113 protein-coding genes, 4 tRNA genes, 1 rRNA gene and 7 pseudogenes (1 of these 125 running past the window's edge) are annotated in these 115,094 nt (G+C 42.8%); 73 read left to right on the plus strand and 52 right to left on the minus strand.

Features of this window, described 5'->3' with window-relative positions; translation table 11 throughout:
- From KHQ79_RS12280 to dnaA, 8 genes are all read right to left on the minus strand, one after another.
- A 16S ribosomal RNA gene (locus KHQ79_RS12280) occupies window positions 1-102 on the minus strand; the annotation flags it as partial.
- 281 nt (window positions 103-383) lie between these two features.
- Window positions 384-2,849 (minus strand): DNA topoisomerase (ATP-hydrolyzing) subunit A, encoded by a 2,466-nt coding sequence (gene gyrA, locus KHQ79_RS12285; protein ID WP_003236661.1) that lies wholly within the window; start codon window positions 2,847-2,849, stop codon window positions 384-386.
- Between the two features lie 209 nt (window positions 2,850-3,058).
- The gene (gene gyrB, locus KHQ79_RS12290; RefSeq protein WP_003236659.1) at window positions 3,059-4,975 is read right to left on the minus strand and encodes a DNA topoisomerase (ATP-hydrolyzing) subunit B; all 1,917 of its coding nucleotides are present in this window, start codon (window positions 4,973-4,975) and stop codon (window positions 3,059-3,061) included.
- Window positions 4,976-5,028: 53 nt separating this feature from the next.
- Window positions 5,029-5,274 (minus strand): extracellular matrix regulator RemB, encoded by a 246-nt coding sequence (gene remB, locus KHQ79_RS12295; protein ID WP_003219266.1) that lies wholly within the window; start codon window positions 5,272-5,274, stop codon window positions 5,029-5,031.
- 17 nt (window positions 5,275-5,291) lie between these two features.
- Complete coding sequence (recF, locus tag KHQ79_RS12300) at window positions 5,292-6,404, minus strand: DNA replication/repair protein RecF (protein WP_225515369.1); 1,113 nt, start codon at window positions 6,402-6,404, stop codon at window positions 5,292-5,294.
- Between the two features lie 15 nt (window positions 6,405-6,419).
- A complete protein-coding gene (gene rlbA, locus KHQ79_RS12305; protein WP_003236655.1) occupies window positions 6,420-6,635 on the minus strand; it encodes a ribosome maturation protein RlbA in 216 nt (71 codons plus the stop codon).
- 131 nt (window positions 6,636-6,766) lie between these two features.
- Window positions 6,767-7,903: a DNA polymerase III subunit beta gene (dnaN, locus tag KHQ79_RS12310; RefSeq protein ID WP_225515371.1), complete on the minus strand. Its 1,137-nt coding sequence runs from the start codon at window positions 7,901-7,903 to the stop codon at window positions 6,767-6,769.
- Between the two features lie 188 nt (window positions 7,904-8,091).
- A complete protein-coding gene (gene dnaA, locus KHQ79_RS12315) occupies window positions 8,092-9,432 on the minus strand; it encodes a chromosomal replication initiator protein DnaA (RefSeq protein WP_003236652.1) in 1,341 nt (446 codons plus the stop codon).
- Window positions 9,433-10,058: 626 nt separating this feature from the next.
- Between dnaA and rpmH the strand changes: the two genes are divergently transcribed.
- From rpmH to noc, 8 genes are all read left to right on the plus strand, one after another.
- Window positions 10,059-10,193, plus strand: a complete 135-nt coding sequence (gene rpmH, locus KHQ79_RS12320; RefSeq protein WP_003178075.1) for a 50S ribosomal protein L34 — start codon at window positions 10,059-10,061, stop codon at window positions 10,191-10,193.
- A gap of 152 nt (window positions 10,194-10,345) precedes the next feature.
- Window positions 10,346-10,696 carry a ribonuclease P protein component gene (gene rnpA / locus KHQ79_RS12325; RefSeq protein ID WP_003236647.1) on the plus strand — a complete coding sequence of 117 codons (351 nt, stop codon included), beginning with the start codon at window positions 10,346-10,348 and terminating at the stop codon, window positions 10,694-10,696.
- Between the two features lie 144 nt (window positions 10,697-10,840).
- On the plus strand, window positions 10,841-11,626 hold the full coding sequence (gene spoIIIJ, locus KHQ79_RS12330) for a YidC family membrane integrase SpoIIIJ (RefSeq protein ID WP_080010902.1): 786 nt from the start codon (window positions 10,841-10,843) through the stop codon (window positions 11,624-11,626).
- Window positions 11,623-12,249 carry an RNA-binding cell elongation regulator Jag/EloR gene (gene jag, locus KHQ79_RS12335; RefSeq protein WP_003236644.1) on the plus strand — a complete coding sequence of 209 codons (627 nt, stop codon included), beginning with the start codon at window positions 11,623-11,625 and terminating at the stop codon, window positions 12,247-12,249. The genes spoIIIJ and jag overlap by 4 nt, the downstream gene beginning before the upstream one ends.
- A 311-nt stretch (window positions 12,250-12,560) precedes the next feature.
- On the plus strand, window positions 12,561-13,940 hold the full coding sequence (mnmE, locus tag KHQ79_RS12340; RefSeq protein WP_003219255.1) for a tRNA uridine-5-carboxymethylaminomethyl(34) synthesis GTPase MnmE: 1,380 nt from the start codon (window positions 12,561-12,563) through the stop codon (window positions 13,938-13,940).
- A gap of 20 nt (window positions 13,941-13,960) precedes the next feature.
- Complete coding sequence (gene mnmG / locus KHQ79_RS12345; protein ID WP_060399975.1) at window positions 13,961-15,847, plus strand: tRNA uridine-5-carboxymethylaminomethyl(34) synthesis enzyme MnmG; 1,887 nt, start codon at window positions 13,961-13,963, stop codon at window positions 15,845-15,847.
- Window positions 15,848-15,860: 13 nt separating this feature from the next.
- Window positions 15,861-16,580, plus strand: coding sequence for a 16S rRNA (guanine(527)-N(7))-methyltransferase RsmG (rsmG, locus tag KHQ79_RS12350; protein ID WP_119914585.1), 720 nt, complete (start codon window positions 15,861-15,863; stop codon window positions 16,578-16,580).
- 121 nt (window positions 16,581-16,701) lie between these two features.
- Complete coding sequence (gene noc / locus KHQ79_RS12355) at window positions 16,702-17,553, plus strand: nucleoid occlusion protein (RefSeq protein ID WP_003219249.1); 852 nt, start codon at window positions 16,702-16,704, stop codon at window positions 17,551-17,553.
- Window positions 17,554-17,603: 50 nt separating this feature from the next.
- On the opposite strand, the gene KHQ79_RS12360 is transcribed toward noc, so the two are convergent.
- Window positions 17,604-18,044, minus strand: coding sequence for a PH domain-containing protein (locus KHQ79_RS12360; protein WP_225515659.1), 441 nt, complete (start codon window positions 18,042-18,044; stop codon window positions 17,604-17,606).
- A gap of 243 nt (window positions 18,045-18,287) precedes the next feature.
- Here KHQ79_RS12360 and soj point away from each other — a divergent pair, with 243 nt between their 5' ends.
- The gene (soj, locus tag KHQ79_RS12365) at window positions 18,288-19,049 is read left to right on the plus strand and encodes a sporulation initiation inhibitor protein Soj (RefSeq protein WP_003219244.1); all 762 of its coding nucleotides are present in this window, start codon (window positions 18,288-18,290) and stop codon (window positions 19,047-19,049) included.
- On the plus strand, window positions 19,042-19,890 hold the full coding sequence (spo0J, locus tag KHQ79_RS12370) for a stage 0 sporulation protein Spo0J (RefSeq protein ID WP_225515373.1): 849 nt from the start codon (window positions 19,042-19,044) through the stop codon (window positions 19,888-19,890). The genes soj and spo0J overlap by 8 nt, the downstream gene beginning before the upstream one ends.
- Before the next feature lie 39 nt (window positions 19,891-19,929).
- Here spo0J and yyaC read toward each other — a convergent pair whose 3' ends face one another.
- Complete coding sequence (yyaC, locus tag KHQ79_RS12375) at window positions 19,930-20,547, minus strand: spore protease YyaC (RefSeq protein WP_084992270.1); 618 nt, start codon at window positions 20,545-20,547, stop codon at window positions 19,930-19,932.
- Window positions 20,548-20,686: 139 nt separating this feature from the next.
- Here yyaC and KHQ79_RS22240 point away from each other — a divergent pair, with 139 nt between their 5' ends.
- From KHQ79_RS22240 to KHQ79_RS12425, 11 genes are all read left to right on the plus strand, one after another.
- Window positions 20,687-20,809, plus strand: coding sequence for a hypothetical protein (locus KHQ79_RS22240; protein WP_268275665.1), 123 nt, complete (start codon window positions 20,687-20,689; stop codon window positions 20,807-20,809).
- Between the two features lie 164 nt (window positions 20,810-20,973).
- Window positions 20,974-21,990 (plus strand): YkvI family membrane protein, encoded by a 1,017-nt coding sequence (locus KHQ79_RS12380; RefSeq protein ID WP_225515375.1) that lies wholly within the window; start codon window positions 20,974-20,976, stop codon window positions 21,988-21,990.
- A gap of 93 nt (window positions 21,991-22,083) precedes the next feature.
- Window positions 22,084-22,290 carry a DUF951 domain-containing protein gene (locus KHQ79_RS12385; protein ID WP_003219236.1) on the plus strand — a complete coding sequence of 69 codons (207 nt, stop codon included), beginning with the start codon at window positions 22,084-22,086 and terminating at the stop codon, window positions 22,288-22,290.
- A gap of 50 nt (window positions 22,291-22,340) precedes the next feature.
- Window positions 22,341-24,344 carry a molybdopterin-dependent oxidoreductase gene (locus KHQ79_RS12390; RefSeq protein ID WP_225515377.1) on the plus strand — a complete coding sequence of 668 codons (2,004 nt, stop codon included), beginning with the start codon at window positions 22,341-22,343 and terminating at the stop codon, window positions 24,342-24,344.
- A gap of 126 nt (window positions 24,345-24,470) precedes the next feature.
- Entirely contained in the window at window positions 24,471-25,571 is a 1,101-nt protein-coding gene (gene ychF / locus KHQ79_RS12395; protein ID WP_003236624.1) for a redox-regulated ATPase YchF, read from the plus strand.
- A gap of 110 nt (window positions 25,572-25,681) precedes the next feature.
- Window positions 25,682-25,969 (plus strand): 30S ribosomal protein S6, encoded by a 288-nt coding sequence (gene rpsF, locus KHQ79_RS12400; protein WP_003236622.1) that lies wholly within the window; start codon window positions 25,682-25,684, stop codon window positions 25,967-25,969.
- 40 nt (window positions 25,970-26,009) lie between these two features.
- Window positions 26,010-26,528 (plus strand): single-stranded DNA-binding protein SsbA, encoded by a 519-nt coding sequence (gene ssbA / locus KHQ79_RS12405; protein WP_003219228.1) that lies wholly within the window; start codon window positions 26,010-26,012, stop codon window positions 26,526-26,528.
- Window positions 26,529-26,570: 42 nt separating this feature from the next.
- On the plus strand, window positions 26,571-26,810 hold the full coding sequence (rpsR, locus tag KHQ79_RS12410) for a 30S ribosomal protein S18 (protein ID WP_003219224.1): 240 nt from the start codon (window positions 26,571-26,573) through the stop codon (window positions 26,808-26,810).
- Between the two features lie 61 nt (window positions 26,811-26,871).
- Window positions 26,872-27,630 (plus strand): exodeoxyribonuclease III, encoded by a 759-nt coding sequence (gene xth / locus KHQ79_RS12415; RefSeq protein ID WP_060399971.1) that lies wholly within the window; start codon window positions 26,872-26,874, stop codon window positions 27,628-27,630.
- 58 nt (window positions 27,631-27,688) lie between these two features.
- Complete coding sequence (locus KHQ79_RS12420; protein ID WP_225515379.1) at window positions 27,689-28,624, plus strand: transcriptional regulator CcpB; 936 nt, start codon at window positions 27,689-27,691, stop codon at window positions 28,622-28,624.
- 55 nt (window positions 28,625-28,679) lie between these two features.
- Window positions 28,680-29,060 (plus strand): VOC family protein, encoded by a 381-nt coding sequence (locus KHQ79_RS12425; RefSeq protein ID WP_003236616.1) that lies wholly within the window; start codon window positions 28,680-28,682, stop codon window positions 29,058-29,060.
- 73 nt (window positions 29,061-29,133) lie between these two features.
- Here the strand turns inward: KHQ79_RS12425 and KHQ79_RS12430 are convergent, their stop codons facing one another.
- Complete coding sequence (locus KHQ79_RS12430; RefSeq protein WP_225515380.1) at window positions 29,134-30,489, minus strand: MFS transporter; 1,356 nt, start codon at window positions 30,487-30,489, stop codon at window positions 29,134-29,136.
- A gap of 226 nt (window positions 30,490-30,715) precedes the next feature.
- Here KHQ79_RS12430 and KHQ79_RS12435 point away from each other — a divergent pair, with 226 nt between their 5' ends.
- On the plus strand, window positions 30,716-31,615 hold the full coding sequence (locus KHQ79_RS12435) for a CPBP family intramembrane glutamic endopeptidase (protein ID WP_225515382.1): 900 nt from the start codon (window positions 30,716-30,718) through the stop codon (window positions 31,613-31,615).
- Here the strand turns inward: KHQ79_RS12435 and KHQ79_RS12440 are convergent.
- From KHQ79_RS12440 to fabF, 7 genes and pseudogenes are all read right to left on the minus strand, one after another.
- Window positions 31,612-33,681 carry a thioredoxin domain-containing protein gene (locus KHQ79_RS12440; RefSeq protein ID WP_225515384.1) on the minus strand — a complete coding sequence of 690 codons (2,070 nt, stop codon included), beginning with the start codon at window positions 33,679-33,681 and terminating at the stop codon, window positions 31,612-31,614. The genes KHQ79_RS12435 and KHQ79_RS12440 overlap by 4 nt on opposite strands.
- 71 nt (window positions 33,682-33,752) lie before the next feature.
- On the minus strand, window positions 33,753-34,670 hold the full coding sequence (locus tag KHQ79_RS12445) for a DMT family transporter (protein WP_225515386.1): 918 nt from the start codon (window positions 34,668-34,670) through the stop codon (window positions 33,753-33,755).
- Window positions 34,667-35,080, minus strand: coding sequence for a MerR family transcriptional regulator (locus tag KHQ79_RS12450; protein WP_225515389.1), 414 nt, complete (start codon window positions 35,078-35,080; stop codon window positions 34,667-34,669). The genes KHQ79_RS12445 and KHQ79_RS12450 overlap by 4 nt, the downstream gene beginning before the upstream one ends.
- A 154-nt stretch (window positions 35,081-35,234) precedes the next feature.
- Window positions 35,235-35,324, minus strand: a pseudogene (locus KHQ79_RS12455) (DUF255 domain-containing protein); the annotation flags it as partial.
- Between the two features lie 262 nt (window positions 35,325-35,586).
- Entirely contained in the window at window positions 35,587-36,384 is a 798-nt protein-coding gene (locus KHQ79_RS12460) for a hypothetical protein (RefSeq protein WP_105954670.1), read from the minus strand.
- Window positions 36,385-36,656: 272 nt separating this feature from the next.
- A pseudogene (locus tag KHQ79_RS12465) lies at window positions 36,657-36,833 on the minus strand (DUF255 domain-containing protein); the annotation flags it as partial.
- Window positions 36,834-36,999: 166 nt separating this feature from the next.
- Window positions 37,000-38,232 (minus strand): beta-ketoacyl-ACP synthase II, encoded by a 1,233-nt coding sequence (fabF, locus tag KHQ79_RS12470; RefSeq protein ID WP_225515393.1) that lies wholly within the window; start codon window positions 38,230-38,232, stop codon window positions 37,000-37,002.
- Window positions 38,233-38,335: 103 nt separating this feature from the next.
- On the opposite strand from fabF, the gene KHQ79_RS12475 reads away from it, so the two are divergent.
- The gene (locus tag KHQ79_RS12475; RefSeq protein WP_225515395.1) at window positions 38,336-39,172 is read left to right on the plus strand and encodes a helix-turn-helix transcriptional regulator; all 837 of its coding nucleotides are present in this window, start codon (window positions 38,336-38,338) and stop codon (window positions 39,170-39,172) included.
- A gap of 448 nt (window positions 39,173-39,620) precedes the next feature.
- Here KHQ79_RS12475 and KHQ79_RS12480 read toward each other — a convergent pair whose 3' ends face one another.
- Window positions 39,621-39,983, minus strand: coding sequence for an MmcQ/YjbR family DNA-binding protein (locus KHQ79_RS12480; protein ID WP_003236602.1), 363 nt, complete (start codon window positions 39,981-39,983; stop codon window positions 39,621-39,623).
- A 118-nt stretch (window positions 39,984-40,101) separates the two neighbouring features.
- Window positions 40,102-40,281: pseudogene (locus tag KHQ79_RS12485) on the minus strand (DUF255 domain-containing protein); the annotation flags it as partial.
- 285 nt (window positions 40,282-40,566) lie between these two features.
- Here KHQ79_RS12485 and KHQ79_RS22400 point away from each other — a divergent pair.
- Together KHQ79_RS22400 and tet are read left to right on the plus strand one after the other, a co-directional pair.
- Window positions 40,567-40,629 carry a tetracycline resistance efflux system leader peptide gene (locus KHQ79_RS22400; protein ID WP_109571643.1) on the plus strand — a complete coding sequence of 21 codons (63 nt, stop codon included), beginning with the start codon at window positions 40,567-40,569 and terminating at the stop codon, window positions 40,627-40,629.
- Between the two features lie 33 nt (window positions 40,630-40,662).
- Window positions 40,663-42,039 (plus strand): Tet(L)/Tet(K)/Tet(45) family tetracycline efflux MFS transporter, encoded by a 1,377-nt coding sequence (tet, locus tag KHQ79_RS12495; protein ID WP_225515397.1) that lies wholly within the window; start codon window positions 40,663-40,665, stop codon window positions 42,037-42,039.
- A gap of 63 nt (window positions 42,040-42,102) precedes the next feature.
- Here tet and KHQ79_RS12500 read toward each other — a convergent pair.
- Window positions 42,103-42,264, minus strand: a pseudogene (locus tag KHQ79_RS12500) (DUF255 domain-containing protein); the annotation flags it as partial.
- Between the two features lie 409 nt (window positions 42,265-42,673).
- Here KHQ79_RS12500 and KHQ79_RS12505 point away from each other — a divergent pair.
- Entirely contained in the window at window positions 42,674-42,880 is a 207-nt protein-coding gene (locus tag KHQ79_RS12505; protein ID WP_225515399.1) for a hypothetical protein, read from the plus strand.
- A gap of 118 nt (window positions 42,881-42,998) precedes the next feature.
- A complete protein-coding gene (locus tag KHQ79_RS12510) occupies window positions 42,999-43,907 on the plus strand; it encodes a hypothetical protein (RefSeq protein WP_003236593.1) in 909 nt (302 codons plus the stop codon).
- A 256-nt stretch (window positions 43,908-44,163) separates the two neighbouring features.
- Here KHQ79_RS12510 and KHQ79_RS22465 read toward each other — a convergent pair.
- Window positions 44,164-44,297: pseudogene (locus tag KHQ79_RS22465) on the minus strand (DUF255 domain-containing protein); the annotation flags it as partial.
- Between the two features lie 56 nt (window positions 44,298-44,353).
- On the opposite strand from KHQ79_RS22465, the gene KHQ79_RS12520 reads away from it, so the two are divergent.
- A complete protein-coding gene (locus KHQ79_RS12520; protein ID WP_225515401.1) occupies window positions 44,354-44,662 on the plus strand; it encodes a hypothetical protein in 309 nt (102 codons plus the stop codon).
- A gap of 184 nt (window positions 44,663-44,846) precedes the next feature.
- Here the strand turns inward: KHQ79_RS12520 and KHQ79_RS12525 are convergent, their stop codons facing one another.
- Both KHQ79_RS12525 and KHQ79_RS12530 read right to left on the minus strand, forming a co-directional pair.
- On the minus strand, window positions 44,847-45,443 hold the full coding sequence (locus tag KHQ79_RS12525; RefSeq protein ID WP_225515403.1) for a YczE/YyaS/YitT family protein: 597 nt from the start codon (window positions 45,441-45,443) through the stop codon (window positions 44,847-44,849).
- Entirely contained in the window at window positions 45,440-45,886 is a 447-nt protein-coding gene (locus KHQ79_RS12530) for a GNAT family N-acetyltransferase (RefSeq protein ID WP_225515405.1), read from the minus strand. Before KHQ79_RS12530 ends, KHQ79_RS12525 begins: the two co-directional genes overlap by 4 nt.
- Window positions 45,887-46,005: 119 nt before the next feature.
- Here KHQ79_RS12530 and KHQ79_RS12535 point away from each other — a divergent pair, with 119 nt between their 5' ends.
- Window positions 46,006-46,458, plus strand: a complete 453-nt coding sequence (locus KHQ79_RS12535) for a MarR family transcriptional regulator (RefSeq protein ID WP_003236585.1) — start codon at window positions 46,006-46,008, stop codon at window positions 46,456-46,458.
- Window positions 46,459-46,620: 162 nt separating this feature from the next.
- On the opposite strand, the gene KHQ79_RS12540 is transcribed toward KHQ79_RS12535, so the two are convergent.
- Window positions 46,621-46,974: a winged helix-turn-helix transcriptional regulator gene (locus KHQ79_RS12540; protein ID WP_100275186.1), complete on the minus strand. Its 354-nt coding sequence runs from the start codon at window positions 46,972-46,974 to the stop codon at window positions 46,621-46,623.
- Window positions 46,975-47,078: 104 nt separating this feature from the next.
- Here KHQ79_RS12540 and KHQ79_RS12545 point away from each other — a divergent pair.
- Window positions 47,079-47,740 (plus strand): annotated as a pseudogene (locus KHQ79_RS12545) (MBL fold metallo-hydrolase).
- 50 nt (window positions 47,741-47,790) lie between these two features.
- Here the strand turns inward: KHQ79_RS12545 and KHQ79_RS12550 are convergent.
- From KHQ79_RS12550 to KHQ79_RS12560, 3 genes are all read right to left on the minus strand, one after another.
- Window positions 47,791-48,168, minus strand: a complete 378-nt coding sequence (locus KHQ79_RS12550; protein WP_148983305.1) for a VOC family protein — start codon at window positions 48,166-48,168, stop codon at window positions 47,791-47,793.
- A gap of 23 nt (window positions 48,169-48,191) precedes the next feature.
- Window positions 48,192-49,445 (minus strand): pyridoxal phosphate-dependent aminotransferase, encoded by a 1,254-nt coding sequence (locus KHQ79_RS12555; protein ID WP_225515407.1) that lies wholly within the window; start codon window positions 49,443-49,445, stop codon window positions 48,192-48,194.
- A gap of 174 nt (window positions 49,446-49,619) precedes the next feature.
- Window positions 49,620-50,198 carry a LysE family translocator gene (locus KHQ79_RS12560; protein WP_225515408.1) on the minus strand — a complete coding sequence of 193 codons (579 nt, stop codon included), beginning with the start codon at window positions 50,196-50,198 and terminating at the stop codon, window positions 49,620-49,622.
- A gap of 128 nt (window positions 50,199-50,326) precedes the next feature.
- Here KHQ79_RS12560 and KHQ79_RS12565 point away from each other — a divergent pair, with 128 nt between their 5' ends.
- Complete coding sequence (locus tag KHQ79_RS12565; protein WP_225515410.1) at window positions 50,327-51,214, plus strand: LysR family transcriptional regulator; 888 nt, start codon at window positions 50,327-50,329, stop codon at window positions 51,212-51,214.
- A 46-nt stretch (window positions 51,215-51,260) separates the two neighbouring features.
- Here KHQ79_RS12565 and KHQ79_RS12570 read toward each other — a convergent pair whose 3' ends face one another.
- The 3 genes from KHQ79_RS12570 to KHQ79_RS12580 all read right to left on the minus strand — a co-directional run bounded on the left by KHQ79_RS12570 (window position 51,261) and on the right by KHQ79_RS12580 (window position 53,159).
- The gene (locus tag KHQ79_RS12570; RefSeq protein WP_225515413.1) at window positions 51,261-51,740 is read right to left on the minus strand and encodes a DUF2798 domain-containing protein; all 480 of its coding nucleotides are present in this window, start codon (window positions 51,738-51,740) and stop codon (window positions 51,261-51,263) included.
- Between the two features lie 82 nt (window positions 51,741-51,822).
- Window positions 51,823-52,266, minus strand: coding sequence for a GNAT family N-acetyltransferase (locus tag KHQ79_RS12575; RefSeq protein ID WP_225515414.1), 444 nt, complete (start codon window positions 52,264-52,266; stop codon window positions 51,823-51,825).
- Between the two features lie 14 nt (window positions 52,267-52,280).
- Window positions 52,281-53,159, minus strand: a complete 879-nt coding sequence (locus KHQ79_RS12580) for a LysR family transcriptional regulator (protein WP_003236576.1) — start codon at window positions 53,157-53,159, stop codon at window positions 52,281-52,283.
- A gap of 187 nt (window positions 53,160-53,346) precedes the next feature.
- Here KHQ79_RS12580 and KHQ79_RS12585 point away from each other — a divergent pair, with 187 nt between their 5' ends.
- Entirely contained in the window at window positions 53,347-54,561 is a 1,215-nt protein-coding gene (locus tag KHQ79_RS12585) for an MFS transporter (RefSeq protein WP_225515416.1), read from the plus strand.
- Between the two features lie 34 nt (window positions 54,562-54,595).
- Here the strand turns inward: KHQ79_RS12585 and KHQ79_RS12590 are convergent, their stop codons facing one another.
- A complete protein-coding gene (locus tag KHQ79_RS12590) occupies window positions 54,596-55,435 on the minus strand; it encodes a pentapeptide repeat-containing protein (protein WP_225515418.1) in 840 nt (279 codons plus the stop codon).
- A 149-nt stretch (window positions 55,436-55,584) separates the two neighbouring features.
- Here KHQ79_RS12590 and KHQ79_RS12595 point away from each other — a divergent pair, with 149 nt between their 5' ends.
- Together KHQ79_RS12595 and KHQ79_RS12600 are read left to right on the plus strand one after the other, a co-directional pair.
- Window positions 55,585-55,974, plus strand: coding sequence for a YybH family protein (locus KHQ79_RS12595; protein WP_225515420.1), 390 nt, complete (start codon window positions 55,585-55,587; stop codon window positions 55,972-55,974).
- A 73-nt stretch (window positions 55,975-56,047) separates the two neighbouring features.
- A complete protein-coding gene (locus tag KHQ79_RS12600) occupies window positions 56,048-56,842 on the plus strand; it encodes a hypothetical protein (protein ID WP_225515422.1) in 795 nt (264 codons plus the stop codon).
- 44 nt (window positions 56,843-56,886) lie between these two features.
- Here the strand turns inward: KHQ79_RS12600 and KHQ79_RS12605 are convergent, their stop codons facing one another.
- Window positions 56,887-58,197 (minus strand): MFS transporter, encoded by a 1,311-nt coding sequence (locus KHQ79_RS12605; RefSeq protein WP_003236566.1) that lies wholly within the window; start codon window positions 58,195-58,197, stop codon window positions 56,887-56,889.
- A gap of 435 nt (window positions 58,198-58,632) precedes the next feature.
- Here KHQ79_RS12605 and KHQ79_RS12610 point away from each other — a divergent pair, with 435 nt between their 5' ends.
- Window positions 58,633-59,079 carry a DUF6376 family protein gene (locus KHQ79_RS12610; protein WP_060399946.1) on the plus strand — a complete coding sequence of 149 codons (447 nt, stop codon included), beginning with the start codon at window positions 58,633-58,635 and terminating at the stop codon, window positions 59,077-59,079.
- Between the two features lie 32 nt (window positions 59,080-59,111).
- Here KHQ79_RS12610 and KHQ79_RS12615 read toward each other — a convergent pair whose 3' ends face one another.
- The gene (locus KHQ79_RS12615) at window positions 59,112-60,041 is read right to left on the minus strand and encodes a manganese-dependent inorganic pyrophosphatase (RefSeq protein WP_003236558.1); all 930 of its coding nucleotides are present in this window, start codon (window positions 60,039-60,041) and stop codon (window positions 59,112-59,114) included.
- Window positions 60,042-60,246: 205 nt separating this feature from the next.
- Between KHQ79_RS12615 and hypR the strand changes: the two genes are divergently transcribed.
- Entirely contained in the window at window positions 60,247-60,624 is a 378-nt protein-coding gene (gene hypR, locus KHQ79_RS12620) for a transcriptional regulator HypR (protein WP_003236556.1), read from the plus strand.
- A 29-nt stretch (window positions 60,625-60,653) separates the two neighbouring features.
- On the opposite strand, the gene cotF is transcribed toward hypR, so the two are convergent.
- Window positions 60,654-61,133, minus strand: coding sequence for a spore coat protein CotF (gene cotF, locus KHQ79_RS12625; RefSeq protein ID WP_019260014.1), 480 nt, complete (start codon window positions 61,131-61,133; stop codon window positions 60,654-60,656).
- Window positions 61,134-61,278: 145 nt separating this feature from the next.
- Between cotF and KHQ79_RS12630 the strand changes: the two genes are divergently transcribed.
- From KHQ79_RS12630 to rplI, 4 genes are all read left to right on the plus strand, one after another.
- Entirely contained in the window at window positions 61,279-61,428 is a 150-nt protein-coding gene (locus KHQ79_RS12630; protein ID WP_003236551.1) for a hypothetical protein, read from the plus strand.
- Between the two features lie 226 nt (window positions 61,429-61,654).
- Complete coding sequence (locus KHQ79_RS12635; protein WP_060399945.1) at window positions 61,655-62,584, plus strand: YybS family protein; 930 nt, start codon at window positions 61,655-61,657, stop codon at window positions 62,582-62,584.
- A gap of 36 nt (window positions 62,585-62,620) precedes the next feature.
- A complete protein-coding gene (gene gdpP / locus KHQ79_RS12640; protein WP_003236545.1) occupies window positions 62,621-64,600 on the plus strand; it encodes a cyclic-di-AMP phosphodiesterase GdpP in 1,980 nt (659 codons plus the stop codon).
- Complete coding sequence (rplI, locus tag KHQ79_RS12645) at window positions 64,597-65,046, plus strand: 50S ribosomal protein L9 (RefSeq protein ID WP_003236543.1); 450 nt, start codon at window positions 64,597-64,599, stop codon at window positions 65,044-65,046. The genes gdpP and rplI overlap by 4 nt, the downstream gene beginning before the upstream one ends.
- A gap of 35 nt (window positions 65,047-65,081) precedes the next feature.
- Here the strand turns inward: rplI and KHQ79_RS12650 are convergent, their stop codons facing one another.
- From KHQ79_RS12650 to KHQ79_RS12660, 3 genes are all read right to left on the minus strand, one after another.
- Window positions 65,082-67,148 (minus strand): ArnT family glycosyltransferase, encoded by a 2,067-nt coding sequence (locus KHQ79_RS12650; RefSeq protein ID WP_225515424.1) that lies wholly within the window; start codon window positions 67,146-67,148, stop codon window positions 65,082-65,084.
- Window positions 67,149-67,264: 116 nt separating this feature from the next.
- Entirely contained in the window at window positions 67,265-68,473 is a 1,209-nt protein-coding gene (locus tag KHQ79_RS12655; RefSeq protein WP_003236539.1) for a CynX/NimT family MFS transporter, read from the minus strand.
- 72 nt (window positions 68,474-68,545) lie between these two features.
- Complete coding sequence (locus KHQ79_RS12660; protein ID WP_003236536.1) at window positions 68,546-68,689, minus strand: YycC family protein; 144 nt, start codon at window positions 68,687-68,689, stop codon at window positions 68,546-68,548.
- A 120-nt stretch (window positions 68,690-68,809) separates the two neighbouring features.
- Between KHQ79_RS12660 and KHQ79_RS12665 the strand changes: the two genes are divergently transcribed.
- Window positions 68,810-69,013: a hypothetical protein gene (locus KHQ79_RS12665; RefSeq protein WP_003236534.1), complete on the plus strand. Its 204-nt coding sequence runs from the start codon at window positions 68,810-68,812 to the stop codon at window positions 69,011-69,013.
- A 47-nt stretch (window positions 69,014-69,060) separates the two neighbouring features.
- Here KHQ79_RS12665 and KHQ79_RS12670 read toward each other — a convergent pair whose 3' ends face one another.
- Window positions 69,061-69,261, minus strand: coding sequence for a DUF2188 domain-containing protein (locus KHQ79_RS12670; RefSeq protein ID WP_003236532.1), 201 nt, complete (start codon window positions 69,259-69,261; stop codon window positions 69,061-69,063).
- A 169-nt stretch (window positions 69,262-69,430) separates the two neighbouring features.
- Here KHQ79_RS12670 and dnaB point away from each other — a divergent pair, with 169 nt between their 5' ends.
- From dnaB to KHQ79_RS12740, 14 genes and pseudogenes are all read left to right on the plus strand, one after another.
- Window positions 69,431-70,795, plus strand: a complete 1,365-nt coding sequence (gene dnaB, locus KHQ79_RS12675) for a replicative DNA helicase (protein ID WP_003226923.1) — start codon at window positions 69,431-69,433, stop codon at window positions 70,793-70,795.
- 116 nt (window positions 70,796-70,911) lie between these two features.
- Complete coding sequence (locus KHQ79_RS12680) at window positions 70,912-71,331, plus strand: VOC family protein (protein ID WP_225515426.1); 420 nt, start codon at window positions 70,912-70,914, stop codon at window positions 71,329-71,331.
- A 205-nt stretch (window positions 71,332-71,536) separates the two neighbouring features.
- A complete protein-coding gene (gene purA / locus KHQ79_RS12685) occupies window positions 71,537-72,829 on the plus strand; it encodes an adenylosuccinate synthase (RefSeq protein WP_003236530.1) in 1,293 nt (430 codons plus the stop codon).
- A gap of 223 nt (window positions 72,830-73,052) precedes the next feature.
- Window positions 73,053-73,128 (plus strand) — tRNA-Lys (locus KHQ79_RS12690).
- Between the two features lie 9 nt (window positions 73,129-73,137).
- Window positions 73,138-73,209: transfer RNA gene (locus KHQ79_RS12695), tRNA-Glu, on the plus strand.
- Between the two features lie 81 nt (window positions 73,210-73,290).
- Window positions 73,291-73,367: transfer RNA gene (locus KHQ79_RS12700), tRNA-Asp, on the plus strand.
- A 35-nt stretch (window positions 73,368-73,402) separates the two neighbouring features.
- A tRNA-Phe gene (locus KHQ79_RS12705) sits at window positions 73,403-73,475 on the plus strand.
- A 385-nt stretch (window positions 73,476-73,860) separates the two neighbouring features.
- Window positions 73,861-74,568: a cell wall metabolism DNA-binding response regulator WalR gene (walR, locus tag KHQ79_RS12710; RefSeq protein ID WP_032731843.1), complete on the plus strand. Its 708-nt coding sequence runs from the start codon at window positions 73,861-73,863 to the stop codon at window positions 74,566-74,568.
- 7 nt (window positions 74,569-74,575) lie between these two features.
- Window positions 74,576-76,411, plus strand: coding sequence for a cell wall metabolism sensor histidine kinase WalK (gene walK / locus KHQ79_RS12715; RefSeq protein WP_225515428.1), 1,836 nt, complete (start codon window positions 74,576-74,578; stop codon window positions 76,409-76,411).
- On the plus strand, window positions 76,401-77,768 hold the full coding sequence (gene walH / locus KHQ79_RS12720) for a WalRK two-component regulatory system regulator WalH (RefSeq protein WP_060400078.1): 1,368 nt from the start codon (window positions 76,401-76,403) through the stop codon (window positions 77,766-77,768). Before walK ends, walH begins: the two co-directional genes overlap by 11 nt.
- On the plus strand, window positions 77,755-78,597 hold the full coding sequence (gene walI / locus KHQ79_RS12725) for a WalRK two-component regulatory system regulator WalI (RefSeq protein ID WP_003236521.1): 843 nt from the start codon (window positions 77,755-77,757) through the stop codon (window positions 78,595-78,597). The genes walH and walI overlap by 14 nt, the downstream gene beginning before the upstream one ends.
- Before the next feature lie 20 nt (window positions 78,598-78,617).
- Window positions 78,618-79,412, plus strand: coding sequence for an MBL fold metallo-hydrolase (locus tag KHQ79_RS12730; RefSeq protein ID WP_003236518.1), 795 nt, complete (start codon window positions 78,618-78,620; stop codon window positions 79,410-79,412).
- Window positions 79,413-79,493: 81 nt separating this feature from the next.
- A complete protein-coding gene (htrC, locus tag KHQ79_RS12735) occupies window positions 79,494-80,696 on the plus strand; it encodes a serine protease HtrC (protein ID WP_225515430.1) in 1,203 nt (400 codons plus the stop codon).
- Between the two features lie 19 nt (window positions 80,697-80,715).
- Window positions 80,716-80,840: pseudogene (locus KHQ79_RS12740) on the plus strand (hypothetical protein); the annotation flags it as partial.
- Between the two features lie 2 nt (window positions 80,841-80,842).
- Here the strand turns inward: KHQ79_RS12740 and KHQ79_RS12745 are convergent.
- Complete coding sequence (locus KHQ79_RS12745; RefSeq protein WP_225515432.1) at window positions 80,843-81,343, minus strand: PepSY domain-containing protein; 501 nt, start codon at window positions 81,341-81,343, stop codon at window positions 80,843-80,845.
- Between the two features lie 170 nt (window positions 81,344-81,513).
- Window positions 81,514-82,413, minus strand: coding sequence for a PepSY domain-containing protein (locus tag KHQ79_RS12750; RefSeq protein WP_003236512.1), 900 nt, complete (start codon window positions 82,411-82,413; stop codon window positions 81,514-81,516).
- 212 nt (window positions 82,414-82,625) lie between these two features.
- On the opposite strand from KHQ79_RS12750, the gene KHQ79_RS12755 reads away from it, so the two are divergent.
- Window positions 82,626-83,309 (plus strand): response regulator transcription factor, encoded by a 684-nt coding sequence (locus KHQ79_RS12755; RefSeq protein WP_225515434.1) that lies wholly within the window; start codon window positions 82,626-82,628, stop codon window positions 83,307-83,309.
- A complete protein-coding gene (locus KHQ79_RS12760) occupies window positions 83,306-84,757 on the plus strand; it encodes a sensor histidine kinase (RefSeq protein WP_225515436.1) in 1,452 nt (483 codons plus the stop codon). The genes KHQ79_RS12755 and KHQ79_RS12760 overlap by 4 nt, the downstream gene beginning before the upstream one ends.
- Window positions 84,758-84,762: 5 nt before the next feature.
- Here KHQ79_RS12760 and rocR read toward each other — a convergent pair whose 3' ends face one another.
- On the minus strand, window positions 84,763-86,148 hold the full coding sequence (rocR, locus tag KHQ79_RS12765; protein ID WP_003236508.1) for an arginine utilization regulatory protein RocR: 1,386 nt from the start codon (window positions 86,146-86,148) through the stop codon (window positions 84,763-84,765).
- Window positions 86,149-86,388: 240 nt separating this feature from the next.
- Here rocR and rocD point away from each other — a divergent pair, with 240 nt between their 5' ends.
- The 3 genes from rocD to rocF all read left to right on the plus strand — a co-directional run bounded on the left by rocD (window position 86,389) and on the right by rocF (window position 90,185).
- On the plus strand, window positions 86,389-87,594 hold the full coding sequence (gene rocD, locus KHQ79_RS12770; protein WP_060399933.1) for an ornithine aminotransferase: 1,206 nt from the start codon (window positions 86,389-86,391) through the stop codon (window positions 87,592-87,594).
- Window positions 87,595-87,817: 223 nt separating this feature from the next.
- Entirely contained in the window at window positions 87,818-89,221 is a 1,404-nt protein-coding gene (locus KHQ79_RS12775) for an amino acid permease (RefSeq protein WP_084994074.1), read from the plus strand.
- Between the two features lie 73 nt (window positions 89,222-89,294).
- Entirely contained in the window at window positions 89,295-90,185 is an 891-nt protein-coding gene (rocF, locus tag KHQ79_RS12780; protein WP_014115833.1) for an arginase, read from the plus strand.
- Window positions 90,186-90,219: 34 nt separating this feature from the next.
- On the opposite strand, the gene KHQ79_RS12785 is transcribed toward rocF, so the two are convergent.
- Entirely contained in the window at window positions 90,220-90,336 is a 117-nt protein-coding gene (locus tag KHQ79_RS12785) for a Phr family secreted Rap phosphatase inhibitor (protein ID WP_060399931.1), read from the minus strand.
- Window positions 90,337-91,434: a response regulator aspartate phosphatase RapG gene (gene rapG, locus KHQ79_RS12790; RefSeq protein WP_225515438.1), complete on the minus strand. Its 1,098-nt coding sequence runs from the start codon at window positions 91,432-91,434 to the stop codon at window positions 90,337-90,339. It lies immediately after the preceding gene.
- A gap of 110 nt (window positions 91,435-91,544) precedes the next feature.
- On the opposite strand from rapG, the gene KHQ79_RS12795 reads away from it, so the two are divergent.
- From KHQ79_RS12795 to fdhA, 6 genes are all read left to right on the plus strand, one after another.
- Complete coding sequence (locus KHQ79_RS12795) at window positions 91,545-92,015, plus strand: GNAT family N-acetyltransferase (protein ID WP_119914549.1); 471 nt, start codon at window positions 91,545-91,547, stop codon at window positions 92,013-92,015.
- Between the two features lie 142 nt (window positions 92,016-92,157).
- Window positions 92,158-92,895: a YiiX/YebB-like N1pC/P60 family cysteine hydrolase gene (locus KHQ79_RS12800; protein WP_225515440.1), complete on the plus strand. Its 738-nt coding sequence runs from the start codon at window positions 92,158-92,160 to the stop codon at window positions 92,893-92,895.
- A 10-nt stretch (window positions 92,896-92,905) separates the two neighbouring features.
- Window positions 92,906-94,069, plus strand: coding sequence for a hypothetical protein (locus KHQ79_RS12805; RefSeq protein ID WP_225515441.1), 1,164 nt, complete (start codon window positions 92,906-92,908; stop codon window positions 94,067-94,069).
- A gap of 16 nt (window positions 94,070-94,085) precedes the next feature.
- Window positions 94,086-94,337 (plus strand): DUF2651 family protein, encoded by a 252-nt coding sequence (locus KHQ79_RS12810; protein WP_225515443.1) that lies wholly within the window; start codon window positions 94,086-94,088, stop codon window positions 94,335-94,337.
- Between the two features lie 195 nt (window positions 94,338-94,532).
- Window positions 94,533-94,703 (plus strand): hypothetical protein, encoded by a 171-nt coding sequence (locus tag KHQ79_RS12815; RefSeq protein WP_225515445.1) that lies wholly within the window; start codon window positions 94,533-94,535, stop codon window positions 94,701-94,703.
- A 62-nt stretch (window positions 94,704-94,765) separates the two neighbouring features.
- Window positions 94,766-95,992: a formaldehyde dehydrogenase, glutathione-independent gene (gene fdhA, locus KHQ79_RS12820; protein ID WP_080429073.1), complete on the plus strand. Its 1,227-nt coding sequence runs from the start codon at window positions 94,766-94,768 to the stop codon at window positions 95,990-95,992.
- Window positions 95,993-96,025: 33 nt separating this feature from the next.
- Here the strand turns inward: fdhA and KHQ79_RS12825 are convergent, their stop codons facing one another.
- Window positions 96,026-96,439: a hypothetical protein gene (locus KHQ79_RS12825; RefSeq protein ID WP_225515447.1), complete on the minus strand. Its 414-nt coding sequence runs from the start codon at window positions 96,437-96,439 to the stop codon at window positions 96,026-96,028.
- A gap of 184 nt (window positions 96,440-96,623) precedes the next feature.
- Here KHQ79_RS12825 and KHQ79_RS12830 point away from each other — a divergent pair, with 184 nt between their 5' ends.
- The 5 genes from KHQ79_RS12830 to KHQ79_RS12850 all read left to right on the plus strand — a co-directional run bounded on the left by KHQ79_RS12830 (window position 96,624) and on the right by KHQ79_RS12850 (window position 101,932).
- Window positions 96,624-96,794, plus strand: a complete 171-nt coding sequence (locus KHQ79_RS12830; RefSeq protein ID WP_003236479.1) for a CxxH/CxxC protein — start codon at window positions 96,624-96,626, stop codon at window positions 96,792-96,794.
- 80 nt (window positions 96,795-96,874) lie between these two features.
- A complete protein-coding gene (gene rlmH, locus KHQ79_RS12835) occupies window positions 96,875-97,354 on the plus strand; it encodes a 23S rRNA (pseudouridine(1915)-N(3))-methyltransferase RlmH (RefSeq protein ID WP_003226975.1) in 480 nt (159 codons plus the stop codon).
- An 89-nt stretch (window positions 97,355-97,443) separates the two neighbouring features.
- A complete protein-coding gene (locus KHQ79_RS12840) occupies window positions 97,444-98,706 on the plus strand; it encodes a DNA cytosine methyltransferase (protein ID WP_225515449.1) in 1,263 nt (420 codons plus the stop codon).
- A 9-nt stretch (window positions 98,707-98,715) separates the two neighbouring features.
- On the plus strand, window positions 98,716-101,022 hold the full coding sequence (locus KHQ79_RS12845) for an ATP-binding protein (RefSeq protein ID WP_225515451.1): 2,307 nt from the start codon (window positions 98,716-98,718) through the stop codon (window positions 101,020-101,022).
- The gene (locus KHQ79_RS12850) at window positions 101,012-101,932 is read left to right on the plus strand and encodes a response regulator (RefSeq protein ID WP_225515453.1); all 921 of its coding nucleotides are present in this window, start codon (window positions 101,012-101,014) and stop codon (window positions 101,930-101,932) included. Before KHQ79_RS12845 ends, KHQ79_RS12850 begins: the two co-directional genes overlap by 11 nt.
- 421 nt (window positions 101,933-102,353) lie before the next feature.
- Here the strand turns inward: KHQ79_RS12850 and fbp are convergent, their stop codons facing one another.
- Complete coding sequence (fbp, locus tag KHQ79_RS12855; protein WP_225515455.1) at window positions 102,354-104,279, minus strand: fructose-1,6-bisphosphatase; 1,926 nt, start codon at window positions 104,277-104,279, stop codon at window positions 102,354-102,356.
- A gap of 298 nt (window positions 104,280-104,577) precedes the next feature.
- Window positions 104,578-105,288, minus strand: coding sequence for a GntR family transcriptional regulator (locus KHQ79_RS12860; protein WP_225515457.1), 711 nt, complete (start codon window positions 105,286-105,288; stop codon window positions 104,578-104,580).
- 157 nt (window positions 105,289-105,445) lie between these two features.
- Here KHQ79_RS12860 and KHQ79_RS12865 point away from each other — a divergent pair, with 157 nt between their 5' ends.
- Window positions 105,446-107,314, plus strand: a complete 1,869-nt coding sequence (locus tag KHQ79_RS12865) for a beta-glucoside-specific PTS transporter subunit IIABC (RefSeq protein ID WP_225515459.1) — start codon at window positions 105,446-105,448, stop codon at window positions 107,312-107,314.
- A 13-nt stretch (window positions 107,315-107,327) separates the two neighbouring features.
- Window positions 107,328-108,767 carry a 6-phospho-beta-glucosidase BglA gene (bglA, locus tag KHQ79_RS12870; RefSeq protein WP_225515461.1) on the plus strand — a complete coding sequence of 480 codons (1,440 nt, stop codon included), beginning with the start codon at window positions 107,328-107,330 and terminating at the stop codon, window positions 108,765-108,767.
- A gap of 108 nt (window positions 108,768-108,875) precedes the next feature.
- Here bglA and ahpF read toward each other — a convergent pair whose 3' ends face one another.
- From ahpF to gntK, 5 genes are all read right to left on the minus strand, one after another.
- The gene (gene ahpF / locus KHQ79_RS12875) at window positions 108,876-110,405 is read right to left on the minus strand and encodes an alkyl hydroperoxide reductase subunit F (protein ID WP_003236449.1); all 1,530 of its coding nucleotides are present in this window, start codon (window positions 110,403-110,405) and stop codon (window positions 108,876-108,878) included.
- Between the two features lie 13 nt (window positions 110,406-110,418).
- Window positions 110,419-110,982, minus strand: a complete 564-nt coding sequence (gene ahpC, locus KHQ79_RS12880) for an alkyl hydroperoxide reductase subunit C (RefSeq protein ID WP_003236447.1) — start codon at window positions 110,980-110,982, stop codon at window positions 110,419-110,421.
- 487 nt (window positions 110,983-111,469) lie between these two features.
- Window positions 111,470-112,876, minus strand: coding sequence for a decarboxylating NADP(+)-dependent phosphogluconate dehydrogenase (gene gnd / locus KHQ79_RS12885; RefSeq protein ID WP_100275219.1), 1,407 nt, complete (start codon window positions 112,874-112,876; stop codon window positions 111,470-111,472).
- Between the two features lie 23 nt (window positions 112,877-112,899).
- Window positions 112,900-114,246, minus strand: coding sequence for a gluconate permease GntP (gene gntP / locus KHQ79_RS12890; protein WP_003236443.1), 1,347 nt, complete (start codon window positions 114,244-114,246; stop codon window positions 112,900-112,902).
- 28 nt (window positions 114,247-114,274) lie between these two features.
- Window positions 114,275-115,094, minus strand: partial view of a gluconokinase gene (gene gntK, locus KHQ79_RS12895; RefSeq protein WP_148982269.1) — the 3' portion only. The gene runs 722 nt beyond the window's last position; only the last 820 of its 1,542 coding nucleotides appear in the window; its start codon lies off the right edge, out of view; it ends in the stop codon at window positions 114,275-114,277.

Below are 115,094 nucleotides of genomic sequence, written 5' to 3' on the forward strand. Positions count from 1 at the left end.
GCCGCTAACATCAGGGAGCAAGCTCCCATCTGTCCGCTCGACTTGCATGTATTAGGCACGCCGCCAGCGTTCGTCCTGAGCCAGGATCAAACTCTCCGATAAAGTAGTTTGACTGACTACGCACATCGCTGTGCGATTTATTTAAAAATGAATTAACAGGTACGTTTTGTCTTGTTTAGTTTTCAAAGAACTTTGTGTGCTTCTCTCGAAGCGACTACTTAATAGTAACATTTTTAGTTAACTAGGTCAACACTTTTTTTTAAAAGTTTTACTAGTCATGTTTGTATCTTTTAAAAGACAACAGAAATGATTATACCATAATTTTTATGACTGTAAAGGGGTATGGACACAAAAAAGCGCAGCTGTTTCAGCTGCGCTTTTCCTCACACTTCTTCTTGTGTTTCTTCTTGCTCATCTTCTTCGTTTTTTTCTACTAGTGCTACTGTAGCAACATGCTCTTCTTCTGCCATTCTGATGAGGCGTACACCTTGAGTGACACGTCCGGTAGTTGAGATGTCATCGATGTCCATTCTAATGAGTACACCGCTGGCTGTAATAATCATTAGATCCTCTTCACCTTTAGTAGCTTTCACTGCTACTAATTGGCCGTTGTTCTCAGTGATTTTCGCTGTTTTGAGTCCTTTTCCGCCCCGGCTTTGGGTTCTATACTCTTCAGCAGGAGTTCGTTTTCCGTAACCTTTTTCAGTTACGATAAGGACATGTGATTCTTCCTCTAATATCTCCATGCCGACAACAACATCGTCATCGGTCAGGGTGATGCCTTTTACGCCTGCCGCAGTTCTTCCCATTTCCCGGACATCTGTTTCAGGGAAACGGATCAGCAATCCATTTTTCGTTCCGATGATAATTTGTTTTGTACCGTCAGTTAGACGTACACCCATCAATTCATCATCCTCACGAAGACTCAGAGCGATCAGGCCATTGTTGCGGATATTAGCAAACTGAGACAGCGAAGTTCGTTTTGAAACCCCGTGCTTTGTTGTGAAGAAAAGGTAAAGATCCGCATTGAATTCAGTGACTGGAATAATCGCGTTAATCCATTCACCCTTTTCTACCTCCAGCAGGTTAATAATCGGGATTCCTTTTGCTGTTCTGCCATACTCAGGGATTTCATACCCTTTTGCACGATACACTTTCCCCTTGTTCGAGAAGAAGAGAATCGTGTCATGAGTTGAAGTAGAGATCAAATGTTCAACGAAATCATCTTCGTTTGTTCCCATTCCCTGTACGCCTTTTCCGCCCCGTTTTTGACTGCGGTAAGTTGATGCAGGGAGACGTTTAATATATCCGTTGTGTGTCAGAGTCACTACGATATTTTCTCTCTCAATGAGATCTTCATCTTCAATTGTCTCTAATCCAGAAGTGACGATCTCGGTACGTCTTTCATCGTTAAAACGCTCTTTGATTTCCGTGAGTTCTTCACGGATGATCTCAAGCACTTTATATTCGTTTGCCAAGATGTCTTTTAGCTCTCCAATTAGTTTAACTAGAGATTGGTATTCTTCTTCGATCTTTTCACGTTCCAGTCCTGTTAAACGCTGCAGCCTCATGTCGAGGATCGCTTGTGCTTGCTTCTCTGTCAGTGAGAATTGTTCAATTAAACCTGTTCTCGCGATCTCAGCCGTTTGGGAATTACGGATAAGGGAAATAACTGCATCGAGATGATCCAGAGCTACTCTCAAACCTTCCAAGATGTGAGCTCTCGCTTCCGCTTTACGCAATTCATAAGCAGTACGGCGTCTGATCACGACTTTTTGATGGTCAAGGTAATGCTCCAGACATTGCTTTAGATTTAAAACTTTTGGCTGACCGTCAACAAGTGCAAGCAGGTTGATACCAAAAGATGTTTGTAGAGCAGTTTGTTTGTACAGATTGTTTAGAATAACATTACCATTGGCATCGCGTCTGATTTCAATGACAATTCTCATACCTGTACGATCTGACTCATCACGCAGATCTGTGATGCCCTCTATCTTCTTGTCCCTAACGAGATCAGCAATTTTCTCGATTAATTTCGCCTTATTTACTTGGTAAGGTAACTCTGTAACGATAATTCTTTCTTTACCTGAAGATGTTTGTTCAATCTCAGCTTTTGCCCGGATCGTGATAGAGCCTCGGCCAGATTCGTATGCTTTCCGGATACCGCTGCGTCCCAAGATTTGACCCGCAGTCGGGAAATCAGGACCCGGAATGACTTCCATCAGCTCCTGGATTGTAATGTCCGGGTTCTCACTGACCGCAAGTACACCGTCAATGATTTCCCCAAGCTGGTGCGGAGGAATGTTTGTTGCCATACCTACCGCAATCCCGGCAGCACCGTTCACGAGCAGATTCGGGAACCTTGAAGGCATAACAACCGGTTCTCTTTCTGACCCGTCATAGTTGTCCTGATAATCGATTGTGTCTTTTGTAATATCTCGAAGAATTTCCATCGAGATTTTAGACATTCTTGCTTCTGTATAACGCATGGCAGCCGCTGAGTCTCCGTCAACAGAACCGAAGTTTCCGTGACCGTCAACGAGCATGTAACGATAGTTGAAATCCTGCGCCATTCTGACCATGGATTCATATACCGCTGAATCACCGTGCGGGTGGTATTTCCCGATAACTTCTCCGACGATACGCGCAGATTTTTTATAAGGCTTGTCACTCGTCATGCCCAAATCATTCATTGCGTATAAAATCCGTCTGTGAACCGGTTTTAAACCGTCACGAACATCTGGAAGAGCACGGGACACAATAACGCTCATTGCATAATCCAAGAAGGACGTACGCATTTCCTGACTGATATTTATTTCACGAACTTGTGGTGTGTTTTGTTCACTCATTAAAAAACCTCCCTGAAGTATCACATGAAATATGTGGGAGTAGATTGTCCATTATGATCTTCAATACGATTTCACTATTCTCCATTATATCAATAAACTTATGATTATACACATTAAATTGCTAGAATATATAGGTATTACGAGCTTTACTGAGTCTGGTCTCGTTCAGAAAAAAGCCTTATTTCTTATTGGAAATAAGGCTTTTTATATTAGATGTCAAGATTTTTAACGTATCTCGCATTCGCTTCTATGAAGTTTCGGCGCGGTTCTACTTTGTCGCCCATCAGCATTTCAAATGTCTCATCCGCATCCATTGCATCTTCAAGAGTTACCTGAAGGAGCGTTCTAGAGCTTGGATCCATGGTTGTCTCCCATAGCTGGGTGGCATTCATTTCACCAAGACCTTTATAGCGCTGCAATCCAGGCTTAGGCGTTTGAGGAAGAGTTTTTAACAGTTCTTCAAGCTCCTTGTCATTGTATGCATATTCAACACGTTTTCCCTGTTGAACCTTGTAAAGCGGCGGCTGCGCAATGTACACATAGCCATTTTCAATAATTTGGCGCATATATCTGTAAAAGAACGTTAACAGCAGTGTTCTGATGTGCGCGCCGTCAACGTCGGCATCTGTCATAATGACAACTTTGTGGTAACGGGCTTTCTCCAGGTTGAAATCTTCCCCGATACCCGTGCCGAGCGCTGTGATCATAGAGCGTACTTCGTTGTTAGATAGGATTTTATCCAATCTGGCTTTTTCAACGTTCAGGATTTTACCTCTAAGCGGCAAAATGGCTTGGAAATGTCTGTCGCGGCCTTGTTTAGCAGATCCTCCGGCAGAGTCACCCTCTACGATATATAACTCGGAGATGCTCGGGTCTTTTGAAGAGCAGTCCGCTAACTTACCTGGAAGGTTTGAAATTTCCAAAGCACTCTTGCGGCGTGTTAATTCACGCGCTTTTTTTGCAGCCATTCGTGCTCTCGCTGCCATTAAACCTTTATCGACAATTTTTTTGGCCGCATCTGGATTTTCCAGCATAAATGTTTCCATTGCCGCAGAAAATAACGTATCGGTAATTGTCCGCGCTTCTGAGTTGCCTAGTTTTGTTTTCGTTTGGCCCTCAAACTGCGGATCAGGGTGTTTGATTGAAATAATCGCGGTCAGTCCTTCTCTTACGTCATCTCCGCTTAAGTTTGGATCATTTTCTTTAATAAGCCCTTTTTTTCTGGCGTAATCGTTGATAACACGAGTCAGACCCGTTTTGAAACCAGCTTCGTGGGTACCGCCTTCATACGTGTTAATGTTGTTTGTAAACGAGTAAATGTTGCTTGTGTAGCTGTCATTGTATTGCAAAGCCACTTCAACCGTAATGCCGTCCTTTTCGCCTTCAATGTAAATCGGTTCTTCATGGACTACTTCTTTAGAACGGTTTAAATACTCTACATAACTTTTAATTCCGCCTTCGTAATGGTACTCATTTTTGCGCTCTTGTCCTTCACGTTTATCTTCAATCGTGATGTTGACGCCTTTTGTCAAAAAGGCTAATTCGCGCACGCGGTTAGCAAGCAGATCATAATCATACACAGTTGTTTCTGTGAAAATCTCAGGATCCGGGATAAAATGTGTAGTCGTTCCTGTATGATCCGTTTCGCCAATGATTTCAAGGTCTGCAACCGGAACTCCGCGTTTATAAGTTTGGCGGTGGATTTTACCGTCACGGTGTACCGTCACATCAAGCTCCGTTGAAAGCGCGTTTACAACTGACGCACCTACACCGTGTAATCCTCCGGACACTTTATAACCGCTTCCGTCAAATTTTCCTCCGGCGTGAAGCACTGTCATAATGACTTCTACCGCAGGACGGCCCATTTTTTCCTGAATACCGACTGGAATACCGCGGCCATTATCTGTCACCGTGATGCTGTTGTCTTTTTCAATTTGAATGTTGATATCCGTACAATACCCGGCGAGGGCTTCGTCAATACTATTGTCGACAATTTCCCATACCAGGTGGTGAAGGCCTTTGCTGTTTGTTGAACCGATATACATCCCCGGTCTTTTACGAACAGCTTCCAATCCCTCTAGAACCTGTATCTGATTTTCATCATAACTGTTTTGCTGCTGTTCCATAGCCACGTCATTCACCTACACTTTTCTTAACGATATATTCTGATAAAAAATTTCTAAGAATCTATTTCAAACATAAATTGCGCACGTTTTTTTAATGTGCTGGAAGATAAGGGAGAGTAATATATATTCTGAACCGTGACTACGATAGATTTGGGCGTGCCGTTTACGGAAGGCACCACCTTGTGTTTCTGTTTTTTCAGAAATTCTTCAACAATAGGCGACATGTTGGCTTTAAAGTCAAAAATGCCGACAATATCTCGTGTTGAAACCACAAAGTCATCACCTAAATGAATATACAATTGCCCACCTCATTTCTTCACTTCACTAACGCACCGTTTTGCACACGGAACATTCCTGCTTGACGTAAGGTTTCGTGATCAATGCCATCAACGCTTGTCGTTGTGACAAACGTTTGTACACGGCCTTGGATCGTATGAAGCAAGTGTGACTGGCGATAATCATCCAGCTCACTCAGTACATCATCCAATAGTAAAATGGGATATTCTCCGATTTCTTCATGGATCAGGTCAATTTCCGCCAGCTTAAGGGACAATGCCGTCGTTCGCTGCTGTCCTTGAGAACCATACGTCTGCACATCGCGTCCGTTCACATAGAAAAGAACATCGTCACGATGAGGCCCTGACAGCGTAACACCGCGCTCGATTTCTTTTTCTCTTAATTTAGAAAACGCTTCTTGATAGCTATCTCCTATTTTCGACAAGTCTTCAGGATCTGATACCTCAAGAGCCGTATGGTACTTTAGGATCAGCTCTTCTAACCCTCTTGAGATGCCCGCATGAATTGGCTGCGCCCATTTTTCGAGCTGTGCTGTAAACTGCAGGCGTTTTACGACGACTTTTGCCGCAACTTCCACAAGCTGATCGGTCAAAACATCGAGCATCGTTCTGTCAGTTTGTTTTCTTGTTTGCAGCTGCTTCAAAAAATGATTTCGCTGAGAAAGGATTTTCTGGTAAAGAGAAAGGTCATACAGGTAAACAGGAGAAACCTGTCCGATTTCCATGTCAAGAAACCGCCTTCTCACTTGAGGGCTTCCCTTTACAAGATTTAAATCTTCAGGCGCAAACATGATGGTGTTGAGGGCCCCGACATACTGGCTGAGCTTTTGCTGTTCAATATGATTGACCTTGCCCTTTTTACCCTTTTTGGAGATGACGAGCTGCATCGGGATCGCCCCGTTTTGCTTCATCACTCTTCCCTCTATTTTAGCATAGTCTTTGTCCCACCGTATAAGTTCTTTGTCATTTGATGTCCGGTGCGATTTCGCCATGGACAAGACATAGATCGCCTCCATGAGGTTTGTTTTCCCCTGGGCGTTTTCTCCGATGATCACATTTACTTTATTTTCAAATTGCAGTTCGGCATGGTCGTAGTTGCGGTAAGATGTCAGTTCTAAGTTCTGGATATACAATCAGTATCACCCGCTTTAATTGACGACTTGAAATGAACCAAATCCTTCAATCTCTACCACATCTCCAACATACAGCTTTCTGCCGCGGCGGTTGTCCGGCTCGCTGTTCACAAGCACTTCATGCTCGCTTAAAAACCACTTTGCCATACCGCCTGACTGAATCACATCGGCTAATTTCAAGAATTGTCCGAGTGTAATCATCTCTGTATCAATTGAAATCGGATTTGCCATTATATCGACCTCTTTCAAATATCACTAATATCTAATTGTACTAAAAAAAAACGAATTAGGGAAAGGGAAAACTTGTCGGAGCAGATACCGAATAGAAAAGCTGCCGAGCGGGTCGGCAGCAGTGTATCGGATTAATAGGTTCTGACAGGAAGGATAAGCTGTACAATCGTTTCATCATTCGGCGTGCGAATTAAGAAAGGTCTCATTGCCCCTGTAAAGCTTACGCGTATTTCTGCTCCTTCAAGCACCTTTAGTGCATCCAGCATATATTTTGGACTAAATGAGATATTTAATTCCTCACCTTCAATTTGATCTGCAAGAATTGCTTCCACAACTTTACCGATTTCTGGTGAGTTAGACGAAATCTCAATGGATTCAGCAGGTTTTGCAGAAAGCTTCACCACGTTGTTGCGTCCCTCTCTGGCTAAAAGAGATGCACGATCAATCGCCTGAAGGAATTCTTTAGTGTTCACGATGATTTCGGTTTTGCTGTCTTGCGGAATCAGGCTGGTTGTATCTGGATAATTTCCGTCCAGAAGCCGTGAGAAGAACAAGACGTTTTTCGCTTTAAACAGAACTTGGGTTTCTGTAATGACGATATCTACAAGTTCTTGGTTATCATCCAAAATCTTGCTGAGTTCAGTTAAGCTTTTTCCCGGAATCACGACGTTATAAGATCTGTCTTCTGGAATATCAAGTTTCGCTTTTCTTAATGCGAGACGGTGACTATCCGTCGCAGTGCATAATAATTCACTTCGCTCCACTTTCCAGTTTACACCTGTCAAGATGGGGCGTGTTTCTGAGGTGGACACCGCGAATACTGTTTGTCTGATTAGATTTTTTAACAAATCAGTTGGAATTTGAATCGCATGATGCTCTTCGATCTGCGGCAAGTGCGGATACTCATCAGCATCAAGCCCGTTTAGATTAAATTCAGCTTTGCCAGAACGGATAATCGTCAAATACTGATTTTGCACTTCGATTTCTACAGTTGCCATCGGCAGTTTTTTTACAATTTCACTAAAGAAGCGGGCTTGTAAAACGATGCTTCCGGGCTGTTCTATTGTGACGATTTCCTTATCTCCTTCTTCTTTAGGAATGAAGGATTCAATAGAAATATCTGAATCGCTTCCTGTAAAGGATACGCCATCATCTGATGCAACAATTTTAATACCAGTCAAAATGGGAATCGTTGTTCTGGATGAAACTGCTTTTAATACATCTTGGACACTTTCAACAAGACGATCTTTTTGAATCGTGAATTTCATTTTTATCCTCCTAACGGATAATGTATTAATATATATATTTTTAAAAAATAGTAGAAGTAATAGTAGGGCTTGTGGATTTGTGGATAAGTTGTGAAAAAGACAGGAAACACAGCCTATCCACATGTGGACAGACTGTGCATGACTTCTGAAAAGTTATTCACACTTTCCCCGAATAATCCCCGGACCTGCTATTTAAGCTGTTCTTTAATTTCTTTTACATGCTGCTGAAGCTGTTCATCGTCTGCCAGCAGTTTTGAAATTTTTTCGTGCGCATGAATAACGGTCGTATGGTCACGGCCTCCAAACTCTTCACCGATTTTAGGAAGAGAGGAATCAGTCATTTCCCTTGATAAGTACATGGCGATTTGACGCGGGAAAGCTACTGATTTCGTCCGTTTTTTTGCTTTGAAATCCTCGAGTTTAATATTAAATTGCTGGCCTACTACCCTCTGAATTTCTTTTATCGTAATGACTTTCGGTTTTGAAGAAGGAATAATATCTTTCAACGCCTCGGCGGCCAGATCAGCATTAATATCTTTATTAATTAAGGATGAGTAAGCAACAACTCTGATTAATGCTCCTTCAAGTTCCCGAATATTGCTGTCGATTTGATTTGCGATGTAAAGCATAACCTCGTTCGGAATATCGAGCCCTTCCGCTTTGGCTTTTTTTCTTAAAATCGCAATTCTCGTCTCCAAATCAGGCGGCGTGATATCTGTAATCAGGCCCCATTCAAAACGTGAACGCAATCTGTCTTCAAGTGTCGGAATTTCTTTTGGCGGTCTGTCACTTGAAATGACGATTTGTTTGCTTTCTTCGTGCAATGTGTTAAATGTATGGAAAAATTCTTCCTGGGTCTGTTCTTTCCCCGCTAAAAATTGAATATCATCTATCAAAAGCACATCAACATTTCGATAGCGATTGCGGAAATCGACGGCTTTATTATCTCGGATAGAGTTGATGAATTCGTTTGTAAATTTCTCAGAAGACAGATAAACCACTTTGGCAGAAGGATTATGATCTATTACATAATGGCCGATTGCATGCATTAAGTGTGTTTTCCCTAAGCCGACGCCCCCATAGATAAATAAAGGGTTGTATGCTTTCGCGGGTGCTTCCGCTACCGCAAGAGAAGCTGCGTGTGCAAATCGGTTTCCAGATCCGATGACAAAAGTATCAAAAGTATATTTTGGATTGAGCATATTTTGGGGAAAATCAGATGTTTCTTCTTTAACCGCTTTTTTGACTTGCGGTTTCGGCATGAAGTCTTCAACATCTTGATTTTGAGGAATGACAAACTTAATGCTCAATTCTTCCCCGGTTAACTCATATATAGTATCTGCAATAAGATGCAAGTATCTGGACTCCAGCCAGTCTCTGGCAAATTCATTAGGAGCAGTGATCGTCAATGTATCTCCCTGCAGTGAGTGGGCTTTAGTTGATTTCATCCAAGTCTCGAAACTCGGTTTGCTCAACTTTTTTTCGATTTGAGCAAGGGCTTGATTCCACAGGTCTAATATATTTTCCATCTTCCGGCACGTCCCTCCTTTTCATAGAAAATGGTGTCTTTCTCTGTTATAGAACACAAAAAAAGAGCAAATGGCGCTTGCCATTCGTACACATTAAATGTTGAAAACATATAATATAGTAGATAAATAGCTTTTCGACAAATTTCACAACATGTGGACAACCTTCTACACAAGCTGTGTGAAAACAATCCACAACTTATCCACACTTTGTGGATAAAGAGGAAAGGTGAGATTAGTAATCAAGAGTTAAAACACAAATATAATACCAGAATAAACGAGAGCTTGCAATGGTTGTCACAATCTTATCCACAAAGCGGACAACCTGTTGAAAAAATCTTGTCCACAGGGGTTGGTAATGTGAAAATGTTGTCGATAACCTCTGTGGATATTAAAAAAAGGCGAAAAAGATATCCACATTCATGATTTTAGGGGGAAATTGTTTGGATTCGACTTTTTTTCGTTAAATTAAGGAATCTAAAAAATAAGGTTTCGAAAGTTGAAAAGGTATGGTATCCTATTATGGTTGCAAGAAATAAAAGCACTAGTGAAGTTGACAATGAATAGGTAACGCAAATATAATAAGTAAGACTGTCTTTAACAGCTATTCCTCGAGGGAGGTGTCATAAATGAAAAGAACATTCCAACCGAATAACCGTAAACGCAGTAAAGTTCATGGCTTCAGAAGCCGTATGAGTTCAAAAAACGGTCGTCTAGTTTTAGCACGCCGTCGCCGCAAAGGCAGAAAAGTATTATCAGCTTAGGCCACTGAATAATGTCAGTGGTCTTTTTTCACGTTATGGGAAAAGATAGATGTGATGCGTAAGGAACCGGGGCATGCTTCCTGGTTCTGATGCATCTCATTGTCATCATACATTTTTAAAAGTTTCTGCCAGCCAGTATCGGAGTGAGTCAATTGAAGAAGCGAAATCGTTTAAAGAAAAATGAAGACTTTCAAAAAGTGTTTAAGCAGGGGACATCCGTAGCGAACCGCCAGTTTGTCTTATATACGCTAGATCAGCCTGAAAACGATGAGCTGCGTGTCGGGCTTTCCGTCAGCAAAAAAATTGGCAACGCTGTGATGCGAAATCGGATCAAACGTTTGATTCGGCAGGCCTTTCTTGAAGAGAAAGAGAGACTGAAGGAAAAGGATTACATCATTATTGCCAGAAAACCGGCGAGCCAGCTGACATATGAGGAAACGAAAAAAAGTCTGCAGCATCTATTCAGGAAGTCTTCTTTATATAAGAAATCCTCGTCAAAGTAGGCATTGCCACTGCTTTCTTACAACTTTTAAAAGCGCTTCCTTTCTGGTTGATCAGAAAAAGACACCATTTAAAACTGAAAGATGCTAAAATACATACAAGTATGCTTTGCAATAAAAGAGTGTAGAGATTAATTATAGGAGGAAATGTTGTTGAAAAGGAGAATAGGGTTGCTATTAAGTATGGTTGGCGTATTCATGCTTTTGGCTGGATGCTCGAGTGTGAAAGAGCCGATCACTGCAGATAGTCCGCATTTTTGGGACAAGTACGTAGTATATCCATTGTCTGAGCTCATTACGTATGTAGCGAAATTGACGGGAGATAACTATGGACTTTCAATTATTCTTGTTACCATTTTAATTCGTTTATTAATTTTACCGCTGATGATTAAGCAGCTGAGAAGTTCGAAAGCGATGCAGGCTTTACAGCCGGAAATGCAAAAGCTTAAAGAAAAGTACAGCTCAAAGGATCAAAAAACACAGCAAAAGCTTCAGCAGGAAACAATGGCTTTATTCCAAAAGCATGGTGTCAATCCGTTGGCGGGATGTTTCCCGATTTTAATCCAGATGCCGATTTTAATTGGATTCTATCATGCGATCATGAGAACGCAGGCGATTTCAGAGCATAGTTTCTTGTGGTTTGACTTAGGAGAAAAAGATCCTTTCTATATTCTTCCTATCGTTGCCGGTGTCGCTACATTTGTTCAGCAAAAGCTGATGATGGCGGGCAATGCGCAGCAAAATCCGCAAATGGCGATGATGCTTTGGATTATGCCGATTATGATTATCGTATTTGCGATCAACTTCCCGGCGGCACTTTCTCTTTATTGGGTAGTCGGTAACTTGTTTATGATTGCGCAAACTTTCCTCATTAAAGGACCTGATATTAAAAAAGATCCTGAACCGCAAAAAGCTGGAGGAAAGAAAAAGTGAGGAATGTGACTGCTGCAGGGCGAAATGTCGATGAAGCAGTACAATCCGGGTTGCGAGAGCTGGAATTAACGAAGGATAAGGTTGAAATTACCGTTATTGAAGAGGGAAACAAAGGGTTTCTCGGTATTTTCGGTAAAAAGCCGGCGGTCGTAAAGCTGGTTGAAAGGATTGATCCGATTCAGCAAGCGAAGTCTTATCTTCAGACGATTGCCGAAGCCATTGCAGGGAAGTCTGATGTGACTGTTCAAGAAAGCAAAAAGACAGTACGTTTCCATATAACAGGTGAAAAAGCGGCATTGTTGATTGGGAAAAGAGGACAAACCTTAAATGCTCTTGAAACTTTGACGCAGCTTGTCCTTAACCGTAATCCAGGCCAATATAAAAATGTGACGGTAGATGCAGAAAACTATCGTTTAAAAAGAAAAGATACACTGAGCCAGCTGGCCATCAGGCTTGCAGACCAGGTTTTGAAAACGAAAAAAGCAGTACATCTGGAACCTATGCCGTCCAGTGAAAGAAAAATCATTCATGATACTCTTTCTGGATATGCAAATCACCAGATCAAAACGTATTCAATGGGTGAAGGTGAAAATCGCCATCTCGTTATTTCCCATAAAAGATAGCATAAAACCGAAGTCCGGTAAAAATCGGATTTCGGTTTTTTTGTATGAGAAAAGTCTATTTTTCCTAGTAATATCAAGCTTTTGCCGTTTAAGTTTTTTCTTTTTAGGTGTATCCTGTTGATAAAAAGGAAGTTCAGGAAATAAAATTAATTGTTATTCACATGTGGATAAGTTAAAGTAATAGAAGGCGAATTCCTAATTCTGTGGATAACACATCTTCCACTTCGAACCAAACTATGTTATCTTTTAGTTTTGGCATAATAAAAATTTTTTTATATAGATGAAAGTATAAGTAAAGAGAGGTGAACAGCATGGATACAATTGCAGCAATTTCCACACCGATGGGTGAAGGCGCGATTGCGATTGTACGGTTGAGCGGACCAGAAGCAATTCAAATCGCAGATAAAATTTATAAAGGACCGAAGGGAAAAACACTCAGCTCGGTCGAATCACATACGATTCATTATGGTCATATCGTAGACAGACCTTCGGATCGTGTCGTTGAGGAAGTAATGGTATCAGTGTTAAAAGCACCGAGAACTTTTACACGTGAAGATGTCATCGAAATTAACTGTCACGGGGGAATTGTGACTGTGAACCAAGTGCTTCAGCTCGCATTGAGAGAGGGAGCGAGACTTGCAGAGCCGGGTGAATTTACAAAACGCGCATTTTTAAACGGCCGAATCGATCTTTCACAGGCGGAAGCGGTTATGGACTTAATCAGAGCGAAAACGGACCGGGCAATGAACGTCGCTATGAACCAAATGGAAGGGCGTCTTTCTGCTTTGGTGCGCCGTTTGCGCAGTGAGATTTTAGAAACGCTTGCTCATGTTGAGGTGAATATAGATTATCCGGAGTACGATGATGTAGAGGAAATGACGCATCAGCTTTTGGTTGAAAAGGCAACCGCCGTGAAAAAAGAAATTGAGGCGCTGCTGAGGACTTCTGAGCAAGGGAAAATTTTGCGTGAAGGTCTTTCTACTGTCATTATCGGCCGGCCGAATGTGGGAAAATCATCTCTTCTGAACAGCCTTGTTCATGAGGCGAAAGCCATTGTGACCGATATTCCCGGAACGACTCGGGATGTGATTGAGGAATACGTTAATGTAAGGGGCGTTCCGCTCCGTCTGGTTGATACAGCAGGTATTCGTGAAACAGAGGATATTGTAGAACGAATCGGTGTTGAACGTTCTCGCCAGGTTCTAAAGGAAGCGGACCTGATTTTACTTGTGCTTAATTATAGTGAAGAGCTTTCTGAAGAAGACGTGAAGCTTTTTGAAGCCGTTGAGGGCATGGACGTTATCGTGATTATGAATAAGACTGACCTTGAGGCGAAGATTGACAGTGAACGTGTCCGTGAGCTTGCCAATGGACGTCCTGTTGTTACGACATCTCTACTAAAAGAGGAAGGCATCAATGATTTGGAAGAAGCGATTCAATCGCTGTTCTACACGGGTGCCATTGAAAGCGGGGATCTGACTTATGTCAGCAACACACGTCATATCTCTATTTTACAGCAGGCCAAACGTGCCATTGAAGATGCGCTTAGCGGCATTGAACAGGATGTCCCGATCGACATGGTGCAAATCGACCTTACAAGATGCTGGGAGCTTTTGGGCGAAATTATCGGAGATTCTGTCCACGAAAGCTTAATTGATCAGCTCTTTTCGCAATTCTGTTTAGGAAAATAATAAAAGGAGGAACTAGAATCATGGGGTATGAAGCAGGCCAATACGATGTGATTGTGATTGGCGCCGGGCATGCCGGTGTTGAGGCTGCCCTCGCATCTGCACGCCAAGGCGCCAAAACGCTTGTCTTGACCATCAACTTAGATATGGTTGCATTTATGCCATGTAATCCGTCTGTCGGCGGCCCCGCAAAAGGGATTGTCGTCCGCGAAATTGACGCGCTCGGCGGAGAAATGGGCAGAAACATCGATAAAACGCATATTCAAATGAGAATGCTGAATACTGGAAAAGGTCCTGCGGTCCGTGCATTGCGTGCCCAAGCAGACAAATTCCAATATCAGCATGAAATGAAAAATACGCTTGAAAAAGAACCAAACTTAACATTGCTGCAAGGAATTGTGGAGCGGCTGATCGTTGAAGACGGCGAATGCCGCGGTGTGATTACACAAACCGGCGCGCATTATCGTGCGAAAGCCGTTGTCATGACGACTGGGACATATTTAAGAGGACGAATCATTCTTGGGGATCTGTCTTACTCAAGCGGTCCGAACAACCAGCAGCCTTCTATTAAGCTTTCTGAGCATTTGGAAGAACTGGGCTTTGACCTTGTTCGTTTTAAAACAGGTACGCCGCCTCGCGTCAAAAGCGACACGATTGATTACAGCAAAACGGAAATCCAGCCTGGTGACGATGTGCCTCGCGCTTTCTCATATGAAACAGTGGAATATATTACAGATCAGCTTCCTTGCTGGCTGACATATACAAGCCCTGAGACACATGAGATTATTGACAGCAACCTGCACCGTTCACCGATGTATTCCGGTATGATCAAAGGTACGGGCCCAAGATACTGCCCGTCCATTGAAGATAAAGTTGTCCGTTTTAATGATAAACCGCGTCACCAAATCTTCCTTGAGCCGGAAGGCAGAAATACGCAGGAAGTCTATGTCCAAGGTTTATCTACAAGTCTTCCAGAAGATGTGCAGCAAAGAATGCTTGCAACGATTCCGGGTCTTGAAAACGTGCAAATGATGAGAGCCGGCTATGCGATCGAGTACGATGCGATTGTACCGACACAGCTATGGCCGACACTTGAAACGAAAAAAATCACAAACCTGTTTACTGCAGGCCAAATTAACGGAACATCCGGTTATGAAGAAGCCGCGGGACAAGGAATTATGGCAGGAATCAATGCAGGTCGAAAAGCGCTTGGAAAAGAAGAAGTGATTCTGAGCCGTTCTGACGCCTATATTGGTGTTCTGATTGATGACCTTGTGACAAAAGGAACCAATGAACCATACCGTCTATTGACATCTCGTGCTGAATACAGACTGCTTCTTCGTCATGACAATGCTGATTTGCGTCTGACAGAAATCGGACACAGCATTGGATTGATTTCTGATGAGCGCTATGCAGCTTTTGAGAAGAAAAAAGCGGCAATTGAAGCGGAGAAAAAACGTCTGCATTCTGTGATTATCAAGCCGTCTCCGGAAAATCAAGAGTATATCCGTTCTCTTGGCGGAAGCGAATTGAAAGATGGCGTTCGCGGCACAGACTTGATGAAACGTCCTGAAATGAACTATGAAACAGTCACTAAACTGGCGCCGCCAGAAGTGCCGGTTCCGCAAGACGTGGCAGAACAAGTAGAAATCCAAGTGAAATATGAAGGATATATTGAAAAATCTCTTCAACAAGTGGAAAAACTGAAGAAGATGGAAAACAAAAAAATTCCGGATCGAATTGATTATGACGCAATTAAAGGGATCGCGACTGAGGCGCGTCAAAAGCTGAAAAATGTGCGTCCTTTGTCTGTTGCCCAAGCTTCCCGCATTTCCGGTGTAAACCCGGCGGACATTTCAATTCTATTGGTGTATTTAGAGCAGGGACGCATTGCGAAGATAGCCGAATAGAAAGGATGACGGCATGAATATTGAAGAATTCACTTCTGGTTTGGCGGAAAAAGGGATCTCCCTTTCTCCCCGTCAGCTGGAACAATTTGAGCTGTATTACGACATGCTGGTTGAATGGAATGAAAAAATCAATCTGACTTCAATTACAGAGAAAAAAGAAGTGTATCTTAAGCATTTTTATGATTCCATCACAGCCGCTTTTTATGTCGACTTCAATCAAGTGAACACGATTTGTGATGTCGGAGCGGGAGCGGGTTTTCCGAGTCTTCCGATTAAAATATGCTTTCCGCACCTCCATGTCACAATCGTGGATTCACTAAACAAACGGATTACGTTTTTAGAAAAGTTGTCTGAAGCTTTGCAATTGGAGAATACGACATTCTGCCATGACAGAGCTGAAACATTCGGACAGCGGAAAGACGTACGGGAAAGCTATGATATTGTGACGGCGCGAGCAGTTGCAAGACTATCTGTTTTAAGTGAGCTTTGCCTGCCTCTGGTAAAGAAAAACGGTTTATTTGTTGCTTTAAAAGCCGCATCAGCTGAAGAAGAACTGAATGCAGGCAAAAAAGCGATCACGACGCTTGGGGGAGAACTTGAGAATATCCATTCCTTTAAGCTGCCTATTGAAGAAAGCGATCGTAATATTATGGTGATACGCAAGACAAAAAATACACCTAAGAAGTATCCAAGAAAACCGGGAACTCCTAATAAATCGCCAATTGAAGGGTAATTTAGACAGCCTGATATGACAATACCATCATATTTTCATCAAAATTGATGGATGTACAGCAGGAAAAACCATGAGAAAATAGAATTATAAAAATGGCAGTTTTTAAAGGTGGTGTAGGTACATGAAGCATTCATTCTCTCGTTTCTTCGGGCTTGGTGAGAAGGAACAGGAACCGGAGATTGCTGAACATGAAACAAACAAAGAAGAGATTCTGGAAATACCGGTAAATGCTATCGTTCCCAACCGTTTTCAGCCACGCACCATTTTCTCAGATGAAAAAATCAAAGAGTTAGCAATGACCATTCATACACACGGCATTATTCAGCCGATTGTTGTCAGGCATACAGAAGAAGAAGGCCAATACGAACTCATTGCAGGTGAAAGACGCTGGAGAGCGGTGCAATCGCTCGAGTGGGAAAAGATTCCGGCTATTATTAAGGATTTTTCCGACACGGAAACCGCTTCTGTGGCGTTAATTGAAAACTTGCAGCGGGAAGAACTGTCTTCTATTGAGGAAGCGCATGCCTATGCTCGGCTTCTTGAGCTGCATGACTTAACACAGGAAGCACTCGCACAGCGTTTAGGAAAAGGGCAATCCACAATTGCGAATAAGCTGCGGTTATTAAAGCTGCCTCAGCCGGTCCAAGACGCGATTATGGAGAAGAAAATCACTGAGCGTCATGCCAGAGCGCTGATTCCGCTGAAACAGCCTGAGCTCCAAGTCACACTGCTCACAGAGATTATTGAGAAAAGCTTAAATGTAAAGCAGACGGAAGACCGCGTGGTGAAAATGCTGGAGCAAGGCCAGAGAAAACCAAAGCCGAGACGCAAAGCGTTCAGCAGAGATACAAGAATTGCAATGAACACGATTCGCCAGTCACTATCAATGGTTGAAGACAGCGGTGTAAAATTGAATACGGAAGAAGAAGAATTTGAAGAATATATTCAATTAACGATTCGCATACCAAAATAAAAGCTCTCCTGATAAGCAGGAGAGCTTTTTGTGTTTGTGGTAAAAGGGAATTAATTACTTTTACTGAATGTTGTTATATTAGAATTCTTTTCTTTGAGCTTGTGGATAAATTCTTCAGTATTTTGCGGTGAAATCACTGCATGTCCCCATCCCCCCTGATAATATATCGTGATGGCATGACGAGAGCCGATCAGACGAAAACCTGACCACAGCTTCTTTTTTTGAACCACTTTTTCGATTTTTACGTAAGGAATTTGATGTTTGATCAGTCCGGCTTTAATGATCAGGTGGTGCTCCTTCAATATGTATTTCAGGTCAATAAAGCTCCAAATGATGAGCACATTTAAAAGAGTCAGCAGAGCAAAAATGATCCAGCCTGAAACCCTTACATTTCCCAGTACAAAAGGAACAATGGCATCTGCTTGTATCAGTAATATGAGAAACACAATCATCAGCGTAACGGGTATATCTCTTTTTGTTTTATAAACCATATTCTCACCGTCCTGTACGTTCTGCACTGTAACTTCTTCTTTTTTTCTTTAAGAAATTCCTTTTTTAAGTCAAAAAAACATAGAAATTACAGAATTTATAAGAGAAAGCATATAGCGTGCTTGAATTTTCAATTATTTCCTTTCTGAATTGGAACAAAATGATGAAAAAAATGAAACGCTTTAATCTTTTTTTGATAGAATAGAAGCAAGATAGTACATGTTCATGTGAAAGTAGGTGACATCGTGGGAAAAATCATAGCAATTACGAACCAAAAAGGCGGAGTCGGCAAAACAACGACGTCTGTCAACCTTGGGGCATGTTTGGCTTACATAGGGAAAAGGGTTCTGCTGGTAGATATTGATCCGCAGGGAAATGCGACAAGCGGATTGGGGATTGAAAAAGCCGATGTAGAGCAGTGTGTGTACGATATTTTAGTAGATGATGCAGATGTAATAGATATTATTAAAGCAACGACAGTAGAAAACTTGGACGTGATTCCTGCGACGATTCAGCTTGCTGGAGCTGAAATCGAGCTGGTTCCGACGATTTCAAGAGAAGTGAGACTGAAGAGGGCGCTTGAAGCAGTAAAGCAGAATTATGATTATATTATCATTGATTGTCCGCCGTCATTGGGACTGCTGACGATTAACGCGCTTACTGCCTCAGATTCCGTTGTGATTCCTGTACAGTGCGAATATTACGCCTTAGAGGGGCTCAGCCAGTTATTAAATACAGTACGCCTTGTGCAAAAGCATTTGAATACTGATTTAATGATTGAAGGAGTATTGCTGACAATGCTTGATGCCCGGACCAATCTCGGCATTCAAGTGATTGAAGAGGTTAAAAAATATTTTAGAGATAAAGTATATAAGACGGTTATTCCGCGTAATGTCCGTCTGAGCGAGGCACCGAGCCACGGAAAACCCATCATTTTATACGATCCGCGGTCAAGAGGTGCGGAAGTATATTTAGATTTAGCAAAGGAAGTGGCTGCGAATGGCTAAAGGCCTTGGAAAAGGGATTAATGCGTTGTTTAATCAGGTCGATTTGTCTGAAGAGACTGTTGAAGAAATTAAAGTTGCCGATTTACGCCCTAATCCTTATCAGCCAAGAAACCACTTTGATGACGAGGCATTAGCTGAACTAAAAGAATCCGTGCTGCAGCATGGCATTCTCCAGCCGCTTATCGTCAGAAAATCTTTAAAAGGCTATGATATTGTTGCAGGTGAGCGGCGTTTTCGTGCGGCAAAGCTGGCGGGTTTAGACACGGTTCCGGCGATTGTCCGTGAATTATCAGAGGCATTAATGAGAGAAATTGCTTTACTGGAAAACCTTCAGCGTGAAGATTTATCGCCGCTTGAAGAGGCTCAGGCCTATGACTCTTTGCTGAAGCACTTAGATCTCACACAAGAACAGCTTGCCAAACGTCTTGGCAAAAGCAGACCGCATATTGCGAATCATTTAAGATTGCTGACATTGCCAGAAAACATTCAGCAGCTTATTGCCGAAGGTACGCTTTCTATGGGGCATGGACGCACGCTTCTTGGCCTGAAAAACAAAAATAAGCTTGAACCGCTTGTACAAAAGGTCATTGCAGAGCAGCTCAATGTTCGTCAGCTTGAGCAGCTGATTCAGCAGTTAAATCAGAATGTTCCACGTGAAACAAAGAAAAAAGAACCCGTGAAAGACGCAGTTCTAAAAGAACGGGAATCCTATCTCCAAAATTATTTTGGAACAACAGTTAATATTAAAAGACAAAAGAAAAAAGGCAAAATCGAAATTGAATTTTTCTCTAATGAAGATCTTGATCGGATTTTAGAGCTATTGTCTGAACGTGAATTGTAAAAAAAGAAACCATCTTTCCAGCGAAGATGGTTTCTTTTTTTATATTCGCCCAGTGAGCCGTTGCAGCGGGCTAAGGCGTTCCTGTCTCCACTCTGTTCGATCTGTTAAACTCAATCCTTCAGCAAGAACATTTGCCATATTCATGACCAAGTGCAGCCTTGTATTTTGTAAAACAAAGTATTCCATAAAACCACTCACATTCACAATTCCGTTAATATGAAGATCTCCTACTTCAGGCAGGTCTTTTTGCACTCCGGCTCCGGGCTTTAATGGCCCGTCTCCGATTTGAAACGATCCTACACTTTTGACGCGTCCTAAGCATGCATCGACTGCTATAATAAATGGATTTTTATGTAATTTTTGAATGTCATTGATTTTATCTTTCATATTCACAGCATGGACTGGGTCAGATAAGGTGCCATAGACATGAAATCTGGTGAGTTGCATCTGTTTGAGTTTCATTCCTACGAGCGGGCCTAATGAATCACCGGTTGAACGGTCTGTTCCGATACAAACCACGACAATTGGTTTGCCGGCAGCTTTACGTAAGGATGATGAAAGGATGGTTTGGATTTGTTTTGCTGCAGCTGCATCTGTATGTGAAACATATTGCTTTACTCGTTCCTGAGAGGAAAAAAGCCCGCCTTTTCGATTCATAGGTTTCACTTCCTTGTTATAGTAGGTAACAGAATAGCTATGGTGTGTATGTAGATATGTAAGGTTGTTTACAGTATATCCAGCAGTACGGTCTTTTATGCTTTGTGTATGACGCTAGATATTTTTTGAGATAGAGGGTATGAATGGTTGGCTGCCGGACATTGATTTCGGCGGCATCGGGTATCTGGATGAAGATGCATACAAAGGAATGTTAGAACAAGTGAAGGATGAGGTTCATTCCTTATTTCCGCGGACAAATTAATATCGGTTTTCGACTGCCTGCATTGGCAGTCTTTTTTTATGTGTATTTCGTATGATAATTTCACCTTGTGGTCAATGTCTACTGAAAATATGGCATTTTTGCTTTGTGTTATTTATATAGTAACAATAACAGGAACAAGCTGAACTCTGTGCTATGAGGTGATGATGTTGTGGAGAGCCGGAATGAAGTGGATGCTGCTCATATTAGGGAGCCTGATCGGGGCCGGATATGCGAGCGGTCAGGAGATATGGCAGTTTTTTGGGGCGGAAAGCGGACTTGCTATTGTGCTGTTTACAATTATGTTCATTTTTTCGTCTTATATTGTGATGAAAATCAGTTTTAAGGTTCAATCCACTCATTTTCTGCCGGTTCTGGAACATTTGATGGGACCATGGCTGGCGAAAATTTATGATGTCCTCATCGTTTTTTATTTGTTTTCGACGACTATGGTGATGATTGCCGGAGGCGGTGTGACCCTGCAAATGTACAAGCTTCCTTTCTGGTGGGGAATCGCGTTGATTTGCATCGTGACAGTGTGTTTGTTTTTCTGGGATGTGAAAGGAATATTATCAGTAAATGGTTTTTTAATACCTGTTTTAGTAGCGGGGCTGCTGTATGCGCTGATCTCCTTTCAGAGCACCCATCACCATACATGGACGATAGATTTGACTCGGCAGTATAACTGGCCTGCGAGCATTACGTTTACCTCTTTAAATATCCTTTCAGTTGTCGCGATTTTATCCTCCGTTGGGAAAGAAATGAAAGGACTCGGAGAAGCGAAAATCGCAAGTGTGGCAAGCGGACTTATTTTTGGCGTGATCTCTTTTGTTTATAATGAAACGTTAGTGGATCTGGCGGGCTCCCTTTCTCAGTTTGAAATACCGTTGTTTGCCGTTCTGGAGGGGGCGCCTTATTTCCTTTTTTTATGTATGACGGCGGTGCTGTGCTTGGCGATTTACACGACGACGGTGGCTGGTTTGCTGGGGCTGTCCAGCCGGCTGATGGCGTTTGTTCATATGCCGAGATGGATGATTGTGTTGATTCTGTTAGCGTTGATGGTGCCTTTTACTTCTTTCGGATTTTCTGATTTAATCGCGTTCTTGTACCCGATATACGGGATGCTGAATTTATATTTGTTAGTTTGTCTGCTGTTATATCCTATTTTAAGTAAATGGAAATAAGAGGATATCTTTCTTTTCGGATATCTTGATTGCTCTTATGATCAGTTTTTTTGTACAATAGATACAGCAGTTTATGAAAAGAGGTGAAGGGTCTTGGCGGATAAAGACTTTGGCCTGAATGATATCGTAGAAATGAAAAAACCGCATCCATGCGGAGCGAACAGCTGGAAAATTATACGCATGGGAATGGATATTCGAATTAAGTGTGAGGGATGCTCTCACAGTGTAATGATTCCGAGAAAAGAATTTGAAAGAAAACTAAAAAAAGTACTAGTCAAGCATGAGGAGCCTACTTCGTAAAAAGGCCTGCACTCATGCTTTTTCATATAGTAGGTAAGGAGAAGACGGCGATGAGCAAAGTGCATCAGTCAGCATGTCCGCTGAATTGCTGGGACAGCTGCGGTTTTTTGGTGACTGTTGAAGACGGAAAGGTAACAAAAGTGGACGGAGATCCAAACCATCCGATTACGGAAGGCAAAATCTGCGGCCGCGGCAGAATGCTTGAGACAAAAACAAATTCGCCTGAACGGCTTCGCTATCCGATGAAAAAACAAAATGGCGAGTTTGTGCGGATTTCCTGGGAGCAGGCGCTTGATGAAATTGCCGATAAGCTTCGGGAGATCAAGGAAACGTCAGAAACGACTGCTGTTTTGCACAGCCATGATTATGCGAATAACGGTTTGTTAAAAGCGCTAGATCAGCGTTTTTTTAATGGATATGGCGGCGTGACTGAAATCGTCGGAAGCATATGCTGGGGCTCCGGTATCGAGGCGCAAAGCTGGGATTTCGGCCGTTCGTACGGGCACGGCCCCCTTGATATTTACAACAGCAAACATGTTGTTGTGTGGGGAAGAAATGTATCCAGAACGAATATGCACTTATACCATCATTTGCAGCAGGTGAAGAAAAAGGGTGCCACGCTTACAGTGATTGATCCGATCTTCAACCCGACTGCCAAGCTTGCAGACCGCTATATCTCTGTAAAACCGGGAATGGACGGCTGGCTTGCGGCAGCTGTTTTGAAGGTTCTGATTGAGACAGGAAGAATGGATGAGACGTTTATTTCTGAGCACTCTGTGGGTTTCGATGATGTAAAAGAGCTTTTGAACACCGTTTCCTTAGAAGAGTTTATTGTGAAAACAGAAGCATCTATGGAGGAGCTGGAGTATCTGGCCGGTTTGTATGCTGACGGCCCGGTGTCTACTTTTATGGGGCTTGGCATGCAGCGATATAAAAACGGCGGCGAAACGATTCGCTGGATTGATGCACTTGTTGCGGCAAGCGGAAATGTTGGAATTAAAGGCGGCGGCGCGAATTTCGGTAACGTTCAGATCGGTGAGAGCTTTGCAAAAACGAAGCTTACGCTGCCGGAATTAAAAACAGCATCACGCTCATTCTCAATGATGACACAGGCTGAAGAGGTGTTGACGGCTGCTGATCCAGCGATTGAGATGATTATCGTGACGTGCGGAAATCCGCTGACTCAGGTGCCGAATACCAATAAAGTAAGACAAGCGTTTGAAAAAGTGCCGATGACGGTAGCGATTGATTCTATCATGACAGATACGGCAAAACTGTGTGATTATGTGCTGCCGACTGCCACTGTTTTTGAAGAAGAGGATATCTATTATTCCAGTATGTATCATCATTATGTTCAGTACGGAAAGAAGCTTGTGGAGCCGCAGGGTGAAGCGAAGTCGGACAGCTGGATCTGGTCAGAGCTTGCAAAACGCCTTGGATTTGGCGAGCTGTTTGAATACAGTACTGAAGAATTTTTGGAGATGGGGCTGTCTTCATTGGAAACAGAGGACGTGACGCTTGAGCGATTGAAAGAAAAAGGCCACCTCCCTCTTCCAGTCAAGCAAGTGCCGTGGGATGATTATAAGTTTTTGACGCCGAGCGGAAAATTTGAATTTACTTCGTCGTTAGCTGAGGAAAAAGGATTGAGCGGCTTGCTTCAATTAAACGTGCCCGAAGAATCTGTTTTCCATAATGAGGAGTTAGCTGAAAAGTATCCTTACACGCTTTTGTCCATTCATCCCCAGCGTTCTAATCATTCGCAGCATGTGCCGTTTATTGAAAAGCTTCAGCATATTCAAGTGGATATTTCTCCGGATATAGCGGCTGAGCAGGATCTTCAGGACGGAGACGAGGTTGCCATCTTTAATGACCGCGGGCGATTGACGGGCAAGGTGAAAGTGATGAAGCAGGCTCACCCGAAGACGATTAATATAGATGAAGGCATGTGGGCGGCTTTTGGAGGTTCAGTCAATGCACTGACAAATGATACAAATTCCGATAATGGAATGGGAAGTACGCTTTTTGACTGTTTAGTAGGCTTGAAAAAAGCATAATCAAAGGGCTTGGCAGGGTGAAAATGCAGTTTTGTCAGCTTGTCTTTTCCAGTGAACCTCCTTATAATTGCTCTAGGTTCAAAATACGTTTATACAATGACGGTTTTATATAGAGGAGATGAAAGAATGGCTTTAACAGCTGGAATTGTTGGTTTGCCAAACGTCGGGAAATCAACACTATTTAACGCAATTACACAGGCCGGTGCCGAATCAGCCAACTACCCGTTCTGTACGATTGATCCGAACGTAGGGATTGTAGAAGTACCGGACGAACGTCTGCAAAAGCTGACTGAGCTGGTCAAACCGAAGAAGACTGTGCCGACTGCTTTTGAATTCACTGATATTGCAGGGATTGTAAAAGGCGCATCTAAAGGAGAAGGTCTCGGCAATAAATTCCTTTCTCACATTCGCCAGGTTGATGCGATTTGCCACGTTGTCCGCGCTTTTTCTGATGATAATATTACACACGTTTCCGGAAAAGTTGATCCGATTGATGATATTGAAACAATCAACCTTGAGCTGATCCTCGCTGATATGGAAACGGTTGAAAAGCGGATTACACGCGTCAGCAAACTTGCGAAGCAAAAAGATAAAGACGCTGTATTTGAGTTTGAGATTCTGTCTAAACTGAAAGAAGCGTTTGAGAATGAAAAGCCTGCTCGTTCTGTTGAGTTTACTGAAGAGCAGCAAAAGCTTGTAAAGCAGCTTCATTTACTGACTTCGAAGCCTATTTTGTACGTGGCGAACGTAAGTGAAGATGAAGTGGCTGATCCGTCTGGCAATGAAAATGTAGCGAAGATTCGCGAGTACGCTGCCGGCGAAAACGCGGAAGTTATCGTTGTGTGTGCGAAAATCGAATCGGAAATCGCTGAGCTTGAAGGCGAAGAAAAGCAAATGTTCCTGGAAGAGCTGGGCATTGAAGAATCAGGTCTTGATCAGCTGATCAAAGCGTCTTACTCCCTTCTTGGCCTTGCAACATATTTCACAGCCGGAGAACAGGAAGTCAGAGCTTGGACATTCAAAAAAGGCATGAAAGCCCCAGAATGTGCAGGAATTATTCATAGTGACTTTGAGCGCGGCTTCATTCGTGCTGAAACTGTTGCTTATGAGGATCTTCTAGCGGGCGGCGGCATGGCAGGAGCCAAAGAAGCAGGAAAAGTCCGTCTTGAAGGAAAAGAGTATGTGGTTAAAGACGGAGATGTTATTCATTTCCGATTTAATGTATAGGATGCAGTTGTAAAGGGACAAGAGCTTTGGTATAATATAAAATTGTGAGTAATAGAATTATTGCTCCTTGCCCATTATGGGCCGCTTAGTCCAAAAGGAGGTGCAAACAGATGAGAAAGTACGAAGTTATGTACATTATCCGCCCAAACATTGACGATGAGTCTAAAAAAGCAGTTATCGAGCGTTTCAACAACGTTCTGACTTCTAACGGTGCGGAGATCACTGGAACAAAGGATTGGGGTAAACGTCGTCTTGCTTACGAAATCAACGATTTCCGCGACGGTTTCTACCAAATCGTAAACGTTCAATCTGACGCTGCGGCAGTTCAAGAATTTGACCGTCTAGCTAAGATCAGTGACGATATCATTCGCCACATTGTTGTTAAAGAAGAAGAATAAGCAATTTTGAAATATATAATGGTAAAAGGTGGTCTTTCTTATGCTTAACCGAGTTGTATTAGTCGGAAGACTGACAAAAGACCCAGAGCTTCGTTATACGCCAAACGGTGCGGCTGTTGCTACGTTTACTCTTGCTGTGAATCGTACATTTACGAACCAGTCCGGAGAACGTGAGGCCGATTTCATTAATTGTGTCACTTGGAGAAGACAAGCCGAAAACGTTGCAAATTTCCTGAAAAAAGGAAGCCTTGCAGGCGTAGATGGCCGTTTACAAACAAGAAACTATGAAAACCAGCAAGGACAGCGTGTCTTCGTGACTGAGGTCCAAGCTGAAAGTGTTCAATTTCTTGAGCCGAAAAACGGCGGCGGTTCTGGTTCAGGTGGATACAACGAAGGAAATAGCGGCGGAGGCCAGTACTTTGGCGGAGGCCAAAATGATAATCCATTCGGGGGAAATCAAAACAACCAGAGACGCAATCAGGGGAACAGCTTTAATGATGACCCATTTGCCAACGACGGCAAACCGATTGACATCTCGGATGACGATCTTCCATTCTAATGTGATTATCGCAAAAATGAAAAAGAAAGGAGGGAAATGACAATGGCAGGAGGACGCAGAGGCGGTCGTGCGAAACGCCGTAAAGTGTGTTATTTCACTTCTAACGGTATCACGCACATCGACTACAAAGATGTAGATCTTCTTAAAAAGTTTGTTTCTGAGCGCGGTAAAATTTTACCACGTCGTGTAACTGGAACAAACGCTAAATACCAACGTAAATTGACTGCAGCGATCAAACGCGCTCGTCAAATGGCTTTACTTCCGTACGTAAGCGGTGAGTAAGCTTATACGTAAAGAGCAAGGACCTTCGGGTTCTTGCTCTTTTTTATAGGGGGGATGAAACATGAAACTGATTTCTTGGAATGTAAACGGCCTGCGGGCTGTCATGAGAAAGATGGATTTCCTCTCTTATCTGAAGGAAGAGGATGCAGATATTATATGTCTACAGGAAACAAAGATACAGGACGGCCAGGTTGATCTCCAGCCTGAAGGCTATCATGTGTATTGGAATTATGCAGTGAAAAAAGGATATTCCGGCACGGCTGTTTTTTCAAAACAAGAGCCGCTGCGTGTCATGTATGGTATCGGAATAGAAGAGCATGACCAAGAAGGCAGAGTGATTACGCTGGAATTTGAAAACATGTTTGTGATGACCGTTTACACGCCGAATGCGAAAAGAGGTTTGGAGCGGATCGATTACCGCATGCAATGGGAAGAGGCTTTATTATCTTATATTCTTGAATTGGATCAGAAAAAACCGGTCATTTTATGCGGCGATTTGAATGTAGCTCATCAGGAGATCGATTTGAAAAATCCAAAGGCAAACCGGAATAACGCTGGATTTTCTGATCAAGAAAGAGAAGCATTCACTCGTTTCTTAGAAGCTGGCTTTATTGACTCCTTCCGTCACGTCTATCCTGATCTTGAAGGTGCTTATTCCTGGTGGTCGTATCGTGCCGGCGCCCGGGACAGAAATATCGGATGGCGCATCGATTATTTTGTTGTGTCCGAAAGGCTTAAGGATCAGATTGAGGATGCCAGCATATCAGCGGATGTCATGGGTTCCGACCATTGTCCTGTTGAACTTATGATCAATATATGATGAGATAGCAGTAAGGAATTTACGCTTACTGCTTTTTTATATGAAAAAGGAGAAAGAGATGGCAAACATAAAAGAGATTGCAAGACTGGCAAATGTATCTGTTTCGACTGTTTCGCGTGTATTGAATCATCATCCGTATGTGTCTGAAGAAAAGAGAAAACTTGTTCATCAAGTCATGAAGGAATTAGATTACATACCAAATCGAACCGCAATCGATCTCATTCGCGGGAAAACCCATACGGTCGGTGTGATTCTGCCTTATAGCGATCATCCCTGCTTTGATAAAATCGTAAACGGAATCACTAAGGCGGCTTTTCAGCAAGAGTATGCAACGACCCTCCTCCCCACCAATTATAACCCCGCTATTGAAATCAAATATTTAGAGCTGTTAAGAACAAAGAAAATAGACGGTCTCATTATTACATCCCGCGCCAATGACTGGGACAGCATTTTAGCATATCAGGAGTATGGGCCGATCATCGCTTGTGAGGATACCGGAGACATTGGTGTCCCATGTGCGTACAACGACAGAAGAGCTGCTTATGCAGAAAGCTTTCGCTATTTAAAGAGCCGCGGACATGAGGATATCGCTTTTACGTGCGTCAGAGAAGCCGACAGGAGTCCAAGCACGGCTGACAAAGCTGCGGCCTATAAAGCCGTCTGCGGGAGCCTGAAAGACCGTCATATGCTGTCCGGTTGCAACGATATGAATGACGGTGAGCGGGCAGCTGAGCACTTTTATACGAGCGGACGGGTTCCAACGGCTATCTATGCAAATAGTGATGAAGTGGCAGCTGGAATTCATGTATTTGCCCAAAAGAATAAATGGGGTGTTGAAATCATAGGCGAGGGGAACTCTTCTATCAGCCGTGTTCTTGGTTTTCCTTCGCTTGATTTGAATCTTGAGCAGCTCGGCATCGCAGCATTCTCTCTTTTTTTGCAGGATGAACCCATTGATATAAAAATTCAGCATCAATTCGAGAAAAAAGCTTGAACTGAAATGCATTTCATACTTTATAACTTCATTGAAGGTGAAGGAGGAGGAAGAAATGCGGATTGAACATACAGCGATCTGGGTCAAAGATTTAGAGCGAATGAAGGCTTTTTATGAAACGTATTTTAATGGCAAAGCGAACGATTTGTATCATAATGAGAAAAAAGATTTTAAGTCTTATTTTATTACGTTTGATTCCGGAGCAAGGCTGGAAATTATGAAAAAAGGAAATGTGACTGATCCGCCTTCACAAACGATGACAGGCTGGGCGCACATTGCCTTTTCTGTTGGAAGCCGTGAGAAGGTTGATGAACTGACTGATCGATTGAAGAAGGATGGTTTTGCAGTAGTCAACGGCCCAAGGACAACTGGAGACGGCTACTATGAAAGTGTGATTGAAGATGATGAAGGAAATTTGATTGAGATTACAATTTGACATCGCGGAAACCCTGCGAGGATGTTGAAGGAATTGCAGTGAAATCAGTGCGGCAGATCCGCACTGACTTTTTTTAAATTTGTTTCGCATTCGTGTTAGGGCCGAAGCAGATTAACAGCACGGAGCATGCGAGCCAGCAGCCGCCGATAAATAAGAAGACGCTGACATAGCCGAGCTGAACGGCGATAAACCCGACGAGCAATGAGCCGAAAATGTTTGAAAAGCGGCCGAGGCCATAGGCTAAACCGCTGCCAGACGAGCGGTATTCAGTCGGATAAGGTTCTGACGTATAAGCGTATAAGTTCGAGGTGAAAACCCGTTCCGTGATATTGACGATAAAACCAAACACAATAATCATGATCGGAATAAAAGTCATGCCATATAAGAGACCGGCGATGGCTGTTAAAAACGCGCTGGCGGCTAAAATCCATTTTCTTTGAAATTTTTCAGAAATCATCGAACCAAACAATGCGCCAAGCGGAGCGCCGACGGAGTGCAGTACGTTATACCACAATGTATTTTCCATTGTGACGCCATTGCTTTTTAGCAGACTGGGAACCCATGAGGCAAATCCGTAAAATCCAAACGTTTCAAAAATCCATACAGCAGATAAAACGATGGTAATTTTGAGGTTTCTTCCTTTCAATAACCCTGCGTAACCCGCGTGCTGCTGAACGGTATCGCTTGTTTTGGGCTGAGCTGGTGCCGGAAGCGGGCCTTTCTCCTGTTCAACCTGCGCCTCAATTCGATTGAGGATCGCATCGGCTTTCGCATATTCACCGCGATTTTCGTGCCAGCGGGGTGACTCTTCCAGACGGCGGATAAAGAAAAAATAAATAAGGCCGACGGCACCCCATACAAATACAAGCCTCCATCCCCATGAACCGAGCGGAATGACAAAGGCAGACACAATATTGGTGATCGGAACGCCGATCAATCCAATCATGGCACAGAAAGAAATATATTTTCCGCGGACACTGGAAGGGAAAAATTCCGCCAAATAGCTATTGGTAATGACCATTGCAGCTGCGACACCAAACCCGGTGAGAAAACGGAAAGTCATTAAAGACGGGATGTCCCATGCTGCTGCATTGCATAGCGATGCGATTGAGAAAACGAACACAAATAGATTTAAGGCTTTTTTTCGGCCAATTCGATCAGACAGCCTTCCTCCCAGTGATGCGCCTAAAAACATGCCTAAAAACGAAGCCGCCGTTACATTGGCGATGGTTGAAAGCGGGATGCCCCAATGCTCGATCAGTGCCGGCGCTACATTGCTGAGGGTAAATAAATCTGCAAGATCAAAGAAATAAACAATGCCGAGAGCGGTTAATACTTGGAAGTGAACGCGAGAAATCGGAAGGCGGTCTAAACGATTCGCTGCGTTTGAGAAAGGATGTGTGTTCTTCTGTTTGAAGATCGTATTCATAAAAAACCCCCTTTTGAGTAGTAAGAAAAGACTGAAAATTCCCCTCTTGGGAATATTATAAGTATCTTGATTCATTGGCGACAGAGTTCAAATCACTAGATGGAAGAACTAAATTCGCACTTTTTATGTTCATTTTGCTAAAAAGATTTCCAAAACAGTAGATTCATAGACCAATTTATGCAAATATATAGTAATATTCTCATTGAAAGGAAGAGACAAAGAAGGAATGAATTCATTTATCCGTCCTATAGAAGGAAACAATACGTTGTGGAGATATTTTTTCGCCTTTTTGGTGATGGTAGGGTTATATGTATTCGGGAATATTGCTTACCTTTTCGCGATACTGTTTACGATTATTGTGAATCCCGATATCACGTTTGATTTGGATGAAGCTGTGCTGAGTGATCCTCTGGTTGATCTTTATTTGTCTCATGTTATTTATTTGTTTGCAATTCCAGGAGTATGGCTGGCTGTGCGCTTTATTCTGAAACGGCCTTTCCGAACTGTGATTACACCGAATGCAAAGATCAATTGGCGGAGAATTTTCTTTGGCTTTATTGCTTATTTCTTGCTGATGATCGCCGTGCAATTGATTGATTTTGCGATTCATCCTGGCAGCTATTCAATGCAAGACTTCGATGCTTCACGGTTTATCTGGCTGCTAGCGGCGGCCCTCATTTTGGTTCCGTTTCAAACCTCAGCTGAGGAACTGTTTTTCAGAGGATTTTTGCTTCAAGCTTTCGGGAGAGTGACGAAAAATCCTCTTATTTTGACATTGGTTGTCGGTGGCTTGTTTGGCGTATTGCATTTTGCGAATCCTGAGATGAACAATGGCGCTGTCTGGGCAGGAATTGAGTATTTAACATTTGGTTTTGTGTGGACCTATTACACGATTAAAACAGGCAGTATTGAAATCTCACTTGGCGCCCATGCCGCGAATAATATGTTTTTGTGTATGTTTATCACAGAAAAAAACAGTGTGTATGGAGGAATTCCCTCTTTATTTACGGTTACGCGGGGGAACCCGATGTGGGAGGCTTTATTTACGATAGCGGTCAACCTTGTTTTTGCGGGAATCGCGTTGTGGTACCATAAGAAATCACAAAGTAAGCAGCAAGGGTCTTAATCCCTGCTGCTTATTAAAGTTTGGATGGCTTCTTCGATATTTGTTGTCGGCTGCTGGCAGGCGAAGTTTTCGCAAATATACACGGTTGTTTTGCCGTCTATGATACGGTAGTCTGCCGCGAATGGCGCAATGTCTTTGCATTGATCAGGATGCTCTGCCACCAGAATGGAGTCGTTGGGCTTAAAGGCTTTTTGAAGCTCCGTTATGATTTGTTTTCTGGCTGGGTCGTCTGCGCTGCCAAAAATAACAATTTCTTTTTTAGGCATCAGATGCCTTAACACACTTTGCATAAAGAAAGCATGGCCGCTCGGATACGCGTCGATGTCCGGCTTGAATACGGAAAACATCGTTTCCGCTTTTTCAATCAGTGATAAGTCGCCTGTAACCTGTCCGAGACGCAGCAGCTGAACGGCTGCCACGCTGTTTCCGGAAGGCATAGCGCCGTCGTACACTTCTTTTTCCCGGACGATTAAGGCTTCTGCATCGTGTCCGGTGAAATAGAATCCGCCATGCTCCTCATCCCAAAATAAGCCGATCATATCGTCTGTCAGTTTCTTCGCTTTTCGTAAATAAGAAAGATCAAACGAAGCTTCATAGAGATCCAGATAAGCCCATAAGAGAAAAGCGTAATCGTCGATGAAGCCTTTGTTTTTCACTTCGCCGTTTCGATACCGGACCATTACACGGCTGTCGATGATTAACTTGTTTTCAATAAATGTGATGGCGTCTTTCGCTAAGCTGAGATATTTCGGTTCCTGGTATACCTTTGCCGCTTTGGCGAGCCCAGCGATCATCAGCGCGTTCCATGAGGTCAGCACCTTATCATCGACATGCGGATAGGTTCTTTCTTCGCGTATCTTCAAGAGCTGTTGTCTTGCGTCCTCGAGCTTGAGGTTGAGCTCTTCCTCAGTTAAACCGGCATCAGCTTTGAGTTGTTCCCACTTTGTGTGAATCAGATTCGGAATATTTTTGCCTTCAAAATTCCCTTTTTCAGTGATGTCATACACTTGGCAATACAGCGTTCCAAGATCGTCTCCGAGCGTTTTCTGGATCTCTTCCTTTGACCACACGTAGTATTTTCCTTCTTCTCCTTCAGTGTCCGCGTCTAAAGCGGAGAAAAAGCTTCCATCCTCATGGGTCATTTCCCGCTGAATGAACGTGATGATCTGCTCGCAAATCTCTTTATACCGGCTGTTTTGCGTGACCTGATAGGCTTCTGTATAAGCGGTCAGCAACAGCGCATTGTCGTACAGCATTTTTTCAAAGTGGGGAACGAGCCACTCGTCATCGGTCGAGTAACGGGCGAATCCATAGCCAATATGATCGTAAATGCCGCCATTCGCCATGCTGTCCAGCGTTTTTGTCACGTTGTATAAAGCATTCTCCTGCCCCGTATTTTGATGATAACGAAGCAAATACATCAGCATATGGGGCATCGGAAATTTTGGAGCCTGTCCGAAGCCGCCGTAGATCGTATCAAACCCGTTGGCAAGCTGCTGGAATGTCCGGTGAGTTGCTGACTCGCTAAGGCCTTCGCCTGATTTTGCAGCTGTTTTGGTCTGCAAATGTTTAGCGGCGTTCTCCGCAATATCCTCGACATGCTCGCGATCGTTCGCAAACGTCTCAGACAGATGCTCAAGCACATCAATGAAACCGGGACGATTGAATTTACTTGTCTTTGGAAAATATGTACCCGCATAAAACGGCTTCTGATCAGGCGTGATAAACACATTCAGCGGCCAGCCGCCCTGCCCGGTCATCAGCTGGCAGATTCTCATATAAACAGAATCCACATCAGGCCGCTCTTCCCTGTCGACTTTAATCGCCACAAACCGTTCATTGAGAAGGCGTGCGATTTCTTCGTCCTCGAAGCTTTCGTGGGCCATGACATGGCACCAATGGCATGTTGAATAGCCGATGCTGACGAGAACCGGCTTGTTTTCGCGTTTTGCTTTTTCGAAGGCTTCTTCTCCCCAAGGGAACCAATTCACAGGGTTATGAGCATGTTGAAGTAAATATGGAGACTTCTCAGCGATTAATCTATTGGGTTTATTGTTAGTGGGCATGGGATCACCTTCTTTCTATAATTAGTGTATATTTAACTTAACACATTTTCTCAAAAATAATCCCTGTTTCTTTATACAGCTGACTGTTCTTTAGTATTGTACTTAGGAATACGTATTACCCCTGAAGCAGTTAAAACGCCTAATATAACTAACACAGCCCCAATAACTTGAAATACCTTTATTGGTGTTCCAACGGCAAATGAAATAATCATCGTTACAACGGGAACAAGGTTGAAAAATAAAGATGTTTTACTTGCCCCAATCTCCTTAATCCCCTGATTCCACCATAGGTAACCCAAAACACTTGTAAAGAAAGCCATAAAGGCAATTGCTCCCCAAACTCCAGTCGGGATGTTCGGTAAAGAAACAGGATTGGATGTAAATAAGGAAACTACTATTAAACTAACAGCACCGATAACCATCGTATAAGTGGTTGTAGATAGCGGAGTACCACCTTTTACAAACCGACGTCCAAGTACACCATAAAGTGCCCAACAAACGTTACCTGTAAAGATTATTAAATCTCCGCCTGAAATTGATAAGGTTTTAATGGTTTCGATAGAACCTTGTGTAATAACTAACAATACACCGATGAAAGCAAAGAATATACCGAGCACTTGTTTTTTTGTAATTTTGTCCTTTAAGATAATTCGAGAGAGAATTGCTGTTAATAAAGGATTCAGCCCCATTATTAATGCCCCGTTAACGGGAGATGTATATTTCAACCCAACAAAAAACAAGGCATTAAATCCAAAGATTCCTATAATTCCAAGAACAATGTATGAAACGGCGTTTTTCCGTAATTGACTCTTCTTTATACCTTCAGTAAAAATCAAAATGATGAGCATCACCGCAGCAGCTAAACCGAAACGCCATGCCGCAGAAGACGATGGAGAAAAATATCCAACTGTATATTTTGCAAGATTAAAAGTAGCTCCCGTAAAAATAGAGAAGCCAAGTAACATCAGGTATATATTTAAATGTTTCATTTGTTTTCCACTTCCTCTTTCAAAATTGAATAATATGTATCCAGTTTTCCTTTTGTAGTAGAAATCACTTCTTCCAGCTCCCTTTTTTTAATTTCCATTTTCTCTAAGTGCTTGGTTAAAATCTCAATACGTTTATTTATAGATGGGGAGAGTTGTGCCGATTTAACATCCGAATTGATTTTTTCCAGGATGCATCCGTCTTTGACAAACTCATTAATATCCTCCAAAGACATACCTGTTTCCTTTAAACTTTTCAGGAATGTCATGAACTGAATATCAGTCTCTGTATAAAAACGCCTTCCACTGTTTTTTCGTTTTGGTGGTGGAAGTAACCCAATTTTTTCGTAATATCTTAATGTATACGAGCTAATATTAGTCTTCTCAGCAGCTTTACTAATGGAATACAACAAACATCATCCCTCTCTTTTGATTAAAGTTAGTTTACAACTTAGAGTTAACTCTAAGTCAAGCAAATAAAAAAACCTGCTACCGCATGGTTACGGATTGCAGGTTTTAGAAAATGAATGACATAAAAGGTAAACTGTATTATTAGAACAAATGGTATTATCGTATAAAATGGCTTCTGTTATCTTTTAATGGAGCTCCACACGAGTTGATTATCCCAGGCCACCAATGCCGAGTTGAATAGCCTATAATCTCACTTTAAATACAAATCTTACAAAATAAAAAATAGAGCTCAATAGAGCTCTATCCTAAGTTCACTTGTTTTTTTTCACTGGGAATATATAAGTCAAAACTAAAAAAACAATAATACAAATTATAAATTGAATAAGTCTGTCTATAAACCAATAGTTAGTAAAGTTAATTTCATTTGTCACCTGAATGACAGCAAAAACTGCAAATAAAATTAGTATGAATTTAAATGACTCTTTGTTCAAATTAATCAACACTTTCTTTAGAGAATTGCATATACAACACCTTGTGCAATATATCCACAAGAACTAGCTACTGCATGCCAAACATACTTATCAAGATAGTCTGTTACTGTATCATGTACTTCATCTAATGGACCCATAAGTACGATTCCGTTCCAAAAAGAAAGCCATTGGGCACGTGAAAATTTGCGTTTTAATGCACTAGGAAACTTTTTATAGATTGCATCAGGTAATTTTTTCTTTACATATGATTTTCCGAATACCGTTATTAATTTCCGCCCTAAAGAAATATAACCTACCTTTTCAACCTTTATATCACCTGAACTTACTTTAGGATTTTGATTCAATACAATTGAATTTGTACTTGCAGTGCTCAGTTGTATAGTATTAGAAATCGGGGATGATATATCATTAAATCCTACAGTTGAAGTATGTATCTCGTTTTTTGATTCATTATATGAATTAGAAGTGTTATCAACTGGATTAAGATATTCATCATCATTTTTCAATGCATCACCAACAAATTCGTTAGCAACTTCTTGAATGATCTTATCCATTTCTGCTTTTGACATACTAGCATCAGAAGCATCACTATTATCTTGAGTGTTTTGAGCATCAGAGTTTTCCTCTAAGCCTGTACCTGCGTCATTTTTCATTTGAGAAAAAACAGTCCCTTTAACTTCAAAACTTTGATTATTTAGCTCTAGTTTGTCTGTAGTTAAAGCGCTGGCAAAAGGTGTTACAACTCCCAATGATATCGTAATAGCACAAGTTGTTGCAACGCCTAGTTTCCAATTTTTTAGAACAAAATCTTTCAAACTAATCCCTCCAAAATTTAACTCCTATATACTTATAACATACAGATGGAGGTAAATCAACGAATTTTTACCTATATAATTCTTAATTTAACATTAAATTTTAGTTTTTATAGTATTTTTATAGTGTAAATATAAGTTGAGTTTATCGATATTAGTAAATTGAAAATATATGATTTTGAAAGTGATGACTAATAATATGGAGTAAACATGTGATGGAAGAAGATTGTCTATTAGGGGTTATATTCACCATACTTTTGGTTATTCTAATAGTCGTGCCACCAATGACATGTTGAATAGCCGATGCTGACGAGAACCGGCTTGTTTTCGCGTTTTGCTTTTTCGAAGGCTTCTTCTCCCCAGGGATACCAGTCTACGGGGTTGTGGGCGTGTTGGAGTAAGTATGGTGATTTCTCATTGATTAATCTATTGGGTTTACTTTTATTTGGCATGGGATCACCTTCTTTCTAAATGTTTTTTTAAGTATTCTCTTTCCTCTATTTAATATACCAGATAGCTGAGGCCCGTCATAATTTGTCTGTGAGGTATTCCATAATGAAAATCAAGGGCTATAAACCCTTGATAGTTATTTCACCTTTGAACTATAAAGATGGGTCTTCAATCGTAATGCTTTAACAAGATTGCTGAATTATGTCCTCCAAAACCAAAAGAATTTGATAGCCCATATTTCAATGGAAGGTGTCTCGCTTCTGATACAACATCTAAGTTGCAATCTGGATCTTGCTTCTGTACATTAATAGTTGGCGGAATAATTCCTCGTCTCAAACTTTCCACTAAAGCAATTGCTTCTACTCCGCCAGCAGCACCAAGCATGTGCCCAGTCATTGACTTGTTTGCAGTTGTTGGAATTTCACGTGAATGTTCACCAAATAATTTCTTAATAGCTAGAACTTCTGAACGATCACCTACTTGTGTACTTGTTGCATGAGCACTAATAACATCAATTTCACCTGTTGATATATTTGCACTTCTCAATGCTTTTTTCATTGCTAAGTAGGCACCCTTACCTTCTGGGTGTGATGCTACCATATGATGAGCATCTGAACTAGCTCCGTACCCCACTACTTCACATAATATCGGCGCATCTCTAAGAATAGCGTTTTCTAATGATTCTAATACTAAGATGCCTGCGCCTTCACTCATAACAAAGCCATCTCTATCTGTATCGAATGGACGGCTGGCTCGACTTGGCTCTTGGTTTCTTGTAGATAGTGCATGGGCGTTTCCAAAACTAGCTAAAGATAACTGTGTGATTGCAGCTTCTGCTCCACCGGCAAATATAATATCTGCTTCATCATTTCGGATAGCATTGAAAGCTTCACCAATAGAGGTGTTCCCGATTGAACAGGCTGTGACTGGTGATAATGATGGTCCTTGTGCTCCTAATTTTATGCTTATTTGGGCCGCAGCTGCATTTGAAATCATCATTGGTACAAGGCTAGGGCTTACTCTCGCGGGACCTCGTTTATTTAATACATTCACATTATCAACAAGCGATTGTATGCCTCCGATTCCTGAACCAACATATACCCCTAAACGTTCAAGATCAACATTATCTAACTGTAATTGTGAATTTTCTAATGCTTGTTCGGCTGCTGCTAAGGCAAACTGACTAAAACGATCTAATCGTTTTGCTTCTTTTCTCCCCAATATTTCATCTGCATCGAAATCACGAACTATTCCAGCTATCTTTGTTTTATAATCAGCAGTATCAAAAGAATCAATTAGAGATATTCCCGAGTGTCCTTTAACTAGTTGATTCCAAAAGCTATTTACATCATTTCCTAGTGGAGAAATAACTCCCATTCCAGTAATGACAACTCTTTTCATGATAATTCCCTCCTTGTTTTTATTAACTTTAGCTATTGTGTTATCCTATTACAAGTTGTTGTTTATCCTAGTATAATTAATACTATTTTAAAGGGAGATATTAATGAAACCTGAAACAAGACTTCAAGCTTTATCAGAATTTCTAAAGAACCAACGTTCGAAAATTACTCCCCAAATGGTTGGTTTACCTGTAGGAACCCGCAGAAGAACACCAGGACTAAGAAGAGAAGAAGTGGCTCAACTAGCCGGTGTAAGTCTTACTTGGTATACATGGTTAGAACAAGGCAGAGATATAAAAGTATCTACTTCGGTATTAGATGCTATTTCTCGAGCATTACAATTAAATAACGATGAAAGGAGATATTTGTATGCTCTAGCGTTAGAGGAAGGAGTGAAACAACCCTTTATAAATGAGAAGGAGAAGGAAATCAGTCCGGCTTTAGTAAAAATTTTGCAGGAACTTCGTTATTGCCCAACGATTATATCAGATAGAAGAAGTCAGATTGTTGGGTGGAATCAAGCAGCAGCTAATGTATTTTTGGATTTTGAACAAATCATCCCGGCAGAAAGGAATATAATACGCTTACTATTCGCAAGAAAGGAATTTAAAAGTTTAGCAGTGAATTGGGAGCATTTTGTTAGAGGATATATCGCAATATTTAGAACGTATTATGGACAGTATGTGGCTGATGACTGGTATGAGCAATTTATACAAGAAATGGAACAGGCATATCCTGAGTTTCGTAAAATTTGGAATGAAAATGAGATAAGCTCTGCTCCTGAAGTATTAATTGAGTTTCGTCATGCTAAGGTAGGTAAAATGTTGTTTAATCTTACTTCATTACAAGTACATGGGGATACTGATTTAAGATGCAGCGTCTATACTCCAGTTGAGGATACTGAAACTGAGCTTAAGTTAAAACGTTTAATTGAAGGCTAGCTATGATAAATTAGTTTCCTAATTTGCATAAATGACAATGTTCTTTAGAATAGGCCAAGGCTAGCTATCGTTTGGAGAGTAGAAGTTATTCAAGTAATACTTCCTTTACTTTGTTTAGACTGTAAATAAAAAAACAACTAGTATATAGTTCCCATTCGTTTTTTTGTATTTGGATGAAGTTGTTGTGTGCATCTAATATAAAAAAGATCCTATGCCACCAATGACATGTCGAATAGCCGAATTTAGTTACGTTCGACATGTTGTCATAACGTTTCTTTACAAAAAAATTCAGGTTTTCTTGAAATGTTTTACTTGAGAAAATCAGTACTCATAATATATGATGGGCGGTTAACAGTACTTTCTTCTTCAACTAACACCCAGATAGTTTTAAGTAGCGTTGGTGGCATAGAGAGAAGAACAATGTCCTAAAATGAAAGTGCCCACTAATCTAGCTTGATTTGGTTAAATTAAAGCTCTGCTCGATTAAGTAATAAATTTCTCCTTCTGGATCTGTACGTTCCAAAATAAGTGAAATCCAATGTTCCTTATCCATATGATATCCAGGAAGGATATTTTCCCCATTTCTTAAACTATCACTTATTTCAGGAGGACATTTTAGATTCAGAATATCTATTTCATCACTTCTATCAAATCCCAATTTTTCTGGGAGAACATTCATTATAAGACCGTACCATTTTTTGTTTGACTCATGTCTCAAAGCAGCATAGTGTGGGTATTTCTTCCACGGGTAATCAGGCGATGTACCGTATTTTTCTTTGACGTGTTTAAAGATATCTTCTCTTGTTAACATACTTCAATCATCCCTCCAACTACTTACGGTTACTTTCTTCTCTCTAATTCCATCTTTGAAAAAATCACAGGGATTTGTACTCAATGATCCTTGGTTGTCTATTTTGGTTACTTTAATAGACATGGCACCAATGACAAGTCGAATAACCGATGCTGACCAAAACCGGCTTGTTTTCGCGTTTTGCTTTTTCGAAGGCTTCTTCTCCCCAAGGGAACCAGTCCACAGGGTTGTGGGCGTGTTGAAGTAAATAAGGAGACTTCTCAGCGATTAATCTATTGGGTTTATTTTTCTTTGTCATGGGATCATCTTCTTTCCAATTTGGTTATATTCAGGTTACCACAGTAACCAAAAACAAATACAATAACTGACTGTTTATTGATAAAAGAGATGCAAAAACATAATATAATGTTTCATTATGCCACCGGAGAGAAAAATGAATAAAATTTTGGTGAGTTTACTTTTGGGCTTATTAAAATTTTTTCTTGTTCCACATTCGGGCCAAATTGTTGTATAAAATAGTAAAAGTTTAAACCTTAGTCTATATATAATAAGGACATATCAATCAAATGTAGGGGGAGTTATTATGAAGTGCAATAAAATGAAAAGGGTACAATTAAAAGAGGGAAGCGTATCAATGGCCCTATAAACTACGTCTGCCCTCATTAATGGAGGGGAAATTGTGAATACGTCTTATTCACAGCCAACTTTACGGTACAACCAAGTTTTAATTTGGCTTTGTGTTCTGTCATTTTTCAGCGTATTAAATGAAATGGTTTTGAACGTCTCATTACCTGATATTGCTAACGATTTTAATAAACTGCCAGCGAGTGCGAACTGGGTGAACACAGCCTTTATGTTAACCTTTTCCATCGGAACAGCTCTGTATGGAAAGTTATCGGATCAGCTTGGCATCAAAAAACTGCTCCTATTTGGGATTACGGTAAATTGCTTCGGATCGATAATTGGATTTGTTGGACACTCATTCTTTCCTATACTCATTTTTGCCCGGTTTATTCAAGGGACTGGTGCAGCCGCATTCCCAGCCCTTGTGATGGTTGTAGTTGCGCGCTATATTCCAAAAGAAAACAGGGGTAAAGCATTTGGTCTGATCGGGTCCCTAGTAGCAATGGGGGAAGGTGTTGGACCAGCTATTGGCGGAGTGATTGCTCATTGTTTTCATTGGTCATATTTGCTTCTTATTCCAACTGTAACAATTATCACTGTTCCATTCCTTATAAAACTATTGAAGAAGGAAGAAAGATTAAGAGGTCACTTTGATATGGCAGGGATTATATTGATGTCTGCAGGTATCGTATTTTTTATGCTGTTTACAACATCATATAGCATTTCTTTTTTGATGATTAGTATTCCAACCTTCCTGATTTTTGTAAAACATATTAGGGGAGCCCAAGAACCTTTTATTGATCCTGCTCTGGGGAAAAATTTCTTATTTATGATTGGCGTCCTTTGCGGAGGACTGATATTTGGCACTGTAGCAGGATTTGTCTCTATGGTTCCTTATATGATGAAAGATGTTTACCATTTAAGTACTGCAGCAATTGGAAGTGGGATTATTTTTCCAGGAACAATGAGTGTCATCATCTTCGGTTACATTGGAGGAGTGCTTGTTGATCGGAAAGGTTCTTTGTATGTATTAACAATTGGGATTGCATTGATGTCTTCCAGCTTTTTAATCGCTGCCTTTTTTATAGATGCAACACCATGGCTCATGACCATCGTATTCGTTTTTGTTTTTGGGGGACTTTCTTTCACAAAAACAGTTATATCTACAATTGTGGCTAGTAGTTTGAAACAAAAGGAAGCTGGTACTGGAATGAGTTTGCTTAATTTCACCAGCTTTTTATCGGAGGGAACGGGTATTGCGATTGTAGGCGGTTTATTATCCATCCGCTTACTAGATCGTAGGATGCTGCCTATTGACGTTGATCATTCCGCTTATTTGTACAGTAATATGCTATTACTTTTTGTAGGAATCATTGCTATTAGTTGGCTAGTAACCTTGATTGTATATAAACGTTTGCGGAGAAATGACTAAAAGGGTTAAAGGATCATCTTGATAAAGAAATTCAAGATTGATCCTTTTTTTGTGAAATGAGCATGTGGAATAGCCGATGCTAACCAGAACCGGCTTGTTTTCGCGTTTTGCTTTTTCGAAGGCTTCTTCTCTCCAAGGGAACCAGTCCACAGGGTTGTGGGCGCGTTGGAGGAGATAAGGCGGCTTCTCATTGATTAATCTATTGGGTTTATTGTGAGTGGGCATGGGATCACCTTCTTTCGTGTTTTTCTTTAATAAAACTTTATAACATAGCGTTATCACAGATAATAAAAAATTCCTTAGTCTATAGGGTCAACTAAGGCATTTGGAATATATAGCTTGGAGAATATTCAGGGGGGCTACACCTTCTACAGTCGCTAACGCAATAACTCTCCCTAAACACGTCTGTTGTTATCTAAGGAAGGTCGAATGTAATTAAAAAAAAGTGAATATTACTCAGTATATAGCTAATCATTTGGAATGAATATGTTTATTGTATATGGAATATATTGGTATATGATAGTGGATTTCCAGGAGCTTTCATTACTGATCCAGTAAATAATGATCCGCAAAAGGCGCTTGCTTTAAAATCCGGCTAGGGTTTATTAACCTTTGTATCACAGGATTCAAAAGAATGTCTGCTACCTTAAGTTTTGGGGAAGGCGTGGATATGGATTTAGCAGAGTTTATAGAAGATAAAGGGATGGTTGATGGACTGCTTCTACATGGAACTGGAGTTGGACGTGACAATACCGACACTGCAGGATGGGTGTATGAATATCGAGGATTAGTATTATCTAAATGGCCAGCTGGTATAAAAAGTTCCTGCAATTGTTGGTAGTGTAAAACGTGCAGTACGCCATGGTGAAGGAGCAGCCGGAAAAGTTTCATCCTTTCTTGCTGTTAAAAAAGAAGAAAAAGATTAAACATGAAATTTAACTTGGAGGAGGTTTAAACGATTGGGACAATCACGATTACCAAACTCAGTTATTGTAGCTATGGCGTCAAAAAAGCATCGTTTATGGCATTATCTTTGGCATGGATTTCGAAACTCTTGGGAGGGACTTGATTGTAAAGATCGCGAAAAGTTATGTAAGACTCATCCAAATTGGGTGCCGCCACGCCCAGCACTCGATGCCGATGGAAAGCCTAAACGGGATAATGATTCTGGTGAGGACTTCCTTTTCATGCATAGAACGATGATTATGATCGTCAATAAAATTTTAGCAGATGAAGGTGATATTAACTATCCATGGGTTCAAGGGTGGAGGTACCTTCCAAAACCTTCTGATAAAAGTTATCCGATTTTACCAGCTTATGATAGTCATCGTATTCCAAGGGAAAGACTTGAGTTAGAAAAATCTGTCGATAGATATTGGAGTTATTTTTCAGGGCTTGAAAAGAAATTTACTGATCCAGACTACTTAAGTAGTGTAACGCTTGGCCAGCTTGGTTCTGATATTGAATTTACAATTCACAACAGTATGCACATACGATGGTCAGAAGAATCGAAAGTTGGTTATATGACTGAGCCTAAATTAGGAGATCCTATAGATGATATTTGGAATCAACCTGAGTATAACTGGCTAGGTGATGAATACTCTGCTCATGTGCATCCGATTTTCTGGAAATTGCATGGTTGGGTTGACGATCGAATCAATGATTGGATGAGAATAAATCAAAAAGAGGACTATAAATGGAAGGGAACATGGATTGGTGATACAAGTATCCTGCATCTACATGATGATCATGGTCAAACACCTACCCATGGAGACCATGAACTAATTGCAAATTTAGAGTACTTGGCGGGTTTCTTAGGAAGTACAGGAAAACGGCGAAGCTCTTTTGACCTTCCAGAAATATGTTAGTTAAATAATAACAATGGAAAATGTAAATGCCTCCCCCTTTCGGAATATCATAATCACATTCAAAGTGTACGCAATTTACCTTGTTCATGATAGGAATAACTATAATGATTGGTCTGTCTTCCCTATATGTTGATGGCAAGTGTCAGAAATTGAAATGAAGGAATTTCCAATACCAAAAGTCCATTTTCTCAATGCTGAGAAGGGCTTTTTTTGTTTTAAACTGACTCTTGTTGTTCTAAGATTTTATACGAACTTAACACCAATGACATGTTGAATAGCCGATGCTGACAAGAACCAGCTGATTTCGCGTTTTGCTTTCTCGAAGGCTTCTTCTCCCCAAGAGAACTAATTTAAAGGGATATGATCATGTTGAATAAATAAATGAAACATTTGAATAACCAAAACGTAACGTATATATCTGTATTTCAGGAGGTAGGTACTTAAGAATGATTAAAAATATTATTGGAACGACGCTTATACTCATTAGTTTTGTGGTATTTGGAATCAATTGGTTGTACCTGGAGCCAAGAGGGTTAGAAGAGATTCCATATTGGATTGTATTTGTAGGCGCTTTATGTGGAGGTTTTATTAAATACTACAATCCAAATCAGAAAAACACGAACGAAAATATGAGTAATGGGAATGGAAAGACAAGAAAAATCGGTAAAACCATTGATCATTTTATCGATGCCGTTTCAGGTGATATTGATAATGGGGATAGAGATCAAAGAATGAATAACAAACCTAAAAAATAGTCGACCTTAAAAGGCTCGGCTATTTTTAAAAGTCAGCTGTTTATTTTGTCATTGGATGAGGTTGTTGAGTGCATTTAATATAAACCGCTAATGCAGCGGCTTGTTCTCGCGTTTTCGAGAAAGAAGAGGTTTTTTTAACCTCTTCTTTTCTTTTTTTATAAGACACTGGTATTCACCAATTAATTTACATTTTCGAGTATAAGAAGCGCCGTTCAACAAAAGGCATAAAAAAGTGAAGAATCATTCCTCCTAAACAGACCGTTAAAAGGGTTCCGATGCCGATAGGGCCTTTAAATATAATAGCTAATACTAAGAAAAGAGCATATACCAATGTTCTTGAAAATAAGATCGTTCTTTTGGAGATATCTCGGATAATGAGTGTTAAATGATCGATAGGAGTTGATGCAAATTTTGTCTGAAGATAGATGGCTGTTCCAAGACCGATGAGCACCAAACCGATTCCGAAACAAATCAGTTTGCTTACCCACATGTTTGGAGAAATAGTGGTTTTTACTATAAACAACCATAGGTCAATGCCTATCCCAGTAATAAATGCTGTAATCAAGCCCAGCAACATAGGTTTTTTTCTCGTTAAGATAGAGTTACAGATTAAGAGGATCACAGAAATAAGAACCTCCCAGCTTCCCACGGTAAGCCCGACTTCTTCGGAAAGACCTACCAAAACGGCATCGAAGGGGGAGGTACCCAGTCCTGATTGTATGGTTAAGGAAATGCCTAAACTTAATATGAGGATACCTAAGCTGTAATAAATATATTTCATTTTATATTCCGTGATATGTCTTTTGTCATCAAGACGTGCGGGATGCCGTCTTCCATAAATTCCTGTGAAGAAGTCTGATAGCCCAGTTTTTTATAAAAGCCTGCTGCCTGTGTTTGCCCATGCAGCTTAAATGTAGTCATTCCTTTTTCTTTCATGATGTTTTCTAACCCGCTTATGATGACTTGGCCCAATCCATACTTACGGTAAGGTTTTAGGATGCAGATTCTTTCCAGCTTACCTGTATGATCAACGATGCGCACACGGCCTGTGCCAACTGGCTGATCCTCATGATATACCAAGATATGCTGGCATTGTTCTTGGAGCGTATCAAATTCATCGAACTCATCGGATTCAGCTACATGTTGCTCCTCAATGAATACCGTTCTTCTAATATCTAAAGCAACGTGTAAATCCTTTTCTGTTGTTATTCTTTTTATATTCATATTTGATCAATCCTTTTCTGATATTAATCTGGACTGCACAGCATGCATGTGGTCTTATAGTAGTAAGGTTAAAACAATTTTGTTGTAATTGCAACAAAAATACGTGAGGGGTTTTAGGAATGAATGACATTTTGCGTGAGATCGGCATGATTGCAAGAGCGTTGGATTCCATAAGCAATATTGAATTTAAAGATTTGGACTTAACAAGAGGGCAGTATCTCTATCTTGTACGTATATACGAAAATCCGGGAATTATTCAAGAAAAATTGGCGGAAATGATAAAAGTGGACCGAACAACAGCCGCGCGGGCCATTAAGAAATTGGAAATGCAGGGATTTATTCAAAAACAGCCGGATGAGCAAAATAAAAAAATAAAAAAACTGTTCCCGACCGAGAAAGGGAAAAAGGTTTATCCATTGTTAAGAAGAGAAGGAGAACACTCCATGGAAGTGGCCTTGTCCGGTTTTACACCTGAGGAAAAGGAAACCATTTTTAAACTCGTTCACAGAGTCAGGAAAAATATAGAACGTGATTGGGAATATGTGAAGAAGGGGAACAAGAGGGACTATTAATGTACAAAGTAACAGGTCGAGCTGATACTGGCGAGAACCGGCTTCTCCTCAAAAATACCAGTCTGCTGGAGTGCGGGGCATTTTCAAGATAAATTGCCTTGAAAATGTTCCGTTCACTTAAAAGGAACCCTTCTCTTTTCTGTAAAATCTTTAAAGTCATTTTCATCCATTTTTACTTATATACTCATTTCCCCACATCCTCATGGATGCAATAATAGGAGAAAGTTTTTCACCGAGTTCGGTTAGAGAATACTCCACCTTCTTGGGGACAGTATTCTCTACTTTTCTTTTCACAACGCCATCTGCTTCCAGTTCTCTCAGCTGCAGCGTCAGGATTCTTTGTGTAATACCTGGAATTAATCGTTTCAGCTCATTAAACCGGACTGATTTGTGAGACAGGATGTCGATGATGATTCCTTTCCATTTCCCTCCGATAATATGCAGCGTCATTTCCACGGGACAAGCCTTTTTTACTTCTGCACTGCAAGCGCCAAATCCATTTAACCGGTTACCCATACTCGTCACCTCACAATGTAAGTTACAAAAATGTGCGTAATTACATATCTAGCTCAGATGTATTACAGTAATGATATCAAAAATTTCCAAAAGGAGTGGCTTGCATGAACTTGAGACAATTATCAGAACATGTCTTTCAATGTGAATTTGTGCTTGATGTGCCTCTTCGTATCCCGGTTCATACTTGGTTTATGAAAGATGGTGATGATGTTTATATCATTGATACGGGAGTAGAACGTTTTGCTGATGCTCAAATTAGGGCAGCACTAGCGATCGGCAATCCAAAAGCCATTTTGCTTACCCATGGCCATAGCGATCATATTCAGGGGGCATCAAAGTGGTTGGAGAGATTTGATATTCCGATTTTTGCGCATCAAAAAGAACTAGTGTATATCAATGGAGAAGCGCCTTATCCGAACAAAAATGAAGTGGAGAACACAGGGTAGCCCATATTGTCCAGCCGCTGACAGAGCAAACGCTGGCTCACCTGCCTTTGCAATACTATTTAACACCCGGTCATTCCCCGGGGCATGTCGTGTACCATCATGAAATCGATCATACCCTATTAACAGGAGACCTTTTTATCACAAGTAAGGAGGATTTACACCCGCCTATCAGAAAATTCAGTGTTGATATGAATGAGAACATTGACAGCGGCGCGATAATAGATGAAATCAAACCAACGCTCATTTGCTCTTCACATGGTGAAGAAATTTTTTATAACGAAGAGTTGTATAAAAACTATGTGTTAAGGTATAAGGACTAAAAGAAATAAGAAAAAACATACCAAATGAATTGGTATGTTTAGAGGGGAATTTAAATATAATCCGATATTTCAATAAGGTTCTGATCGGGGTCTCTTATATAAACAGATAGAATCGGGCCGAGTGCACCGGTTCTTTTTACTGGCCCTTCTTCGACATTGACGTTCGTTTTCTTGAGGTGCTCCAGTACTTTACTAATAGGCTCATCAGAGATCAAACATAAGTCGGCAGATCCCGGGAGCGGGTGCTTGGCTTTAGGTTCGAATTCATGACCGGCCTCATGCAAGTTTATTTTTTGATTGCCAAAACGCAAAGCTTTTCTGCCTGCGCCAAATGTTTCTTCTTCCATTCCCAAAACAGATGTATAAAAGTCGATTGTCTCTTGAAGGTTTTGTACCGTTAACACCAAATGGTCAATTCGTTTGATCATGAGCATTCCCTCCTGCGGAAATTTTACTTTACAGCATCTGATATTGTGATAGCGTGTTTGATTTTAGCTGCAAGGCCGTGCATTTGGGCGAGCGGAACAGAACATGCCGCGATTCGTATGCCCTTTGAAAGCGGGGGTGCAAAGATGTTCTGGGCAGCTAACATCTCGCTGGCTTCATCAGGATGGCTGCAAGGGATTGTAATGAAAAAGCCAGAATGGTAAGGCAATATGCTTAGTCCAATTTGATGGGCTTCATTGATGAACACTTCAGTCCGTTTCGCAATTAATGTTTGATATGCTTCACGGTCAGTGTTCACCTTGTTTAGCAGCATTTTATCGTTATAAATCGCAGAAAGCAAAGTCATACAGCCTCGATTGACATTTGACCACCTGGAGCGGCTGGTGACCAATACAGCGTTTTCAAATTCTTCAGCCACGCTCTTGCTGGAGGATACTCCAATTAAAGCTCCAGTCCGCTGGCCGTATACTGTAAAGCCTTTCGACATGCTGAAGGCAAAGGTGACAACGATGTTGGAAGGGAGAGTGCTAAACTTTTTCATGAATGAGCGTGCGTTTACGGGGTCCTTTGTAAAGTCGATATAGGCAATATCAATGAGCAATGTGATTGTTTTGCTGCTTTTTTTAGCAGATTCTAATATCACATGTTTAATGATCTCATCCCATTCATGATCTGACATACTGTATCCCGTTGGGTTGTGATTCGGCGAATTTAAGATGATCACGACATGGTCCTGTTTGACGAGCAGATGGCTGACCATATGTGAGAATGATGTCAGATTAAACGTCATATCAGCGTCTAATAAAGAGAAGGTCATCAAATGGCGCCCAGTGTCTTTGCAGATGGTTTCATAGGGTGTCCAGTACCAATCGTGAGTTAATATGGTATCGCCAAAATTTGAATAGTTCCAAATCACATTAGAAATGGCACCGGCGCCGCCTGCGCTTGCAACCGCCCGTATATAGGCGTCAGGTCTGGACTCTCCGAAAGTATGTGTCACGGCTGCTTCCAAAAAGCTGGGCAACCCGGCTACCGGGCTGTAGCTGATCATGTCTTGAATGGGTATGCTGCGAAATAATTCTTCCACAGAAGGCAGACAGACGATGTTTCCGTCGTCATCTGCAATGGTTCCCATTGAAGCATCGATCACGTTTTCTTTTCCATATTGAATGATGGCTTGTTTAGCAGCCATTCCTGTACCAAATAATTTATCAACATACACTTTTCCCTTTGCATGGGCTGCTACCCTCCATTCCATGGATCCTCACCGTCTCCTTTGTATATTTATCTGTTTATTCGTTAGTTCTTGCTTGAGAAATCTTTGAATCTAACATGTCACAGCCTTTAATTGCCGCAATGTTTGATCCATCCAATCTCTATCCCACTAATGTCTGCCATCATTTTTGGTGTACCTCTATTCCTTTTTGAACGTTCACAGATAAATACTGACGGCAGAGTAAACTAGCAGCAAACACATAATGATGCGAAATGCTTTATCGTATTTGTCAAAGAGTTTTTTGAACACAGAGCCGAATCCTGACCATAACAGCAGCGCCAGCCAGCCGAGAATGATGGCTACTGTGAGATAAAGAATGATCGATGTCATTGAATGCTGGAACGGCAGGATAAATGCACTCATCAATATTAAGAAGAACAGAATGCTTTTGAAATTGATCATTTGAAAAATAAAACCTGATAGAAAAGAAGAATGCACATCTTCAGAATCCTTCTTTGCTTTTTTGGACATGCCGACCTGCCATGCCAAATAAAGCAGATAGACTGCACCTGCTATTTTGAAGTATGGTTCTGCAACCGGAATCCATTTGTATAGTCCTATCGTAAATACACCGCTGAGAATCCCAAGGACTGCAAAGCCTGCCAAAATGCCGCTATTGAAACGCCATGATCCTAGAAAGCCAAACCGCCGCGCTTCATTCATCATTAAAATGTTGCTCGGGCCAGGCGTAATGGATGTCAACATCACATACGAAAGAAAAGCTATTATACTCATAAAATCACCTACATTTACTAATGTCGTACGGGGCAGTTTTTATTGTATGATAATGATATCTATAAATAAAATTGAAATATAAAAAAGCATTATCATTTTTTTCGATAGATCATAAAAGGAGAAATCGTATGGAGATCAGACATCTTATCACGTTTCAAACCATCGTAGAGCAGGGGAGTTATACAGGCGCCGCGGCGAAGCTAGGTTATACGCAATCCACGATCACCACTCATGTCCAAGCGCTGGAGCAGGAGATCGGCGGGGCGTTATTCACGTACGAGAAAAGGAGTTTAAGACTGACGGCTTTAGGAAGAGAATTGATCCCTTTAGCTGAGGATTTACTATCAACCCATGAACAGATCAAGAATATGCAAAACGTTCACGAAGTTAAGGGTGTGTTGAAAGTAGCGGCACCTGAGTCGTTAACCATTTCCAGACTTGGGCCGATCATAAGGGAATTTTCGCTCAAATATCCTCATGTCAAAATCATTTTAAGCAACGGCACATGCGGGCAGAATCAGGTGGATTTATTAAGCGGACGAGTCGATGTCGCGTTAATGGTCTATCCGGAAATCAATATTGAAAAATGCATTCATTATACATTAACCGAGGAGGAGATTGTCCTTGTGGGCAGTATGGATGGGCCGGATCATTTTGATGATTACAAACAGGAAAACAACAGCCATTTCTTTATTACAAATGAAGAGGGCTGCAGTTATCGGACCATGTTTGAAACATATCTTGTGAAGAATGACATCCGCAGCTTTCAAACAATGGAGCTGTGGAGTATCGAAGCGATCAAACAAACGGTCATGAGCGGGCTTGGATTTTCTGTTTTGCCTTATATCACAGTGCAAGAAGAAGTGGAGGCAGGTAGGCTAAAAATCCTTCATCATGCTGAAACCTTTGATCCGCTTTACTCTCATATGTTAATCAAAAAGAAAAAATGGCAGATGCCTGCCGCAGAGGCTTTTGCGGAGCTTGCTTTACATTCGATTCGTGAGGCGGTGTGCTGAAAATCAGTGGGAAAAGGAGTGGGTGTAACGCTCACTCCTTTTCTATTTAAACGGCAGCTGTGAGCTTTGGTTTTACAAATTTCATAAAAATCCCTCTGACTAATGGACCCATAATCAGTAATTGCAAGGGATAAGCTAAGATGAAATTTTTCAATACAATCATCAGGTAAGCGCTGAAGAGGCTGTTCCCGTTAAGTCCACTTGATAAAGCGGCTGTCACTAAACCGAACACAGACATACAAAGCACCATGCCGATCACCATACACGTCGACATGGCGAGGATGACATATAATTTCTTAGACTTGTCAAACGGCAAACTGAACGCAATCTTTTTGGCAAGGGGGCCCACTAACAGTAAATCTAACAGCAGTGCGACCATAAAACCGATGACCATTTCAAAAACCGTCACCAGTGAAAAGTCCTGTATGGCTCCGTTGATGATAGCATTGTAAATCGACATGACACAGACCATTCCAAAGCACATCATCACGCCAAATATAAGACCTTCTTTTTTATTTGTTGGCATACAATCAATCCTTCTCTCCATAATCGGTGATTAGTATACCAATGAACCACTCATGCTCATAAGTGACAAATTTGTGAACAATTCATAGGCAGGAATCATCTTTTTTTGTCATCAGTACATGCGGAATGCCGTCCAGTATAAATTCTTCTGAAGCTGTCTGATAGCCGAGCTTTTCATAAAAGCCTGTCGCTTGTGTCTGGCCGTGCAGTTGGAATGCAGAAATGCCCTGTTCTTTCACAATGCGTTCTAACGCATCGACGATTACTTTGCCCAGCCCGAATTTGCGATAGGGCTTCAGAATGCAGATTCTTTCCAGTTTCCCCACGTGTTCAACGATACGGACACGGGCAGTGCCAACGGGTTTATTCTCATGATAAACGAGGATGTGCCGGCAATCTTCACGGAGTGTATCGAACTTATCGAATTCATCGGAAACGGGACAGCCTTGTTCTTCTACAAATACAGTTTTTCTGATTTCAAACGCTGTATGTAAATCATGCTCTGATGTTATTCTTTTCACATTCACGATGTGATCCTCCCTTACTCAGAAAAATGGCTGATGACGTATTGTTTAAAGGTCTCAGCAACCGGCGATAAAAACCGGCCTTCTATCCAGGCGATTCCTATAACACGCTGACATTCCGGCCAGCTGACGCGGATTTTTGTAATTTTGCTTTGGTCCAAGCCTTTCAGGTCGGGCAGAATGGATATGCCGAGTCCGGCAGCGACAAAACCTGCCGCAGTGGCGGCTTCTTCCCCTTCAAACATAATGTTCGGCTGTATATCGGCTTTCTCAAACAGTTCATCGACTGTCATCCGAAGTGCGTAGCCTTTTTTCAATAAAATAAAACGCTCCCCGGCAATCTCACTCAGGGTAATGCTTTCACGATTGGCTAATGGGTGATCGTTTGGCACAAATACAAAAAGTTCTTCACTCCACAGCTTGATCCATTGGATCGGTTTTTCTGGCTTGATCGAAGCGAGGAGGCAGAGGTCCAGATCTCCGGATTTTAATCGTTCAAGCAGCCAATAAGAATGGTTTTGCTTCAACTGGAAGGCAATGTTGGGGTATTCCTGTTGGAAGGAGCCGATGAGATCGGGCACGAGCGTTGTTCCTAAAGTATGCAAAAAGCCGAGAGATACTTCGCCTTGGTCTGGCTTTAATAAGGCTTGGATTTCCTGTTTTCCCTCGGTGTACTCCTTCATCATCGCCTCTACCCTCCGTAAAAAGATGTGCCCATATTTATTTAAGGTAATGGATCGTCCTTGCCTGTCGAATAGCGGGACGCCTAAATGATTTTCCAGTCTGGCGATAGAGCGTGAAAGCGCAGGCTGAGTGATGGAGAGGCTTTTTGCCGCCTTCGTCACGTGCTGCATCTGGGCCAGTGTTTGAAAATATTCAAGTTGTTCCCATTCCAATCATCATCCCTCCCATATTACATATAAGCATGAAAAGCATATTTTATATGCATTATACAACATATATTAACGGTGCTAAGATAAATGTATAAACAGACTCGAGGATGTTTGAATTCGTAAGAAATAAAGGATGGTTGTTTATGAATGGCAGTGCTCAACAACATGCGGAGGGGCCGATAAAGTCCCGATGACATACATTCAAAAAGGCACACCGGTTTTTCGGAAAATTACGTTTGCTTTCTTTGCCGCGGGTTTTAATACATTTGCGATACTTTATTGCGTACAGCCGCTCATGGAGGAATTCACGCGGGAATTTCATGTAACGCCTACGGCGGCAAGTCTTTCTTTATCTGTTACCACAATGCTGTTAGCTGTGAGTATGCTTGTCTTTGGTTCGTTGTCAGAGGTGTGGGGGCGCAAGCCGATTATGGCTGTATCCATGCTGGCCGCATCCGTTCTCTGTCTGGCGTCGTCCTTCAGCCCGAACTTTCATACGCTGCTTGTATTGAGAACCATTCAAGGGGTTGCGCTCGCTGGGCTTCCGTCGATTGCGATGGCTTATCTCGGAGAAGAAATAGAACCCGGAAGTCTTGGGTCGGCGATGGGGCTGTATATCAGCGGAAACGCGATAGGCGCCGTTTTTGGAAGGATCGTTTCAGGTCTCCTGAGCGAGTTTTTTAATTGGCATATGGCGATGGGGGCAATTGGTGTAATTAGTTTGATCGCAAGTATTATATTTTTTATGAATTTGCCTCCATCCAGGCACTTCACGCCGAGAAAATTCGAGCTCGGGCAATTGGGAATATCTTTAATCAGCCACTTGAAGCATCGGAAACTATTAAGCTTGTTTCTCATTGGTTTTTTACTGCTCGGGAGCAATGTTGCATTGTTCAACTACATTGCGTATGTGCTGTTGGAACCGCCGTATTCGTTTAATAAAGCATTTGTCAGCTGGATTTTTATTGTGATGATTGTAGGGATTTTCAGCTCGTCTTTCATTGGAAGAATGGTCGATCAATATGGTTATCCGAAAATACTGATGATGAATATCTTCATCGTCATCGCAGGTGCTTTATTAACGATAAACAGTATGTTAGCAGTGAAAATTCTGGGGATTGCGCTCTTTACATTCGGCTTCTTCGGCGGGCATTCAGTCGCCAGCAGCTGGGTAGGTAGGAGAGCCCTGCACAACAAAGCGCAGGCTTCATCGCTGTACTTGTTCTTTTATTACGCCGGTTCAAGTATTTGCGGAACGGTCGGCGGGCTATTCTGGTCTGCTTTTCACTGGCTGGGTGTCGTTGGCATGATCATCTTCATGCTGTTGGTTGCGTTAGGGCTGTCGGGATACTTGGCTAGAAGTGTGAAAATGTCGGATAAAAGTAACGAAAAAGGATTGGATTGATGGCAGAAAAAAAGGACCGCAGTCGGGTCCTTTTTTATTTCCAATGGGCAGGGATTTGTAGAGACGGCGGCAGCTTTGTGTTCGAGTCGCCGTTTGCGGCATTCACCTGTGCCTGCGTCAGAAAGATGCTCCCGGTTAGGTCAGCGCCGCTGAGATCAGCGTCTCTTACATCTGCACCGATAAAGTCTGTCATTCTCAAATCAGCATTTCTCAGGTCGGCAGCTATGAGCAGCGCCCCTCTTAGGTTTGCTCCTCGCAGATCAAGCCCTTTCAGTTTTGCGCCGATCAGGACACTTCCCCGGCTGATTTTTTTCGGAAGTTTTCGATTGCAGGCTTGGGCACGCACCAGCTCACTCGTTTTTAACAGCCATTCATTAACCTCGGCTCGATATTCGTTCACCTGCAGTGTCAGCAGGTTTTCCTTGCTGAGTCTGGTGAGCTTGTCTATCTTATCGAAACAGGCCCGAAGCTCACGATGAATCGGCTTGGCGGTCTCTATAGAAAGAGCTTCATGTAAATACCAGAGCATTTCGTGCAGCTGCTGCATAATAGGAAAAACGTCAAACATCTCGCTTGCTGTTTCGGGGTTGTTTTGCCAATCCTTTCCCTCATAAGTAATTTGAGCTACCTTCTGGCCGGCGCCAAAGCATTCATAAGCAGAACAGCCTCGAAACCCTTTTTCTCTGAGGTCTTTATGTATAGAACATTGATAGTTTGATTGTAAGTTGCGGCAAGGCGTGCCCCCGTCTTTATCAAAAGCAAAATCCGCTGATTTCGCATAAGGCAAGGCGACACAGCACAGACCAAAACAATGCTGGCAATCCGCGCTTAAATCATGATGTATATTGTCATGTAACGTTAATTCCGCAGACAATATCGTTCACCCCTTCACTTGGGAACTTTGTTAAATATATGCTATTTGATTATATAGGAAATATTGATACTTTTCATTTTGTTTTTACGGCTTCGGCGGGTCAAACGATGTATAATATATCCAATCATGATGATTGGGAGGGAATCCTCTTGGAACAGCAAATAAAAGACATCATATCTGCATGTGATTTGGCAATCCAAAATGAAGATTTTGATACACTGATGAATTATTACACGGAAGATGCCGTTTTAGTTGTGAAGCCCGGCATGATCGCGCGAGGTAAAGAAGAAATCAAAAAAGCGTTTATGGCAATCTCGGACTATTTCAATCATCATATTGTCCCTACACAAGGGGAAATGATCATTTTGGAAGCAGGAGACACTGCACTGGTCCTTTCTCAGACACTGCTTGATTCGGATAAAAAGGATTCCGAGTATGCGATGGAAAGAAGGGCAACCTATGTGTTTAAGAAGAATGCACAAGGCGAGTGGCTTTGTGCAATTGATAATTCATATGGTACGGCTTTAATTGGTGTTTAGCGTTCAGATATGTCTTCGATGTGCCATTCCTGCATATAATGATTCATTCAGCTGATTAGGGAAGGTGACTCCATTGAATCTGTATGACTTTAGAATGGCTCCTTATTGGTTTTATGCAGGCAGGCACGGAGGACTTGTTCAACATCCATACTTATATCGGCAGCCCGTTTCCTCTCGCGCAATCATTACATCAGCCCGCGGGGATGTAACGGGAGACGGTGTTATTGACGAAGTCTTTCTTACTGGCACCCAAATGCCCGGCAGCCCTTTATGGCGAAATATCACATTGGTGATCCGTGACGGCAGAACCCATCAGGAACAGCGAATCCAGCTCCAAAACAACATGGGATACAATCCGTCTCTTTTTCTTGGGGATATGACAGGCGACAAGATTGATGATGTGGCAGTGGTGGTGGATACTGGGGGAAGCGGCGGCGCTATATATGCGTATATTTTTGCCTATCTAAACCGGCAGTTCCGGCAAGTTTTCAATTCGGATGTGTTTCATGATGAATTTAAATACAGTGTGAGCTATCAAAATCAATATAAAGCAAATGTCATCAGCCACCATCAGAACGAAACGTATACCCTTGATCTTACTTACAAGGGCAGGGAATATTTGAATGAGATTTATACTGCTCAGGGTGTGTTGAAAATGCCGATAGAAGGCTGGGTGAATCCTTTGTCTGGCTTGTATCCGGTTGATTTTGACAGAGACGGCACATACGAACTGTTGGCGTATCAGCGGATCGCCGGGAGGTATAACGCTGACTCGCTGGGATATGTCCAAACCGTGTTGAAATGGAACGGGCAGAGGTTTATATTTGACCGCCAGACTGTTTCGATTTTTGGGAGTGACTTATCGTAAGTATTCTTTCGATGCAGAAAAAGAGTGCTTTCAGCAAGCACTCTTTATTCCAGCTTAATTCGTTTAACATCCCCTAATACAAACACATAAAAAACCAATCCCAGCAACAGCACAAATCCGGCCACCAGAAAGCTGAGCGTAAAGGAGCCTGTCACATCAAACAAATATCCCGTCAGTGAAGCAGCAATAATCCCTCCGAACAGGTTGTTTGCCAGGTTCACCATGGAGCTCAGCATGGATACGGAACCGATCGGCGCCAGTTCCGCGGAAATGGACCAGCCGACTGGAGCGGTTGCAGAAATACCGGCAAGGCCGATTGAAATACAGACAATTGCGATGGTGATATTGTTCGTCAGAATCGAGCCTAAAAAGAAAAAGCCGAAGCTCATTCCGACAATGATCACGGTTCGGTACACCTTGGTGTTAGAATAGCCTTTCTTAATAAAGTAATCGACGAGCCATCCGCCGACCACGATTCCTGAGATGGTTGAGATCAGCCACGGCACGGCTGTAAATAAACCCGACGACATGAGATCCATTCCGTATGTATGCTTAAAGAAAGTCGGAAGCCAGGTGAGCAGCAGGTTAAATGTATAGCCGTACCCTGTAAATCCGATCATTAAGCCCCATACTTTACGGTTGGCGAAAAGCTTTTTTAAAAGCGGACCCGTTTTGTAAGGAATTTGCTCTGTTGTGATCGTATTGTGTTTTTGAATATAGTTTAATTCGCTTTTGGAAATGCGTTTGTGCCGTTCAGGCTGCTCATAATACTGCCAGAAAAAGATCGTAAACAGCACATTGATGCATCCAATCGTCAAAAAGGCGACACGCCAGTCAAATGTGGTGACAAGAAAGGCGACCAATGGCGCGCCGATCACGTTTGAAAATTTGGCGGCCGAGTCGAACAGAGAGTTTGCCAATCCCCGCTCACTTGGAGGAAACCATAGAGCGGTTGCCTTAGAGGCGGCAGGGAAAGCAGAGGCGCTTGTCAGCCCTATGAGAAACCGGAACAGATACAACAGCAATTTTCCTTGCAAAAAAGCAAGAAGAATCGTTAAAAAGCTCCATATTGTCATTCCAATCCTCGTGACCCACGCCACGCCAAACCGGTCCAGCAAACTTCCGACAGGCAGCTGCATCAGTGTATAAGAATAGGTGTATATGGAAAACACGATGCCGAGTTCAGTTGCTGTAAGATGAAACGAATCTTGTATCGCAGGGGCCGCTACAGAGATGGCCACTCGGTCAAAATAATTAAGAATAATAATGCCGCTGAGTAACGAAGATATGTACCATCTGGTATGTCCAGGCCGTTTCACGCGCTCTTGACTCATGATGAAAACCTCCTCTGTCATAGCATGATCTCCTGATGGAAATACCATTCAAATTTTAAATACCACAGCGTGCTTTTGCGTAAACGGACAGCAGGAATTTGACTGGAAAAGCCCTGTGCTTTAGAATGAAAGTAATAAAAATGAACACTCCAAAGGGGAGTAGCTTTCACAGTAAAGTCGTCATTACGGGACAAGACGTCCTCGGCTTTGCTGGCAATCTAATTGTTAGCGAGACCTTTGCCAAATCTGATTTGGTGAAGGTCTTTTTGTTTCGGAACTTCACCAAATCGGTGGAGTTTTTTCATTTTTATCAAAAAGGGAGAGGAGCGTCAGGATGTCTAAGCTGAAAAAGTGGCTGAAGCGTGAATTGGTGAAAAAAGGGCTGCCATTAGCGAAAGAGAAATTGATCCCGATCTTAAAAGAAAAAATGAAGAAGAAACGATGAGGAGGCTGACGATGAAGATCATTTTGACAGTACTTGCCGGAGTGGGGCTTTTGAGTGCAGGCGGATGCGGCATACTTGATCAGGTGAATGACGGTTTGAACTATACGAGTGAAGCAACGGGCTATGTGGAGAAGGTCAAGACATTTGCAGAGGAAGCGCCTGAATTGGCTGAACAGGCTGTAAATGACACCGAGGCGAAAGAAAAACTAGAGGCACAGCTTGAATCGATTCAGAAGGCCGCCGCTGATTTTAATGAATTAACGCCGCCTGATGCCGCGGCGGAGATTCATCAAACCATTCAGGAGCATAACGAAACATTGCAGAAAAATGCTGACGATGTGTTGAAACAAGTGGAGGAAGGCAAGGTATCGCTTGAAGAATGGGAGCAGTCAGACCTTGTCCAGAACGCAAAACAAATCACTGATGTGATGGGACAAATTGAAAAGCTGGGTGAATAAGAAAAAGCATCCCTACACGGGATGCTTTTTTATTAATCAGCCATTGCGTCTGTTAAGACAGGAACGACTTGTTTTTTACGGGAAACAACGCCTTTAAGAAGGGCTGTGTTGTTTTCTAATGTAACGTTGAACGCTTTTTCCACTTTCGCTGCTTCGTTACCGATCGCAAGGGCAAGTGAATCATTTTCTAAGATGTCTGTGATGACAAGAAGGAACAGGTCAAGGTTCTTCTCAGCCACAACTTTTGAAATGACAGCTTCTAATTCAGCTTGGCGTTTTTTCACATCTTCAATGTCTACTGTGTTCACTTGTGCGATTTCGACTTTTTTGCTGCCGAGTGTGAATTCTTTCGCATCAAGAGAAATCAGTTCTTCCACTGTTTTTTTGCTTAAATCAGCGCCCGCTTTCAGCATGTTCAAGCCGTATTCTTCAGCATCTACGCCGGCGATTTCCGCAAGCTCTTTTGCTGCCGCTACGTCTTGGTCTGTGCAAGTTGGAGATTTGAATAACAGTGAGTCAGAAATGATCGCAGACAGCATAAGGCCGGCAATTTCTTTCTCGATTTTCACGTTATTTTCTTTGTACATTTTATTTAAGATTGTAGCCGTACAGCCTACAGGCTCAGCACGATAGTAAAGCGGCTCAGCTGTTTCAAAGTTAGCGATGCGGTGGTGGTCGATCACTTCCAGAACCTGAACATCCTCAATATCCTTGATGCTTTGCTGGCGTTCGTTATGGTCAACAAGGATAACGCCGTTTACTTCGTTTGCAGCTGTTTCAACAAGACGCGGGCTTTCTTGTTTGAAATAGTCAAGCGCGTATTGTGTTTCGCCGTTGACTTGTCCAAGGCGGACTGGCTCAGCATTGAAGCCGAGTTTGTTTTTCAAATCAGCATAAGCAATCGCAGAACAAATCGTATCTGTATCTGGGTTTTGGTGTCCGAAAATAAGTATCTTTTCCATGATAGCTCCTTATCGTTTTTTAAGTAGTGTAATCTTTATATAGTTTAACACGTCTTGCTGCAGGTGTAATCATACAAACCCTTAAAAATTGATGTGAATAAGAAGCATTTTCTTTGAGCTGAGGGGGAAAGGTGTGTAAAATACTGGGTAGCTTAGTTGCAAAATGTAATGTAGTATCAAAAAAGGTACTATTGGAGGGTCTAGTATGAGTGAAAAAAAGAATATATACCCGAACAAAGAAGGCTGTCCTGTTGAATTTACGCTAGATGTCATTGGCGGAAAGTGGAAAGGAATTCTTTTTTATCACATGATAGATGGCAAGAAACGGTTTAATGAGTTTCGCCGAATCTGCCCGAGTATCACTCAAAGAATGCTCACCCTTCAGCTGCGCGAGCTGGAAGCGGACGGCATCGTGCATCGTGAGGTGTATCACCAGGTACCGCCCAAGGTTGAATACTCTCTGACGGAATTTGGGCGAACGCTTGAACCGATTGTTTTGCAAATGAAAGAATGGGGAGAATCCAATAGAGATGTCTTGGAATCATATCGTTCGAACGGTTTGCTAAAGGATCAGCAGAAATAGCAGCAAAGGGAATTCCTTTGCTGCTTGTTTTATTTCATCGAAAGGGCTCTGTTGGCGTTTCTGACATCATTTTTTAACAGCTCAGACAGGTTATAAGATGGATAGTATCCATGCTGATACATGTATTGAAAAACTTGCGCATGCAACTGTATGGCAGCATTCAGCTGTTTGACCAGTACGTTTCTTAATTGAGGTGTGGCTGTTTCAGTAATCGCGATGGCATAGCTGCGGACAGATGTTTTGGCAAAACCGAGCAGGTCGCCACTGTAAAAGGGGTCATCCGCGCGTTCTTCTTCTTCATCCTCTCGCGGCGCCTGAGGGAAGAATGGGAGAAGCTCTCTTAAATTTTGCTCAACGGCCTGAATGGAGACACTGTAAAGCTGTCTGAGCTGAGGGTCTCTTACTTCTCTTATCATTTTCTTGAGTCTAATGAGTCCATTTGATTGAAAAGCAACCAGCTCATGCATTTCCAATGTTTCATGCCAAGCCAATGTTCTGCGTTCATCCATGTAACAGTTCTCCTTTATCAATCAGATTCCATATCAGCATATGCCCAACGATTAATGTTGTTCATGATGTTTTGAAGTTTTTAAAACGGGAAATTCACCTTATATAGGACACGGGTTGAGAACATGCAAAAAGAGGTGAAACACGATGTGGGACATGATAAAGGACTTTTTCTTGTTTAGCAGCGGCGTTCTGCAGGCAACAACCCTTTTACTGGTCATCTTAATCTTTATGTATGTCAGAAAAACGAAAAAGAAAAACAAGGAATCTTCTGGCTTTATGGATGATAAACATTAATCGTGATGGGCATTCTTTTTAAAGAATGTCTTTTCATTTGCAATGTTCCACATGAAACATTGGCGTCATTTTACTTGCGATTTGGACTTATGTTAAAATATAAAAGCAAAATGTAGAGATGATATAAAAAACATTCGGTGCAAAACATGTTGCAGCGATGAAAAAAGAGCAGTCGTTTATGCTGCTCTTTTCTATTCGTATGTTCAGGATGATACGAGGTGACTAAGTGAAACAAACGAGAGCATTATTGGAAGGTGCTATTCTAATCAGTCTGTTTGCGATCATCACGCTTTTGGTCGTTTATGTTCCTGTAATTGGAACAATTCTGTTATTTGCACTGCCGCTGCCCATGATCCTGTATACGATCAGACATGGATTGAAGTTAGGGATATGGATGGGCGCTGTCAGTCTTCCGGTTGTTTTTATAGTCGGGTCTTTTAACGGACTTATTGTAGCTTTTATGTCAGCTTGCGCCGGCATTGCCATGGGACATTTTTTCAAAAGGAAAGAGCCCGGGCACGCCATTATTTCGGGCGCTCTTATTTATATGCTTTGTATTGTCTTCTATTTTGTGATAAGCATTCAGTTTTTGGGTATCAATATCATTGATGAAGCGATGACACAATACCGGCAATCCCTTGATATTGTAGAAACTGTAGTGAAGCAGTCGGGCAATGCTGAACAGCTTGAGAAGCAATTGAAACTGATGGAAGAACAATTGGGTATGGTTCAATATCTTTTTCCAACAGCTATTGTGATGGTAGGAGCTATTTTTTCTTTCCTCAGTTACTTTATCGCTAAGCCGCTCTTAAGGCGATTCTCCCCCGATATTCCTAATCTAAAGCCTTTTAGAGAGTTGAAGTTTCCGCAAAGTGTTGTAGTGCTGTATTTAATAATTGTCATGCTTTCATTTTTGCCTTTAGAAAAAGGCCAAATGCTGTACTCTATCGCTTTAAATGGGGAGTTTATACTCGGGTTTCTGATTTTCATCCAAGGTTTATCATTTATCTTTTTCTATTGCCATAAGAAACAATATCCGAAGGCTGCGGCTGTGATTGCGGTGGTTCTTGGACTGATGCTTCCGATCTTTATGGCAGCCATTCGTATTTTAGGCGTTATAGATATGGGCTTTAATATAAGGAATAAGGTGAAGTGAACATGAGTTTTACTCACATGGTGGGGAGTGATAGAAATGCCAAGCTTTTATGAAAAACCGCTGTTTCGGTATCCCATCTATGCTTTGATTGCTTTGTCAATCATTACAATCCTCATCAGCTTTTATTTTAACTGGATTTTAGGAACCGTCGAAGTGCTGCTGCTTGCAGTTATTTTGTTTTTTATTAAACGTGCTGATTCTCTTATTCGGCAAGAGATTGATGCTTATATTTCTACGTTATCCTACAGGTTGAAAAAAGTCGGTGAAGAGGCATTGATGGAAATGCCGATCGGCATCATGCTTTTTAATGACCAATATTATATAGAATGGGCAAATCCGTTTCTTTCTTCTTGCTTTAATGAAAGCACATTAGTGGGAAGATCACTTTACGATACTTGTGAGTCAGTTGTGCCGCTCATCAAACAAGAGGTGGAATCGGAAACGGTTTCATTGAATGACCGCAAGTTTAAGGTTGTCATCAAGCGGGATGAGCGTCTGCTGTATTTCTTTGATGTGACGGAGCAAACTCAGATTGAAAAGCTATATGAAAACGAAAGAACCGTACTGGCTTATATTTTCCTTGATAACTATGATGATGTGACACAAGGATTGGATGACCAGACGAGAAGCACGATGAACAGCCAGGTGACATCTTTGCTGAACGCCTGGGCGCAGGAGTACGGGATCTTCCTGAAAAGGACGTCTTCAGAACGCTTTATCGCTGTACTTAATGAACATATTTTAACTGAACTCGAAAATGCGAAGTTCTCGATCCTTGATGAGGTGCGGGAAAAAACCTCATTTGACGGTGTCGCACTGACGTTAAGCGTCGGTGTCGGGGCTTCCGTCTCCTCGCTGAAAGAACTTGGCGATTTGGCGCAATCCAGCTTGGACTTAGCGCTGGGGCGCGGCGGAGACCAAGTAGCCATTAAGCTGCCGAACGGCAAGGTGAAGTTTTACGGGGGTAAAACAAACCCAATGGAGAAACGAACAAGGGTGCGGGCCCGCGTCATTTCTCATGCCTTAAAGGAAATCGTCTCTGAAAGCAGCAATGTGATTATTATGGGGCATAAATTCCCCGACATGGATTCTATCGGCGCAGCGATCGGAATTTTAAAGGTGGCTCAGGCGAATAACAAAGATGGTTTTATCGTCATTGACCCAAATCAAATCGGATCAAGTGTGCAGCGTTTGATTGAGGAAATCAAAAAATATGAAGAGCTGTGGTCAAGGTTTATTACGCCTGAAGAAGCGATGGAAATTTCCAATGATGATACGCTGCTTGTGATCGTTGATACACATAAGCCGTCACTTGTCATGGAGGAACGGCTGGTCAATAAAATTGAACATATCGTGGTTATCGACCATCACCGCAGGGGTGAAGAGTTTATCAGAGATCCGCTGCTCGTTTATATGGAGCCGTACGCTTCTTCGACAGCGGAATTGGTGACAGAGCTGCTTGAATATCAGCCAAAGCGCTTAAAAATCAATATGATTGAAGCAACAGCCCTATTAGCTGGTATAATAGTGGATACAAAGAGCTTTTCTCTCCGCACAGGCTCGCGGACTTTTGATGCGGCTTCTTATTTAAGGGCAAAAGGCGCCGATACTGTGCTTGTGCAGAAGTTCCTGAAAGAAACCGTTGATTCCTATATTAAACGGGCGAAGCTGATCCAGCATACGGCCCTCTATAAAGAGAACATTGCGATCGCTTCTCTTCCTGAAAATGAAGAGGAATACTTCGATCAAGTGCTGATTGCGCAGGCGGCTGATTCGCTGCTGTCGATGAGTGAGGTTGAGGCTTCATTTGCGGTGGCGAGACGGGATGAACAAACCGTTTGTATCAGTGCGCGGTCACTTGGCGAGGTAAATGTTCAGATCATCATGGAGGCGCTGGAAGGCGGAGGGCATTTAACAAATGCGGCGACTCAGTTGTCCGGCATTTCAGTTTCTGAAGCGCTGGAACGGCTGAAGCACGCCATAGATGAGTATTTTGAGGGAGGCGTACAGAGATGAAGGTTATTTTCTTACAAGATGTAAAAGGAAAAGGAAAAAAAGGCGAAGTCAAAAACGTAGCAGACGGTTATGCGCATAACTTTCTGATTAAAAAAGGCCTCGCCGTTGAAGCGAACGCGACAAACATCAGCGCGCTAAACGGACAAAAGCAGAAAGAGAAAAAAGAAGCCATCGCCGAGCTTGAACAGGCAAAGAGCTTAAAAGAGACATTAGAAAAACTGACTGTTGAGCTCAGCGCGAAATCAGGTGAAGGCGGCCGTTTATTTGGTTCTGTGACAAGCAAGCAAATTACTGAACAGCTCCAAAAAGACCATAAGATTAAAGTAGATAAGCGGAAGCTCGAACTGCCGGACGGCATTCGTGCGTTAGGATATACAAACGTGCCTGTGAAGCTGCATCCTGAGGTGCAGGCTGTGTTAAAGGTACATGTGAAAGAGGAAGCTTAATAGAAAAGAGGCTTGGATTGCTCCAAGCCTCTTTTTTATTCCACGAGATAAAGAGTTTGCTGGCTTTCTCCGCCAGGTCCTCCTCTCATGCCTTGCTGGCTGCTGTTTGTGCTGCTGGAGGAACTGCTGTACTCGTCAGAGGATATTTCTTTTCCGTTTTTCTTAATCCAGGAAACAAGTTCGCTGTTACCTGAGTTATTTCCTGAAAGAAGGAAGTATTTCACTTTGCCTTCTTTGACCAGCTTTTTCAGTTTGGATACAGTCAGAATGGGATCTGTGCCGTTAAATCCGCCCATTGCCATAACGGATTCATTTTCATGGATGATGTAAGGCGCAGCCGTTACAGTTGTTAAAGTAGCAAATAGATACTCTTCGCCGGTATTGTGCTTTCTCAGATAGGACAGGAGTCCGGTGTCAACCTCTGAGGAGAACATGTTCCCGCCGTTTGCTGAGCTTTTGAGCTGCGGGCCCGATTCAGGAAGGACGCTGTTGCCTCCGTATAGAAGCGGCGTAGCTGACCAGTAGACCGGTGTGAGCAGCAGAACGCATAAGCTGATGATAGTCAGCTGCTTGCTGAACGGATGGCTGCGTTTAAGCATCAGAAGCGCAAGGGTGATGCCGAGTCCTGAGAGTCCCAGGACATACATCCATACACTGCCGATTTGGCTTGTATAAGCGCTCAGAATATACACCTGGAATGCAGCTGTGATCAGAACGGCTGCCGGCAGCAGGCAGCTGGCCCAGTCTTTATTGTTTTTGTATAAGCGGTACATCGTATGCCATCCGATACCGGAAAGGGCGGCAATCGGAGGTGCCAGCATAATCAAATAATACTGGTGGAAGAATCCTGCGACGCTGAAGAAACCAGCCACTGGAACGAGCCAAGCCGCCCAGAATATCGTTTCTTTCATTTCAGCTGCCTGTCCGCGGCGATCACGGTACCAGCTGACGATTCCGCCCAGCAATCCGATCAATGCGAATGGAAGCATCCAGCTGATTTGGCCGGAGAGTGCCGATTGGAAGAGACGAAGCGGTCCTGCATCGCCAGTGCCGAACATATTCATGCTTTTTCCGCCGCCAGGCCCTCCGTTTCCAGGTCCGTTATTTCCTGTTGGAGGTGTGCCTCCGCCGCCATTGGAGGTGCCGTTTTGTCCGGTAGGCGGCTGAGGCGCCTGTGAATGATTCCCGTTTTGATTAGCAGCGCTTCCGTCAAGCTTGTTGTTTCCAGATGATTCGCTGCTGTTTGGCGCTTGCATGGTGTTATGATTCTGCATGTTACCGCCGCCAGCTGCATTGATATCACCTTGTGCAAGGCCAGTGGTTTGTCCAAGCAGCCGCTCGGTGCCGTTGTAGCCGAAGGCCAGTTCTAACACTGAGTTGGTCTGGCTGCTTCCTACATACGGCCGGCTGGAGGATGAGGTTGAATCCACCACAACCGCCCATGAGATCGAAAGGCCTGTCAGAAGGACAAGAGACAGAATCAGAGACCCGGTTTTTTTCTTCAGAGAAACCCGAGATGCAATCAGGTAGAATAACACAAATGCAGGCAATACCATAAACGCTTGCATCATTTTCATATTAAAGGCGAGTCCAATCAGGCTAAATGCTGTCAGCAGCCAAATCAGCTTGCCTTGTTTCACTGCCCGAAGCAGGCAAGCTGAACCGAGCAATAAGGTAAAGACCAGCATACTGTCAATATTGTTTGTCCGGCTGACAGCTGCTGCGATAGGCGTCAGTGCCATGACAAGCGCGGCAATGCGGGCCGCCCCGATTCCAAAGACCGGTTTGATCATTCTGTAGAGAAGGATTACAGATCCAACTCCCGCGAGAGCCTGAGGAAGAATCACACTCCACGTGTGAACACCGAAAATCAGTGCGAAAATCGTTTGAATCCATAACACAACTGGCGGCTTATCCACTGTTACAAATCCAGAAGGGTCAAATGACGCATAGAAGAAATTGTGGAAGCTTTGCGTCATGCTTTTCACAGCCGCCAAATAGTATTGGTTCGCTGTGTCATCCTGCCAAATGTGATACGTATTCAGAAAAGCCGCTGCAAGCAAAATAAGAATAAGGACTAAGTCGAATCGTTTGGTTTTCATTGTTTTTCACCTCTTTATGGTGTCTTATTGTAAAAAACAAATATGAAAAACTTATGAATAAACCATAAATATTCGAAGAATTTCATAGAAAAAAGCGGAGAGATCTTCCCCGCTTTTTATGCTGAATTTCTTTGTTTCTCTGTCTGAAGAATGTATCGATCTCGTCCGGCTCCCAGCCCGGCTGCACCCATTACGATCAGGGCAGCAATCAGAAGCACAATCGGCATTGTCCATGAATGCGTCTGGTCAAAAAGATAGCCGACAAAGATTGGACCGACGGCCGCAAGCAGGTAGCCGAATGACTGAGACATGCCTGACAGTGCCGCGGCTTGCTGGGCATTTTCACTGCGGAGACCAATCAAGGTGAGCGCCAGACTAATGCTTGAGCCTTGTCCGATACCGATAATCACCATCCAGATGGCAAGCAGTGTATGGCTGCCACCCGCTAATAATCCGCATAGGCCGATCAGATAGACTGCGGTCAGTCCCGCAACAATGCCGCGCTGATGTTTCAAGCGATCTGCTAAAACAGGTGTCAGAAAAGTGGAAGGCAGACTCGCAAATTGCATGAGTGATACCATCCATCCGGCTGTTGACGTATCAATCCCGTGGGAACGGAGAATTTCAGGAAACCAAGCGATGCTGCTGTAGAATAAAAATGATTGGAGTCCCATAAAGATGGTGACATGCCATGCCATTTTGGAAGACCATATGGAACTTGATTGAAGCTTCATCGCCTGGTTTGCCGTATCCCGATGGCGCAGCTGAGGTATCCAAATCAGCAATGCAAGGAAAGCCAGCCCGCCCCATAAGAGAAAGGCCTGCTTCCATCCGCCATCCATCTGGGTTGCTAAAGGAACGCTGATACCCGATGCTAAAGCCGCGAATATATTCATTGATGTCGTATACAGGCTGATCATGATCCCTGATTTTTCAGGGTATTTATGTTTGATTAAGCTTGGCAAAAGTACGTTGCCAATCGCAATTCCGACTCCGATGAGTGCCGTTCCGAAAAACAAAGCGGCAGTATAGCCGGTAGAACGAATCAAAACGCCGATAAACAGTATCATGAGACCAAGCCACAAGGTTCGCTCATTTCCGAGGCGCTGTCCAACCTTAGGCGCAAGCGGAGAAAGAATGGCAAACGAAAGCAGTGGGAGTGCGGTCAAAAACCCGGCTGCCCCATTGGACATGTGCAGCTCTGCCCGGATAGAGCTGATGACCGGACCGACTGAAGTGATCGCAGGCCGTAAGTTAAACGCGATAAAGATAATGCCGGCGATCAGCCAAAACGATTGGATTTTTTTATTTTGTGGATGTGGCAAAGCAGTTACTCCTTCTTTCTAACATATACTAATTATAATTCCGTAAGATGAAAGCAAGTATGCGAACGAATGCTACGATTGTTTTTCTTCTTTCTGCAATTCAGCCATTTTGGCAAGCAGAATATGCTGAGGCATATGCATGATCTGTTCAAGCGGCAGATTCAAGGACTCTGCAAGCTTTTGTGCAGTTTCAGCGGAAATTTGCAAAGGTCTCACAAAAGATCCCTCCTCTCTTCTGTCCATTGTACAAGAATCAGGTGTGAAATGTAAGAAGATGTAACAAAGGAATGGAGCAATCCGAAAATGCCCGTTATAAAAGAGGAAAGGAGGGGTCTTATGCATGCACCGTTGTCATTATTAAAACAAATGCTGAAGGAACACCAAAAAGACACTGAGAAAGCTGTCACTTTTGAAGAATATATAGCAGTAAGGCTAAAGCTTCAGGAGCTGATGGGGAAATGTGCTTCGTTCGAGGAGTGGGATTTGTATCAAAAGGCGGCCGATCTGATGATGCACACAGGCTTCAAATGGATGAAATAAGCTGATATCCGCTAAAAAACCCCCGCTGCAGCGAAGGGTTTCATTCATTAAAATGAGTGTTCTTCTTCCACATTTTTAAACTGGTCATAAATCACAAGCTTTGCCGGGCTGTTTTCCTTTGCCACCTGTTTGGCTTTTTCAATTGCGGCGTCTTTAGATGTATACAAAGCTGTCGGCGCCACATTCTCCACCTTAATAAACCAGCCGTCCGCATCGACATTGGGTGTAACCGCATATTTTTTTATCATCTTTCATTCCTCCCTCACGTTTTATTGCATTTTTCCCGCCCTGTTACTGTCCGAAACGACCCAATCGGCTAACTGAAAAAAACAGGAAACAGACAATTTTTCTATTTTTTTTCTGCAGAAATGGTAGAATGGAGTTTGGAGATTTTTTAATGAGAGGACGGTGCTTAGCATGACAGACCTTCTAAATGATCGGCTTCCTCCGCAAAATATAGAAGCCGAACAAGCCGTGTTAGGCGCTATTTTTTTACAGCCGTCTGCTTTAACACTGGCTTCAGAAGTATTGATTCCAGATGATTTTTATAGAATGTCCCACCAAAAAATCTATAATGCGATGCTGGTGCTCGGAGACCGAGGTGAACCGGTTGATCTAGTGACGGTTACATCAGAGCTTGCGAACACAGACCTGCTGGAAGAAGTGGGCGGCATTTCGTATCTGACAGATATCGCAAACTCGGTGCCGACAGCGGCTAACATAGAATATTATGCGAAAATCGTTGAGGAAAAATCGATTCTTCGCCGATTGATCAGAACAGCGACAACCATTGCTCAAGACGGGTATACCCGTGAGGATGAGGTTGAGGATTTACTCAGTGAAGCGGAAAAAACGATTATGGAAGTGGCGCAGCGCAAAAATACGAGTGCCTTCCAAAATATTAAGGACGTCCTTGTCCAAACATATGACAATATCGAACAGCTTCACAATCGAAAAGGCGATATCACGGGGATTCCGACAGGGTTTACTGAGCTTGACCGGATGACTGCCGGGTTCCAGCGCAACGACTTGATCATTGTGGCTGCCCGTCCGTCAGTGGGAAAAACAGCCTTTGCCCTGAACATCGCACAAAACGTGGCAACCAAGACCGACGAGAGCGTAGCGATTTTCAGTCTAGAGATGGGGGCAGAGCAGCTCGTTATGCGTATGCTCTGTGCCGAGGGAAATATCAATGCCCAGAATCTCCGTACCGGCAACCTGACGGAAGAGGATTGGGGCAAGCTGACGATGGCGATGGGAAGCCTGTCGAACAGCGGGATTTACATTGATGATACACCGGGAATCCGCGTGAGTGAAATCCGCGCCAAGTGCCGCCGCTTGAAGCAGGAAAGCGGACTTGGCATGATTTTGATCGACTATCTGCAATTGATTCAGGGAAGCGGACGTTCAAAGGATAACCGTCAGCAGGAAGTATCAGAAATTTCCCGTGAACTGAAGTCGATCGCCAGGGAGCTGCAAGTCCCTGTTATCGCGCTTTCTCAGCTTTCCCGGGGCGTTGAGCAGCGTCAGGATAAACGTCCGATGATGTCTGATATCCGGGAATCAGGAAGTATCGAGCAGGACGCGGATATTGTTGCGTTCCTTTATCGTGATGACTACTATGACAAAGAAACCGAGAATAAAAATATTATCGAAATCATTATTGCCAAACAGCGTAACGGCCCGGTAGGAACCGTGTCTCTTGCGTTCGTAAAAGAATACAATAAATTCGTCAACCTGGAACGGCGTTTTGATGACGCAGGTGTTCCGCCTGGCGCATAACCCCCAAGAGCTGATCTTGGGGTTTTTTCATTCAAAGGATGGAAGAAATATCGTCTGCTCAGCCGATGTAAATTTGAAAGCGTTTTAATAAAATGGTGCAAAAAGGAGATGGTAATATGGGAAATCGTTTTTCATATTTTCATGCAGCGCAAATACGGATTGCGCGGCCTACGGGCCAGCTTAATGAAATCATTCGTTTTTATGAAGAAGGGCTGGGCTTGAAACGAATAGGAGAGTTTTCGAAGCATAATGGGTATGACGGTGTCATGTTCGGCCTCCCTCATGCGGATTATCATTTGGAGTTCACCCAGCATGAGGGGGATAGCGCCGCTCCCATTCCCCACCCCGACAGCCTCCTCGTTTTTTATGTGCCGAATGCGAATGAACTGACAGCAATCACTTCAAGGCTGAGACACATGGGCTATCAAGAGGTCGAATCTGAGAATCCGTACTGGAGCCATGGCGGCGTGACGATAGAGGATCCGGATGGCTGGCGAGTCGTTTTTATGAATACAAAAGGAATATCAGGCAAGTGATTCTTTTTTGTGCTAAAGGATGAAAGTTTCACGAGCTTTTTATGACAAAACGGTGAGAAAACGCTTATAAAACGAATGAAAGCGAACGAATATAGATTTACAATAATTTAATGTTCGGATTTACAATTGACTTTCTGTTTCTTCACTGATAAACTTGATTTGTTTGAATAGAATCGTTTTGAAAGGTTAACGGAGGTGCACGGACATGTCTTCAGTAGTTGTAGTAGGTACGCAATGGGGCGATGAAGGGAAAGGTAAAATCACAGATTTCCTGTCAGAAAATGCAGAAGTGATCGCCCGTTATCAAGGCGGAAATAACGCAGGGCATACAATCAAGTTTGACGGAATCACATACAAGCTTCACTTAATCCCGTCAGGAATTTTCTATAAGGATAAAACGTGTGTGATCGGAAACGGAATGGTTGTAGATCCGAAAGCATTAGTCACAGAGCTTGCGTATCTTCATGAGCGCAACGTCAGTACAGATAACCTGAGAATCAGCAACAGAGCTCATGTCATTCTGCCGTATCATTTGAAATTGGATGAGGTGGAAGAAGAGCGCAAAGGGGCCAACAAGATCGGCACAACGAAAAAAGGGATCGGCCCTGCTTACATGGATAAAGCAGCCCGCATCGGAATTCGCATCGCGGATTTGTTAGACCGTGACGCGTTTGCGGAGAAGCTTGAACGCAATCTTGAAGAAAAAAACCGTCTGCTTGAGAAAATGTATGAGACAGATGGATTTAAAATTGAGGATATCTTAGACGAATATTATGAGTACGGCCAGCAGATTAAAAAGTATGTTTGCGATACATCTGTTGTCTTAAATGATGCTCTTGATGAAGGGCGCCGTGTATTGTTTGAAGGCGCGCAAGGGGTTATGCTCGATATTGACCAAGGAACATACCCGTTTGTTACGTCATCTAACCCGGTTGCCGGCGGTGTCACGATCGGTTCTGGTGTCGGCCCGACCAAAATCCAGCACGTTGTCGGTGTATCAAAAGCATATACGACTCGTGTCGGCGACGGTCCTTTCCCGACTGAGCTGAAAGATGAAATCGGCGATCAAATCCGTGAAGTCGGACGCGAATATGGAACAACAACAGGCCGTCCGCGCCGTGTCGGCTGGTTTGACAGCGTTGTTGTCCGCCACGCCCGCCGTGTGAGCGGAATTACAGATCTTTCTTTGAACTCAATCGACGTTTTAACAGGAATTGAAACGCTGAAAATCTGTGTGGCGTACCGCTACAAAGGCGAAATCATTGAAGAATTCCCAGCAAGCCTTAAAGCACTTGCTGAATGTGAGCCGGTATATGAAGAAATGCCGGGCTGGACTGAGGATATCACAGGTGCGAAGAGCTTGAGCGAGCTTCCGGAAAACGCGCGCCACTATCTTGAGCGCGTGTCTCAGCTGACAGGCATTCCGCTTTCTATTTTCTCTGTCGGTCCAGACCGTTCACAAACAAATGTCCTTCGCAGCGTGTACCGCGCGAACTAAATAGAATATGCTTGCAAGCCCCTGATATAGGGGCTTGTTTTTTGTTTGAAAGCCGCAGATAAGTTGGTCTGAGAAAAAAATATGAAAAAAAACCAAAAAAGTTATTGCCACTTCTATTTGTTCGTGATATTATAAATCTCGTTGTTACGGAAACTGCTTCAATAGAGTACAAGATGAGAACATAATCCAAGTCGTTTGCTCTATGGAAATTCCGACATCTTAAGAGCCATTAGCTCAGTTGGTAGAGCATCTGACTTTTAATCAGAGGGTCGAAGGTTCGAGTCCTTCATGGCTCACCATTTCGTGAAGGCCCGTTGGTCAAGCGGTTAAGACACCGCCCTTTCACGGCGGTAACACGGGTTCGAATCCCGTACGGGTCATTGATTTACTTTAGCGTTATTGCTAAATTCCTTATTTGTCTGTGAGAGCTGACACGACAGCTCTCCGGGCAATTACTGTAAGGTCCGGTAGTTCAGTTGGTTAGAATGCCTGCCTGTCACGCAGGAGGTCGCGGGTTCGAGTCCCGTCCGGACCGCCATTTTACTTTACTTAGTAGAGAAAAATAAAACATTTGGCTCGGTAGCTCAGTTGGTAGAGCAACGGACTGAAAATCCGTGTGTCGGCGGTTCGATTCCGTCCCGAGCCACTTACCAAACGCATCTGCAATCGTAGGTGCGTTTTTTTCTTTTAGGAAAAAGGCAAACATGAGGAGTGTTATAATAGAAGAAAAAGGGAGAACCGGCCCTGCGGCCGGCTCAAAGAAGAAGACGTCATTGATAAAGACGCACTCCGGTGAGGGGAGGTTTCAGTAAAGTTATCTTTTTTAAAAAAAGTTGACCAGCATGACAAAAGATAAACAATTGGAGGATAAAGGTGAAACATGTGTTTTTTTTCTAAACCTTTATTTTTTTTATCTTTTGACCTTAAACCGTTATAATAGACAAGGACCCATTGTTTACATGGGCCATAAGTGATGAAACGAATGTTATATAGATGAAATGAAGTTATTCGGCAGGAGGAAAATCAAAATGATGGATAAAAAGATCCTTGTAGTAGATGATGAAAAACCGATTGCAGATATATTGGAATTTAACTTAAGAAAAGAAGGCTATGAAGTGCACTGTGCTCACGACGGAAATGAAGCCGTTGAAATGGTAGAAGAGCTTCAGCCTGATTTAATTCTTTTAGATATTATGCTTCCTAATAAAGACGGCGTTGAAGTGTGCCGTGAAGTCAGAAAGAAATATGATATGCCGATCATTATGCTGACGGCAAAGGATTCAGAAATTGACAAGGTCATCGGGCTTGAAATCGGCGCTGATGACTATGTCACAAAACCATTCAGCACACGCGAGCTTCTGGCACGTGTAAAAGCGAACCTGCGCCGTCAGCTGACAACAGCGCCTGCGGAGGAAGAGTCGTCCTCTAACGAGATTCATATCGGCTCTCTCGTCATCTTCCCTGACGCGTATGTCGTATCAAAACGAGATGAAACAATCGAATTGACTCATCGTGAGTTCGAATTGCTTCATTATTTAGCAAAACATATCGGACAAGTGATGACACGTGAACATTTGCTTCAAACCGTTTGGGGATATGATTACTTCGGCGATGTCAGAACGGTTGACGTAACAGTCCGCCGGCTTCGTGAAAAAATCGAGGACAACCCGAGCCATCCAAATTGGATCGTCACACGCCGCGGCGTAGGTTATTACTTGAGAAACCCAGAACAGGACTAATGCCCATATGAATAAGGTTGGTTTTTTTCGGTCGATCCAATTTAAGATTACCTTGATTTATGTGCTTTTGATTATCATTGCAATGCAAATCATTGGTGTGTATTTTGTCAATCAGGTAGAGAAGTCGCTGATCAGCTCTTATGAACAATCGCTGAATCAGCGAATCGACAACCTTTCTTACTATATCGAACAAGAATATAAAAGCGAAAATGACAGCACCGTCATCAAGGATGACGTCAGCCGTATTTTGAATGACTTCACGAAAAGTGATGAGGTTCGGGAAATTAGTTTTGTAGATAAAAGCTATGAAGTGGTCGGTTCTTCAAAACCGTATGGTGAGGAAGTTGCAGGGAAACAAACAACCGATCTGATCTTTAAAAGAATTTTTTCTACTAAACAATCGTATTTAAGAAAGTACTATGACCCGAAAAGCAAAATCAGAGTCCTCATTTCCGCGAAGCCCGTCATGACTGAAAACCAAGAGGTTGTCGGCGCGATCTATGTTGTCGCGAGTATGGAAGAGGTCTTTAATCAAATGAAGACCATCAACACGATACTGGCGTCCGGCACTGGTTTGGCACTCGTTTTGACGGCCCTTCTCGGTATTTTTCTGGCAAGAACCATTACCCATCCGCTTTCGGATATGAGAAAGCAGGCGATGGAGCTTGCGAAAGGGAACTTCTCGAGGAAGGTTAAAAAGTATGGACATGATGAAATTGGGCAGCTCGCCACCACGTTTAATCACTTAACGAGAGAGCTTGAAGATGCCCAGGCGATGACGGAAGGAGAGCGCAGAAAGCTTGCCTCTGTTATTGCCTATATGACAGACGGCGTTATCGCAACAAATCGAAACGGAGCGATTATTCTCTTAAACAGCCCGGCGCTGGAGCTGCTGAACGTTTCACGTGAAACAGCCTTAGAAATGCCGATTACGAGCTTGCTGGGGATTCAAGAGAATTATACATTTGAAGATTTAGTAGAGCAGCAGGATTCTATGCTGCTTGAAATTGAGCGCGATGATCAATTAACGGTGCTTCGCGTGAATTTCTCTGTGATTCAGAGGGAACATGGCAAAATCGATGGTTTAATTGCTGTCATTTACGATGTAACCGAGCAAGAGAAAATGGATCAGGAACGCAGGGAATTCGTTGCGAATGTATCACACGAGCTGCGGACGCCGCTCACGACAATGCGAAGTTATTTGGAGGCGTTAGCTGAAGGCGCGTGGGAAAATAAAGACATTGCCCCGCGTTTCTTAATGGTGACGCAAAATGAAACAGAGCGTATGATCCGGCTTGTCAATGACCTGCTGCAGCTTTCGAAATTTGACAGCAAGGATTATCAATTCAACCGGGAATGGATTCAGATTGTCCGGTTTATGTCGCTTATTATTGACCGTTTTGAAATGACAAAAGAACAGCATGTGGAATTTATCCGCAATCTGCCGGACAGAAATCTGTACGTCGAGATTGACCAGGATAAAATTACCCAGGTGCTCGATAATATTATTTCCAACGCTTTAAAATACTCACCGGAAGGCGGACATGTCACGTTCTCAATTGATGTAAATGAAGAGGAAGAACTCCTCTATATCAGCGTCAAGGATGAAGGGATCGGAATTCCGAAAAAAGATGTCGAAAAAGTCTTTGACCGCTTCTACAGGGTTGATAAAGCGAGAACGAGAAAGCTTGGCGGCACCGGCCTGGGGCTGGCGATTGCAAGAGAAATGGTTCAGGCGCACGGCGGAGATATTTGGGCGGACAGCATAGAAGGAAAAGGCACGACGATTACATTTACTCTTCCATATAAAGAGGAACAAGAGGATGATTGGGATGAAGCGTGAAAATATAAAAACGATATTACTTACGGTACTCGTCGTCATCAGTCTTGTTTTTACGTGGGGGATATGGACGTTCCAGCCAAACTTTTCTGAAGGCTCATCATCAACAGAGTCTACTGTGCGTGAGAAGCATAAAATCGAAAAAAACACCCAAAAGCTGTCTGAAACGGTAAGGCCAAGGGAAATGTTTATCCATGATGACGGCGCTCATTATAAAGTGGAAGATGAAGCTCTCTATGAAGAAGTCTGGTCTGACTTGCCGCATTGGGATGTAAAAGGAATTAAAGATATCTCTGATCAGTATGACAAGGTTGGATTCAAGAGCTGGTTTTATGGAATAGGCGGTTATGAAGCGAAGCTTGACTTGCAATTCAGTGACACGATTCCTATTGATATATTCCAAACGCTGTTTAAATGGTCGAATCAGTCGTTTGAATATAGTTCGTTTGATCATATTCTGATTCCGTTTAATGAAACTAAAGCGAACAAGAAAATTTATTTGGTGTCTTACAGCAAACAGCTCATTCTGGAAGTGACCGTTGAATCGGCAAACTACCGGAACATTATGAACGACTTGGAAAACAGGCAATCAAACATGCCGGCGTACAGTTTGTTCTCAATTGGCTCTAAAAAAGAATTCCTGCTGCCGAACAAACCGCTTACGATGGACAAAAAAGAATTTGTCACAGAATCGATTAAAACTAACACCTTTAAGCAGGCTTTGTTCAGCGATCCGAGCATTGTAAGGGAAGATTCGAATTACAACAACAGAAATGTGCTGACAGATGGGATCAGCCGGTTAGATGTGAATCTAAGCCAGCGCCAGGTGCAATTCCAGCAGCGCAATTTAGTGCAGAGCACATCCTATCAAACAGGTGAATTAATCAAAAAGAGCCAAAAATACCTTGAGGATACGGGAAGCTGGACGGATCACTATCAATTTTTCAATATCAATGACAGCCAGCAGCTGAGCTTCTATATCTTTATGGATCAGATGCCGGTCATTAACAGCACCGCCAAACCGTTCGGAGCGACATCGGCGATTACGGTGCAGTGGGCGAACGATGATATTCTCAGCTATAAGCGGCCGAATTACAGTCTCGGAACGAACCCGATTAAAACAAGTGAGACAGAGCTGATGAGCGGCAGCGAGGTGAAGATGCTGCTTGCCAAACAAACCGCTTATGATACGGACAAAATTGATCAGATCTTCCTTGCTTATCAATTGGTATCAACATCAACCAACGATGATCCTCTTGTTGAACTGGAACCGGTCTGGGCGATGAAAGTAAATGGAAAAATTGTGCCGATCACAAAGGATTTATTGATGAAGGAGGGGGCAAACAGTGGAGTGGAATAAGACAAAATCAATCTTCATCGTTGCCTTCCTCATTTTAGATATTTTCTTAGGTTATCAGTTTTTTCAAAAATGGCAGGCGACCAGCAAGGAATATGAGGTCATTAAAAATGATGTCGAGCATGATATGAAGGCCGACCATATCACGTATGAAGGCCTGAATAAGGAAGCGACAGAAGGCTACCGGATCACAGCAAATCAAAAGACCTTCACCAAGGAGGAAATTGAGGCGCTGAAGGATCAAAAGCCTTTGATGGACATGCCTAGTGATGATCATAAAGTAACGAGCCTGAAAATGAAGTTCACGAATCCGATCGCCCTATCAAAGAAGAATATCGAGGACGATGCTCAGACGCTTGTTTCTTCGAAAATCCAAGACGGCGAAAAATATAAGCTTTGGAAGGTTGATAAATCGAAGAAAGAAATTGTTTTCTTCCAAACGTATGAAGGTCATTATATTTACCAGAAGACCGACAATTCCTCTAATATGATCGGGCAAGTGGTGCTGCACTTAAACGCTAAAAACGAGGTTGTGTCGTACGACCAGACAACGCTTGAGACCTTTAAGCAAATTCAGAAAGAAAGCTTAATCACTGAAATGGATGCGGTTGAGCTATTGTACTATCAAAATCAATTAAAAGAATACAGCACTGTGAAGAGCTGTAAATTCGGCTACGTAGCACAATATCCGCTGACAAGTACGCAGGTGCTGGCACCGGTATGGAGAATTACGGTCGAGTACGATAAAAAGGTGAACGGTGAGAAAAAGACAGTACAAGAGTATTTTACTGTGAATGCTTTGGAGAGTACGATTTTAGATACAGATCAATGAAAATAATGGAGTGAACAGACATGAGCTTGCAATTTAGCGTACTTGCGAGCGGGAGTACGGGAAATGCGTTTTACCTCGAAACAGAGGATCACGCATTTTTAGTGGACGCCGGTTTGAGCGGGAAAGCCATGGATGGACTGATGGCGCAGATCGGGCGTAAGCTGGATGATGTAGACGGCATTTTTGTGACGCATGAGCATAGTGACCATATTAAGGGACTCGGTGTGGTCGCCAGAAAGTACAAGCTTCCGATTTATGCGAATGAGAAGACATGGAAAGCGATGGAGAACCATATCGGCAAAATAGACACCGATCAAAAATTTGTGTTTCCGATGGAGACGGTGAAGTCGTTCGGCGGACTTGACGTGGAATCGTTTGGCGTCTCTCACGACGCGGCGGAACCCATGTTTTATGTATTCCATTATAACGGCCGAAAGCTCGCATTAATGACAGATACGGGATACGTCAGCGACCGGATGAAAGGGATCATCCGGTCAGCGAATGTGTTTGTGTTTGAAAGCAATCACGATGTCGGTATGCTGCAAATGGGAAGATACCCGTGGAGCATTAAGCGGCGGATTTTAAGTGACGTGGGGCACGTTTCAAATGAAGATGCTGCCTTGGCGATGACCGATGTCATTGGCGATGAGACGTCACGAATTTACTTGGCACATTTGAGCCAGGACAACAACATGAAGGAGCTGGCGAGAATGTCTGTGCAGCAGACATTAGCTTCTAAAGGGTTTGTGACGGGTGAGACATTTGATTTGTATGACACCGATCCGAAGAAGGCCACGCCGCTTTGCGCTGTATAATTTTTCTATGTAAATCATGACTATTATAGGAGTTTCTAACCCACAATATAACCATATTAACGTTCTTGGAAAGGATGGAATATGGTGGATTACGATCGTGAGGAAGAACATACTACTCCTGAACAGCCAAAGAGAAGCAAAAAAGGATATTTCCTTTCTAGTCTGATTGGCGTGATTGTCGGTGCCGTATTAATGGCGTTTATCATGCCGTACCTGTCAAATGAAGGGTTAGATACGGGCGCCTTAGATCAGCAGCAGAACAACAATGGCCAAGAATCAATCAGGACGGTGAATGTCAGTGTCAACAACGCCGTCACCAAGATTGTCAGCAATGTGTCGCCCGCCGTTGTCGGTGTTGTGAACATCCAAAAATCAGATATTTGGGGAGAGAGCGGCGAGGCTGGGAGCGGCTCAGGCGTCATCTATAAGAAAAATGACAACTCTGCTTATGTCGTGACCAACCATCATGTTATCGAGGGCGCTTCCCAAATTGAAATCAGCCTGAAAGATGGCTCGCGTGTATCGGCTGACCTTGTCGGCAGCGACCAGCTGATGGACCTGGCTGTTTTACGGGTGAAAAGCAATAAAATAAAAGCAGTCGCCGACTTCGGAAATTCAGATAAAGTGAAATCAGGGGAGCCGGTTATTGCGATTGGCAACCCGTTAGGCCTTGAGTTTGCAGGCTCTGTCACACAGGGGGTCATCTCAGGTACGGAGAGGGCAATTCCAGTGGATTCAAACGATGACGGACAGCCTGACTGGAACGCAGAAGTCCTGCAAACAGATGCGGCCATTAACCCTGGGAACAGCGGCGGCGCTTTGTTAAATATGGACGGGAAAGTCATTGGTATCAATTCAATGAAAATTGCCGAGTCGGCGGTTGAAGGGATTGGCCTGTCGATTCCGTCTAAGCTTGTGATTCCGGTGATAGAGGATCTGGAGAAATACGGCGAAGTCAAACGACCGTTCCTTGGCATTGAAATGAAATCGCTCAGCGACATCGCAAGCTATCATTGGGATGAAACTCTGAAGCTTCCTAAGGATGTCACCAATGGCGTGGTTGTGATGGGTGTAGACGCCTTTTCACCTGCCGGAAAAGCAGGGCTTAAGGAACTGGATGTCATCACGGAATTTGACGGACACAAAGTAAATGATATTGTTGATCTGCGGAAACGGCTTTATCAGAAAAAAGTCGGTGACCGGGTGAAGGTGAGGTTTTACCGCGGCGGAAAAGAAAAATCCGTTGATATTAAGCTCTCCTCCGCAGACCAATTAGGAAGTTAACAAAAGCAGTCTGGCACCGTTGCCAGACTGCTTTTTCATGTAAAAAAACTGAACGAGGGTCACGCCCGTTCAGTTGAAAAAGGATATATCGAATATGAAGAAAAATACAAGATGGGTGTTACACGTGAAACAGCAGGCAATGCCTGTCAGCTGCAAATGCTTCCGTTTTCAGCGTTTACTTTAATGGTTTGTTCCGTGTGGTTGCTAACTGAGATTTTAATGATGTACACATAGATGCCATTTTCTTTCTTCAATGCAGAAGATTTTACTGTGCCTTTGCATTTGTTCAGCGCAATGCTTTGAGCTTTTGCTTTTGTGATTGCGGCTTGTTTGTTTTCAACGTGATGCTTGACGACTTTTCCGCTGCTGCAGTTGACGTTGAAGGTGTGAACTTTGCCGTCCTCACCGAGCACTTTAATGACATAGACATAAACGCCGTCTGCTTTCTTCATTTGTGCTGATTGAACCGCGCCTTTGCAGTTGTGTAATGCCACAGTTTTCGCTTTAGAAAGCGTAATAGAAGCTTGCTGCTGTGTTTGGACTTTAGCAGTGTCCTCTTTATGCAGAACGGCCGCATGTGCGGAAGATAAGGAACTAATTGAGATAACAGCGCCTAAGGCAGTCGCTGAAAATATTTTCACATTCATTTTTATATCCTCCTTAGCTAATGATGTAAAAAGAACTGAACGCGGGTCACGCACGTTCAGTTTAAAAAGTATTTAGAAAAAGGTAGACATGAACTTAGAACTTCGTGTTAAAACAAGACTGGTGTTACACGTTGAATTGCAGTTGTTTCACTGCTGGCAAGTATCAATTTTTATTTGCAAATGCTTCCGTTTTCAGCGTTCACTTTCACTGTTTGCTCAGTGTGGTTTTGGGCAGTGATTTTAATCACGTAAACGTATTTACCGTTTTCTTTCTTCAAAGCAGAAGATTTCACTGTGCCTTTGCATTTGTTTAGGGCAATGTTATGTGCTTTTGTTTTCGTAATGGCTGCGTTTTTCTTTTGCACTTCTTGTTTTACGATTTTACCGCTGTCACAGTTGACATGGATTGTATGAGTACTGCCATCTTCGCCAAGCACTTTTACAACGTAGATGTAAACGCCATTTTCTTTCTTCAGATCAGAAGATTGAACTGCGCCTTTGTATTTGTTCAGTGCGATTTGATGCGCTTTTGTTTTTGAAATATGTGCTTGTTTCTTTTGCTCGTGTTTTGCGACTTTGCCGTTTTCTCCATTGATATGGAACGTGTGAAGGCTGCCGTCTTCACCCATTACTTTCACGACATAAACGTAAACGCCATTTTCTTTCTTCAGTTCAGACGATTGAACCGCACCTTTGCAGTTTTTCAAAGCAATAGAATGTGCTTTTGATTTGCTGATGTAGCTTTGTTTCTTTTGAATGTCATGCTTCACAACTTTTCCGCTGTCGCAGTTGACGTTCATCGTATGCTGTTTGCCGTCCTCACCGAGAACTTTGACAACATATACGTAAGTGCCGTTCACTTTCTTCATTTGGGCAGATTGAACAGTACCTTTGCATTTGTTCAAAGCAACTTGTTTTGCTTTTGCTATTGTGATGGAAGCCTGCTGCTTCGTCTCGACCTTCGCTGATGTATCATCCTTTTGAATGACAGCGGCATGGGCGGAAGTTAAAGAACTGATTGAAAGAATCGTTCCCAGCGCGGCTCCTGATAAAACTTTAGTGATATTCATGTGTTGTTCCTCCTTTGATTTCACTGTTGGCTGAACCAACTAAGGCTATTGTATAGGCCGAAGCTGAAAATCAAATGAGGGCTGGCTGAAAACTTGCTGAATTCAGCTGATTTTTAGGGAAGATTCAGTTGGTTTTCAGATAAAAACGAATAATAGGAGGGGAAGGGAAAAAACTAATCAGAGGTTTATGCCAACTAAGGAGAGAGCACAGCATGAATAGGATGAAAGGCATCAAGATTTTGCTCGTGGACGATGAACCGGCGATATTAGATTTTTTGACAATGGGACTTGAAAATGAAGGCTTTGAAGTCAAGACCGCGGCTGACGGAATGACAGCAATGAACATCGCAAAAACATTTCAGCCGCATGTGGCCATTCTGGATGTGATGATGCCCGGAATGGATGGACTGGAAGTATCGAGAATGATGAAAAAAACCGGCCATACCGCCGTTATTATGCTTACGGCAAAGGATGAGGTGGGGGTTCGGGTAAAAGCGCTGACAGAGGGCGCTGATGATTATATGATCAAACCCTTCAGCTTTGAAGAGCTGCTGGCGCGTATCTATGCAAGAATTCGGGATCACTTCCCTAACCTGTTCGAAGAAGTGGCGCTCGGCCCGTTTCGGATTGACGACCGGCGCAGAGAAATCCGTTATCAGGAAGAGGTGCTGAAGCTTTCGGCAACGGAATACGAGCTGCTGAAATTTTTGGTGCTGAATCACGGCCTTGTGCTCAGTAAAGCGAGGATTCTGGATAAAGTATGGGGCTACGACTTTTACGGGGAAGAAAATATTGTCGAAGTGTACATCCGTTCCTTGCGGGAAAAATTGAATGACAAAAAGCATGAAGTGATCCGAACGGTACGCGGCGCGGGCTATCGGGTGGATATTGTATGAGAAAACGATTCAAAACGCTTCGCTTTCAGCTTTTATTCCGCTCGTTGTGCATTCTTGTTCTTCTATTGGTTTTTGTCGGCGCCATGCAATATGTGTTTGGAAAACGCCTCTTATATGAAAACCGCGCTGTCAGTATTCAAAGTTATATCAACTCGACGGAGCCGACCATATGGCAAAACATTGAAAGATACAAAAGCAATCCTGACGGCTCGCATAAGTCAGATGGTGCTGTCCGTCCCGCCTTTATTTATCCGGGTGTGACAATTGTTTTTATCGATAAAAAAACAAAAGCCAGCACGGTATTGTCGACGGACCCATATGCGGGAGCGCCGCCAACATTTAAAAAAAGTGTATATGACGAGGCATTGAAAGATACGATGGCCCTGCATTACAAAATGACGAAAAATGAATCAGGCGAGGAAGTGCTGGTTGTGTTTCAGGCTATTACTATTGATGGAAAAGAAGCAGGCGTGATCCAAATGAGTGCTTTAACAGCACCGCTGAAGGATGTGCTGCTCCGGCAAATCAGCATTTACTCCACGCTCTCGCTCGTCGCGCTCCTGCTCGGGCTTTTTACATTCCTGCCCGTGGTCAGACATACGCTCAAACCGTTATCACAAATGGTACATATGATGGGGCATATTAATGCTGGAAATTTGAATAAAAGACTTCCTGTTTATCGAAAACAAATGGAAATCGATACGCTTGCCATTTCGTTTAATCACATGCTGGAGCGGATTGAAACGTCATTCAAAGCAGAAAAAGAAGCGAAGGAGCGCATCCGGCAATTTGTATCAGACGCTTCGCATGAACTGAGAACACCTTTAACATCCATACACGGCTTTATAGAAGTGCTGCTGCGGGGCGCAGCGCTTCAGCCGGAGCAGAGAGAAAGAGCGCTGAATAGTATGTATGAAGAATCGAAGAGAGCCACACGGCTGATAGAGGATCTTCTGTTTCTTGCAAAAATCGATCGGGTGCCGAGCTTTGAAATGAAGAGAGGCGATCTCGATTCGCTCATAAGGGAAATGGAGCCGCAGCTCAGTCTGCTTGCGAAAGAAAGAAAACTGCAGCTGCTGCTTGAGGATCATGCTGAAGCGGTGTTTGACGGGGATAAAATGAAACAGGTCATTTTGAATTTGGTTTACAACGCGGTGCAGTATACGGATGAGAAAACCGGTGCCATCACCATCTCGCTGCAAAAAAACGATGACGGCGTCATGCTGATGATAGCGGACAACGGCACAGGCATCGCACCGGAGCACTTGCCGCATTTATTTAACCGATTTTACAGGGCAGACCCATCCCGTTCCCGAAAATATGGAGGTTCGGGATTGGGGCTTGCCATTACAAAGTCGATTATCGACAGCCATAATGGGACGATTGACGTCAAAAGTGAAATCGGCAGAGGCACTGTTTTTCTGATCAGGCTTCCTGCGACAGAATAGGGCTGTTACTCGGCAGGCGAGTGGGAAAATTTCTTCAGCCGGTATTGAAGGCTTTGTCTGCTGATGCCAAGCTCCTGAGCAGCTTTCGAGATGTTATGGCCGTGTTTTCTTAACACGTTCTCAATCACATATTTTTCGAAGCTCTCCATTTTTTCTTTTAAGTCCGCGGCCGGCTGGTGTCTTGGTGCTTCAGGCTCTGGGGTATCAGCCGGTTTGATTTTCATGCGGTATTGATAGGGCAGGTGGGAAGCCGTAATCGTTTGCTCATCCGTCATGAAATTCATTGCGCCTTCGATCATATGCTCAAGCTCCCGAATATTTCCCGGCCAGTCATAAGACATGAAAAATTGCTTCACGTCTTCGCTGATGTGTTCGACATTCATTTGGAACAGATGGTTGTTTTTTTGGATAAACTCTGACGCGAGAAGCAAAATGTCTTCTTTCCGTTCCCGAAGCGGCGGGATAATCAGTGTTACGACGCTCAGCCTGTAATACAAGTCCTTCCGCATCCGTTCACCCGCAATCGCATCAATCGGGTCTTCATTCATCGTGGCAATAATACGCACGTCAATCGGTGTATCCTTTGTCGAACCGATGCGCCTGATTTTCCGTTCTTGAAGAGCGCGGAGCAGTTTTGCCTGAAGACTCAGGTTCAGCGAGTTGATTTCATCTAACAGCAGCGTGCCGCCATGGGCTTGTTCAAACAGGCCGGGCTGGTCTACAGCGCCGGTAAATGCGCCTTTTTTCGTTCCAAACAAAATGCTTTCCACAAGGCTGTCTGGCAGCGCCGCGCAGTTTTGTGAAATAAACGGGCCCCCTGAGCGGTCGCTGCCATTATGGATGCTTTGCGCGAACAGCTCTTTTCCCGTGCCGGTTTCGCCTGCGAGAAGGACAGATGATGATGTGCGCGTTGCCCGCTTGGCGTTTTCGATGACGTCTTGAATGGCCGGGCTGGTGCCGAGAATACTGTCAAATGTATAGGTTGTGCTGCCTTTTTTGTTCATATTTTCCCTGATCAGCCGTTCAAGCTTTGTCACATCCTTGGCAATTTCGACTGCACCCCTGATTTTGCCGTCTTGGACGATGGGATAGGTATGATTGATCGTCGTGATTTCCTGACCTTTATTATTGAAGTAGCTCTGCTTCACATTTTTAATTGTTTTGCCTTCCTGAAGAGCCTGTACCAGGGTGCTGTCCTGCTGTTTCGAAAACATAAACACATCCATCAGGTTTTTATTCAGGACGTCATGCTTCTCCATATCTTCAATCTGCATCATTTTGTTGTTATAAACGATCGTGTTTCCATGCTCGTCTACTACGTGCAGGCCAACATCGATTTCATCCAAAATGCTTTGAAAAACCAATGTGAGGAATTCGCTGTCTTTGACCACTGTATAAACCTCCCTCAATTATTTTCTTAATATTGCTTCTATTTTATAAAAGAATGGAGTTGATATGCAAAAGAATTTTGCACTTGCTGAAATTTTTGCTCGAAATATCAGAATCTTTTTGCACCTTGTCCTCGAAAATTGTAGAAAACACACGAAATCTTGATTTGGCACAGAACTTGCATTTATAAAAAGGGAAAGCAGGATAACATGTGGAAACAGAAAACAAGGGGGAATTCAAATATGCCAGCTTTATCTAAATCCAAGGAAATTATTGATCAGACGTCTCATTACGGAGCTAACAATTATCATCCGCTCCCGATTGTTATTTCTGAAGCGCTGGGTGCTTGGGTAAAGGACCCGGAAGGCAATGAATATATGGATATGCTGAGTGCTTATTCTGCAGTAAACCAGGGTCACAGACATCCAAAAATCATTCAGGCATTGAAGGATCAGGCTGATAAAATCACCCTCACGTCACGCGCGTTTCACAACGATCAGCTTGGACCGTTTTACGAAAAAACAGCTAAACTGACAGGCAAAGAGATGATTCTGCCGATGAATACAGGAGCTGAAGCGGTTGAATCCGCGGTGAAAGCGGCGAGACGCTGGGCTTATGAAGTAAAAGGCGTAGCAGACAACCAAGCGGAAATCATCGCATGTGTCGGGAACTTCCACGGCCGGACGATGCTGGCGGTATCTCTTTCTTCTGAAGAGGAATATAAAAGAGGATTCGGCCCGATGCTTCCGGGAATCAAATTAATCCCGTACGGTGATGCGGAAGCGCTTCGTCAGGCCATTACGCCGAATACAGCTGCGTTCTTATTCGAACCAATTCAAGGCGAAGCGGGAATTGTCATTCCGCCTGAAGGGTTTTTGCAGGAAGCAGCGGCGATTTGTAAGGAAGAGAATGTCCTGTTTATTGCGGATGAAATTCAGACCGGTCTTGGACGTACAGGCAAGACGTTTGCCTGTGATTGGGACGGCATTGTTCCGGATATGTATATCTTGGGCAAAGCGCTTGGCGGCGGTGTGTTCCCGATCTCATGCATTGCGGCGGACCGCGAGATATTAGGCGTGTTTAACCCGGGCTCACACGGCTCTACATTTGGCGGGAACCCGCTGGCATGTGCAGTGTCTATCGCCTCATTGGAAGTGCTGGAGGATGAAAAGCTGGCGGATCGTTCTCTTGAGCTTGGCGAATACTTTAAAAGCGAGCTTGAGAGCATTGATAACCCTGTCATTAAAGAAGTCCGCGGCAGAGGGCTGTTTATCGGTGTAGAATTGACGGAAGCCGCACGTCCGTATTGTGAGCGTTTGAAGGAAGAAGGGCTTTTATGCAAGGAAACGCATGATACAGTCATTCGTTTTGCACCGCCATTAATCATTTCCAAAAAGGATTTGGATTGGGCAATAGAGAAAATTAAGTACGTGCTGCAAAACGCATAAATCTGCACCATGGCGGGATATTCACTTCGTTTGTATAAATTTACAACAGAAAAATCAGCACTCCCTATTTGCTCAGCTACAGTATTTTAGTATAATGTATCTTTATGAGAAGAAGTGAATTTTATATTAAATAGATAGAGACTCTTTGGACAGCAAACTGGGATACGCACCATGTAGATGTTCCAGCTTAGATCCAATACAAGTTGCTGAAGGGGTGCAGAATGTGAATACTAACCAAGATAACGGAAATCAGCTCCAGCGGACGATGAAATCACGCCACTTGTTCATGATTTCATTGGGCGGAGTGATCGGAACCGGTTTCTTCCTTGGAACCGGGTTTACCATTAACCAGGCGGGACCGCTCGGCGCGGTTCTGTCCTATTTAGTGGGCGGCTTTATCATGTTTTTGACGATGCTCTGCTTAGGAGAGCTGGCAGTCGCCTACCCTGTGTCGGGGTCCTTCCAGACCTATGCGACAAAATTTATCAGCCCGGCCTTCGGGTTTTCGTTCGGCTGGCTGTACTGGCTCGGCTGGGCGGTTACATGCGCCATTGAATTCTTATCAGCGGGGCAGCTGATGCAACGCTGGTTTCCGCACATAGACGTGTGGATCTGGTGTCTGGTATTTGCGGCACTGATGTTTGTATTAAATGCGATCACCACAAAAGCCTTTGCAGAATCTGAATTCTGGTTTTCAGGCATTAAAATTTTGATCATCCTTTTATTTATTATTCTCGGCGGAGCCGCCATGTTTGGCCTGATTGATCTGAAGGGCGGAGAGCAGGCGCCGTTTTTGACGCATTTTTATGAAGACGGGTTATTTCCGAACGGCATAAAGGCAATGCTGATTACGATGATTACCGTGAACTTCGCGTTCCAGGGAACTGAGCTGATCGGAGTTGCAGCCGGAGAAAGTGAAGACCCTGAAAAAACGATTCCGCGGTCCATTAAACAGACAGTATGGAGAACGCTTGTCTTCTTTGTGCTTTCAATCATTGTCATTGCCGGCATGATTCCGTGGAAACAGGCGGGAGTCGTGGAAAGTCCATTTGTTGCCGTATTTGAGCAAATCGGAATTCCATATGCCGCTGATATTATGAACTTTGTTATATTGATTGCGCTGTTATCTGTTGCGAACTCAGGTTTATACGCATCGACACGTATCCTGTACGCGATGGCGAATGAAGGACAGGCCTTCAAAGCGCTGGGCAAAACAAATCAGCGCGGTGTGCCGATGTACTCGTTAATCGTAACGATGGCTGTGGCCTGCCTGTCACTTCTGACAAAATTTGCGCAGGCTGAAACCGTATATATGGTGCTATTATCATTGGCGGGCATGAGCGCACAGGTAGGCTGGATTACGATTTCGCTTTCCCAAATCATGTTTAGACGCAAATATATCCGTGAAGGCGGCAAGGTAGAAGATTTGAAATTCAAAACACCGCTATATCCGGCGCTTCCGCTGATCGGCCTGACGTTAAATACGGTCGTTCTCATCAGCCTTGCATTTGATCCGGAGCAGCGTATCGCGCTGTATTGCGGCGTACCGTTTATGGTTATTTGCTACATCATTTATCATGTCGTCATTAAAAAACGCCAGCAGGCAAATCGTCAGCTAGAGCTTTAAAAACGTTGTCCGCAAGTCATCTTTGTTATAACCCGCATAGGACATTATCTTATATGTTGAGGTGGAATCACAGATGGATAAAACGATTTCGGTTATTGGAATGCCAATGGATTTAGGACAAGCACGACGCGGAGTGGACATGGGCCCGAGTGCCATCCGGTACGCCCATTTGATCGAGAGGCTGTCAGACATGGGGTATACGGTTGAAGATCTCGGTGACATTCCGATCAGCCGCGAAAAGATCAAAAATGACGAGGAACTGAAAAACCTGAATTCTGTTTTGGCGGGAAATGAAAAACTCGCTCAAAAGGTCAATAAAGTCATCGAAGAGAAAAAATTCCCGCTTGTCCTGGGCGGCGACCACAGTATTGCGATCGGCACGCTGGCAGGCACAGCGAAGCATTACGATAACCTTGGCGTCATCTGGTATGACGCGCACGGCGACCTGAATACACTTGAAACATCACCATCAGGAAATATTCACGGCATGCCGCTTGCCGTCAGCCTCGGCATCGGCCACGAGTCACTGGTTAAGCTTGAAGGCTATGCACCTAAAATCAAACCGGAAAACGTCGTCATCATCGGCGCCCGGTCACTTGATGAAGGAGAGCGCAAGTACATTAAGGAAAGCGGCATGAAGGTGTACACGATGCACGAAATCGACCGTCTCGGCATGACAAAGGTGATCGAAGAAACCCTTGATTACTTATCAGCGTGTGACGGCGTCCATCTCAGCCTTGATCTGGACGGACTTGATCCGAACGACGCACCGGGTGTCGGAACCCCTGTCGTCGGCGGCATCAGCTACCGGGAGAGCCATCTGGCTATGGAAATGCTGTATGACGCAGGCATCATCACCTCAGCTGAATTCGTTGAGGTCAACCCGATTCTTGATCATGAAAACAAGACTGGCCAAACAGCAGTAGAGCTCGTTGAATCCCTGTTAGGGAAAAAGTTGCTGTAATAAGAAAACCCCCGCATCCCGCGGGGTTTTTCATTTATCCAATCATTTTCTCAGCGACTTTCATCTCCTGTGTATGGGTTTGATGGTCCGCAATAAACCATCCTGATAAAATCACTGCTGCGACGCCTGCACCAATCAGAAATTTTTTCATTTATATAACCTCCGTTCGTTTGATCAGTTCTTCAATTTGTAATGCTTCATAAAAAAAGTGGGCAGCTTCTTTGTAAAGCTCATGCTCCCTATACCGTTCGCCAGCCAAAATGGAAAGTTCTCTTACACTGTCATACTCTTTCTCGGACACCAAATCATCCATATGTTGTTTGCATAAGTGAAACGTTTCCGCATGACCTCCTTTTGCATAAATGGCATATAAAATGTCTATTTTTGCCTCACATATTCTATTCGGCTCGACAGTCAATTTTTCCTTCGCTTCTTGGTAATAAGATACAGCCTGTTCGTATTTTTTGATTTTAAACAGCTCTCGTATCAGCAAGTAGACAGAATGATAGTAATAGGCAGAGCGGGCGTATTCTTCGTTCTGTAAGGCCTCTTCTAATTTCGAGACCGCTTCTTCTGATTTACCGCTTTGCGCATGTAGAAGTCCGAAGTTATGCAAAAGCTGGGCTTCGAAAAAATGATCCTCTAATTCTGTCGTGATCCGAATCGCTTCGTCCAAATACGTTTCGGCTTCTTCAAATTGGCTCATCTCGGTAAAATTGCCTGACATGGTGATCAGTGCTGAGGCCAGTTTCTTTTTATAATCGGTCTCTTCCCTGAACGTTTTGACCGCTTGCCGTGTATGGTTGAGGGACACAATATTTTGCCCAAGCTTATAATAGAGCTTACCGACCTTCAGGTGAAATTCGGCTTTCTCAATCGGATCGGGGATGTTGTTGAGATACTGCTCTGCATCTTTATACAGCCCAATGGCAATGTCATAATTATTTTTATAGGCCTCATACATGCCTTCAAATAGAAAAAAGTAATATTTCAGCAGGTCAGACGTAGCATTCATATGAGAAGGCTCCTCATGCTGAAAGCCCTGTCCTCTCGCCTCGTGAAGCAAAACCTTATGGCGCAGTTCCAATAAGGAGAAGTAGGCAAGCACCTCCTGATCCTCTTCCATGTCATCCAATAAAGGCTTCACTTCTTCAAAACAACGGGCGGACTCTTCAACTTCATGTTTCTTGATGGCAAGATACCAATCATTGAGCATGTTAGCGATTTCTGCGGGTGCAATCTTATTCATGTGAAACTCCTTTCTCTAGTGACTTATCAATCTCAGTTGCTTATTCTGATAGTAACACCTCTTTCTATTTTATGTAAAATCCTCTAGTCAATATATGAAGGAGAGATGATATGACAATCATACTGACCCCTATGCAGACAGAAGAATTTCGGTCTTATCTCACGTACACAACAAAGCATTACGCCGAAGAAAAGGTAAAAGCGGGAACATGGCTGCCTGAAGATGCACAGCTTTTGTCTAAGCAGGCATTTACTGATCTGCTTCCGAGAGGGCTGGAAACACCCCATCACCATTTGTGGAGCCTCAAGCTGAATGAAAAGGATATCGTTGGCTGGCTATGGATACATGCTGAACCGGAACATCCGCAGCAGGAAGCGTTTATTTATGATTTCGGGTTATATGAACCGTACCGCGGCAAGGGCTACGCAAAGCAAGCATTGGCGGCATTAGATCAAACGGCACGCAGTATGGGAATCCGCAAGCTGTCCCTTCACGTCTTTGCCCATAATCAGACGGCGCGAAAGCTATATGAGCAAACCGGATTTCAAGAAACAGACGTAGTGATGAGCAAGAAGCTATAACGAAAAGGGCCTGATAAAGGCCTTTTTTCTGTAAATGATTTCTAAAAATTCTGTAAATAACCTAGTTACTTTCCTTATTTTCCTAATATAATGTGGGTGAGGAAATCACCTTTCCTACATTCACAAGAAAAGAGGAGATGTAATGAAGTTGAAAAAACGGGTGTCGATGTTTTTGGTAGCGCTTACAATTTGCGGCGGCCTGTTTGTTTCTCCCGCCAAAGCCGTAAAGACCACAAACTATGCTGAAGAAATCGCCGCACTGCAGCCAGGCACGACACCAGAAGAAATCATGAAGTCCGCCAGCCAGATTGCCAAACAGCAACACGTAAAGCAAGACGTCATTCTGAAACAGTTCTATAAGGAAATCACAGCTGATAAAGCAGAAGGCGACAGACTCGCCAAGGAAAGCGGCATGTCCATCATGGGCGGGTCGTCCGGCACGAAAAAACTCCCGACAAGTGCGAAAGGCAATATCTATTACACCAACTCCTACACAGCCTACTACAATCACGGCCACGTCGGCTTGTACTCCGCTGCTGACAAAATTGTGGAATCTGTCCCGAGCGACGGCGTCAGGCAGATCGCTTACAATGCCAGAGACGTGGAAGACAACTCCATCGTACAAACCGTCAGCGTCACCTCATCTCAAAAAACATCTGCTGCCGACTGGGCGGTATCAAAAGTCGGCGACCCATATTCATTTAACTTCGTCAATAACAGAAATACAGGCCATGATGGCGCCAAAAACTGTTCAAAGCTCCTATGGTCTGCCTTTTTGCTGAAAGCCGGCATTGATATAGACAGCAACGGAGGCTTAGGCGTGTATCCGCGCGACATCACAAGCTCATCCTATACGACAACCATCATGACCATCAACTAAGGAGAAGGATATGAAAAAGTGGATGATTATTATCGCCATGCTGATTCTCGCAGGAATCGCACTATTTGTCTTCATTTCTCCTCTCAAAAGCCATAAAGCCGTGAGTCAGCAGGATCTCCGAGACCCTGATTTTTTGGACAACAAGGACACCCTGCTGTATTTCTCAACCTCTGCGGATCAAGATGCATTTGGCGGCGGGAAAAGCTACGCCCTGTTTATCAGCCAGGACGGGACGCTGTCTTCCTTTAAGATGAAGGGCCTTGAGCTGGGCTCAGCCAAGGTTCACGGCGACAGTGTGATGCTGGAGGACAAAAACACAATTTATACGATTAAAGACGGCCTGAGCTCCCATAAAAGAGCCTATCAGCACACAGGCGACAGCGCAGGCTTTCTGCAAAATAAGGACGGTTTTTACACCCTCTACAACTCAGGCTACGACAAAAAGAGAGACGGGTACCGTTCAGAGCTATACCGCCAGATCGACGGAGAGTGGAAAAAAGACGTCATCCCCTACTACATCCGAGCCTCCGGTTTTCATGACGGCGCCATTTATGCACTCGTCCCGACAGCTGACGAAAAAGGCTATCAGCTCCTCCAGATTCAAGCAGATCAGAAGAAGCTCACCTATCACAAGATAACGGAATGGCAGTACCGGGAAGGAGCCTCAGTCGAATCCCAGCTTGCTGTGGACGATCAGGCTGTTTATTTTATGGTTCGCGACCAAAAGGCTCGTAATCTTTATCAAATGGTCAAGATCAACAAGAAAAGCGGCAAAGTCGAGCTGCACGACATCGCCGAATACAAAAACGACGAACAAACGATATACAGCTCCATGCCCTTCAGCTTTAAAAGAAGCTTTTTCCCTTATGACGGGCACTTGTACTTCATTGACGGCTTCGGAAAGGGATACAAAATCGATGCAAAGACAGGAAAAACAAGCACCGCCTTCACCCTTTCCCGAGACAAAATGAAAGCCGATTTCAAAGAAATCACCCAAAAAGGCAGCAGCCTCTATTTCTTCACATACACGTATAACAAGCCTGCCTACATTGAACAGTACAGTCTGAAAACCGGAAAGAAAGTGAAGGAAAAAGAGATTGGGAAGGTAAAGGAGATCGTGACGCCGAAGAGTCATTTGAAGCTGTATGATTTTGAGGTGATGAAGGGGTTTTAAGGGCAAGGAGGTTAGTATGGGAGCCATCGCTGTGTTATTAATCGTTTTTGGTTTTCCGATCATCGCAGGTGTATTTGGTATAGCGGGTCATTTTTTATTTAAGAGATTTTGGGTGGCGCCGCTCATTGTCCTAATGGCGAGCATCATTTTGTTGTTTACATTAGCATCTGGCAACAGTTCATTTTTGTTTTGGGTTGTGCTCTATACTGCAATTGCGTTAGGAACCAGTGTTGTCACATTATTTCTCAGGAAATTATTATTCAACTGATCGCTGTTTATGAAGAGACTTGTGAAGTCTCTTTTTTCTGTTACGCAATTTGATACATATCAATGATAGAACGTTGTCCAGCCTCCATCTAAACGTGGTTCAAAACTATAAATCTCGAATGGCCTTTTCAAGCAAACAGGTGTTAATTACTGTAAAATGAATATATAAAATTGATATAGATAAAGGAGGAAGCATATGCGCACCAAACGGGTCATTCTTCTTGCAGTTATCATCAGTCTGATTTCGGCGGCTGCGATGTTCCTGTTAAACGGAGGTAAAGCAGATTGGTTCGACATCCTCGGAACCATTATCGGCTGTTTTCTTGGCATATTTGTTGTTGTAAGAATACAGAAAAAGCAGGCGTGAAAAAGGGAAAGAGTCATGCCGAACCGAAGTCATGTTCAAGGACGCAGAGTCCAAAAACATGAATGGGAGGAATGGCGTTGACAGGAAACAAAGCGGTTGTGTACAAAGGCAAAGGGACTGTAGCGGTGGAGGATATCGGTTATCCGGAGTTAATCTTAAAGGATGGGCCTGGTGTTCCAAAGGCGAATGTGAACCGAAAATGTGAGCATGGGGTTATTTTGAAGGTCATTACAACAAACATCTGCGGAAGCGACCAGCATATGGTCAGAGGCCGCACAACAGCGCCTGAAGGCTTGGTGCTCGGGCATGAAATTACGGGAGAAGTCATTGAAACGGGGCGTGATGTTGAATTTATCAAAAAGGGTGATATCGTATCCGTTCCTTTCAACATTGCCTGCGGACGCTGTGTGATGTGCAGAACGCAGAAAACACATGTATGCCTGAATGTCAATCCGGATCGGCCGGGATCGGCTTACGGCTACGTCGATATGGGTGGCTGGGTCGGCGGGCAGTCTGAATACGTCATGGTGCCATACGCTGATTTTCAGCTTTTGGTATTCCCTGATAAAGAACAGGCGCTAGAAAAGATTCTCGATTTGACCATGCTGTCCGACATTTTCCCGACCGGCTTCCATGGAGCTTATACAGCGGGCGTACAAACAGGTTCAACCGTTTACATCGCGGGAGCGGGGCCTGTCGGCTTGGCAGCTGCACACTCCGCTCAGCTCCTAGGCGCCTCCACCGTGATCGTCGGCGATCTGAACGAAGACAGATTGGCACAGGCGAGAAGCTTCGGCTGTGAAACGGTCAACGTGCAAAAACACGACCGCCTCGGCGAGCAAATTGAACAAATACTAGGTGAACCGACCGTGGATGCCGCAGTGGACTGTGTCGGATTTGAAGCATCTGGACACGGCAATCAAGGAGAAGCGCCTGCTGCCGTGCTGAACTCGATCATGGACGTCACCCAGGTCGGCGGAAGCCTAGGCATTCCGGGCTTATACGTGACCGAAGATCCCGGTGCAAAGGATGCGGACGCTAAAACAGGCTCTTTAAAAATCCGCTTCGGACTCGGCTGGGCCAAAGCCCACACCTTCGTCACCGGACAAACGCCTGCTATGACATATAACCGCAATTTGATGAAAGCGATCCTGAGCGGTAGAGCGCAAATCGCAAAAGCTGTCAACGCCACCGTTATCTCTCTGGACGACGCGCCAAAAGGCTACAGCGACTTCGACAAAGGCGCAGCCAAAAAATTCGTCATCGACCCGCATGGAACGCTGAAATAAGAGAAAAAGCCGGACGTTCTCGGAACGCCGGCTTTATTGCTGGTAATCTGTTTCTTCAAAGCGATCTCCTGATTCGTCTTGAACAATTAAATCCCCTTCGATTTTGTCCATTCCAATCAAAATATAAGGGTTTGTTTCATTAGCTTTGGAAGCATGTTTGCGTTTCACAGTTACAATCGTTTCTTTACGCGTAAATTTGACGTCTGAAACTTCAAGCTTCTTATCTTTCTCGCTGCTTCCGAGAGACACCACGACCATTTTTTTGCCTTCTGAAATGGTGAAGACTTGATATCCTTTTACGTCATTATGCATTTGAAGATAATTAGCGTATATTTCTAAGTCTGAACTGCCTTCACCGATCCGTTCCTTCTCTAACACCCAATAAGACGGATGACACGCAGCAAGCAGCAACATGATCATAAAAAGGCAAACCCATTTGAGCCGCAAATGCAGACCTCCCCACACATCGGTTACATCCAAACTAACACACGAGCGAAATAGAGTCATCAACAGCTTGTTTGTCGAATTGTGGATAAAACTCAGCCCGAAGCACTACTAACATGTGAATAAATAGGTTATATTGAAAAGAGAACAATTGTAAAAATGGAAAAAATCATCGGAGGATTTGAACATGAAACAAACGTATTATTCCTGTGAAGAACACATCGAAACCGTGCTGGATATGTACATAGATGACCACGAACTGCCGCCCGAAATCAGAAAAATCGAACATACTAACAGTTTATCCACAGCCTGTGAATTATGTGGGGACCCCGCAGTATATATAGTGGGGAACGAATGATCTTACACAAAATACAGAAAAGATATCCACAATTGTGGACAACATATATGAATAACTTGTTTTTAAAGTGGGGATGACCTGTGAATATCAATATTGTGACAATCGGAAAACTAAAAGAAAAATACCTCAAGCAAGGCATTGAAGAATACACAAAACGACTTTCGGCCTACGCAAAAATCGACATCATCGAACTCCCGGACGAAAAAGCGCCGGAAAACCTAAGTGACCAGGACATGAAAATCATAAAAGACAAAGAAGGCGACCGCATCCTATCAAAAATCAGCCCCGACGCCCACGTCATCGCCCTCGCCATCGAAGGAAAAATGAAAACATCCGAAGAACTAGCCGATACAATAGATAAGCTGGCTACTTATGGAAAAAGCAAAGTCACCTTCGTCATCGGCGGATCACTCGGATTGAGTGACGCGGTGATGAAGCGAGCGGACGAAAAGCTGTCGTTCTCGAAAATGACGTTTCCTCATCAGTTGATGCGACTCATACTAGTTGAGCAGATTTATCGGGCTTTTCGGATTAATCGTGGGGAACCTTATCATAAGTGACTAACAAAAAATATGAATAATCAGTAAATAGATATTTATGTTAAAATATTATATAGATTGTGTTACATGATTTTACGTGGGTGATTAAAATGAAAAAAAAATATAATGTACTAGATTTATTTTCTGGAGCAGGTGGAATGTCAGAGGGTTTTATTCAAGCGGGTTTTAATATTCCATCAGCGACTGATTTTAGTAAAGAAGCCGCAGAAACATATGTTAATCGGCATTTACAGTTAGGATATAAAATTAATTTTTTCAATGGTGATATAAAAAAACTTCTTATGGATAAAGGCGCATTTAAAAAATTAATAGGAGATATTAACTTTGATGTCGTAGTGGGAGGTCCTCCTTGTCAAGGTTTTAGTCTATCAGGAAAAAGATCCAAGAATGATTCCCGAAATTTACTCTTAATGGAATATTTAAAAGTTATACAACTAGTTAGACCTAAGTATTTTGTAATGGAAAATGTTGAAGGGCTACTATCTTATAGATTCTCTGAGATTGAAGGATTGGACCAGCAAAAATATAGGGAAGTTATGGCTAGTGAAATAATTAAACAAGAGGCTTTAAAATTAGGTTACCGTGTAGAATATAAAGTATTAAATGCTAAAGATTATGGTGTACCACAAAACCGTCCTAGAGTTATATTTTTAGGACATAGGGTAAAAATATATAAAAATAATAAATATAAAAGCATTGTAATTCCACCTGAATTCCCAAAAAAACAGAACATTACTGTAACAGTAGAAGATGCAATTTCTGATTTGAACTTTCTAAAGAACGGTGAATTAAAAACGAATTATGATAATAGATATGGTAATAAATCTATCTATCAAAAGAATTTAAGAAAAGGACTAACACCTAATTGTAATGGTACTTCGATTTCTTTAAACAAATTATATAATCATCAAGCATCAAATCATAATGAAAAGACAATTAATAGATTCAAAATATTAAACTCAGGAGAAACTATAGGAGAATTACTCTTTCGCTTATCTGAGGAAATGAGAATAGAGTTTTCTACTAAAAAGTATAGATGTACTAAATTAAAGCGGAAAGATGTTTCGCCTACAGTTTTAACATTACCTGATGATATTGTTCATTATGATTCTAATAATCCAAGAATATTGTCAGTAAGAGAACTTGCTAGATTACAATCTTTTGATGACAGTTTTATTTTTCTAGGTAAAAGAACAACAGGTGGTGATAGAAGAAAATATGAAACTCCTCAATACACTCAGGTTGGAAATGCAGTTCCGCCACTTTTTGCTAGGGCTATTGCAGAGGAAATTATGAAAGCTTTAATAGCAACGGATAATTTGAAAAGGAAACTCTATAAAAAGATAAATTAGGTGAAATTTATGGATAAATTAACCTTCAAAGTAAGTGCAGGATTAAAGGATTTAATTGGTAAAGAACTAATAACAGATGAATATATTGCTATTTTTGAGCTGGTTAAAAATTCCTTCGATGCACATGCTAAAGATGTAAAAGTTATTTTTGAAAATATTTATAGTTCTAACCCAAAAATTATTATAGAAGATAATGGTAAAGGAATGAATATAACTGATATTAAAAATAAATGGTTATTTGTTGCATATTCTGCTAAGAAAGATGGTACAGAGGATAAGGATATACAAGATTACCGAGATAAAATTCAACCGAAACGATTTTTTGCAGGTGCTAAAGGTGTTGGAAGATTTTCTTGTGATAGATTAGGAAGCACATTAAATTTATTAACTATAAAAGATGAACCTAATGCAGTTATTGAATCAATAAATATTGATTGGTCGGAATTTGAAAAGAACTTAAAAGACGAATTTGTAGAGATAGGTATAAATCATGAGATATTGGAATCCACCAAATACGATTTAAAAACTGGTACTGTACTTGAAATAGGTGGTTTAAGGGACAAGTGGAACAGAGATAAAATAAAAAAATTAAAGAAGTCTTTAGAGAAACTAATTAATCCTAATAAGGACAATAGTAATTTCTCAATCGAAATAATCGCTGAAGATGAGAAGGAAGCTGATTTAAGAGCAAAGCACAAGTGGGATATTGTTAACGGTAAAATTGAAAATACAATATTTGAAAAATTAAATCTCAAAACCACTCAGATTATTACTAAAATTACTGAAGATGGAGATAAAATAATAACAACTCTTTATGATAGAGGTAAATATATTTATAAAATAACAGAGAGTAATCCTTATATATTATCTGATATAGAAATTAATCTTTTTTACTTAAATAGATCAGCGAAGATAAATTTCAAGAGACAAATGGGAATTAGTTCTATAGCTTACGGTTCAGTCTTTATGTATAAGAATGGGTTTAGAATTTATCCTTATGGTGAAGAAGGTGAAGATACTTTAAATTTAGACAGAAGAAAAATTCAAGGTCACAGTAGGTATTTAGGCACACGCGAATTGATAGGAAAAATTGAAATACAAGGTGAAAAAAATAAATTAATTGAAACAACAAGTCGAGACGGTGGATTTATCAAAAATAATAGTTATGAAGAATTAATTGAACTTTTTTATGAAAAGTCATTAAAAATACTTGAGAGATATGTTGTAAAGATAATTAAATGGGGAGAACCTTTTAAAATAAAAAATGAGGACACTGAGAAGCAACCTGCTCTAAATCCAGAAGATGTACAACAAGAAATTATTGATTATATAAAGAAACTATCTAATTCTAATGATAATATTATAGGTGTAGAGTATAATAAAGATTTTTTAGAATTGATTGAAAAAAGTAAGGAAAAGAGTGCAGCAAAAGAAATATCTGAACTAGCAAGGAAAACTTTAGAAAATGAAAATGATCCTGAAATCCAAAAACATATTAAAAATGTAAGTAAAAGATTTGATGAGTTGTTAATTGAGAGGAAAGAATTAGAAGAAGAAACGGAAAAGACAATTGCAGAGCTAAAAATTAGTAAAAAGAACTTAGAACATACAACTAGTCAAAATTTATTTTTGAAATCTGTTGCTTCAACAGATACAAAAGAATTAATTAGTTTACAACATCATATTAATCATGGATCTAATAGGATAAGTAGAAATATAGACAAATTAAAAGAAGCTATTCAGCAGAATGCCTCTAAAGAAGAGATTAATAGGTATATTGAAATTATAAGTCTAGAGAATAATAAAATATCCACCATTGCTAAATTTGTTACAAAAGCTAATTTTAACTTAACGTCAAGTGCTATTACTGTAGATTTAATACAATTTATAAACGAGTATATTGAAAATGTATACAAGGAATATAAACATTTACAAATAAACAATCAAAAATTATTTGTTGAGATAGTTAATCAGGATAACCTTGAATTGACAACTAAGTTTAGGCCATTGGAAATTATAATTATTATCGATAATTTACTTAATAATTCTCTAAAAGCAAACGCTCATAATGTCGAAATGAATTGGAGAAAAGGATCTAATAATATAATTGAATTGGTTTATAAAGATGACGGAAAGGGTATCCCTGATGATTACGTTGATAAGGTCATGGATTTTGGTTTTACAACTACAAACGGATCTGGTTTAGGTTTGTATCATATTGATCAAATCATCAAAAAAATGAAAGGCTACTTAAAGATAAATAATAAGGTTGCTAAAGGTGTGGAATTCATCTTGGGGGTAGGTCATGGCTCTTGAATATAAAATATTGTGGTTTGAAGATAATAGTGACGTTATAGAGGATAATAAGCCAGAAATAGAAAAGTTTGTTAATGAAAAAGGTTTTACTCTAGATGTAACTGTTCAGGAAGATAGTAAAAATATTGAGGATATACTTAATGAAGAATTTGATTTAATTTTATCAGATATAAACCTTACTGAAAGTGAAAATGGTAATGAAATTGTTAGTGAAATGAGAAAGCGACATATTTATACAGAAGTATTGTTTTATTCAGGCATTCCAAATGAAATATATCGAATTATAAAAGAAGAATCAATAGAGAGAGCTTCTTTTTGTGCAGGCATTGAAAATCTTTTAGATAAAATTAATCAAATAATTTCATTGACAATAAGAAAATTGCAAGAAGTAAATTCAATTAGGGGTTTGTTTATGTCAGAAACTAGTGAGATGGATGTGAAAATGACTGAAATTATAACCTCGTTAATTAATAGTTTTGATGAAAATGAGATTATTGATAAAAAACAAGAACTTTTAACTAAAGTTATTCAAAACAGACGTGAGAGATTAGAGAAAATGGAGCAAGTTGATATTACTTGTGACATGAAAAATTTTATAGAAAGACTAGAATCATCAGATAGAATTTCTACTATAAATAGACTTGTAAAAGCTATTCACAATAAAAAAGGTGATCCCGTGTTTAGTAATAACAAAAAAATATTAAACGATTATAATGAAGAAATTATAAAGGTTAGAAATAACCTTGCACATGCGAAACTTGTAAATGATAATGGTGTGAAAAAAATTATTAGTACACATAATGGCGTAGAAGTGAAATTTGACGATGCATCTTGCAATAAAATGAGAAAAGATGTAAGGAAGCATACAGATAATTTAAATGATATTATAAGAAAAATACCTAGTTTATAACCAAAGTTTCTTGTTAATTCTTTTGAAACAAAATGAACATTGAAACCAAGGTACATCTACATCGCTAATTTTTTTTAAGTCAACTGGTATATTAAACGAATTAGAAATAAAACAATTTGGGCATTTTGAACTTATTGTTTTAAACATTAATATTCCACTCCTTATTATATAAGAGTGCCCATTTTTCTCGATAGCCAAACCTATTAGTTATATAAATTATTCTTTTCAGTATGAATATATGCATTATTAATAAAAAATCAGAAGAATTTATAGTTGTAAGAAAAACCGCCCAGACATGGACGGTTTTTTGGGTTAACTTTTATTGAGCAGTTTGATATCTTTATGGATTTTAAAAAAAATTTCTTGAACTTTTTTATAATACTTAAGAGCCCAGAGAATATAATCCCTGAACCCCATACCCTCACTTCATATACCGATACTCCCGCAAACTCTCCAAAATCGCAACTTCCTGCAGCAATTCCTCACCGACATTCGTTTCCTTCACTTTCTTCCGCTCAAGCTCTTTGTCCACTAATCGTTTCACGGTTAAGACGTCGGTTCCGGTGCTTAGGACTTCTGCCTTGGAGTTGAAGTGTTTATGGGCGACGAGCTGCATGCCGTAGGAGTTGTATAGCAGCGTGTAGCCGGCGATGCCTGTTGTGGATTGGTAGGCTTTGGAGAAGCCGCCGTCGATGACGATCATTTTTCCGTTTGCTTTGATTGGGTCTTCTCCTTCGATTTCTTTTACGGGTGTATGGCCGTTGATGATATGGCCATGATCTGGATTGAGGCCGAATTCTGCCAGGATGTTTCGGCAGGTTGCCTCGTCTTCACGTAAATAGTAATACGGGTTTTTCTTCTCTTTATGTGTTTCCTTTTCTTTGATGAAATACCGCTCAAATGTTGTCATGGCGCGTTTTCCGAAGAGGGAGGAGTACTCGCCTGTCCATAAATACCAGGCCATATCTGTTGCCAGATCATCGGTTTCTTCCGGGTGGGCAAACGCTTCCCGTAAGAACCGTTCAAATACATCGAGCAGTTCACGGCCTGCATACGGTTTATCCTCAATCATCATCGTTTCCATATTGCCGTTTTCGTCGACAGGAATACAGCCGTGTATCAACAGGTTGCCGTTGTATTTTAAATAAAGGCTGCCTTTTTTCATCATAAAATTCATATGGCGGCCCAGCTTTTCGGAATGCTGGACAGAGAATAGCAGCTTGTCTATGACTTCTGCTTCTTCTTCTAATAGCTGATCTGGCTGCTCCGGATTGATTGTCGCATAGCAGGTGTTTTCTAGTTGATATGTTTTTCCGTGCAGCGTGATTTCGTTTTTGTCGTAATCTATTTTCTCTAATAACAGCCGTTCCTCCATATTAAAGTTCGGTCGTCTCTTGATAATCGGGCTCTCAAGCTTGAATTGGATCATGGCGATCGCTTGATGGATTTTTGTGATTTGCTTAATCTCATCCTCCGGTCTGTTTTCGTCTGCTTTTGGACGGAACGCTGGATTATCGTCGTAGTATTTTTCGGCCAGGTTCAATAGCGGTCTAAGGTTGATGCCGTACACGTCTTCAATAATATCCAGGTTGTCATAGCGGGCACAGATGCGGATTATATTGGCTAGGCACACTTTGGAACCGGAATAGGCGCCGATCCAAAGGACATCGTGATTTCCCCACTGAATATCGACAGAATGATAGTTGATCAGTTCTTCCATAATCCTATCCGGCTGCGGGCCGCGGTCGTAAATATCGCCGACCACATGCAGATGGTCGACCACCAAACGCTGAACGCTGTAAGCAAGACCGGTGATCAGCTTATCAGCTTGGCCAAGCGCAATGATCTGATCTATGATTTCGGAGTAATATTGCTCCTTGTTGGCACCTTCTTCAGTTTTGTATAGCAGCTCCTCCGTAATATAAGCGAACTGAGCAGGCAGTGCTTTGCGCAGTTTGGAGCGGGTATACTTGGAGGAGCAATAAGAAACGAGCTTAATCATTCGGTTAATCGTTTCTTTATACCACTCGTTTAATGCTTCTTTCGCATCAAAGTCATGTTTGATTAACTTCAGTTTGTCTTCCGGATAATAGACCAATGCCGCTAATTCATCAATTTCTCTATCGTAAATGACACCGCTGAAAATGTCGCGTATTTTCTCTTTTACTCGTCCTGAACCATTACGCAGCACGTGCTGGAATGCCTGATATTCCCCGTGCAAATCACTGACAAAATGCTCAGTGCCTTTTGGCAGGTTCAGTATCGCTTTCAAATTAATGATTTCCGTTACTACTTTTTCTTCACAATCATATTTTTGTGCGAGTAGATCTAAGTACTTGCTTTCCAAAATCGTTCATCCCCTTTTTAGAATAAACCCCTATTTATGAGCATTTGCATGATAAGGTGAATTTAAAAGTATGACATTATTTTTAAACATTGGACCTTTATATGATAGTAACGCATAACTGCTTTTAGAGACAATTAAAACGAGGAAAGAGGTGCTGAGATGAGCGAGGATATAGATAAAGCAGAAAAGCTAAGGCTGCAAGAATGTCGGGTAAGTCATAGATTCGTGTACATTCAGAAAAAAGACCAAGAATAAATTGTTCTTGGTCTCTTTCACTTTCTGCAGGTTGAGCGTTATTTCACAACAAAAAACTATTAGCCTGTACCACAAACTGCGACTGCTTATAATTATAAGAAATCTTCGAGTAATCAAACGGCTGTCCATTCGTCAGGTGGAAAATACTTTCTATATACAGCTTCGGCAGTCCAGCCTCCAACTCCAAATACTCCGCTTCCTCCTCAGTCAGCTGACCCACGTGAAGAAACAAATCAGAAAAACCAATCTTCAATCCCAGTCCTTCCCGGATGTAGTGGAAGATCGAGTGAGAGACGATTTCGTTGTTTAAATACGTCACGATGGATTTGTTGTAATAGGATTCTTCGTAGCATAGGGTTTGGCCGTTGATGTAGCGGACCCTTTTGACATAGTAGATGTCTTCGTCAATTCCGATGTTCAGGTTTTCTGCCGCTTCCGGTGTTGGCTTTCTCACGTCCAGTTCGATGACCTTTGAGGTGACGTTGAAATCCTCGAGGTCTTTTTTAAAGCCCTGATTGGACAGGAGGCTGAGGTAGCCTTTTCGTTTATGCTTTCTGACGAAAATGCCGCTTCCTCTGAGCTGAAAGATCGCGCCTTTTTGTTCTAATAGATCCAGGGACTTTGTGATTGTGCTTTTGCTGACTTCAAACTGGGCCATGAGGGTTTCTAGCACTGGCAGTTTGTCTCCCTGTTTGAGCTGGTGTTCTTCTATATATGTTTCAATTTCCGCTGCAATTTGCTGGTATTTTAACATACGCATTCCTCATTTATTCGTTTAGTTTCACTTGCCAAAATTATAGCATAAACCGCTTACAATGATAGTTAGTGTCAAAATATTTTGTTTGGGTATTGATAAATTATACCGGTACAATTATAATGAAAGCGCAACCAAAACTAAGGGGTGGGTGAAAATGTCGGGTAAAGTGAGAGATTATAGCAGACTAGCGAAAGACATTTTGGAGGCCGTTGGCGGGGAAGAGAATGTGATTGGAGCTTCTCGCTGCGCGACGAGGCTTCGGTTGGTGCTGAAGCGGTCTAACCCCAAAGCGAAGGATATCGTGAAGTCGATGCCCGGCGTCATTACGGTAGTAGAGAACAGCGGCCAATTCCAGGTTGTCATTGGACAACACGTAGGGGAAGTGTATGAGGAATTTTCAAAGCTGGTCCATATCGATCTGTCTGGCGAACAGGGTGAGAATAAAGGAACGATATTGAATCGGATCATTGCGACGATGTCAGCTGTGTTTGCGCCGTTTGTATACATTCTGGCCGCTGCTGGTATTTTGCAAGGTGCACTCATTATGATTAACTTATTGTTTAATGGCTTTGAGAAAACAGGAGTTTATCAGGTTTTCAGTTTCATATCTTGGGCGCCGTTTACGTTTTTGCCTATTTTTATCGCGATTACGGCATCAAAGCATTTTAAAACCAACACGTATATCGCTGTAGCGTGCTGTGCCGCGTTAGTCAGTCCGACATGGGCGGAGATGGCAGCTCAAATCGCAGATGGGAAAAGCATTTCTTTCTTAGGAATTGCTTTATCGGAAACGACATATACGTCTTCCGTGCTACCGCCGTTATTTTTAGTGTGGATTTTGTCTTATGTAGAACGATTCTTGAATAAGAGAATGAACGAAGTGGTCAGACCGTTGTTTGTTCCGTTTTTATGCATGGTGATCATGGTGCCGTTAACGATACTTCTGATTGGCCCTGTGACAACATTAGGCGCAAATGGGATTGCAAACGGATACAACTTCTTGGCGGAAAACGTGCCGGCTTTGGCTGGAGCAATCATCGGCGCATTCTGGCAGGTCATCGTGATCTTCGGTGTACATTGGGGCATCACGCCGATGGTATTGGCAAACTTTGATTTATACGGTCGGGATTCATTCCAAGCATATCAAACGATTGCGGTCATCGCCCAGGTTGGGGCTGTACTCGGTGTCATCCTGAAAGCGAGAAACAAGGAAACGAGAAAAGTCAGCGTTTCAGCTGGAATCACGGGGCTATTTGGTATTACAGAGCCGGCGATCTACGGTGTGACCTTGAGATTTAAGAAGCCGTTTATCTTTGGCTGTATTTCCGGTGCGGTTGGGGCAGTCGTGGCAAGCTTTTTCAATCCGTATTATTTTGCCTATGCGGGACTTCCGGGGCCGCTGACAGTCGTCAATGGCATCAATGAACAATTCCCGACATCCATCTGGGGCATTTTAATCGGTGCTGCGATTGCGGTGATTCTCCCTGTTGTGCTGATTCAGATCTTTGGCTACGGAGAAGATACTGCTGCACAGCCGGAAAAGGAACATGTTCAAACGGCACAGGCGAATGAAGAATCAGTATATGCTCCGTTTAGCGGCAAGGTCATCCCGCTTTCTAAGGTGCCTGATGAAGTATTCAGTTCGGGCGCAATGGGACAAGGTTTGGCGATCGAGCCATCCGATAACAAGCTCTATGCCCCGTTTGACGGAACCGTCGTCATGGTGGCGCCTACGAAGCATGCGATCGGCCTGCGTTCAGCATCTGGTGTCGAATTGCTTGTTCACATCGGACTGGATACGGTGACATTAGACGGCACTCCTTTTGCCTTGAAGGTGAAGGAGGGCGATACAGTCAAAAAAGGCGAAGTGCTTGCCGAATTTGATAAAGTTTTCATTGAAGAGAAGGGATTAACAACGATTACCCCAGTCATCATCACGAATTCACATGCATATCAAGAAATTCTCATCGAGGATCTTGAAGAAAGTACGTTAGACCAAAAATTATTTACAGTCGTAAGCTGAGGAGGAATAAAACATGGGAAACATGCCGAAGGATTTTTTATGGGGCGGCGCATTAGCTGCCCACCAATTTGAAGGCGGATGGAATCAAGGTGGTAAAGGGCCAAGTGTTGTCGATGTGATGACAGCGGGTGCACACGGCGTTCCGAGAAAAATCACGGATACTATTGAAGAGAACGAATTTTATCCGAACCATGAAGCCATTGATTTTTATCACAGATACAAGGAAGATATCGCTTTGTTTGCGGAAATGGGATTAAAATGCTTGCGGACGTCCATCGGCTGGAGCCGGATTTTTCCAAAAGGCGATGAGTCTGAACCGAACGAAGCGGGCTTGCAGTTCTATGATGATGTGTTTGATGAATTGCTGAAGCATGGGATCGAGCCGGTGATTACACTGTCTCACTTTGAAATGCCGCTGCACCTGGCAAGGGAATATGGCGGATTCAGAAACCGGAAAGTCGTGGATTTCTTCGTCAATTTCGCTGAGGCTTGCTTCAACCGTTACAAAGATAAAGTGAAGTACTGGATGACATTTAATGAGATCAATAACCAAATGGATGTGAACAACCCGCTGTTCCTATGGACGAATTCAGGTGTTACGGTCGGCGAAAACGAAAACGCCAAGGAAGTGATGTATCAAACGGCGCACCATGAATTAGTGGCGAGCGCATTAGCGGTGGCAAAAGGAAAAGACATCAATCCAGACTTTCAAATTGGGGCCATGGTGTCACACGTGCCGATTTATCCTTTCTCCTCCAATCCTGAAGATGTAATGCTGGCAGAAGAAGAAATGAGACAGCGTTATTTCTTCCCGGATGTACAGGTTCGAGGTTACTATCCAAGCTACGCGTTGAAGGAATTTGAACGAGAAGGCTACAACATCACATTCGAAGACGGTGATGATGAGATTTTAAGAAAGGGTACCGTCGATTACTTAGGCTTCAGCTATTACATGTCAACAACCGTGAAAAGTGATGTGGAAAATGATAATACGGGCGATATCGTCAACGGCGGATTGCCGAATAGTGTCGAAAATCCGTATATCACCTCTAGTGACTGGGGATGGGCGATTGATCCAACTGGGCTGAGATATACGTTAAACCGGTTTTATGACCGGTACCAAATCCCGTTATTCATCGTGGAAAACGGCTTTGGCGCAGTGGATACGTTGGAGGAAGACGGCAAGATCCATGATCCGGAACGGATTCAATATTTGAGATCACATATTGAAGCATTGGAAAAAGCGGTCACTTACGACGGTGTTGATTTAATCGGCTACACGCCGTGGGGGATTATTGATATCGTCTCCTTTACAACAGGCGAAATGAAAAAACGCTACGGCATGATCTATGTTGATCGTGACAATGAAGGAAACGGATCCATGAAGCGGTATAAGAAAGATTCATTTGAGTGGTATAAAAACGTCATTCAAACGAATGGTGAGGAATTATAAGCAGCTGGCCCGAATCGAGCACTTTTACTGAAGTGCTTGGTTCGGGTTTTTTCTATTAAAAAGAAAGCCGCGATGCTGCCAATCTGGCAATATTGCGGCTTTCTTGTATTAGTTACGGATAAGGTAATCAAACGCGCCGAGAGCGGCAGTTGCGCCTGATCCCATCGAAATAATGATTTGGTTGTATGCACTGTCTGTACAGTCACCCGCAGCGAATAAGCCTGGGACGCTTGTCGCGCCGTGTTTGTCGACGATGATTTCGCCGATGCGGTTGCGTTCAACCGTTCCGTCTAACCATTCTGTGTTTGGCACGAGACCGATTTGGACGAATACACCTTGGAGTTCAACGTGTTTTTCTTCGCCTGTTTCGCGGTCTACGTATGTGATGCCGTTTACGCTCTGATCGCCTGTGATTTCTTTCGTTTGTGCGTTTTTCACGACAGTGACGTTAGGCAGGCTGTAAAGCCGTTTTTGCAGCACTTCGTCTGCTTTCAGATCCGGCGCGAACTCAAGCACAGTAACGTGTTTAACGATGCCTGCGAGATCAATCGCTGCTTCGATACCAGAGTTTCCGCCGCCGATAACCGCTACGTCTTTGCCTTCAAACAATGGCCCATCACAGTGCGGGCAGTATGCGACACCTTTGTTTTTGAACTCTTGTTCACCAGGTACGTTGACATTGCGCCAGCGGGCACCTGTTGAAAGGATCACTGTTTTACTTTTCAGGACAGCGCCGTTTTCAAGTTCAAGTTCGAACAGCTCTTTCTTCTCGAGGCGTTTTGCGCGCTGAAGGTTCATGATATCAATATCATATTCCTTCACGTGCTCTTCAAGACTTGCAGCAAGTTTCGGACCTTCAGTCGCTTTGACGCTGATGAAGTTTTCGATGCTCATTGTGTCGAGAACCTGTCCGCCGAAGCGTTCAGCGACAACACCAGTGCGGATGCCTTTACGCGCAGTGTAGATCGCTGCACTTGCACCAGCAGGTCCGCCTCCGACAACAAGAACGTCAAACGGCTCTTTGTCAGCAAACTCAGATGCATCTGCGCCGCTGCCCATTTTCGCAAGAATTTCTTCAAGCGTCATACGGCCGCTTCCGAAGGATTCACCATTCAGGTAAACGGTCGGCACTGCCATGATGTTTTTGCTTTCAACTTCTGATTTGTATGCCGCACCGTCGATCATTGTGTGCGTAATGTTCGGGTTCAGCACGCTCATCATGTTTAAAGCTTGTACAACGTCAGGGCAGTTGTGGCATGTCAGGCTGATATAAGATTCAAAGTGGTATTCACCGCTGATCTTCTTCACCTGATCAATGACTTTTTGGTCTACCTTAGGCGGTCTGCCGCTCACTTGGAGCAGCGCCAAAACTAAGGATGTAAATTCATGGCCCAGAGGGATACCGGCGAATGTAACGCCAGTGTCTTCTCCGACACGATTGACACTGAAGCTTGGCGTTCTGTTTAACTCAGCTTTTTCAACTGAAATTTTAGATGACATGGAAGCCAGCTCATCAACAAGAGCCAGCATGTCCTTTGAAGTGTCATCTTCGCCTGCGCTAACTTTGAGAACAATGTCATTCTCAATTAGCTGCATGTATTGATTTAATTGTGCTTTGATATTTGCATCAAGTACCAATGGAATGCACTCCTTAGATTTTACCTACTAGATCAAGGCTAGGTGTAAGAGTTTCGCCGCCTTCTTCCCATTTAGCCGGGCAAACTTCACCTGGGTTTTGACGAACGTATTGTGCTGCTTTTACTTTGCTGATCAGGTTGCTTGCGTCACGGCCGATACCGCCTGCATTGATTTCTACAGTTTGGATGACGCCATCTGGGTCGATGATGAATGTTCCGCGGTCAGCAAGACCAGTTTCTTCGTCAAGAACATCGAAGTTGCGAGAGATCGTTTGAGATGGGTCACCGATCATTGCGTAAGTGATTTTGCCGATTTTTTCAGAGCTGTCATGCCAGCCTTTGTGTACGAAGTGAGTATCTGTAGAGATAGAGTATACTTCAACACCTAATTCTTTAAGTGCAGCGTATTGGTTTTGAAGATCTTCAAGCTCAGTTGGGCATACGAAAGAGAAATCTGCTGGGTAGAAGCAGAATACGCTCCATTGGCCTTTCAGAGATTCGTTTGTTACATCGATGAATTCACCGTTTTTGAATGCTTTTGCTTCGAATGGAAGTACTTCTTTACCGATTAAAGACATAATGTATATTCCTCCTAAAATGTATTAGAAAGCATTTGCGCTTTCAATAATAATTCTAATTATATATGAATTATTAATTAATATATATTTTTTGTCAAGCCATAACCTACTTTTTTTCATCTTATTTAAGGTGTGATAGGTAGGATTTAGGTATTTCTTTTATAACAGATGAGATTATTGATATGGATTGATTCTCAATTAGACAAGGTTTTCAGGGACTTTTGTAAATCAGAATGCAATCCGTTTTAGGCATTTGAACATTTAATGACACCATGGGCAAGCGGCAAAGGACAATTACCAAAAGCAGAATAGAACGGAACAGCAAGCATGCTGTCACATGATGATCTTGGGGATTGTTTCTAGCTATTATTGTATCACTGTTTATGATATTTAAAACATAACTTATGTCTCCTGTTATTTAAGATAGAAGAAATCATAGATGAAAAAAACACGGCTCAGTTGAAACTGACCGTGTTTTTTATGACTGTTATTCAGACCAATTCGTGTGAAAAACGCCGTCCATATCTGTCCGTTCGTACGTATGGGCGCCGAAGTAATCGCGCTGCGCCTGCAAGAGGTTCGCATTGGAACGTCCCGTGCGGTAGCCGTCATAATAAGAGAGGGCTGTTGTTAAGCATGGGAACGAGATTCCAGTGCTGATACCCTCGCAAACGACTTTGCGCAGGCCTGTTTGATAGGCTTGGAGCTTATCTGAGAAATAAGGCGCGATCAGCAGGTTTGACAGGTTTGGCTGCTCGCTGAATGCTTCGCTGATCACGTTTAGGAAATCAGCGCGGATGATGCAGCCGCCTCGGAAAATCAACGCGATGTCTTTGAGCGGCAGGTTCCATCCGTAAAGCTCAGATGACATTTTGTATTGGGCAAAGCCTTGTGCGTAGGCGCATACTTTCCCCATGTAAAGAGCCTGTCTGACGTATTCAATCCAAGTGTCTTTATCAAAGTGTTTTTCTTCGGCTTCTGGGCCTGCTAACACGTCTTGAGCTGCCATCCGTTCTTCTTTTAAGGATGACAAGTAGCGGGCGAACAAGGACTCTGTGATGATGGTGGACGGGATGCCGTTATCAATTGCCTGCATGCTCGTCCATTTTCCGGTGCCTTTTTGGCCGGTTTTATCAAGGATGACATCGATCAGAGGCTGTCCTGTTTGTTCGTCTTTTTTGCGTAAAATCTCAGCTGTAATCTCTATTAAATAGCTTTTCAGCTCACCTTGATTCCATGTTTCAAAAATAGATGCAATTTCATCGAGCGGCAGACGCAGCGTTTCTCTCAGAAACGTATACGCTTCTGCAATCAGCTGCATGTCGGCATACTCAATGCCGTTGTGCACCATTTTTGTAAAGTGCCCTGCCCCTTTTGGTCCGATATAGACACAGCACGGGTCATCTCCGACTTGAGCTGCGATTTTCGTCAGGATAGGAGCGGCTTTCTCATAGACTTCGCGATCTCCGCCCGGCATGATGGAAGGCCCTGTTAATGCGCCGACTTCGCCGCCGGAAATGCCGACTCCCAGGTAGCCGATGCCCTTTTCCTTCAGCTCGTCATATCTTCTTTCTGTGTCTTCATAGTGGGAGTTGCCCCCGTCCATGATGACGTCGCCTTCTTCAAGCAAAGGCATTAATGATTGGATGACGGAATCTACGGGTTTACCCGCTGTGACCATCAGAAAGATTTTTCTTGGTTTCTCTAACGATTGAACAAAATCCTGAAGCTCGTAGTACGGGCTGAGAGATTGTCCATCCAGCTTTTGGACAAGCTGGTCCGTTAAATCTCTGGTGTAATTATAGACTGCGACGTTTTCACCTTTGTTTGCCATGTTTAAGGCGATATTGCTTCCCATTACGCCTAAGCCTATGACACCAATCGTATTGAACATGTGTTACAGCTCCTTCATCAATTTCATACAACTAAACTTAACAATAATATGAATCCCAGTCCAGCAACGGAGATAATTGTTTCCAGCAAGGTCCATGTGGCAAATGTTTCTTTCATGCTTAATCCGAAGTATTCCTTGAACATCCAGAAGCCGGCGTCATTGACGTGCGAAGCGATGACGCTTCCGGCGCCTGTTGCGAGCACGACTAATGCCAGGTTGACATCAGAATGTCCCAGCAATGGAATGACCAGCCCTGTTGTGCTTAGCGCGGCAACAGTGGCTGACCCTAGAGAAATGCGCAGGATCGCCGCGATGAGCCATGCAAGGATGATTGGCGATAATGCCGTTCCTTTGAATAAGTCTGCCACGTAATCACCGACACCGCCGTTGATCAGCACTTGTTTGAAGGCGCCGCCTCCCCCGATGATCAGAAGCATCATGCCGATTTGTGAAATGGCTGTTGAACAAGAGTCCATCACGGTTTTGACTGGAATGTTGCGTTTGATGCCCATTGTATAGACTGCGACCAATAACGAAATAATCATAGCAGTCGATGCGTTTCCAATCAATCGGATAAGAGCTAAAACTCCGTTATCCGCAAATCCGATTGTTTCTTGAAGCAGGTCGATAATGGTTGCGACCGACATGATGATAATCGGAAGCATTGCAGTAAAGACACTGATTCCGAAGCCGGGTGTTTCCTCAAGCTTGAACGTTTTTTGCGTGCCGAGTGATGCAATATTGCCGTTTTTCGAAAATGATGCAGGAACGATTTTTTTCGCGAGCTTTGTAAACAAAGGCCCTGCGATGAGCACTGTCGGAACAGCGACGATAAAGCCGTACAGCAGCACTTCCCCAATGTTGGCGCCGTACTCACCGGCAATCGCGGTAGGCCCCGGATGTGGAGGCAGGAAACCGTGCGTGACGGATAGCGCTGCGACCATCGGAATCCCGAGATATAAAATAGAAATCTTCAATTCTCTTGAAATCGCAAATACAATTGGAATTAATAGAACCAATCCTACTTCAAAAAATAACGCAATACCGATAATGAATGAGGCAATGACAACGGCCCATTGAATGTTTTTCTCGCCGAATTTGTTGACGAGTGTCATCGCAATGCGCTGGGCGCCTCCTGAATCGGCGATCAGCTTGCCCAGCATCGCACCGAGTCCGAAGATGAGTGCGATGTGGCCAAGAGTTCCCCCTATTCCTTCTTCAATGGAGCTGACAACTTTATCGAACGGCATCCCGAGTGCCAATGCCACGCCGAACGATACGACCAGTAAAGAAATAAATGTGTTTAATTTTAAGCCCATAATCAATAGCAGTAATGCTAAGATCCCAAGTGCAACGATGATTAACGGCATGGTAATACCCTCCCCTTCATGTCATGTACTAGTTGTGTGTGATTAAGCCCCTCTGATAATTTGCAATTTGTGTATATTGATTTTCTAATGATCTTGATAGATTGATGAAAATCGGCATTAATGTTCTGTATTCTTTGGCTGAGTCTTCGATCGGCGTATGTCTGTATGTGCTGCCGACCATGTCGGATACGGCGTCGAATGAATTGATTTTTCCTGTTGCATACAGGCCTAAAATGCAGGCGCCGAGACATGAGCTTTCGTAGCTTTCCGGAACGACAACCTCTGATTCGAAGATATCCGACATCATTTGGCGCCAAACCTCCGACCTTGCAAATCCTCCTGTTGCCTGAATCCGGGTTACCGGGCTGTCCATGCATTCCGTTAACGCCAGGAATACCGTATACAGGTTGTAAATGACGCCCTCCAATGCCGCGCGTATCATATGCTCTTTCTTATGCGACATGGTCAGTCCGAAAAATGAGCCGCGCACATCCGGATTCCACAACGGAGCGCGTTCTCCGGCGAGGTACGGGTGGAACAGCAGACCGTCAGAACCTGGTCTGACGCGTTCGGCAATCTTCGTCAGCACATCATATGGATCAATGCCCAGCCGTGTTGCTGTCTCGATTTCGGAAGAGGCAAACTCGTCTCTGATCCAGCGAAGGACGATGCCCCCATTGTTCACCGGCCCGCCGATGACCCAATGCTTGTCCGTCAAGGCGTAGCAGAAAATCCGTCCCTTTTCATCGGTTTGCGGCTGGTCAATAATTGTCCGGATAGCACCGCTTGTTCCGATGGTGACGGCGATTTCGCCCTTTTTAATGGCGTTGACGCCGAGATTGGACAGC

It is taken from the genome of Bacillus sp. TSO22, from assembly GCF_020223595.1.
GTDB classification, from domain to species: Bacteria; Bacillota; Bacilli; order Bacillales; family Bacillaceae; genus Bacillus; species Bacillus inaquosorum.

Bases quoted from the DNA above. Each gene is read 5' to 3' on its own strand.
- KHQ79_RS12865 (WP_225515459.1), top strand. From the start codon at position 105,446: ATGTCGGGTAAAGTGAGAGATTATAGCAGACTAGCGAAAGACATTTTG.
- KHQ79_RS12850 (WP_225515453.1), top strand. From the start codon at position 101,012: ATGGCTCTTGAATATAAAATATTGTGGTTTGAAGATAATAGTGACGTT.
- KHQ79_RS12805 (WP_225515441.1), top strand. From the start codon at position 92,906: ATGAAAAAGTGGATGATTATTATCGCCATGCTGATTCTCGCAGGAATC.
- KHQ79_RS12815 (WP_225515445.1), top strand. From the start codon at position 94,533: ATGCGCACCAAACGGGTCATTCTTCTTGCAGTTATCATCAGTCTGATT.
- KHQ79_RS12800 (WP_225515440.1), top strand. From the start codon at position 92,158: ATGAAGTTGAAAAAACGGGTGTCGATGTTTTTGGTAGCGCTTACAATT.
- bglA (WP_225515461.1), top strand. From the start codon at position 107,328: ATGGGAAACATGCCGAAGGATTTTTTATGGGGCGGCGCATTAGCTGCC.
- dnaB (WP_003226923.1), top strand. From the start codon at position 69,431: ATGACAGACCTTCTAAATGATCGGCTTCCTCCGCAAAATATAGAAGCC.
- gyrB (WP_003236659.1), bottom strand. From the start codon at position 4,975: ATGGAACAGCAGCAAAACAGTTATGATGAAAATCAGATACAGGTTCTA.
- htrC (WP_225515430.1), top strand. From the start codon at position 79,494: ATGGTGGATTACGATCGTGAGGAAGAACATACTACTCCTGAACAGCCA.
- KHQ79_RS12570 (WP_225515413.1), bottom strand. From the start codon at position 51,740: ATGCCAACAAATAAAAAAGAAGGTCTTATATTTGGCGTGATGATGTGC.
- KHQ79_RS12445 (WP_225515386.1), bottom strand. From the start codon at position 34,670: ATGAAACATTTAAATATATACCTGATGTTACTTGGCTTCTCTATTTTT.
- rpmH (WP_003178075.1), top strand. From the start codon at position 10,059: ATGAAAAGAACATTCCAACCGAATAACCGTAAACGCAGTAAAGTTCAT.
- KHQ79_RS12750 (WP_003236512.1), bottom strand. From the start codon at position 82,413: ATGAATATCACTAAAGTTTTATCAGGAGCCGCGCTGGGAACGATTCTT.
- KHQ79_RS12630 (WP_003236551.1), top strand. From the start codon at position 61,279: ATGTGGGACATGATAAAGGACTTTTTCTTGTTTAGCAGCGGCGTTCTG.
- KHQ79_RS12665 (WP_003236534.1), top strand. From the start codon at position 68,810: ATGCATGCACCGTTGTCATTATTAAAACAAATGCTGAAGGAACACCAA.
- KHQ79_RS12730 (WP_003236518.1), top strand. From the start codon at position 78,618: ATGAGCTTGCAATTTAGCGTACTTGCGAGCGGGAGTACGGGAAATGCG.
- KHQ79_RS12540 (WP_100275186.1), bottom strand. From the start codon at position 46,974: ATGGGTAACCGGTTAAATGGATTTGGCGCTTGCAGTGCAGAAGTAAAA.
- KHQ79_RS12615 (WP_003236558.1), bottom strand. From the start codon at position 60,041: ATGGAAAAGATACTTATTTTCGGACACCAAAACCCAGATACAGATACG.
- ssbA (WP_003219228.1), top strand. From the start codon at position 26,010: ATGCTTAACCGAGTTGTATTAGTCGGAAGACTGACAAAAGACCCAGAG.
- walR (WP_032731843.1), top strand. From the start codon at position 73,861: ATGGATAAAAAGATCCTTGTAGTAGATGATGAAAAACCGATTGCAGAT.
- KHQ79_RS12680 (WP_225515426.1), top strand. From the start codon at position 70,912: ATGGGAAATCGTTTTTCATATTTTCATGCAGCGCAAATACGGATTGCG.
- spo0J (WP_225515373.1), top strand. From the start codon at position 19,042: ATGGCTAAAGGCCTTGGAAAAGGGATTAATGCGTTGTTTAATCAGGTC.
- mnmE (WP_003219255.1), top strand. From the start codon at position 12,561: ATGGATACAATTGCAGCAATTTCCACACCGATGGGTGAAGGCGCGATT.
- gdpP (WP_003236545.1), top strand. From the start codon at position 62,621: ATGCCAAGCTTTTATGAAAAACCGCTGTTTCGGTATCCCATCTATGCT.
- KHQ79_RS12530 (WP_225515405.1), bottom strand. From the start codon at position 45,886: ATGAATATAAAAAGAATAACAACAGAAAAGGATTTACACGTTGCTTTA.
- KHQ79_RS12520 (WP_225515401.1), top strand. From the start codon at position 44,354: ATGATTAAAAATATTATTGGAACGACGCTTATACTCATTAGTTTTGTG.
- KHQ79_RS22240 (WP_268275665.1), top strand. From the start codon at position 20,687: ATGAATGGTTGGCTGCCGGACATTGATTTCGGCGGCATCGGGTATCTG.
- hypR (WP_003236556.1), top strand. From the start codon at position 60,247: ATGAGTGAAAAAAAGAATATATACCCGAACAAAGAAGGCTGTCCTGTT.
- KHQ79_RS12810 (WP_225515443.1), top strand. From the start codon at position 94,086: ATGGGAGCCATCGCTGTGTTATTAATCGTTTTTGGTTTTCCGATCATC.
- gntP (WP_003236443.1), bottom strand. From the start codon at position 114,246: ATGCCGTTAATCATCGTTGCACTTGGGATCTTAGCATTACTGCTATTG.
- KHQ79_RS12860 (WP_225515457.1), bottom strand. From the start codon at position 105,288: ATGTTAAAATACCAGCAAATTGCAGCGGAAATTGAAACATATATAGAA.
- KHQ79_RS12585 (WP_225515416.1), top strand. From the start codon at position 53,347: ATGACATACATTCAAAAAGGCACACCGGTTTTTCGGAAAATTACGTTT.
- KHQ79_RS12830 (WP_003236479.1), top strand. From the start codon at position 96,624: ATGAAACAAACGTATTATTCCTGTGAAGAACACATCGAAACCGTGCTG.
- KHQ79_RS12650 (WP_225515424.1), bottom strand. From the start codon at position 67,148: ATGAAAACCAAACGATTCGACTTAGTCCTTATTCTTATTTTGCTTGCA.
- dnaA (WP_003236652.1), bottom strand. From the start codon at position 9,432: ATGGAAAATATATTAGACCTGTGGAATCAAGCCCTTGCTCAAATCGAA.
- KHQ79_RS12565 (WP_225515410.1), top strand. From the start codon at position 50,327: ATGGAGATCAGACATCTTATCACGTTTCAAACCATCGTAGAGCAGGGG.
- ychF (WP_003236624.1), top strand. From the start codon at position 24,471: ATGGCTTTAACAGCTGGAATTGTTGGTTTGCCAAACGTCGGGAAATCA.
- xth (WP_060399971.1), top strand. From the start codon at position 26,872: ATGAAACTGATTTCTTGGAATGTAAACGGCCTGCGGGCTGTCATGAGA.
- ahpC (WP_003236447.1), bottom strand. From the start codon at position 110,982: ATGTCTTTAATCGGTAAAGAAGTACTTCCATTCGAAGCAAAAGCATTC.
- KHQ79_RS12430 (WP_225515380.1), bottom strand. From the start codon at position 30,489: ATGAATACGATCTTCAAACAGAAGAACACACATCCTTTCTCAAACGCA.
- fdhA (WP_080429073.1), top strand. From the start codon at position 94,766: ATGGGAGGAATGGCGTTGACAGGAAACAAAGCGGTTGTGTACAAAGGC.
- yyaC (WP_084992270.1), bottom strand. From the start codon at position 20,547: ATGAATCGAAAAGGCGGGCTTTTTTCCTCTCAGGAACGAGTAAAGCAA.
- KHQ79_RS12380 (WP_225515375.1), top strand. From the start codon at position 20,974: ATGTTGTGGAGAGCCGGAATGAAGTGGATGCTGCTCATATTAGGGAGC.
- KHQ79_RS12360 (WP_225515659.1), bottom strand. From the start codon at position 18,044: ATGGTTTATAAAACAAAAAGAGATATACCCGTTACGCTGATGATTGTG.
- KHQ79_RS12560 (WP_225515408.1), bottom strand. From the start codon at position 50,198: ATGAGTATAATAGCTTTTCTTTCGTATGTGATGTTGACATCCATTACG.
- KHQ79_RS12760 (WP_225515436.1), top strand. From the start codon at position 83,306: ATGAGAAAACGATTCAAAACGCTTCGCTTTCAGCTTTTATTCCGCTCG.
- gnd (WP_100275219.1), bottom strand. From the start codon at position 112,876: ATGTTCAATACGATTGGTGTCATAGGCTTAGGCGTAATGGGAAGCAAT.
- KHQ79_RS12840 (WP_225515449.1), top strand. From the start codon at position 97,444: ATGAAAAAAAAATATAATGTACTAGATTTATTTTCTGGAGCAGGTGGA.
- spoIIIJ (WP_080010902.1), top strand. From the start codon at position 10,841: ATGTTGTTGAAAAGGAGAATAGGGTTGCTATTAAGTATGGTTGGCGTA.
- KHQ79_RS12435 (WP_225515382.1), top strand. From the start codon at position 30,716: ATGAATTCATTTATCCGTCCTATAGAAGGAAACAATACGTTGTGGAGA.
- KHQ79_RS12745 (WP_225515432.1), bottom strand. From the start codon at position 81,343: ATGAATGTGAAAATATTTTCAGCGACTGCCTTAGGCGCTGTTATCTCA.
- KHQ79_RS12440 (WP_225515384.1), bottom strand. From the start codon at position 33,681: ATGCCCACTAACAATAAACCCAATAGATTAATCGCTGAGAAGTCTCCA.
- KHQ79_RS12670 (WP_003236532.1), bottom strand. From the start codon at position 69,261: ATGATAAAAAAATATGCGGTTACACCCAATGTCGATGCGGACGGCTGG.
- KHQ79_RS12390 (WP_225515377.1), top strand. From the start codon at position 22,341: ATGAGCAAAGTGCATCAGTCAGCATGTCCGCTGAATTGCTGGGACAGC.
- KHQ79_RS12525 (WP_225515403.1), bottom strand. From the start codon at position 45,443: ATGAAATATATTTATTACAGCTTAGGTATCCTCATATTAAGTTTAGGC.
- KHQ79_RS12755 (WP_225515434.1), top strand. From the start codon at position 82,626: ATGAATAGGATGAAAGGCATCAAGATTTTGCTCGTGGACGATGAACCG.
- gyrA (WP_003236661.1), bottom strand. From the start codon at position 2,849: ATGAGTGAACAAAACACACCACAAGTTCGTGAAATAAATATCAGTCAG.
- rapG (WP_225515438.1), bottom strand. From the start codon at position 91,434: ATGAATAAGATTGCACCCGCAGAAATCGCTAACATGCTCAATGATTGG.
- rpsF (WP_003236622.1), top strand. From the start codon at position 25,682: ATGAGAAAGTACGAAGTTATGTACATTATCCGCCCAAACATTGACGAT.
- mnmG (WP_060399975.1), top strand. From the start codon at position 13,961: ATGGGGTATGAAGCAGGCCAATACGATGTGATTGTGATTGGCGCCGGG.
- rsmG (WP_119914585.1), top strand. From the start codon at position 15,861: ATGAATATTGAAGAATTCACTTCTGGTTTGGCGGAAAAAGGGATCTCC.
- KHQ79_RS12480 (WP_003236602.1), bottom strand. From the start codon at position 39,983: ATGTTAACAAGAGAAGATATCTTTAAACACGTCAAAGAAAAATACGGT.
- rocF (WP_014115833.1), top strand. From the start codon at position 89,295: ATGGATAAAACGATTTCGGTTATTGGAATGCCAATGGATTTAGGACAA.
- cotF (WP_019260014.1), bottom strand. From the start codon at position 61,133: ATGGATGAACGCAGAACATTGGCTTGGCATGAAACATTGGAAATGCAT.
- KHQ79_RS12555 (WP_225515407.1), bottom strand. From the start codon at position 49,445: ATGGAATGGAGGGTAGCAGCCCATGCAAAGGGAAAAGTGTATGTTGAT.
- KHQ79_RS12610 (WP_060399946.1), top strand. From the start codon at position 58,633: ATGAAGATCATTTTGACAGTACTTGCCGGAGTGGGGCTTTTGAGTGCA.
- rpsR (WP_003219224.1), top strand. From the start codon at position 26,571: ATGGCAGGAGGACGCAGAGGCGGTCGTGCGAAACGCCGTAAAGTGTGT.
- rplI (WP_003236543.1), top strand. From the start codon at position 64,597: ATGAAGGTTATTTTCTTACAAGATGTAAAAGGAAAAGGAAAAAAAGGC.
- rlbA (WP_003236655.1), bottom strand. From the start codon at position 6,635: ATGGCAAATCCGATTTCAATTGATACAGAGATGATTACACTCGGACAA.
- KHQ79_RS12505 (WP_225515399.1), top strand. From the start codon at position 42,674: ATGTCTGCTACCTTAAGTTTTGGGGAAGGCGTGGATATGGATTTAGCA.
- noc (WP_003219249.1), top strand. From the start codon at position 16,702: ATGAAGCATTCATTCTCTCGTTTCTTCGGGCTTGGTGAGAAGGAACAG.
- KHQ79_RS12550 (WP_148983305.1), bottom strand. From the start codon at position 48,168: ATGATCAAACGAATTGACCATTTGGTGTTAACGGTACAAAACCTTCAA.
- fabF (WP_225515393.1), bottom strand. From the start codon at position 38,232: ATGAAAAGAGTTGTCATTACTGGAATGGGAGTTATTTCTCCACTAGGA.
- KHQ79_RS12785 (WP_060399931.1), bottom strand. From the start codon at position 90,336: ATGAAAAAATTTCTGATTGGTGCAGGCGTCGCAGCAGTGATTTTATCA.
- purA (WP_003236530.1), top strand. From the start codon at position 71,537: ATGTCTTCAGTAGTTGTAGTAGGTACGCAATGGGGCGATGAAGGGAAA.
- KHQ79_RS12420 (WP_225515379.1), top strand. From the start codon at position 27,689: ATGGCAAACATAAAAGAGATTGCAAGACTGGCAAATGTATCTGTTTCG.
- KHQ79_RS12845 (WP_225515451.1), top strand. From the start codon at position 98,716: ATGGATAAATTAACCTTCAAAGTAAGTGCAGGATTAAAGGATTTAATT.
- KHQ79_RS12425 (WP_003236616.1), top strand. From the start codon at position 28,680: ATGCGGATTGAACATACAGCGATCTGGGTCAAAGATTTAGAGCGAATG.
- KHQ79_RS12475 (WP_225515395.1), top strand. From the start codon at position 38,336: ATGAAACCTGAAACAAGACTTCAAGCTTTATCAGAATTTCTAAAGAAC.
- dnaN (WP_225515371.1), bottom strand. From the start codon at position 7,903: ATGAAATTCACGATTCAAAAAGATCGTCTTGTTGAAAGTGTCCAAGAT.
- walK (WP_225515428.1), top strand. From the start codon at position 74,576: ATGAATAAGGTTGGTTTTTTTCGGTCGATCCAATTTAAGATTACCTTG.
- KHQ79_RS12605 (WP_003236566.1), bottom strand. From the start codon at position 58,197: ATGACAGAGGAGGTTTTCATCATGAGTCAAGAGCGCGTGAAACGGCCT.
- walH (WP_060400078.1), top strand. From the start codon at position 76,401: ATGAAGCGTGAAAATATAAAAACGATATTACTTACGGTACTCGTCGTC.
- rocD (WP_060399933.1), top strand. From the start codon at position 86,389: ATGCCAGCTTTATCTAAATCCAAGGAAATTATTGATCAGACGTCTCAT.
- KHQ79_RS12535 (WP_003236585.1), top strand. From the start codon at position 46,006: ATGAATGACATTTTGCGTGAGATCGGCATGATTGCAAGAGCGTTGGAT.
- KHQ79_RS12795 (WP_119914549.1), top strand. From the start codon at position 91,545: ATGACAATCATACTGACCCCTATGCAGACAGAAGAATTTCGGTCTTAT.